General features: G+C 59.0%; 111 protein-coding genes (2 of these 111 running past the window's edge). 30 read left to right on the top strand and 81 right to left on the bottom strand.

Annotated elements, in window-relative coordinates:
* Window positions 1-872, top strand: partial view of a citrate synthase gene (gltA, locus tag ACSQ3J_RS19955; RefSeq protein ID WP_060505225.1) — the 3' portion only. It extends 418 nt beyond the left edge of the window; only the last 872 of its 1,290 coding nucleotides appear in the window; the start codon falls outside the window, past its left edge; its stop codon occupies window positions 870-872.
* A 30-nt stretch (window positions 873-902) separates the two neighbouring features.
* Here gltA and lpxB read toward each other — a convergent pair whose 3' ends face one another.
* The 14 genes from lpxB to ACSQ3J_RS19885 all read right to left on the bottom strand — a co-directional run bounded on the left by lpxB (window position 903) and on the right by ACSQ3J_RS19885 (window position 15,206).
* On the bottom strand, window positions 903-2,078 hold the full coding sequence (gene lpxB / locus ACSQ3J_RS19950) for a lipid-A-disaccharide synthase (protein ID WP_060505224.1): 1,176 nt from the start codon (window positions 2,076-2,078) through the stop codon (window positions 903-905).
* Window positions 2,075-2,956 (bottom strand): LpxI family protein, encoded by an 882-nt coding sequence (locus ACSQ3J_RS19945; protein WP_060505223.1) that lies wholly within the window; start codon window positions 2,954-2,956, stop codon window positions 2,075-2,077. The genes lpxB and ACSQ3J_RS19945 overlap by 4 nt, the downstream gene beginning before the upstream one ends.
* Window positions 2,957-2,961: 5 nt before the next feature.
* Entirely contained in the window at window positions 2,962-3,774 is an 813-nt protein-coding gene (gene lpxA, locus ACSQ3J_RS19940) for an acyl-ACP--UDP-N-acetylglucosamine O-acyltransferase (protein ID WP_112834677.1), read from the bottom strand.
* Between the two features lie 2 nt (window positions 3,775-3,776).
* On the bottom strand, window positions 3,777-4,244 hold the full coding sequence (fabZ, locus tag ACSQ3J_RS19935) for a 3-hydroxyacyl-ACP dehydratase FabZ (RefSeq protein WP_060505221.1): 468 nt from the start codon (window positions 4,242-4,244) through the stop codon (window positions 3,777-3,779).
* Window positions 4,237-5,304, bottom strand: a complete 1,068-nt coding sequence (gene lpxD, locus ACSQ3J_RS19930) for a UDP-3-O-(3-hydroxymyristoyl)glucosamine N-acyltransferase (RefSeq protein ID WP_060505220.1) — start codon at window positions 5,302-5,304, stop codon at window positions 4,237-4,239. Before lpxD ends, fabZ begins: the two co-directional genes overlap by 8 nt.
* A 48-nt stretch (window positions 5,305-5,352) precedes the next feature.
* On the bottom strand, window positions 5,353-7,686 hold the full coding sequence (gene bamA, locus ACSQ3J_RS19925) for an outer membrane protein assembly factor BamA (RefSeq protein WP_060505219.1): 2,334 nt from the start codon (window positions 7,684-7,686) through the stop codon (window positions 5,353-5,355).
* A 247-nt stretch (window positions 7,687-7,933) separates the two neighbouring features.
* Window positions 7,934-9,067, bottom strand: a complete 1,134-nt coding sequence (rseP, locus tag ACSQ3J_RS19920; RefSeq protein WP_060505218.1) for an RIP metalloprotease RseP — start codon at window positions 9,065-9,067, stop codon at window positions 7,934-7,936.
* Between the two features lie 28 nt (window positions 9,068-9,095).
* Window positions 9,096-9,929: a phosphatidate cytidylyltransferase gene (locus tag ACSQ3J_RS19915; RefSeq protein WP_060505217.1), complete on the bottom strand. Its 834-nt coding sequence runs from the start codon at window positions 9,927-9,929 to the stop codon at window positions 9,096-9,098.
* Window positions 9,929-10,672: an isoprenyl transferase gene (locus tag ACSQ3J_RS19910; protein ID WP_060505216.1), complete on the bottom strand. Its 744-nt coding sequence runs from the start codon at window positions 10,670-10,672 to the stop codon at window positions 9,929-9,931. The genes ACSQ3J_RS19915 and ACSQ3J_RS19910 overlap by 1 nt, the downstream gene beginning before the upstream one ends.
* Before the next feature lie 37 nt (window positions 10,673-10,709).
* Window positions 10,710-11,270, bottom strand: a complete 561-nt coding sequence (gene frr, locus ACSQ3J_RS19905; RefSeq protein ID WP_060505215.1) for a ribosome recycling factor — start codon at window positions 11,268-11,270, stop codon at window positions 10,710-10,712.
* 51 nt (window positions 11,271-11,321) lie between these two features.
* Window positions 11,322-12,044, bottom strand: a complete 723-nt coding sequence (gene pyrH / locus ACSQ3J_RS19900) for a UMP kinase (RefSeq protein ID WP_060505214.1) — start codon at window positions 12,042-12,044, stop codon at window positions 11,322-11,324.
* 189 nt (window positions 12,045-12,233) lie between these two features.
* Window positions 12,234-13,160 (bottom strand): translation elongation factor Ts, encoded by a 927-nt coding sequence (gene tsf, locus ACSQ3J_RS19895; protein ID WP_060505622.1) that lies wholly within the window; start codon window positions 13,158-13,160, stop codon window positions 12,234-12,236.
* Window positions 13,161-13,416: 256 nt separating this feature from the next.
* Window positions 13,417-14,184: a 30S ribosomal protein S2 gene (rpsB, locus tag ACSQ3J_RS19890; RefSeq protein ID WP_037100951.1), complete on the bottom strand. Its 768-nt coding sequence runs from the start codon at window positions 14,182-14,184 to the stop codon at window positions 13,417-13,419.
* Between the two features lie 194 nt (window positions 14,185-14,378).
* Complete coding sequence (locus ACSQ3J_RS19885; protein WP_060505213.1) at window positions 14,379-15,206, bottom strand: cell envelope integrity EipB family protein; 828 nt, start codon at window positions 15,204-15,206, stop codon at window positions 14,379-14,381.
* 154 nt (window positions 15,207-15,360) lie between these two features.
* Between ACSQ3J_RS19885 and ACSQ3J_RS19880 the strand changes: the two genes are divergently transcribed.
* The 4 genes from ACSQ3J_RS19880 to ACSQ3J_RS19865 are packed head-to-tail and all read left to right on the top strand — an operon-like array spanning window position 15,361 to window position 18,215.
* Window positions 15,361-15,828 (top strand): RidA family protein, encoded by a 468-nt coding sequence (locus ACSQ3J_RS19880; RefSeq protein WP_060505212.1) that lies wholly within the window; start codon window positions 15,361-15,363, stop codon window positions 15,826-15,828.
* A gap of 14 nt (window positions 15,829-15,842) precedes the next feature.
* On the top strand, window positions 15,843-16,568 hold the full coding sequence (locus ACSQ3J_RS19875) for a glycerophosphodiester phosphodiesterase (RefSeq protein ID WP_060505211.1): 726 nt from the start codon (window positions 15,843-15,845) through the stop codon (window positions 16,566-16,568).
* A gap of 3 nt (window positions 16,569-16,571) precedes the next feature.
* Window positions 16,572-17,765, top strand: a complete 1,194-nt coding sequence (locus ACSQ3J_RS19870) for a GNAT family N-acetyltransferase (RefSeq protein ID WP_060505210.1) — start codon at window positions 16,572-16,574, stop codon at window positions 17,763-17,765.
* An 18-nt stretch (window positions 17,766-17,783) separates the two neighbouring features.
* The gene (locus tag ACSQ3J_RS19865) at window positions 17,784-18,215 is read left to right on the top strand and encodes an HIT family protein (RefSeq protein ID WP_436039963.1); all 432 of its coding nucleotides are present in this window, start codon (window positions 17,784-17,786) and stop codon (window positions 18,213-18,215) included.
* Between the two features lie 9 nt (window positions 18,216-18,224).
* Here the strand turns inward: ACSQ3J_RS19865 and ACSQ3J_RS19860 are convergent, their stop codons facing one another.
* The 9 genes from ACSQ3J_RS19860 to ACSQ3J_RS19820 form a co-directional block, all read right to left on the bottom strand.
* Window positions 18,225-19,154 (bottom strand): phosphatase PAP2 family protein, encoded by a 930-nt coding sequence (locus ACSQ3J_RS19860; protein ID WP_060505209.1) that lies wholly within the window; start codon window positions 19,152-19,154, stop codon window positions 18,225-18,227.
* A gap of 81 nt (window positions 19,155-19,235) precedes the next feature.
* The gene (locus tag ACSQ3J_RS19855) at window positions 19,236-19,580 is read right to left on the bottom strand and encodes an AzlD domain-containing protein (protein WP_060505208.1); all 345 of its coding nucleotides are present in this window, start codon (window positions 19,578-19,580) and stop codon (window positions 19,236-19,238) included.
* Window positions 19,567-20,313, bottom strand: coding sequence for an AzlC family ABC transporter permease (locus ACSQ3J_RS19850; RefSeq protein WP_060505207.1), 747 nt, complete (start codon window positions 20,311-20,313; stop codon window positions 19,567-19,569). The genes ACSQ3J_RS19855 and ACSQ3J_RS19850 overlap by 14 nt, the downstream gene beginning before the upstream one ends.
* A gap of 80 nt (window positions 20,314-20,393) precedes the next feature.
* Window positions 20,394-22,913: an ATP-dependent Clp protease ATP-binding subunit ClpA gene (gene clpA / locus ACSQ3J_RS19845; protein ID WP_060505206.1), complete on the bottom strand. Its 2,520-nt coding sequence runs from the start codon at window positions 22,911-22,913 to the stop codon at window positions 20,394-20,396.
* 9 nt (window positions 22,914-22,922) lie between these two features.
* Window positions 22,923-23,276 (bottom strand): ATP-dependent Clp protease adapter ClpS, encoded by a 354-nt coding sequence (gene clpS / locus ACSQ3J_RS19840; RefSeq protein WP_060505205.1) that lies wholly within the window; start codon window positions 23,274-23,276, stop codon window positions 22,923-22,925.
* A 249-nt stretch (window positions 23,277-23,525) separates the two neighbouring features.
* Window positions 23,526-23,879 (bottom strand): phasin family protein, encoded by a 354-nt coding sequence (locus tag ACSQ3J_RS19835; protein ID WP_060505204.1) that lies wholly within the window; start codon window positions 23,877-23,879, stop codon window positions 23,526-23,528.
* A gap of 239 nt (window positions 23,880-24,118) precedes the next feature.
* Entirely contained in the window at window positions 24,119-24,322 is a 204-nt protein-coding gene (locus ACSQ3J_RS19830; protein ID WP_037100924.1) for a DUF3126 family protein, read from the bottom strand.
* Between the two features lie 97 nt (window positions 24,323-24,419).
* Entirely contained in the window at window positions 24,420-25,247 is an 828-nt protein-coding gene (gene cysE, locus ACSQ3J_RS19825; RefSeq protein ID WP_060505203.1) for a serine O-acetyltransferase, read from the bottom strand.
* A gap of 102 nt (window positions 25,248-25,349) precedes the next feature.
* On the bottom strand, window positions 25,350-26,135 hold the full coding sequence (locus tag ACSQ3J_RS19820) for an alpha/beta fold hydrolase (protein WP_060505202.1): 786 nt from the start codon (window positions 26,133-26,135) through the stop codon (window positions 25,350-25,352).
* A 164-nt stretch (window positions 26,136-26,299) separates the two neighbouring features.
* Here ACSQ3J_RS19820 and ACSQ3J_RS19815 point away from each other — a divergent pair, with 164 nt between their 5' ends.
* On the top strand, window positions 26,300-26,545 hold the full coding sequence (locus tag ACSQ3J_RS19815) for a zinc-finger domain-containing protein (protein ID WP_018325189.1): 246 nt from the start codon (window positions 26,300-26,302) through the stop codon (window positions 26,543-26,545).
* 18 nt (window positions 26,546-26,563) lie between these two features.
* Entirely contained in the window at window positions 26,564-27,724 is a 1,161-nt protein-coding gene (locus ACSQ3J_RS19810) for an FAD-dependent monooxygenase (protein WP_436039961.1), read from the top strand.
* Between the two features lie 3 nt (window positions 27,725-27,727).
* Here ACSQ3J_RS19810 and ACSQ3J_RS19805 read toward each other — a convergent pair whose 3' ends face one another.
* Window positions 27,728-28,918, bottom strand: coding sequence for a cystathionine beta-lyase (locus ACSQ3J_RS19805; RefSeq protein ID WP_060505200.1), 1,191 nt, complete (start codon window positions 28,916-28,918; stop codon window positions 27,728-27,730).
* Window positions 28,919-29,264: 346 nt separating this feature from the next.
* Between ACSQ3J_RS19805 and ACSQ3J_RS19800 the strand changes: the two genes are divergently transcribed.
* The 4 genes from ACSQ3J_RS19800 (at window position 29,265) to ACSQ3J_RS19785 (ending at window position 33,537) form a co-directional block, all read left to right on the top strand.
* Window positions 29,265-30,290, top strand: a complete 1,026-nt coding sequence (locus tag ACSQ3J_RS19800; protein ID WP_060505199.1) for an amino acid ABC transporter substrate-binding protein — start codon at window positions 29,265-29,267, stop codon at window positions 30,288-30,290.
* A gap of 97 nt (window positions 30,291-30,387) precedes the next feature.
* Window positions 30,388-31,581, top strand: coding sequence for an amino acid ABC transporter permease (locus ACSQ3J_RS19795; protein WP_060505198.1), 1,194 nt, complete (start codon window positions 30,388-30,390; stop codon window positions 31,579-31,581).
* A gap of 4 nt (window positions 31,582-31,585) precedes the next feature.
* Window positions 31,586-32,743 carry an amino acid ABC transporter permease gene (locus ACSQ3J_RS19790; protein WP_060505197.1) on the top strand — a complete coding sequence of 386 codons (1,158 nt, stop codon included), beginning with the start codon at window positions 31,586-31,588 and terminating at the stop codon, window positions 32,741-32,743.
* 17 nt (window positions 32,744-32,760) lie between these two features.
* Window positions 32,761-33,537 (top strand): amino acid ABC transporter ATP-binding protein, encoded by a 777-nt coding sequence (locus ACSQ3J_RS19785; protein ID WP_037100902.1) that lies wholly within the window; start codon window positions 32,761-32,763, stop codon window positions 33,535-33,537.
* 83 nt (window positions 33,538-33,620) lie between these two features.
* Here the strand turns inward: ACSQ3J_RS19785 and ACSQ3J_RS19780 are convergent, their stop codons facing one another.
* The 6 genes from ACSQ3J_RS19780 to ACSQ3J_RS19755 all read right to left on the bottom strand — a co-directional run bounded on the left by ACSQ3J_RS19780 (window position 33,621) and on the right by ACSQ3J_RS19755 (window position 42,703).
* On the bottom strand, window positions 33,621-35,177 hold the full coding sequence (locus tag ACSQ3J_RS19780) for a caspase family protein (RefSeq protein WP_060505196.1): 1,557 nt from the start codon (window positions 35,175-35,177) through the stop codon (window positions 33,621-33,623).
* Window positions 35,177-36,715 carry a caspase family protein gene (locus ACSQ3J_RS19775; RefSeq protein WP_060505195.1) on the bottom strand — a complete coding sequence of 513 codons (1,539 nt, stop codon included), beginning with the start codon at window positions 36,713-36,715 and terminating at the stop codon, window positions 35,177-35,179. Before ACSQ3J_RS19775 ends, ACSQ3J_RS19780 begins: the two co-directional genes overlap by 1 nt.
* The gene (locus ACSQ3J_RS19770) at window positions 36,716-37,612 is read right to left on the bottom strand and encodes an OmpA family protein (RefSeq protein WP_060505194.1); all 897 of its coding nucleotides are present in this window, start codon (window positions 37,610-37,612) and stop codon (window positions 36,716-36,718) included. It lies immediately after the preceding gene.
* A gap of 70 nt (window positions 37,613-37,682) precedes the next feature.
* Window positions 37,683-40,937 (bottom strand): c-type cytochrome, encoded by a 3,255-nt coding sequence (locus tag ACSQ3J_RS19765; protein WP_060505193.1) that lies wholly within the window; start codon window positions 40,935-40,937, stop codon window positions 37,683-37,685.
* 43 nt (window positions 40,938-40,980) lie between these two features.
* Window positions 40,981-42,312 (bottom strand): ferredoxin reductase family protein, encoded by a 1,332-nt coding sequence (locus tag ACSQ3J_RS19760; protein ID WP_244482251.1) that lies wholly within the window; start codon window positions 42,310-42,312, stop codon window positions 40,981-40,983.
* 115 nt (window positions 42,313-42,427) lie between these two features.
* Window positions 42,428-42,703 (bottom strand): hypothetical protein, encoded by a 276-nt coding sequence (locus ACSQ3J_RS19755; protein ID WP_060505192.1) that lies wholly within the window; start codon window positions 42,701-42,703, stop codon window positions 42,428-42,430.
* A gap of 135 nt (window positions 42,704-42,838) precedes the next feature.
* Between ACSQ3J_RS19755 and ACSQ3J_RS19750 the strand changes: the two genes are divergently transcribed.
* Entirely contained in the window at window positions 42,839-44,320 is a 1,482-nt protein-coding gene (locus ACSQ3J_RS19750; protein ID WP_060505191.1) for a M10 family metallopeptidase, read from the top strand.
* Window positions 44,321-44,428: 108 nt separating this feature from the next.
* Here the strand turns inward: ACSQ3J_RS19750 and ACSQ3J_RS19745 are convergent, their stop codons facing one another.
* The 5 genes from ACSQ3J_RS19745 to cysG form a co-directional block, all read right to left on the bottom strand.
* Window positions 44,429-45,241: a ferredoxin--NADP reductase gene (locus ACSQ3J_RS19745; RefSeq protein ID WP_060505190.1), complete on the bottom strand. Its 813-nt coding sequence runs from the start codon at window positions 45,239-45,241 to the stop codon at window positions 44,429-44,431.
* Window positions 45,242-45,379: 138 nt separating this feature from the next.
* Window positions 45,380-45,877, bottom strand: coding sequence for a DUF934 domain-containing protein (locus ACSQ3J_RS19740; RefSeq protein WP_060505189.1), 498 nt, complete (start codon window positions 45,875-45,877; stop codon window positions 45,380-45,382).
* Window positions 45,878-45,895: 18 nt separating this feature from the next.
* The gene (locus ACSQ3J_RS19735) at window positions 45,896-47,569 is read right to left on the bottom strand and encodes a nitrite/sulfite reductase (protein ID WP_060505188.1); all 1,674 of its coding nucleotides are present in this window, start codon (window positions 47,567-47,569) and stop codon (window positions 45,896-45,898) included.
* A 14-nt stretch (window positions 47,570-47,583) separates the two neighbouring features.
* Window positions 47,584-47,898 (bottom strand): DUF2849 domain-containing protein, encoded by a 315-nt coding sequence (locus tag ACSQ3J_RS19730; RefSeq protein WP_060505187.1) that lies wholly within the window; start codon window positions 47,896-47,898, stop codon window positions 47,584-47,586.
* A gap of 1 nt (window position 47,899) precedes the next feature.
* Entirely contained in the window at window positions 47,900-49,354 is a 1,455-nt protein-coding gene (gene cysG / locus ACSQ3J_RS19725; protein ID WP_060505186.1) for a siroheme synthase CysG, read from the bottom strand.
* 244 nt (window positions 49,355-49,598) lie between these two features.
* Between cysG and ACSQ3J_RS19720 the strand changes: the two genes are divergently transcribed.
* On the top strand, window positions 49,599-50,186 hold the full coding sequence (locus tag ACSQ3J_RS19720) for a nucleoside deaminase (RefSeq protein WP_060505185.1): 588 nt from the start codon (window positions 49,599-49,601) through the stop codon (window positions 50,184-50,186).
* A gap of 5 nt (window positions 50,187-50,191) precedes the next feature.
* Window positions 50,192-51,025, top strand: a complete 834-nt coding sequence (gene mazG, locus ACSQ3J_RS19715; RefSeq protein ID WP_060505184.1) for a nucleoside triphosphate pyrophosphohydrolase — start codon at window positions 50,192-50,194, stop codon at window positions 51,023-51,025.
* 62 nt (window positions 51,026-51,087) lie between these two features.
* On the opposite strand, the gene hflX is transcribed toward mazG, so the two are convergent.
* The 8 genes from hflX to dusB form a co-directional block, all read right to left on the bottom strand.
* Window positions 51,088-52,413, bottom strand: coding sequence for a GTPase HflX (hflX, locus tag ACSQ3J_RS19710; protein ID WP_060505183.1), 1,326 nt, complete (start codon window positions 52,411-52,413; stop codon window positions 51,088-51,090).
* Window positions 52,414-52,491: 78 nt separating this feature from the next.
* Entirely contained in the window at window positions 52,492-52,734 is a 243-nt protein-coding gene (gene hfq / locus ACSQ3J_RS19705; RefSeq protein WP_018325164.1) for an RNA chaperone Hfq, read from the bottom strand.
* 111 nt (window positions 52,735-52,845) lie between these two features.
* Window positions 52,846-53,709: a D-amino-acid transaminase gene (locus ACSQ3J_RS19700; protein ID WP_436039957.1), complete on the bottom strand. Its 864-nt coding sequence runs from the start codon at window positions 53,707-53,709 to the stop codon at window positions 52,846-52,848.
* 37 nt (window positions 53,710-53,746) lie between these two features.
* Window positions 53,747-55,111, bottom strand: coding sequence for a nitrogen assimilation response regulator NtrX (gene ntrX, locus ACSQ3J_RS19695; protein WP_060505181.1), 1,365 nt, complete (start codon window positions 55,109-55,111; stop codon window positions 53,747-53,749).
* A complete protein-coding gene (locus ACSQ3J_RS19690; protein WP_060505180.1) occupies window positions 55,101-57,374 on the bottom strand; it encodes a sensor histidine kinase NtrY-like in 2,274 nt (757 codons plus the stop codon). The genes ntrX and ACSQ3J_RS19690 overlap by 11 nt, the downstream gene beginning before the upstream one ends.
* Before the next feature lie 222 nt (window positions 57,375-57,596).
* A complete protein-coding gene (ntrC, locus tag ACSQ3J_RS19685) occupies window positions 57,597-59,051 on the bottom strand; it encodes a nitrogen regulation protein NR(I) (protein WP_060505179.1) in 1,455 nt (484 codons plus the stop codon).
* Complete coding sequence (locus ACSQ3J_RS19680) at window positions 59,048-60,205, bottom strand: two-component system sensor histidine kinase NtrB (RefSeq protein WP_060505178.1); 1,158 nt, start codon at window positions 60,203-60,205, stop codon at window positions 59,048-59,050. Before ACSQ3J_RS19680 ends, ntrC begins: the two co-directional genes overlap by 4 nt.
* Window positions 60,202-61,227 carry a tRNA dihydrouridine synthase DusB gene (dusB, locus tag ACSQ3J_RS19675; RefSeq protein WP_060505177.1) on the bottom strand — a complete coding sequence of 342 codons (1,026 nt, stop codon included), beginning with the start codon at window positions 61,225-61,227 and terminating at the stop codon, window positions 60,202-60,204. The genes ACSQ3J_RS19680 and dusB overlap by 4 nt, the downstream gene beginning before the upstream one ends.
* 245 nt (window positions 61,228-61,472) lie before the next feature.
* Between dusB and ACSQ3J_RS19670 the strand changes: the two genes are divergently transcribed.
* Window positions 61,473-62,687: a bifunctional 2-C-methyl-D-erythritol 4-phosphate cytidylyltransferase/2-C-methyl-D-erythritol 2,4-cyclodiphosphate synthase gene (locus ACSQ3J_RS19670; RefSeq protein WP_060505176.1), complete on the top strand. Its 1,215-nt coding sequence runs from the start codon at window positions 61,473-61,475 to the stop codon at window positions 62,685-62,687.
* A complete protein-coding gene (locus ACSQ3J_RS19665; RefSeq protein WP_060505175.1) occupies window positions 62,684-63,184 on the top strand; it encodes a CinA family protein in 501 nt (166 codons plus the stop codon). The genes ACSQ3J_RS19670 and ACSQ3J_RS19665 overlap by 4 nt, the downstream gene beginning before the upstream one ends.
* Before the next feature lie 8 nt (window positions 63,185-63,192).
* Here the strand turns inward: ACSQ3J_RS19665 and ACSQ3J_RS19660 are convergent, their stop codons facing one another.
* The 16 genes from ACSQ3J_RS19660 to ACSQ3J_RS19585 all read right to left on the bottom strand — a co-directional run bounded on the left by ACSQ3J_RS19660 (window position 63,193) and on the right by ACSQ3J_RS19585 (window position 78,043).
* A complete protein-coding gene (locus ACSQ3J_RS19660) occupies window positions 63,193-63,645 on the bottom strand; it encodes a type II toxin-antitoxin system RatA family toxin (protein ID WP_060505174.1) in 453 nt (150 codons plus the stop codon).
* Between the two features lie 48 nt (window positions 63,646-63,693).
* Window positions 63,694-64,278 (bottom strand): AAA family ATPase, encoded by a 585-nt coding sequence (locus ACSQ3J_RS19655; protein ID WP_060505173.1) that lies wholly within the window; start codon window positions 64,276-64,278, stop codon window positions 63,694-63,696.
* Window positions 64,268-64,849 (bottom strand): AAA family ATPase, encoded by a 582-nt coding sequence (locus ACSQ3J_RS19650; protein WP_060505619.1) that lies wholly within the window; start codon window positions 64,847-64,849, stop codon window positions 64,268-64,270. The genes ACSQ3J_RS19655 and ACSQ3J_RS19650 overlap by 11 nt, the downstream gene beginning before the upstream one ends.
* 65 nt (window positions 64,850-64,914) lie before the next feature.
* Window positions 64,915-65,892 (bottom strand): lipoyl synthase, encoded by a 978-nt coding sequence (gene lipA, locus ACSQ3J_RS19645; RefSeq protein WP_060505618.1) that lies wholly within the window; start codon window positions 65,890-65,892, stop codon window positions 64,915-64,917.
* Between the two features lie 90 nt (window positions 65,893-65,982).
* Entirely contained in the window at window positions 65,983-67,428 is a 1,446-nt protein-coding gene (gene lpdA / locus ACSQ3J_RS19640; RefSeq protein WP_060505172.1) for a dihydrolipoyl dehydrogenase, read from the bottom strand.
* A 20-nt stretch (window positions 67,429-67,448) separates the two neighbouring features.
* Entirely contained in the window at window positions 67,449-68,030 is a 582-nt protein-coding gene (locus ACSQ3J_RS19635; protein ID WP_436039954.1) for a GNAT family N-acetyltransferase, read from the bottom strand.
* Entirely contained in the window at window positions 68,031-68,672 is a 642-nt protein-coding gene (locus tag ACSQ3J_RS19630) for an SGNH/GDSL hydrolase family protein (protein WP_112834678.1), read from the bottom strand. It lies immediately after the preceding gene.
* Window positions 68,673-68,823: 151 nt separating this feature from the next.
* Window positions 68,824-70,167, bottom strand: a complete 1,344-nt coding sequence (locus ACSQ3J_RS19625) for a pyruvate dehydrogenase complex dihydrolipoamide acetyltransferase (protein WP_060505169.1) — start codon at window positions 70,165-70,167, stop codon at window positions 68,824-68,826.
* Window positions 70,168-70,181: 14 nt separating this feature from the next.
* A complete protein-coding gene (locus ACSQ3J_RS19620) occupies window positions 70,182-71,564 on the bottom strand; it encodes a pyruvate dehydrogenase complex E1 component subunit beta (protein ID WP_060505168.1) in 1,383 nt (460 codons plus the stop codon).
* A 21-nt stretch (window positions 71,565-71,585) separates the two neighbouring features.
* Window positions 71,586-72,632, bottom strand: coding sequence for a pyruvate dehydrogenase (acetyl-transferring) E1 component subunit alpha (pdhA, locus tag ACSQ3J_RS19615; protein ID WP_060505167.1), 1,047 nt, complete (start codon window positions 72,630-72,632; stop codon window positions 71,586-71,588).
* Window positions 72,633-72,779: 147 nt separating this feature from the next.
* On the bottom strand, window positions 72,780-73,088 hold the full coding sequence (locus ACSQ3J_RS19610) for an FtsB family cell division protein (protein WP_060505166.1): 309 nt from the start codon (window positions 73,086-73,088) through the stop codon (window positions 72,780-72,782).
* A 134-nt stretch (window positions 73,089-73,222) separates the two neighbouring features.
* On the bottom strand, window positions 73,223-74,497 hold the full coding sequence (gene eno, locus ACSQ3J_RS19605) for a phosphopyruvate hydratase (protein ID WP_436039953.1): 1,275 nt from the start codon (window positions 74,495-74,497) through the stop codon (window positions 73,223-73,225).
* Between the two features lie 133 nt (window positions 74,498-74,630).
* Window positions 74,631-75,473: a 3-deoxy-8-phosphooctulonate synthase gene (gene kdsA / locus ACSQ3J_RS19600; protein ID WP_200954908.1), complete on the bottom strand. Its 843-nt coding sequence runs from the start codon at window positions 75,471-75,473 to the stop codon at window positions 74,631-74,633.
* On the bottom strand, window positions 75,473-76,366 hold the full coding sequence (locus tag ACSQ3J_RS19595) for a VOC family protein (RefSeq protein ID WP_060505163.1): 894 nt from the start codon (window positions 76,364-76,366) through the stop codon (window positions 75,473-75,475). The genes kdsA and ACSQ3J_RS19595 overlap by 1 nt, the downstream gene beginning before the upstream one ends.
* Window positions 76,367-76,501: 135 nt before the next feature.
* The gene (locus tag ACSQ3J_RS19590) at window positions 76,502-77,242 is read right to left on the bottom strand and encodes an SDR family oxidoreductase (RefSeq protein WP_060505162.1); all 741 of its coding nucleotides are present in this window, start codon (window positions 77,240-77,242) and stop codon (window positions 76,502-76,504) included.
* Window positions 77,243-77,278: 36 nt separating this feature from the next.
* Window positions 77,279-78,043, bottom strand: a complete 765-nt coding sequence (locus ACSQ3J_RS19585; RefSeq protein ID WP_060505161.1) for an SDR family oxidoreductase — start codon at window positions 78,041-78,043, stop codon at window positions 77,279-77,281.
* A 139-nt stretch (window positions 78,044-78,182) separates the two neighbouring features.
* Here ACSQ3J_RS19585 and ACSQ3J_RS19580 point away from each other — a divergent pair, with 139 nt between their 5' ends.
* Entirely contained in the window at window positions 78,183-79,094 is a 912-nt protein-coding gene (locus tag ACSQ3J_RS19580) for a LysR family transcriptional regulator (RefSeq protein WP_060505160.1), read from the top strand.
* 9 nt (window positions 79,095-79,103) lie between these two features.
* Here ACSQ3J_RS19580 and ACSQ3J_RS19575 read toward each other — a convergent pair whose 3' ends face one another.
* The 3 genes from ACSQ3J_RS19575 to ACSQ3J_RS19565 form a co-directional block, all read right to left on the bottom strand.
* Entirely contained in the window at window positions 79,104-79,676 is a 573-nt protein-coding gene (locus tag ACSQ3J_RS19575; protein ID WP_060505159.1) for a transglycosylase SLT domain-containing protein, read from the bottom strand.
* A gap of 115 nt (window positions 79,677-79,791) precedes the next feature.
* Window positions 79,792-81,495: a GH32 C-terminal domain-containing protein gene (locus ACSQ3J_RS19570; protein ID WP_060505158.1), complete on the bottom strand. Its 1,704-nt coding sequence runs from the start codon at window positions 81,493-81,495 to the stop codon at window positions 79,792-79,794.
* Window positions 81,496-82,153: 658 nt separating this feature from the next.
* Window positions 82,154-82,747 carry a TetR/AcrR family transcriptional regulator gene (locus ACSQ3J_RS19565; RefSeq protein ID WP_060505157.1) on the bottom strand — a complete coding sequence of 198 codons (594 nt, stop codon included), beginning with the start codon at window positions 82,745-82,747 and terminating at the stop codon, window positions 82,154-82,156.
* Window positions 82,748-82,901: 154 nt separating this feature from the next.
* On the opposite strand from ACSQ3J_RS19565, the gene ACSQ3J_RS19560 reads away from it, so the two are divergent.
* The gene (locus ACSQ3J_RS19560) at window positions 82,902-83,300 is read left to right on the top strand and encodes a RidA family protein (RefSeq protein ID WP_060505156.1); all 399 of its coding nucleotides are present in this window, start codon (window positions 82,902-82,904) and stop codon (window positions 83,298-83,300) included.
* A gap of 258 nt (window positions 83,301-83,558) precedes the next feature.
* Window positions 83,559-84,563 (top strand): methyltransferase, encoded by a 1,005-nt coding sequence (locus tag ACSQ3J_RS19555; protein WP_060505155.1) that lies wholly within the window; start codon window positions 83,559-83,561, stop codon window positions 84,561-84,563.
* Window positions 84,564-84,651: 88 nt separating this feature from the next.
* Here ACSQ3J_RS19555 and ACSQ3J_RS19550 read toward each other — a convergent pair whose 3' ends face one another.
* The 3 genes from ACSQ3J_RS19550 to tpiA form a co-directional block, all read right to left on the bottom strand.
* Window positions 84,652-86,289, bottom strand: a complete 1,638-nt coding sequence (locus ACSQ3J_RS19550) for a CTP synthase (protein WP_060505617.1) — start codon at window positions 86,287-86,289, stop codon at window positions 84,652-84,654.
* A gap of 144 nt (window positions 86,290-86,433) precedes the next feature.
* Window positions 86,434-86,910 (bottom strand): preprotein translocase subunit SecG, encoded by a 477-nt coding sequence (gene secG, locus ACSQ3J_RS19545; RefSeq protein ID WP_060505154.1) that lies wholly within the window; start codon window positions 86,908-86,910, stop codon window positions 86,434-86,436.
* 255 nt (window positions 86,911-87,165) lie between these two features.
* The gene (tpiA, locus tag ACSQ3J_RS19540) at window positions 87,166-87,936 is read right to left on the bottom strand and encodes a triose-phosphate isomerase (RefSeq protein ID WP_060505153.1); all 771 of its coding nucleotides are present in this window, start codon (window positions 87,934-87,936) and stop codon (window positions 87,166-87,168) included.
* A gap of 205 nt (window positions 87,937-88,141) precedes the next feature.
* Between tpiA and ACSQ3J_RS19535 the strand changes: the two genes are divergently transcribed.
* From ACSQ3J_RS19535 to ACSQ3J_RS19525, 3 genes are all read left to right on the top strand, one after another.
* Window positions 88,142-88,702: a cytochrome b gene (locus ACSQ3J_RS19535; RefSeq protein WP_060505152.1), complete on the top strand. Its 561-nt coding sequence runs from the start codon at window positions 88,142-88,144 to the stop codon at window positions 88,700-88,702.
* A gap of 65 nt (window positions 88,703-88,767) precedes the next feature.
* The gene (locus ACSQ3J_RS19530) at window positions 88,768-89,361 is read left to right on the top strand and encodes a YceI family protein (protein ID WP_060505151.1); all 594 of its coding nucleotides are present in this window, start codon (window positions 88,768-88,770) and stop codon (window positions 89,359-89,361) included.
* 204 nt (window positions 89,362-89,565) lie between these two features.
* Entirely contained in the window at window positions 89,566-90,114 is a 549-nt protein-coding gene (locus ACSQ3J_RS19525; protein WP_436039949.1) for an OmpA family protein, read from the top strand.
* Between the two features lie 27 nt (window positions 90,115-90,141).
* Here the strand turns inward: ACSQ3J_RS19525 and ACSQ3J_RS19520 are convergent, their stop codons facing one another.
* A complete protein-coding gene (locus ACSQ3J_RS19520) occupies window positions 90,142-90,834 on the bottom strand; it encodes a TetR/AcrR family transcriptional regulator (protein WP_060505149.1) in 693 nt (230 codons plus the stop codon).
* Window positions 90,835-91,025: 191 nt separating this feature from the next.
* On the opposite strand from ACSQ3J_RS19520, the gene ACSQ3J_RS19515 reads away from it, so the two are divergent.
* Window positions 91,026-91,514, top strand: coding sequence for a RidA family protein (locus ACSQ3J_RS19515; RefSeq protein ID WP_060505148.1), 489 nt, complete (start codon window positions 91,026-91,028; stop codon window positions 91,512-91,514).
* 94 nt (window positions 91,515-91,608) lie between these two features.
* Here the strand turns inward: ACSQ3J_RS19515 and ACSQ3J_RS19510 are convergent, their stop codons facing one another.
* The 6 genes from ACSQ3J_RS19510 to ACSQ3J_RS19485 all read right to left on the bottom strand — a co-directional run bounded on the left by ACSQ3J_RS19510 (window position 91,609) and on the right by ACSQ3J_RS19485 (window position 98,428).
* Complete coding sequence (locus ACSQ3J_RS19510; RefSeq protein WP_112834734.1) at window positions 91,609-93,060, bottom strand: aspartate aminotransferase family protein; 1,452 nt, start codon at window positions 93,058-93,060, stop codon at window positions 91,609-91,611.
* Between the two features lie 17 nt (window positions 93,061-93,077).
* Window positions 93,078-94,088, bottom strand: coding sequence for an NAD-dependent epimerase/dehydratase family protein (locus ACSQ3J_RS19505; protein ID WP_060505146.1), 1,011 nt, complete (start codon window positions 94,086-94,088; stop codon window positions 93,078-93,080).
* On the bottom strand, window positions 94,085-94,540 hold the full coding sequence (locus ACSQ3J_RS19500; RefSeq protein WP_037100781.1) for an EamA family transporter: 456 nt from the start codon (window positions 94,538-94,540) through the stop codon (window positions 94,085-94,087). Before ACSQ3J_RS19500 ends, ACSQ3J_RS19505 begins: the two co-directional genes overlap by 4 nt.
* A gap of 115 nt (window positions 94,541-94,655) precedes the next feature.
* Window positions 94,656-95,978 (bottom strand): FAD-binding oxidoreductase, encoded by a 1,323-nt coding sequence (locus tag ACSQ3J_RS19495; RefSeq protein ID WP_060505145.1) that lies wholly within the window; start codon window positions 95,976-95,978, stop codon window positions 94,656-94,658.
* The gene (locus tag ACSQ3J_RS19490; RefSeq protein WP_060505144.1) at window positions 95,975-97,417 is read right to left on the bottom strand and encodes a UbiA family prenyltransferase; all 1,443 of its coding nucleotides are present in this window, start codon (window positions 97,415-97,417) and stop codon (window positions 95,975-95,977) included. The genes ACSQ3J_RS19495 and ACSQ3J_RS19490 overlap by 4 nt, the downstream gene beginning before the upstream one ends.
* 126 nt (window positions 97,418-97,543) lie before the next feature.
* Window positions 97,544-98,428, bottom strand: coding sequence for an alpha/beta hydrolase family protein (locus ACSQ3J_RS19485; RefSeq protein WP_060505143.1), 885 nt, complete (start codon window positions 98,426-98,428; stop codon window positions 97,544-97,546).
* Between the two features lie 241 nt (window positions 98,429-98,669).
* On the opposite strand from ACSQ3J_RS19485, the gene parE reads away from it, so the two are divergent.
* Window positions 98,670-100,748, top strand: coding sequence for a DNA topoisomerase IV subunit B (gene parE, locus ACSQ3J_RS19480; RefSeq protein WP_060505142.1), 2,079 nt, complete (start codon window positions 98,670-98,672; stop codon window positions 100,746-100,748).
* A gap of 105 nt (window positions 100,749-100,853) precedes the next feature.
* On the opposite strand, the gene ACSQ3J_RS19475 is transcribed toward parE, so the two are convergent.
* A complete protein-coding gene (locus ACSQ3J_RS19475) occupies window positions 100,854-101,342 on the bottom strand; it encodes a GNAT family N-acetyltransferase (protein WP_060505141.1) in 489 nt (162 codons plus the stop codon).
* Window positions 101,343-101,562: 220 nt separating this feature from the next.
* Here ACSQ3J_RS19475 and ACSQ3J_RS19470 point away from each other — a divergent pair, with 220 nt between their 5' ends.
* Window positions 101,563-102,009, top strand: a complete 447-nt coding sequence (locus ACSQ3J_RS19470) for a hypothetical protein (RefSeq protein ID WP_060505140.1) — start codon at window positions 101,563-101,565, stop codon at window positions 102,007-102,009.
* Window positions 102,010-102,012: 3 nt separating this feature from the next.
* On the opposite strand, the gene ACSQ3J_RS19465 is transcribed toward ACSQ3J_RS19470, so the two are convergent.
* Together ACSQ3J_RS19465 and ACSQ3J_RS19460 are read right to left on the bottom strand one after the other, a co-directional pair.
* Complete coding sequence (locus ACSQ3J_RS19465; protein ID WP_060505139.1) at window positions 102,013-103,035, bottom strand: SDR family oxidoreductase; 1,023 nt, start codon at window positions 103,033-103,035, stop codon at window positions 102,013-102,015.
* A gap of 119 nt (window positions 103,036-103,154) precedes the next feature.
* The gene (locus tag ACSQ3J_RS19460) at window positions 103,155-104,294 is read right to left on the bottom strand and encodes a DUF2336 domain-containing protein (protein WP_060505138.1); all 1,140 of its coding nucleotides are present in this window, start codon (window positions 104,292-104,294) and stop codon (window positions 103,155-103,157) included.
* Window positions 104,295-104,372: 78 nt separating this feature from the next.
* Between ACSQ3J_RS19460 and ACSQ3J_RS19455 the strand changes: the two genes are divergently transcribed.
* Window positions 104,373-105,077: a hypothetical protein gene (locus ACSQ3J_RS19455; RefSeq protein WP_060505137.1), complete on the top strand. Its 705-nt coding sequence runs from the start codon at window positions 104,373-104,375 to the stop codon at window positions 105,075-105,077.
* Between the two features lie 10 nt (window positions 105,078-105,087).
* Here ACSQ3J_RS19455 and ACSQ3J_RS19450 read toward each other — a convergent pair whose 3' ends face one another.
* Both ACSQ3J_RS19450 and ACSQ3J_RS19445 read right to left on the bottom strand, forming a co-directional pair.
* Window positions 105,088-105,690 (bottom strand): flavin reductase family protein, encoded by a 603-nt coding sequence (locus ACSQ3J_RS19450; protein WP_060505136.1) that lies wholly within the window; start codon window positions 105,688-105,690, stop codon window positions 105,088-105,090.
* Entirely contained in the window at window positions 105,690-106,274 is a 585-nt protein-coding gene (locus tag ACSQ3J_RS19445) for a nitroreductase family protein (RefSeq protein ID WP_060505135.1), read from the bottom strand. Before ACSQ3J_RS19445 ends, ACSQ3J_RS19450 begins: the two co-directional genes overlap by 1 nt.
* Window positions 106,275-106,386: 112 nt before the next feature.
* Between ACSQ3J_RS19445 and ACSQ3J_RS19440 the strand changes: the two genes are divergently transcribed.
* The gene (locus ACSQ3J_RS19440) at window positions 106,387-107,394 is read left to right on the top strand and encodes a hypothetical protein (protein WP_060505134.1); all 1,008 of its coding nucleotides are present in this window, start codon (window positions 106,387-106,389) and stop codon (window positions 107,392-107,394) included.
* A 4-nt stretch (window positions 107,395-107,398) separates the two neighbouring features.
* On the opposite strand, the gene ACSQ3J_RS19435 is transcribed toward ACSQ3J_RS19440, so the two are convergent.
* Both ACSQ3J_RS19435 and thrS read right to left on the bottom strand, forming a co-directional pair.
* Entirely contained in the window at window positions 107,399-108,238 is an 840-nt protein-coding gene (locus ACSQ3J_RS19435) for a lysophospholipid acyltransferase family protein (RefSeq protein ID WP_060505616.1), read from the bottom strand.
* Window positions 108,239-108,386: 148 nt separating this feature from the next.
* Window positions 108,387-110,375: a threonine--tRNA ligase gene (gene thrS / locus ACSQ3J_RS19430; RefSeq protein WP_436039944.1), complete on the bottom strand. Its 1,989-nt coding sequence runs from the start codon at window positions 110,373-110,375 to the stop codon at window positions 108,387-108,389.
* A gap of 225 nt (window positions 110,376-110,600) precedes the next feature.
* On the opposite strand from thrS, the gene ACSQ3J_RS19425 reads away from it, so the two are divergent.
* A complete protein-coding gene (locus ACSQ3J_RS19425) occupies window positions 110,601-111,476 on the top strand; it encodes a bifunctional helix-turn-helix transcriptional regulator/GNAT family N-acetyltransferase (protein WP_436039942.1) in 876 nt (291 codons plus the stop codon).
* A 140-nt stretch (window positions 111,477-111,616) separates the two neighbouring features.
* Here the strand turns inward: ACSQ3J_RS19425 and ACSQ3J_RS19420 are convergent, their stop codons facing one another.
* On the bottom strand, window positions 111,617-112,258 hold the full coding sequence (locus ACSQ3J_RS19420) for a dihydrofolate reductase family protein (protein WP_060505131.1): 642 nt from the start codon (window positions 112,256-112,258) through the stop codon (window positions 111,617-111,619).
* A 145-nt stretch (window positions 112,259-112,403) separates the two neighbouring features.
* On the opposite strand from ACSQ3J_RS19420, the gene ACSQ3J_RS19415 reads away from it, so the two are divergent.
* Both ACSQ3J_RS19415 and ACSQ3J_RS19410 read left to right on the top strand, forming a co-directional pair.
* The gene (locus ACSQ3J_RS19415) at window positions 112,404-112,754 is read left to right on the top strand and encodes an ArsR/SmtB family transcription factor (protein WP_060505130.1); all 351 of its coding nucleotides are present in this window, start codon (window positions 112,404-112,406) and stop codon (window positions 112,752-112,754) included.
* A complete protein-coding gene (locus tag ACSQ3J_RS19410) occupies window positions 112,738-113,217 on the top strand; it encodes an SRPBCC domain-containing protein (protein ID WP_060505129.1) in 480 nt (159 codons plus the stop codon). The genes ACSQ3J_RS19415 and ACSQ3J_RS19410 overlap by 17 nt, the downstream gene beginning before the upstream one ends.
* A gap of 255 nt (window positions 113,218-113,472) precedes the next feature.
* Here the strand turns inward: ACSQ3J_RS19410 and ACSQ3J_RS19405 are convergent, their stop codons facing one another.
* On the bottom strand, window positions 113,473-113,486 hold the 3' portion of the coding sequence (locus ACSQ3J_RS19405) for a DUF1697 domain-containing protein (RefSeq protein WP_436039939.1). The gene runs 514 nt beyond the window's last position; the window shows 14 of its 528 coding nt (coding positions 515-528); the start codon falls outside the window, past its right edge; it ends in the stop codon at window positions 113,473-113,475.

The raw sequence follows: 113,486 nt of genomic DNA, 5'->3' as shown, positions 1-113,486 counted from the left end.
GCGCACTGTCGGCCTTCTATCACGACTCGACCGACATCACCGATCCGCACCAGCGCATGGTTGCAAGCCTGCGCATGATCGCCAAGATGCCGACGCTCGCAGCCATGGCCTACAAATACCATATCGGCCAGCCCTTCGTTTATCCGAAGAATGACCTCGATTACGCATCGAACTTCCTGCGCATGTGCTTTGCCGTTCCTTGCGAGGAATATACGGTCAATCCGGTGCTTTCGCGCGCCATGGACCGCATCTTCATCCTGCATGCAGATCATGAGCAGAACGCCTCGACCTCGACCGTTCGCCTCGCCGGCTCGTCGGGTGCCAACCCGTTCGCCTGTATCGCTGCGGGCATTGCCTGCCTTTGGGGTCCGGCTCACGGCGGCGCCAACGAAGCAGCCCTCAACATGCTGTCGGAAATCGGCTCGGTCGATCGCATTCCGGAATTCGTCGCCCGCGCCAAGGACAAGAACGATCCGTTCCGCCTGATGGGCTTTGGCCACCGCGTTTACAAGAACTACGACCCGCGCGCCAAGATCATGCAGAAGACGACGCATGAAGTGCTGGCCGAACTCGGCCACAAGGACGATCCGCTGCTCGAAGTCGCGATGGAACTGGAGCGCATCGCGCTGACCGACAGCTACTTCATCGAGAAGAAGCTCTATCCGAACATCGACTTCTATTCCGGCATCACGCTGAAGGCGCTCGGCTTCCCCACGACCATGTTCACAGTGCTCTTCGCACTCGCCCGTACGGTCGGCTGGATCGCACAGTGGAATGAAATGATCGAGGATCCGGAACAGCGCATCGGCCGTCCGCGCCAGCTCTACATCGGCGAACCGGAACGCGATTACGTCCCGGTTTCCAAGCGCTAAGCTGCGGAAATAACGATTGAAAAAGCCCGGTCAGAAATGACCGGGCTTTTTTGCATTGAGAACATCGAGAACGACACCAGCGGCTGCCTCGCCAGGCGGTTGCTCTGTCGCCATGCGTTGCCAGACGGTGTTGTATCCCGCGAGCATGGCTTGGCGTTCCGGCGTGTCGCCTGTCAGGCGCTCCATCCAACGCGAAAGCGCACCGGCCCGAATGGCTTCGTTCAAATATTCCGGCACGATGGGGTAATCTGCCACCAGATTGGGAATGGCCGCCGTCCAGATCTTGATGCGCTTGTGCATCAGGCGAATGATCCAGTCGGCCTTGTAGGTCGATACGACCGGGATCCCGGCCAGCGCAAGCTCCAGGATCACCGTACCCGAAGCTGCAACCGCAGCATCGGCTTCAGCGAAAGCCTGCCATTTGGCGGCGGCTCCGACCGTGATGTCCGGCTGGACCGGCCAGGACGCCGTTATCTGGCGCACGAGGCTTTCTTGGCGCGGAACTGTGGGGAGCAGGAACCGCATATCTGGATGCCGGGTGCGCAATTCCTCGGCTGTCTCGCCAAACGCCGGCAGGAGGCGGCTGATTTCGCTGCCCCGAGACCCCGGCAGAAGCAGGCATGTCTTTGCCTCCGGGCTGCCACGCTTCTCCGCCTGCCGCGTCCGCACGGCAAGCACATTGACGTCGCTAGCCAGCCGGTGTCCGACATAGGTCGTCGGCGGTCCGCCAAGGCGCTGCATGACGTCTGGTTCGAATGGCAGCACCGCCAGCACGTGATCGACATAGGGCCGCATGTTGACAGCCCGCTCCGGCTTCCACGCCCAGACACTTGGGCAAACATAATTGACAATAGGCAGACCGGGCATGGATTTGCGAACGATCCGCGCGACACGATGCGTAAAATCCGGGCTATCGATGATGACGAGAATATCGGGTTTGGCGGCAATGATCGCCCTGGCCGTCTGGCGAATCCGCAGGATCAGTTTCGGCAGCCGGGCGAGAACCTGGGAAATCCCCATGATCGACAGCTCGGAATAGTCGAACAGCGACCTTAATCCCTCTGCCTCAAGTCCCTCACCACCAACGCCCACCAGGGAGAGCTCGCCCTTCACCAGCGGCCGCAGCGCCTTGACGAGATCAGCGCCAAGCAGATCGCCGGACACTTCTCCAGCAATAACCGCAAGTTTGAGCTTGTTTTCGCTCATTGCCCACCTCGCAAGAGGGCGCGGTCCACACCAGTGACGAAAAGGCCGGTTTCATTGGCAAGCGCAATCATTTCTTCCCGATCAAGGACCAGCGCCCGGCCCGCTTCGACGGCAATACCAGCGAGTCCGGCGGCCTGTGCGCCCTTGATTGTCGATGGCCCGACAGAGGGAAGGTCGGCGCGCAAATCCTGCTGCGGCTTGCAAAGCTTGACCAGCACACCACGGCGGCGGCTGGAAATGCGTCCGTCGGCTTTCAACCGCGCCACCCGTTCCAGCATCGCGTCTGTGCCCTCCGGCCCCTCAAGCGCCACGACGCGCCCGCCAACGGCAACAGCGCCCTGCCCGACGTCGAGATGGCCGAGCGCGATGGCTGCGGCTTCCGCAATCTCGATATCCACCTGATCCTCGACACCTGGCGCGCGGGCGCTCAACGTGCCGACTTCGGCCAGAAGTTCCGGCACAATCTCCTGCACGCCGATAACCCGGGCGCCATTGGTCTCGATCAGTTCGATCGCCATTTTCAAAACGGCATCGTCGCCACCGGATAAAAGCGTGCGCAGAACACTCGGTATTTTCACGAGGCTTTTCAGCGTCGGCTTGATATCGCGCCAATCCGGCCGGCGGTGCACAGCGCCCGACATGACCACACGGCCAATGCCGGCATCGCGAAAGGTGCCGCTGATAGCCTTGAAATTGCCGATCCCGAGCGTCGTGTGATCGAAGGACGACCAGTCCCGGTCCGACTCGTTGGCAAGTGCGATGATGAAAGGGTTTTCGCCGTGGGTCCGTGCGGCTTCAGCGACATGCAGCGGCAGCAAGCCGCTACCGGCGATGATTGCCAGCCGGTCTTTGATCTCTGGCCGGCTGTGCATGCTCATTTGCCTCAGCCCTTGCTGCCCCGTGTCGGAGACGACAGCGCCCGATCGCTCTCGGCTGCAATAAAATCGAGAATCTCAAGCGCCGGCGGGCAATCCGCATAGTCAGCGCGAATTGCAGCCGCATTGGCGCGAATCGATTCCGGGCCTTCGAAAATCTGCTTGTAGGCACGGCGCACGGCGTGAATGACCGGCTTCTCGATGCCGGAACGGCTCATACCGACAACATTCAGACCGCCAAGCAGGCCGGGATTGCCATTGAGCATGCCATAAGGAATGACATCGTAGGCAACGGCCGAAAGCCCGCCGATGAAGGCATGGCGGCCGATACGGGTAAACTGATGCACCGCCGAGCCGCCGCCGAGAATGGCGCGGTCACCGACAGTGACGTGCCCGGCGAGCATGACATTGTTGGACAGGATGATGTTGTTGCCGAGACGGCAATCGTGGGCAACGTGAGAATAGGCAAGGAACAGATTGTTGTCGCCAACGATGGTGGCGCCGCCATATTCGACGGTGCCGGTGTTCATTGTCACGCCTTCGCGAATGGTGCAATTCTCACCAATCAGCAATGTCGTATCGACGGCGCTGTGATGCACGCTCTGCGAATCGCCGCCGATCACCGCCGACGGGAAAATCTTAGAACCTTTGCCGACCGTCGTGCGCCCGAGAACGACGACGTGGCTGATCAGTTCGACATTCTCTGCGAGCGTCACCTTCGGGCCAACGTGACAGAACGGTCCGACAACAACATTGTCACCGATCACCGCTCCGTCTTCGATGACCGAGAGCGGATGAATCTTCGCAGTGGAGGCAATCATGTTCAGGCGTCTTCCTTGCTGATAATCATCGCGCCGATATCAGCTTCTGCGACAAGTTGCCCGTCAACTTTTGCATCACAATGAAATTTCCAGATATTGCCGCGCTGCTTCTGCTTGACGACATGGAACTCGACGCGGTCCCCCGGAATGACCGGCTTGCGGAAACGCGCGTTGTCGATGGTCATGAAATAGACGAGGTTGCTGCCCTCGCCATTCTTGCGTGCGCAGATCGCGCCGGCAGTTTGCGCCATACCTTCGATCAGCAGAACGCCCGGCATGATCGGCTGCTCCGGAAAATGCCCGGTAAAGTGCGGCTCGTTTGCGGTGACGTTCTTGATGCCGATCGCCGAATTGTCGCCATCAATCTCGATGATCTTGTCGACCAGCAGGAACGGATAACGGTGCGGAAGAAGCTTCAAGATTTCCTTGATGTCAGCCGTACCAAGAACGGTGGTTGCAGCTTCACTCATCTTTGCCTCCTGATTTTTTTTGCCTGTTGTGCGCCCGTGCCGTTATCTCTGCAATTTCACGCAGGAAATCACGCATCGGACGCGCTGGAATGCCACCATAGCGCTCTCCGGCCGGGACATCCGATGCGACACCGCTCATGGCGCCGATCTGAGCCCTGTCACCGATGGTGATATGTCCATTGATCGCGGCAGCGCCGCCGATCAAAACGCCGTCGCCAATGCGCGTGCTGCCAGCAATACCGACCTGTGCGGCGATGCCGCAATGACGGCCAACGCGAACATTGTGGCCGAGCTGGACGAGATTATCGATCTTGGTGCCCTCGCCGACCACCGTATCGTCCATCGCGCCACGGTCGATCGTCGTATTGGCGCCAATCTCAACCCTGTCTTGCAGGATGACGCGGCCAATCTGGACGATTTTGATCATGCCCCCCTTTGGTCCCGGCGCGTTGCCGAAACCGTCCTGGCCGATCCGGGCGCCGGGATGAATGATAACCTCGTTGCCGACAAGCGAATACATCACGCTTGCCCCAGCCGAAATCGTGCAGTCCCGGCCGATACGGACGCCTGGTCCGATAACGGCGCCGGCAGCGATCCGCGTGCCTGTGCCGATATGCGCACCAGCGCCAACGACGGCGGTCGCCTCGATATCGACATTGTCTTCGATCTGCGCAGTCGGATCGACAAAAGCAGCGGGAGATATTCCGCCCAGCCCCAACAGGTTCTGTTCAGGCCGCACGGCCTGCGGATGCAGAATTGCACCGGCAACCGCAAAAGCGGTGTGAGGGTGTCGTGTCAGGAGAACCGGAATATGCGGCGGGACAATTGCGGCTATCGTAGCATCGCAGATGATAGCGCCGGCTTTTGATGTTTCAAACTCGTCGCGAAAGCGTCGCTGCAGCATGTAGCAGACATCGGACTCACCGGCCCGATAGGTCGGCGCTACAGACCGGACAAGCCGGTCGCCCAACTCGGGCGACTGTAGCACCGCACCGATCTGATCCGCCAGATCGCTCAGGCGGATCCCATCATGTGGTGGGAAGAACCAATTGTTTTCCATGGCCAACCCTCCAGAACAGTTTTGGCAGGCAGTTCTGGACTGCAAGGATCAGAAGGACGACGAAATACCGAACTTGAGGTTCTGTACGCGGTCGAAATCTTCCTTGGCGATCGGGAACGCATAGTCGACGCGCAACGGACCAAAGGGCGATGCCCAGATCAGACCCAGACCGACAGATGCACGCAGCGAACTGTTGGTACCCTTGATCTGATCGTCAGCCGTCGTATCGACTTCGTTGCCATACAGTGTACCTGCATCTGCAAAGATTGCGCCGCGGAAACCGGCATCACGCGACACGAATGGCAGCGGGAACGTGGCTTCGGCAGAAGCTGTGAAGTAGGTCGTGCCGCCGATGGAGTCGCCGTACTTGCCGCTACGTGGGCCGATGCCGTTACGCTCGAAACCACGAATATCGTTCTGGCCCAACTGGAATTGGTCGAAGACTTCCATCTTGCCACCGGTGTTGAACACGTGGCCCGCGCTACCAGCAAGCGATGCGATGATATCGGCATCGTCGTTCACGGTATAGTACCACTTGGCCTTACCGGTCAGCTTGTAGAAATCGGAAGTACCACCAAGACCGGCATATTCCTGCGTTGCCGAAGCGAGAATGCCTTCGTGCGGCAAGTTCGCGTCATCAAGCGAATTATAGGTCAGCGTCTGCGAGATCGACGAACGTGTCCAAGGCGAGCCTCTGACCACACGGTCATACGGGCTCGACAGATCGGCTGTATCGCCGCTGTAGTCCATCTGCGTCAGGTTGTAACGGAATGTCGTCGATACACGCTCGGTGATCGGCGCCGTTACACGCAGGCTGAAGCCCTCGTCTTCATAGCTATAGTTGTCGTCATCATAGTCGTTTTCGTTCTTGAAGATATCGAAGCCAGCGGCCAAGCGATAACCAAGGAAATAGGGCTCGGTGAACGAAACGTTATAGGTACGGCTGTCTTCGCCACGGCCTGCAGCAAGACGGATGTACTGGCCACGGCCAAGGAAGTTCTTTTCCTCGATCGAAGCTTCCAGCAGGAAGCCGCCGCCGCTACCGGCCGAATAGCCGGCACCGATACCGAACGAACCGGTCGACTGGTCCTGCACATCAACGATGACGACGACGCGATCGGAAGCGCTACCAGGCTGGGTCGAGATATTGACGGTGGAGAAGTAACCAAGTGCATCCAGGCGGCGCTTGGCCGTCGTGATCATTTCCTGGTTGAACGCATCGCCTTCACTCATGTCGAATTCGCGACGGATAACGTAATCACGCGTGCGCGTGTTGCCACGGATTTCGATGCGCTCGATATAGGCGCGCTCGCCCTGGTCAACAAGATAGTCAACAGCGATCGTACGGTTGCCAAAATCGCGGTTACCACGTGGCGTTACGCGAGCAAACGGATAGCCCTGCGATGCAACGCGCTTGGAAATCGCGGAAATGCTGTCCTGAACGTCCTTTGCCTTGTAGATTTTCCCTTCCGAGGTCCGTACGAGCCCCTTCAGTTCTTCGGCATTGACGCCCTCAACGGTCGATTCAACATTAACCGTTCCGAAGTCGTAGCGCTCGCCTTCTTCGACAGTGATCGTTACCGTGTATTCGTTGGTGGCTTCATCCAGCACCGCATCCGAGGACACGACACGGAAATCGGCATAACCGCGGTTGTAATAGAACTGGCGCAGCAGCTCTTCGTCAGCGCGCAGCTTGTCGGCGTTATAAACGTCCTTGCGGTTCAGGAAGGAGAAGATTCCCGATTCCTTCGTCGAGATCACAGCCTCAAGACGGCCGTTGCTATAGGCATTGTTGCCGACAAAATTGATCGCAGTGATCTTGGTGCGATCGCCTTCATTGATAACAAAAGCCAGATTGACGCGGCCTTCCGCGATCGGAACCACCTGCGTTGTCACAGTCACATCTTCGCGGCCGATTCCAGCATAGGCATCCTTGATGGCCTGAATATCGGATTCGGCAGTCGCCTCGCTGTACGGACCGAGCGAACGCGTGCGAACGACCGCCTGCAGCTTGTCGTCCTTGATCTTGCGGTTACCGTTGAAGACAACCTGGTTGACCAGCTGGTTCTCGCTCACGGTGACGACGAGCGTGCCACCGGAGACATTGATGCTAACATCAGAGAAATAGCCTGTGGAATAAAGACGCTTTACGGAAGAATCGATGTCGCCATTGCTGAAGCTTTTGCCGGGAACGATCGTGATGTTTGCACGGACCGTCTCAGGGCTGACGCGGGTAGCGCCGCGCACTTCGACACGGTTGATCGTTGCAGCTTCAGCGACAGTCGCACTTGCAAGCGTTACGATGCCAGAGCCTGTTGCGACCATACTTGCAGACAGCGCAACCGCCGACACCGCGTTCAAAAATCTTGAACCAGCTTTCATAAATCTTACCTTCTTCCAAATGCCCCGCAGCGAACTCGTACCGACTCCGGTCAGGTTGCCGTTTTAACCGCTTTTCCTATACAAGCAAGCCAGCTCGTTAATTTCTGTTTACTTCAATTGAAACCGTGTCCTAACGGCCACTACACAATTGCTTTATCGTAAACAAACCCTTTCAACCAACCCGTTGAAGTCTAAACGAAGCCGGTTCACTCTCCTGCGCCTGCATGTCCGCCGCAGGCCTGTAATATCAGCCTAAAAGCGAACTTATGTCGTTCCATGTGGCAAACACCATCAGCATCAACACCATGGCAAAACCGATCCGGAAAGCGACATCCTGTGTACGCGGCCCCACCGGTTTGCCCCGAAGGGCCTCAACCGCATAAAACATCAGATGCCCGCCATCAAGTACGGGAACCGGCATTAGGTTAAGAAGTCCAATGGAAACTGACAGAACCGCCGCCAGCTGTAAAACGGCGGCGATACCGATCGTCGCCATCTGGCCGGAGGCCTGGGCAACCCGGATCGGACCACCCAGCTGATCCGCTTTCATACGGCCGGTCACGAGATTGGCAAGATAATTGAACGTACCGGTGACGATATGCCAGCTTTCGACGGCACCCTGCCCCACGGCCTCGAGCGGACCAAACGTTTCCAGACGGAAATTGCCGGTTTCCTGATTCGTCACGATACCGATAATGCCGAGTTCCATCTTGTTGCCGAACTGATCCGTGATTTCGGTGCGCTCAGGCACCATAGGCAGATCCAGCAATTCGCCCTTGCGCTTGATCTGGATGGTGATCGGCGTTTCCGGACGGATACTGACATACCGACGCACATCATCGAAGGTGGTGACGTGCGCACCGTCGATGGCCACAAGCAGATCGCCCGGCAATACACCTGCCTTGGCGGCGGCACTGTTTTCCTTGACCTCGGCAACGACCGGATCCGCAACCGGCTTGCCATAGACCGTAAACAGCACGGCGAAGATAGCGATCGCGAGGATGAAATTGGCAATAGGCCCGGCAGCCACCGTGGCCGCCCGCTTCCAGACCTTTGCGCCCAGGAAGGTCCGGTCACGATCCTCGGCCGAATATTGTTCAAGCCGGCTGTAATCAGGAACGCTCGCAGCATCCTCGTCGCCGAAGAATTTCACATAGCCACCGAGCGGGACGGCGCAGAACTTCCAGCGTGTTCCATGCTTGTCGGTATAACCGAACAATTCCGGGCCAAAGCCGACTGAAAAGGCGAGGATGCGGATGCCGGACCAGCGGCCGACGAGATAGTGTCCCATCTCATGCACGAAGACGAGCAGCGTCAGCACCAGCAGGAACGGCACGATGTAGCCGGCAATCAGTTGAAGCGTATCGGCCAGGTAAGCCATAAGGTCCTCGATCAGCTATGCGGGCGTTTTACGGCGCCAAAAGGATTGCCCCCAGGGGCACATTCTGTCCACCGGTGGACATGACTTGCACCAAAGCAATCAAAAGCGCGGCAAAACAGGCAAAAACAAGTCCATCGACGCGGTCCATAACGCCGCCATGCCCGGGAATGAGCTTGCTCGAATCCTTCACTCCGAACCGGCGCTTGATGTAGGATTCGAACAGATCGCCGATCTGGCTGGACACCGAGAGCGCCAGCGCCAGAAGCGGAATACGCACATCGTTCAGTGGAAAATAACTCATGAACACTGCGACGCCGGCGATTACCCCACAGATGGTACCGCCGATTGCGCCAGACCATGTTTTTCCGGGCGAGATGCGCGGTGCGAGCTTCGGCCCGCCGATCGCCCTGCCGGTGAAATAGGCTAGGATATCGGTTGCCCAGACCACGGCGAAGATGAAGATCATGGCGATCAGCCCGATATCGCTCTCGCCACGTATGGCCGAGAGCGAAATGCCCGTCAGGCCGGCATAGACGATACCACCCGGCAGCCACCAGGTGCCGCCCCGCAAAAACACCCAGAGGGCTGCGACGGCCGCAAACCCGGCCAGCACGAGCAGAGTGACATGAGCGCCATCAAACAGAATGAGCCCGGAAATCACCGCCTGTGACAACCAGCCGAAAGCGTTGCCCTGGAAATCACGTTCGGCAAGCCGGGTGATCGTCGACCATTCATAATAGACAAGCACTGCAATCGCCACGGCGAGAAGCTCGAACACGGTTCCACCGGCCCAGGTCGCACCGAGGGTGACTATGGCAAGAATGATACCGGAGATGATGCGCAGTCGCAGTTCGCTCTGCATCAGGAACCAACCGCAAGCGTCGGCTGCGACAGACCACCAAACCGGCGCTCCCGTCCGGCATAGGTTTTCAGCGCATTGAGGAAGACTTCGCGGTTGAAGTCTGGCCAAAGCTCGGGAACAAACAACAATTCGGAATAGGCGGCCTGCCAGAGCAGGAAATTGGACAGCCGCTCCTCGCCACTGGTACGCAGGACAAGATCAGGGTCAGGAATGCCGGCCGTATCGAGCTTGCTGGCTATGCGCTCCGGCGTGATCTGATCGGCCGTCAATCGCCCCTGGGCGACATCAACCGCCAAAGCCTGCACGGCGCGGGTCATTTCATCGCGGGAGCCGTAGTTGAAGGCGATAACCAGTGTGATACCCGTATTGTTGCGCGTCGTATCCTCTGCCTCCAGAAGCAGAGGCAGGATATCGCCGCGGAGATTGTTCCTGTCGCCGATCACCCGGATGCGAACATTCTGCTTATGCAGGTCCGCCAGGTCGCGCCGGATGAAGGCTTTGAGCAGCCCCATCAAATCGGAGACTTCCGCCTCAGGCCTGCTCCAGTTTTCCGATGAAAAAGCAAAGAGCGTCAGGTAACGGATGCCGGCCTCGCCCGCAGTACGAACGGCCTCACGCACCGATTCAACGCCCTTGCGATGCCCCATCGTTCGCGGCAGCCCGCGCGAATTGGCCCAGCGTCCGTTGCCATCCATGATGATGGCAACGTGCGTGGGAACATTTCTAAGCAATGGGTTTGACATCGGTGACCCGAAAAACAGAGACTCGGAAAAAGACAGACTAGACCTGCATGATTTCCTTTTCCTTATCGCCGAGCAAGCGGTCGATGTCGGAAATCATCTCATCTGTCATTTTCTGGACCTTTTCGGACTGGCTGCGGCTGACATCCTGACCGATATCGCCATCCTTTTCGGCTTTTTTCAGACTATCCATACCATCGCGGCGCACGTTGCGCACGGCGACCTTGGCTTTTTCGCTATAGTCATGCGCAACCTTTACCAGCGACTTGCGGCGCTCTTCGTTCAGTTCCGGCAGCGGAATGCGCAGGTTCTGGCCATCAACGATCGGGTTGAGGCCGAGATTCGATTCCCGGATGGCGCGATCGACAGCATTGACCATCGACTTGTCCCAGATGGAAACACCGAGCATACGGGCTTCCGGAACCGTAATATTGGCAACCTGGTTCAGCGGCACGCGTGAACCATAGGCTTCCACCATGACCGGATCGAGCACGTTGGCCGATGCGCGTCCCGTGCGCAGCGATGCGATATCGCTCTTGAACGCGGTGATGGCGCCATCCATGCGGCGCTTCAGGTCACTCAGGTCAATACCTTCACTCATGGATCAAACTCCCGTTTTATCGCGACAGTCTTACGACCGCCCTTTAACTGCTCAATTGTCTGTAACGATGGTCGCCCGGCCGCCGCCGGTCAAGATTTCCGCAAACCCGCCCTTCTCGTGGATCGAGAAGACGATGATCGGGATGCTGTTTTCGCGCGCCAGCGCCACGGCTGCAACGTCCATGACCGCGAGCCCCTTTTGCAGGACTTCGCTGTGTGTCAGGCGATCGAAGCGGGTGGCCGTCGGATCCTTCTTCGGATCGGCGGTGTAAATGCCGTCAACCTGCGTGCCCTTGAAGATCGCTTCTGCACCCATTTCCGCAGCGCGCAGTGCGGCTGCCGAATCGGTGGTGAAGAAGGGATTGCCGGTGCCGCCTGCAAAGATCACCACACGTCCCTGAGACAGGTGAAACAGCGTGGCGCGCTGCGAGAAGCTTTCACAGATTTCCGGCATGGCGATAGCCGATAGAACAACAGTATCGACGTCGAGTTTGCGCAGGGAGGTCGCCAGCGCCAGCGCGTTGATGATGGTCGCCAGCATGCCCATGTGATCGCCGGTCACCCGATCGCCGCCCTTGGAGGCAACCGCAACACCGCGAAAGATGTTCCCGCCGCCGACGACGACCCCGACTTCGACGCCCATGGCGCGAGCTTCGGCAATGTCGGAGGCAATCCGGTCAGCGACCGCGACATCAATCCCGAACCCCTGGTTGCCCATCAGCGCTTCGCCCGAGGCCTTCAACAGCACACGTTTGTAGAGAGGTTCGGCCGGCATCGTCACTCCTGTCCAAGAAGGCACATATGCAAGATATGTGCTTAAACTGATCTGTTCATCCCTGCGCGGCCGATATCATCCGGATATTCCCCGAAGGAGCCTGCGCCAATGTGATGATGATGCCGGATACACGAAGGGCACCGCGTTGTCACGCGATGCCCTTTTGTTTTCCCAATCAGGATGAAGAAATCAGCCCTTGGCGACAGCCGCAACTTCGGCTGCGAAGTCGGATTCTTCCTTTTCGACGCCTTCGCCGAGAAGCAGGCGGGCCATGCCGACAACTTCGATCGGGGCACCAACGGTCTTTTCAGCTTCCTTGACGGCAGCTTCGACGGTCAGGTCGGGGTTCATGACGAAAGCCTGCGACAGAAGTGCGACTTCTTCGAAGAACTTGCGCATGCGACCTTCGACCATCTTTTCGATGATCGCTTCCGGCTTGCCGGATTCGCGGGCCTGCTCGATGAAGATGTTGCGTTCGCGTTCTGCAACAGAAGCGTCAACTTCCGTCGAACGGATGGCCAGTGGGTTGGTCGCTGCAATGTGCATGGCAACCTGGCGACCGATGGCGTTCAGGGCATCCTTGTCGCCGGTCGACTTCAGCGCGACGAGAACGCCGAGCTTGCCGAGGCCGTCAGCAACGGAATTGTGGATGTAGGTGGCAACAACACCGTCTTCGACCGACAGCAGGGCCGAACGGCGCAGAGCCATGTTCTCGCCGATCGTTGCGATCGCGTCGGTGATGCTCTCAGCGACCGACTTGCCGGTTGCCGGATAGGTCGTTGCGCTGATGGTTTCGACGGTACCGTCCGTGCCGACTGCAACAGCTGCAACGCCACGAACCAGATCCTGGAAGGCATCGTTACGAGCAACGAAGTCGGTTTCGGAGTTCAGCTCGATAACAACAGCCTTGGTGCCGCTGCTGGCGATGCCGACGAGGCCTTCAGCTGCTGCGCGGCCCGACTTCTTGTCGGCCTTGGCGATGCCCTTGGCGCGCAGCCAGTCGATCGCGGCTTCCATGTCGCCATTGGTTTCGCCGAGGGCCTTCTTGCAATCCATCATGCCTGCGCCGGTCTTTTCGCGCAGTTCCTTCACCATTGCTGCAGTAATAGTGCTCATCTTTTTTGCCTCTTCGTTTTGTTCGGCTGGTGCGCTGCCAGAAAGCCGGCGCGATACCAGGAGGATGTGGCAGGGCATGACCCCTGAATGTGACATCGTGATGAAAGGGTCCATCACGGTGGTAGGCATCGTGACAACCAGTGCCTCATGGGCCGGTTCGATGCAAAAGAACAAGGCCGTTCACTTTTTCAGTCGTAAACGGCCTCGTCCTGATCTTGTCTAAAGGAGCGGCGGTGTTATCCGCCGTCCCGCCTTATCAGGCTTCAGCGGCTTCTTCGAGAGCCGGCTCAAGCGGCAGATCGGAAGAGGCGCCGAGGTCGCGGCCCGACGAGCTCTGCTGACGGGCGATGCCGTCGAGGGCTGCACGCGAGATCAGATCGCAATAGAGCGAGATCGCACGCGAAGCGTCGTCGTTGCCGGGGATCGGGAAGTCGATACGGTCCGGGTCGCAGTTCGAATCGATGATCGCAACAACCGGGATGCCGAGACGCTTTGCTTCGTCGATAGCAATCGATTCCTTGTTGGTGTCGATGATGAACATCAGGTCCGGAACGCCGCCCATATCGCGGATACCGCCCAGTGCGCGGTTCAGCTTTTCGCGTTCGCGCTCAAGGTTCAGGCGTTCCTTCTTGGAATAGCCCGAGCCTTCCGAAGCGAGGATTTCGTCGAGCTTGCGCAGGCGCTGGATCGAGTTCGAAATCGTCTTCCAGTTGGTCATCATGCCGCCGAGCCAGCGGGCATTGACGTAGTACTGGGCCGAACGCTTGGCAGCGTCGGCGATGATTTCGGATGCCTGGCGCTTGGTGCCGACGAACAGAACGCGGCCACCCTTGGCAACCGTGTCGCTGACAACCTGCAGCGCGCGCGACAGCAACGGAACGGTCTGTGCGAGGTCGATGATGTGAACGTTCGAACGATCGCCGAAGATGTACGGCTTCATTTTCGGGTTCCAGCGGTGAGTCTGGTGACCGAAGTGAACGCCAGCTTCCAGAAGCTGACGCATGCTAAAATCAGGCAATGCCATGCCTTTTCTCCTTTTCCGGTTGAACCTCCGCAAGGCAAACAGCACTTTCTTCGAAAGCGCCACCGGGTGGAACTGCCCGGATTTCTCCCGGACGGTCCCAAACCTTACGTGTGGAATGCGGTGCCCTTACCCCTTGGCGCCCGATAAATCAAGGGCAAACGAAGAAAATAGCAGCAGCGGGCGGCCGTTCTGACCTACTTGCACTTTTCCTGCTTGAAGATTTCCAGATCGGCGAGCTTGCCCGACAGGACGAAATCGCCGTAATCCATGGTCAGGTCACGGGTGATACCGTTTTCATAGAGTTTGAACTCCATGCGGTAGATCGGCAGCGCGTCACCGGTCGCGTTGTCGTTGAAATAGGAAATGGTCACCGGCCAATAGGGCTTTCCCGCCACGGCCACTGCCTTATCAGCGTCGGCATCACCAGCCGTTGCCTTCTGCGGCTTGCCGATCATGGTGGTGGTGATCAGCGTCTTGTCGCCAGCATCGGAGCCGTCGAAGATACGCGATTCAAACAGCGTCTCGCCCTTCTTTGCCCGGTCGATGACATCGAGCATGTGCTCAGTCGGAAACAGGCCCTGGGCAAGATCGACCTTACGCTTGTCGGGCGAGGTCAGGTCGACGGTCAGCCCTTGCTTGGCCTCATGGGCAGAGCCGCGCACTTCCTTGTCGAGCTTCTCGTCGGTGAACGAGCGCGTCAAGAAGCGGAAGTTTCCGTTTTTCAGGTCCTCGTAAGTGGTCGTCTGCTGGTCCGTCAGCTTGACCTCTTCACCCGTATCCACCTTGGTGACAAACCGGAAACTGACGGTATAGCCCTCGCAGGCCGAGCCATTGAATTCATAGACCATGCGGCCGTACATTCCGGAAATTCCGGAGCGCTCCGATGCGTCCTTGAGTTCCAGATCGTAGACAGCGCGGTGAGGCACCAGGATGTTGGCTGACGCAGCGGAAGCGCCGCCGACCGTCATACCCGATAAACACGCCCATGCCAGGATGGCAGAGGCAAAGCTTGAACGAAACATCCGTTTCCTCCTGTTGGATTCGCTGCCGATGCTATAAGAACACATCAGGCAAAAGCGAGGCATCAATGTTCAAGATGCAGTATTTTACCACTTCATGAAACATGCTGTGCATGCAGCATTTGACGGCAAAACACAACAATGACCGGAGTTATCCATGTCTGCAGAGATTGAAGCACGCATCAAGGAACTGGGAATCACATTGCCGCAGGCGGCAGCACCCGCCGCCAACTATGTTCCCTTCGTCATCAGTGGATCGCACCTTTATATCTCCGGCCAGCTACCGATGGAAAATGATAAGGTCGCGATCACCGGTCACCTCGGCGACGACGTCGATGTTGCCACCGGCCAGCGCGCTGCCGAACTCTGTGCCATCAATATTCTTGCTCAAGCAAAAGCAGCCTTGGGCGGCGATCTCTCGCGCATTCGCCGCATCGTCAAGCTCAACGGTTTCATCGCCTCCAAGCCGACCTTCATCGAGCAGCACCTGGTCATGAATGGCGCCTCTAACCTGATCGCCAAGGTTCTGGGCGACGCCGGTATCCACGCGCGCGCCGCTGTCGGCATGGCCTCCCTGCCCTTCAACGCCGCCGTCGAAATCGACGCCGTGATCGAAATCGCCTGAGCGGAAGAGTATTCATGAAAGACCTGTCCTGGCTGACGGCGCAACCGGTCGCTCATCGCGGCTATCACGACATGAACCACGCCATCTGGGAAAACACGCTTTCAGCGTTTTCCCGCGCAGCGGAAAATGGCTTCGCCATCGAATGCGACCTGCAATACACCGCCGACAGCGTGCCGGTGGTTTTCCACGATGACGACATGCAGCGACTGTGCGGCATCAAGGGCGACATCCGGGAAAAGACCGCCGGCGAACTGGGCCTGATCGCCATCGGCGGCACGACCGACAAGATCCCGACACTCGGGCAGCTTCTGAGACTGGTCAAGGGCCGGGTTCCGATCGTGCTTGAGCTGAAGGGACGCCTCGGCGACGACGAAGGTTTTGTTGATGCGGTGCTGGAGGCTCTTGAAAGCTACGAGGGACCCATTGCCCTGATGAGCTTCGATCATTGGCTGCTCAAGGACCTCAAGGCGCAGGACCCGCCCTACCCGATCGGCCTGACGGCGGGTGGCAACCAGTCGGAGCAATTCCTCGTTCACGAGGAAGCGATGCAGCTCGGGCTTGATTTCATTTCCTATTTCTATGGGGATTTGCCAAACTCGTTCATCACCAAGCAACGTTCGCTTGGCCGTGCGATTTTGACTTGGACCGTGCGCGATCAGGCGGGCGTCGATCACACCTACAGCCACGCCGACCAGATGACATTCGAAGGGTTTGACCCGCGTGAAAGGCTTACCGCTTAAAGAATGACCGGCGACGTTAAAATCCGTGTCGAGACGTCCTTTCAGGATATTTCGAAGGAAAGCTGGGACGGACTGTCAGGGGCCGCCAAGGGGCAATACGGCGGCCTCTACAATCCGTTCATTTCGCATGCCTATCTGTCTTCGCTTGAGGAATCAGGCTCAGCGACGGCCGATACCGGTTGGCTCGGCCAGCATCTGCTGATGGAAGATGGCAAAGGCAGGTTTTCCGGCGCATTGATCTGCTACCTGAAAAACCATAGCCAGGGCGAATATGTTTTCGATCACGGCTGGGCCGACGCCTTGGAACGGGCGGGCGGGCGCTATTATCCAAAACTGCAATGCTCGGTTCCGTTCACTCCCGCCACCGGACCGCGGCTGCTGACCGCTGTGACAGCCGATCCCGCCCGTGTTCGTGTTTCACTCGCGGCCGGTCTTCAGGAACTCGCCCGCCGTCACAATGTGTCCTCTGCGCATGTGACGTTCCTGCCGGAAGACGAAATTCCCACATTCGAACAGGCCGGGTTCCTGCACCGGACCGACCAGCAGTTTCATTTCCTCAATGCGGGCTATTCATCCCACAACGACTTTCTCGAAACGCTGGCATCGCGCAAACGCAAGGCACTGAAGAAGGAACGCCGCTCGGCGCTTGAAGGCGGCATCAGCATCGACTGGCTGACTGGCAAGGACTTGACCGAAAACGTCTGGGATCAGTTTTTTGCCTTTTATATGGACACTGGCAGCCGCAAATGGGGCCGGCCCTATCTGACGCGCAAATTCTATTCGCTGATCAGTGAACGCATGGCTGACGACATCCTGCTTGTCATGGCCAAGCGCAACGGCAAGTACATCGCCGGCGCCATCAATTTCATCGGCAGCGATGCGCTTTATGGCCGTCACTGGGGCGCCATGGAAGATCATCCCTTCCTGCATTTCGAGGTCTGCTACCATCAGGCCATCGATTTCGCCATCGCCAAGGGATTGAAGCGCGTCGAAGCCGGTGCCCAGGGCGAGCACAAGCTGGCACGCGGCTATCTGCCGGCAACCACCCATTCGGCGCATTTCATCGCCCATCCCGGATTGAAGCGCGCCGTTGCCGATTACCTTGAACGCGAACGGCAGGAGGTGGAGCAGATGAGCGATATCCTGGCCGAACACAGTCCGTTCCGCAAAGGCGAACGGCAAGAGACCGACGACTGATTGAGTTTTTGAGGAGAAATGCAGATGCCCAACGCCGCCTATGACACCAACAACATCTTCGCCAAAATCCTGCGTGGCGAAATTCCGGCCCACAAGGTTTATGAGGATGCCAATGTCCTTGCCTTCATGGATGTCATGCCACAGGCACAGGGCCATGTCCTGGTCGTCCCGAAGGCCGCTTCGCGCAACATTCTCGATGCCGATCCGGCAACGCTTGGCGCTCTCATCGCGACCGTCCAGAAAGTGGCGATAGCCGCAGAGGAAGCCTTCGAAGCGGACGGCGTGACGATCATGCAGTTCAACGAAGCGCCGGCTGGACAATCGGTCTTCCACCTGCACTTCCATGTCATCCCCCGCCACGAGGGCGTGCCGTTGCGGCCGCATTCCGGCAAGATGGAAGATGGGGCCGTGCTTGCGGCGAATGCCGAGAAAATCAGGGACGCCCTCTGACGGCAGCGCTCAGACGGTCTGCGGCTCACTAATCTTGTGATAGGCGTTGCTTAACCTACGCATTGTCATACCTGACAGCGCGTAGGCCATCGCAAACACGCCGACGCCGCCGATCATATCGATCAGATGATGGCCGCCTTGCACGAGAATGGCCACCGCCATGAAAGCGTTAAGGCAGAAGATCACCGGCATTAAAATCAGATGACGCGGCACGAAACAGACGGACATGCATGCCATGACGGTATGAAATGATGGAAAACCGATCAAACCAAGGACGTTCTTCGGAGAGAGATAATCTACCCCATCACGGCTCAAGGCCAGCAACGCATCACCATAGGCCGGAGTGACAGCGATTGGGAATGCCTCCAGCACCGACTGTGGCAGAACATGAAAGCTCTTGGCACCAAAATTGGGAAACAGCGCCCAGATCACGATCGCCAAAAGCGCACCGATGACCCCGGTCAACAAAAAGCGATGCAACGCCTGCGCCTGCCCCATGAAGCCCAAAACCAGGATAATGACCAAAAGCTGTGGCAGGGACGTGAAATAGACCTGATACAGGAAAGTCCCGAACCAGGGGTAATGCGATATCCAGGTCAGCAATGACGGCCAGTGGTATCCCATTGCCGCATCGACCTGCATCAGAAAATCATCGATGGGCGCGAAGGTATTGGGAAGGAACATATAATTGAAAACCGAGCCGATGATGGTGAACAGCACAAACAGTCCGGCTGCGACCAGAGCCAGTGCCAGGCGGCCTTCATTCCGAACGACGCGATAATATTGTCCCGCCGCAACCAGAAACAGTCCAATCCCAATCACGCTGACATAGCCAACAATATCGACGGGTATGTTCTTGAAATAGAGCAAGACGGCATCCAATGCAGCCAGCACCAAAATAATTCGGACGACGAACCATTCTCCCGGCAAAAAACGCACCTGCTGCTCCCTGTGAAATCAGGCAACACATACGCCATGGGATTTAAGATTCGCCTAAGCCGATTGTCGTGAGAACCCTTATCAGAACCCGAGCGCATAGAGCCCGATGGCCAGCACAGCGATGGCCGTGGCGATGCCAACGGCCGGTTTTTGGCGGCCAATAAAGAAAGCAGTTACACCGGCAGCTATCGATCCAAGCCTGAGCCAGAGCGGCGAATGCTCGAGGACTCCGGTCGGATAGAGAATGAGTTTGGCGATGACGGCCGCCACCAAGGCCGTTGCGACCGCCCTCACCCAATTGAGGACTTCGGAATCGTCCCGTAGCCGGTTGCCGGCGAGAACGCCGAGCCAGCGCCAGAGGTCGGTCGCCAACCATCCGGCAATTGCGATAAACACATAGGGCCACCAGCCTTCAAACACTGCCATGCCGGCCCTCCCCGCGCTTGCGCCATTGGCGCTCGGTCAGCCAAGCCAATGTTCCGCCACCAACGCCCGCCAGTAGGATATCGAACTCGGGCGCCAGCCAGTAGAAGAACGGCCCGGCCACAAGACCGCTGATCAAGGCCAAATAGATCACCGGATGACGGGCGGAACTCCAGATTGATGCCAAGAAATAGACCGGCGTCAGGAAAAACAGGCAACCGGCGACAATCGGCGGAAACTCCGTGACGTACTGATAAACTGCGGCCACCAGAAGCATATTGGCTACAACAAGCGTGATGCCGAAGCCCGCGAAGAACGTAACCCGATGTTCGCGGGGCACTGTTCGCACGCGCTCCATCGCAAACACCCAGGCGGTGATCGCCACGAAATGCGACAGGAACAGCAGGAGCCAGGTGGGGGTTTTTCCAGTGCGGATTTCAGGAACAAGCGCCGCGACCATCGGCATCAGACGGATAGAGGACAACGTAACGGCGATAAAGGCGGCGAGCAGATTGGCGCCGCTCAGCATCGAACTGACGAGGATGACCTTGGCTGGCAGCGCCCAGACGGCACCGACCATGAACACGGTCTGCTCGACAGGAATACCGGCCTGGGCAGTAAACGCACAGAAGCCGACGAAGGACAGCATCAACATCAGTGCTGGCAGGCTGAAAATGCCCCGCATGCCAGCCAAGAACCATGTCCGCCCGGAGCCGATCGCCTGGCCGTCATCCATCAAAACATCCGCCTGTTCGCCGCCACAAAAAAACGGTGCCGGACGATCAGGTCCGGCACCGTATCTCAATCTGGAATGCGTTATTTCTTGCGCGGCACCTTCGGAACCGTGCTGCCCTTGCGCGGCGGCTCGGCTGCCTTGGCGCTCACCGCTTCGTCAGCCTTGGCGGCTTTCGCTGCCTTCTTCGGCTTGGGAGACGCATCCGGTTCAGCGCCAACGCTTTCCAGCTCCTTTGGCTTTGCAGTCTTTGGCGCCTTCTTAACCGGGGTAACAACCTCAGCCTTCGGCTTGATCCGTGCCGTCTCCGGCACATAATCGAGCAGCAGGCCCTTGGCGCCATCCGGCTTGATGCCGACCCTCACCTTGACGACGCCACCCTTCTTCAGCTTGCCGAAGAGGATTTCATCGGCCAGCGGCTTCTTGATGTGTTCCTGGATGACGCGCGCCAGCGGCCGCGCACCCATCTTTTCATCATAGCCCTTGTCCGACAGCCAGGCGATGGCTTCCGGCTGCAGGTCGAAGGTGACGTTGCGTTCGGCCAGCTGGGTTTCCAGCTGCATGACGAACTTCTGCACCACCTGGTGGATCACCGGTGTCGGCAGCGAAGCAAACGGAATGACCGCATCGAGACGGTTGCGGAATTCCGGCGTGAACAGCCGGTTCAGCGCCTCCACATCGTCGCCTTCGCGCTTGGCAGAGCCGAAGCCGAATGCAGCCTTTGCCATTTCGGACGCACCCGCATTGGTCGTCATGATCAGGATGACGTTGCGGAAGTCGATCTTTTTGCCGTTATGGTCGGTCAGCGAGCCGTGATCCATGACCTGCAACAGAATGTTGAACAGATCCGGATGCGCCTTCTCGATTTCGTCGAGCAGCAGAACCGAATGCGGGTGCTGATCGATGCTGTCGGTCAGAAGGCCGCCCTGGTCGAAGCCGACATAGCCGGGAGGTGCCCCAAGCAGACGCGAGACCGTGTGGCGCTCCATATATTCCGACATGTCGAAACGGATGAGCTCCACACCCAGCGACGCCGCCAGCTGCTTTGCGACTTCGGTCTTGCCGACGCCGGTCGGGCCGGAGAAGACATAGGAGCCGATCGGCTTGTTCGGTTCACGCAGACCCGCACGAGCGAGCTTGATCGCCGATGCCAGCGCCTCGATTGCCAGATCCTGGCCATAGACGACCGACCGCAGTTCCTTTTCCAGATTGGCGAGAACAGCCTCGTCATCCTTAGAAACGGATTTCGGTGGAATGCGGGCCATCGTTGCGATCGTCGCTTCGATTTCCTTTTCCGTGATCAGCTTGCGCCGCTTGCTGACGGGCAGCAGCATCTGGGCCGCACCGGTCTCGTCGATCACGTCGATCGCTTTGTCCGGCAGCTTGCGGTCATTGATGTAGCGGGCCGAGAGCTCAACAGCCGACTTGATCGCCTCGTTCGAGTATTTCAGCTTGTGATAATCCTCGAAATACGGCTTCAGGCCCTTCATGATTTCGATGGCATCGTCGATCGTCGGTTCGCTGACGTCGATCTTCTGGAACCGGCGCACGAGCGCACGGTCCTTTTCGAAGAACTGACGGTATTCCTTGTAGGTGGTCGAACCGATGCAGCGGATCGCGCCCGAAGACAAAGCCGGCTTCAAAAGGTTGGACGCATCCATGGCGCCGCCGGACGTTGCCCCCGCACCGATGACGGTGTGGATCTCGTCGATGAACAGCACGGCGCCCGGATATTCCTCGAGTTCCTTGACCACCTGCTTCAAGCGCTCTTCGAAGTCACCGCGATAGCGGGTACCAGCGAGCAGCGTGCCCATATCGAGCGAGAAGATCGTCGCGTCCTGCAACGCTTCGGGAACCTTCTTTTCGACGATGCGCTTGGCCAGACCTTCGGCGATCGCCGTCTTGCCGACGCCGGGATCGCCCACGTATAGCGGATTGTTCTTGGAACGGCGGCACAGGATCTGGATCGTCCGGTTGACCTCGGCGTGACGGCCGATCAGCGGATCGATCTTGCCGACCTTGGCCTTCTCGTTGAGATTGACGCAATAGGCCGTCAGCGCATCCTGCGGCTTCTTCGGGCCGTTTTCGTCCTGTTCGCGCGATGCCTTCTGTTCGGATTCCGGCTCGTCGGCGCCACGCGGAGGACGCGCCTCGGATGCGCCAGGACGCTTGCCGATACCGTGCGAGATGAAATTGACGGCGTCGTAACGCGTCATTTCCTGCTCCTGCAGGAAATATGCGGCATGGCTCTCGCGTTCGGCAAAGATAGCGACAAGCACATTGGCGCCTGTTACTTCCTCGCGCCCCGATGACTGGACATGGATGACCGCACGCTGGATGACGCGCTGGAAACCCGCTGTCGGCTTGGAATCCTCATCATACCCCGTCACCAGGTTGCCGAGTTCATTATCGACATAGTCGGAAACTGTCTTGCGCAGGGCGTCGAGATTGACGTTGCACGCGCCCATGACAGCCGCCGCATCAGCATCGTCGATCAATGCCAACAGGAGGTGCTCCAGGGTCGCATATTCGTGATGGCGCTCATTGGCCAGCGTCAGGGCCTGGTGCAGGGCTTTTTCAAGGCTTGTTGAAAATGTTGGCACGTCAGTTCCTCATTTCTTTTCCATGACGCATTGCAGCGGATGCTGATGCTCGCGGGCAAAATCCATCACCTGCGTCACTTTGGTTTCGGCAACTTCGTAGGTGAAAACACCACACTCACCCACGCCGTGATTGTGAACATGCAGCATGATCAGAGTTGCCGCTTCGCGATCCTTCTGAAAAAAACGCTCCAGAATGTGGATCACGAATTCCATCGGCGTATAGTCGTCGTTCAAAAGCAGGACACGATATAGGCTCGGCTTCTTGGTCTTCGGCTGTGTCCGGGTAATGACGGACGTGCCACGGCCGGCTTTGCCCCCATCCCCGTCGCTGTCTGTTTGCATCCGGACCGGCATGGCGATCATTCTACTTCATTCCCTTGTCCAGCCGCAAATGCTTGGGAGGAATTTGCGGCCTGTTCGTGACACATAATCTAGTGGTTCTTTTTCAGATTTTAAGGCTGTTCGTCTGCACTGCAATCACATTTGCGTCGTCAAGCACAAGATTGATCAACTTTCTTCAGGCCGCCTATCGCCAATCTGCCAGATAAACAACAAAAAACCGGCTGCGGAGGGCGCAGCCGGTTGTTCATCATTTAAGGTATTGAATTTGAGTTAAGCGGCGACCGCAGTCTTGGCAGCTGCCGTTGCCTTGGCAACCGGCGCTTCGTAGGGCTTGTAGGCGTCCTTGGCCAGATCAGCGTACATTTCACCGATCTTGGTGGCTTCGGCGACGTAGCCTTCATAAGCGGTCTTCACGTAGCTCGTCTGCAGCTCGAAAGCGGCTTCGACGCTCTTGACGGTGCTGATCTTCTCGATGTGGGAAACGCTGTCTTCAAAGGCCTTCTTGGAGTAGTCGGCAGCCTCGGTGGCAATCGCCTGAAAAGCCTTCGTCAGCGACGCATAGCTCTTCAACAACGTATCCAAGTTCTCTTTGCTTTTCTTATTTGCATCTTCGAAATTGAACATCAGGCTGCTCCTTTTGTGACGCTCGCAATGGCAATATTTTATGTGCACTGCACAATAAAGTCAATGTATGCGTGCGCCGCAATAAAATCCTTTCATTGCAACAGCTTGATGAAAAATCGCGAAATATCGCGAAATCACGCCAATTCTTCGCAAAAAATAATCAAAAAGTATGATTTTAACAAAAAACCCGGCCTGAGGGTCAGGACCGGGTCGAGTTCAATTGCAACGATAGAGTGCAATCAGAGATCGATATCGAGGATCGCCATCGAGAAGTTGTAGGACAGTTCGCCGTCTTCCTCGTCCCGGAAGATCACGCCCAGAAATTCGTCACCCAGATAAACCTCGGCGGATTCGTCCTTCTTCGGACGCGGCTTGATGACCATGCCTTCATTGAAGGTACGCTTGAAATAGGCTTCGAGTTTTTTGACTTCTTCGGGCTTCAAGTCACTTCTCCATGACGGTTTTGATTTGCGCCGCTTCTGGCACAGAGATTCAATCGGTGTAAACCCCTGGCTGGCAGCCAAGCGGCAAATCGCCGGTTCAAATCTCGAAGGAAACCAGCAACTGATCCATTGAACGGGACGGTTCCGAGCAACCGGCTTCACCGACGACACGCGCCGGAACGCCGGCAACCGTGGTCTTGGAGGGAACCTCCTTGAGCACGACGGAACCCGCGGCAACCCTGGAGCAATTGCCGATGTGGATATTGCCGAGAATTTTTGCGCCAGCGCCGATCAGCACGCCATTGCCGATCTTTGGATGGCGGTCGCTGCCCTCTTTGCCGGTACCGCCGAGCGTCACACCGTGTAGAATGGAGACGTTGTCGCCGATAACGGCAGTTTCGCCGACCACAAGCCCGGTGGCGTGATCAAGGAAGATGCCCTTGCCAATCCGCGCCGCAGGGTTGATGTCGGTTTGGAAGACGGACGAAGAACGGCTCTGGAGATAGAGCGCGAAATCCCGGCGCCCACGATTCATCAGCCAATGGGCCAGACGGTGGGTCTGGATGGCATGGAAGCCCTTGAAATAGAGGATGGCTTCCAGAAACCGCGTGCAGGCCGGATCCCGATCATAAACGGCCTGGATATCGACCCGCAGGATGGTGCCCCATTCCGGCCAGTCCTCAAGCATCTCGGAAAACGTCTGGCGCAGGAGATTGGCTTGCAGATCGGGATGGTCGAGCCGCTCGCAGATCCGGTAGATGACACTGTCTTCCAGCGAACGCTGGTTAATGATGGTGGAATAGAGAAAAGCCGCAAGCAGCGGATCCTGCTGGGCAGCAAGCCGCGCCTCTTCCTGCAGACTATCCCAGATCGGGTCCATGATCTTCACGGTTTCGGTCGGGCGTATGTCAGTCCTGGCGACCATCGCCACTCTCCTTCGTAGTCCGTCTGTCCATCAGGTATAGGCCAAATCGCATTGGATATAAATGGCCGCGCGTAAATAGACGCTCAAAACGCTGGGCGGGCGTTACGCTTGCCCGACCTTTGCCCAAAACTCAAGCGCGGCCTTCTTGAAGACCCTGTCGCCCACGGCAAGCATATGATCGCGGCCCGGAATATCCAGCGCAATGGCATCGGGAATGAGAGCGGCCAGCTCCTGCGGCGAGCCGGCAATGTCATCCTTGGTCCCGACGGCGATCAGAACCGGCACATCGATGCGCCCCATATCCTCGACGGAGAGCAGGTCGCGCGATGTCGAAATACAGGCGGCGAGCGCCTTGCGATCGCTTTTCGTCTGGTCGGCAAAGGCGCGAAACATCCGGCCACGTTCATGGGTGACCACATCGAGAGAAGACGCATTCAGCGCATCGGCGATCGGATCCCAATCACCGACGCCGGTCACCATGCCGATACCCAAACCACCGAGAACAAGGGACCGCACGCGGTTCGGATGCGCCAGCGTCAGGAACGTCGAGATGCGGGCGCCCATCGAATAGCCCATCACATGGGCCTCGGCGATGCCGAGATGATCGAGCAGCGCCACGGCATCGCCCGCCATCGCTGGCGGGTGGTAGACCGCCGGATCGTGCGGCTTGTCGCTGGCACCATGGCCACGATTGTCGAGCGCGATGACCCGGTATCCGGCATCGCCCAGCGTCTTCAGCCAACCCGGATAGACCCAGTTCACATTGGCGCCGGAGGCAAATCCATGGATCAGCAAGATCGGATCGCCGGATGGATCGCCCTCATCGAAATAGGCGATAGACAGACCATCATGGGTGAAGGTCGAAAAGGCGGGCGGGTTCAGATCCATGGCATGCGTCCTGTTTTGAGCGAACCTATGACAGCGGCAGCGCCGGGAAAACCCCGGCACACCAAAAAACCCGCAGGCGCGGCATCTTTGCCGCTACACTTTTGACGCAAAGCTTTCTATGGTGCGGCCAAATTCGACTATTCTTCTATACGACGGAGCATGACATGGCCGGGCACGGTATTCCCCACTTTCAAAACGATGGCGGCCACGCGGTCATCGAGATCGGCGTCAAGGAATTCATGTGCACGGGTGCGTCTGTGCCCTTCGATCATCCGCACATCTATATCGACATGGGCGACGACAACGAAAAAGTCTGCTCCTACTGCTCGACGCTGTATCGCTACAACGCCAAGCTCCATGCGGACCAGACGGTCCCGGACGGCTGCACGTTCAATGCAAAGGCGGCCTGAGCGGCAAACGCTCCCCGCATGAACAGCCACCAGCCCGTCGTGATTGCCGGCGCCGGCATAGCCGGTCTGACGGCTGCCCTCAGTCTTGCCCACAGGGGCATTGCCTCTGAGATCTTCGAACGGACGGCCATCCTCAGCGAGGCGGGCGCCGGGCTGCAGCTATCTCCCAATGCAACGCGAATCCTGACGAAGCTCGGGCTTCTTCCGCAAATGGAAAAGGTGTGGAGCGAACCGCAGGCAATCACCCTCGTCAGCGGTGTATCGCTGCGGACGATCGCTTCCGTCCCATCCGGCCAGTTCGCGCGCAATCGCTGGAAATCGCCTTATGGCGTTCTACACAGGGCCGACCTGCAGCAGGCGTTGCTTGACGCGGTAACGGCTAATCCCCTGTGCACCCTTCATCTCGGCACGGCAATCGACGATACCGCGCAACACGGAATCGCACGGATGACAGGCATCCAACCGCGCCTTGTGGTTGGAGCAGATGGCGTCTGGTCAAAAGTCAGGAAAACCTTAGAAGGAACTGGAAAGGCAGTCTTTTCCGGAAATGTCGCCTGGCGTTTTACGCTCGGTGAGGCCGAGGCGCCGGCATTTTTCGACGCGACCAAAGTCACCGCATTTCTCGGCATCGGCTCGCATCTTGTCGTTTATCCCTTGCAGCGCGCGCGCAGTTTCAACGTGGTGGCGATTACCAGCGGCACCAATCCCGGAGAAACATGGGACAGCACCCTGCCCCCAGAAACAAGCCGGCAGCGGTTGCTGGGAGCCTTTTCCGGCTGGCACCCTCAGATTGCCGATTTGTTGCGGCACGCGGTCGAGCCGGTCATCTGGCCACTCTACGAAGTGACTGCCGGTGCCTGGTATCGCGGCGACGAGGTTGCCCTGATCGGTGACGCAGCCCATGCGATGATGCCGTTTGCCGCGCAGGGCGCCGCGATGGCGATCGAGGATGCCTTCGAGCTTGCATCATTCGTGGCCGGCGGAAAGCCACTTGCCGCCTTTGCCGACCACCGCAAAAGCCGCGTGGCACGTGTCCGCTCCCGCGGCGCCTTCAACCGTTTTGCCTATCACGCCCGCGGCCCCATACGGCTCGGGCGTGATCTTGTCCTGTCGTTGCGGCGGCCGGAAAGTCTGGCCGCCGATTTCGACTGGCTCTATGGATACGAGCCAAAAGACTGACGATCAGACGGCCTTTGCCGCCGCAAATCCCGCTTCGATGTCTTTGCGCAGGTCAACAACATCCTCAAGCCCGATCTGCAGCCGGATGACCGGGCCTTCGCTTGGCGCCTTGCAGACCTTGCGGTCGGACAGGCCGACGTGAACAGCAAGGCTTTCAAAACCACCCCAGGACCAGCCGAGCCCAAAAAGCGACAGCGCATCGAGGAAGGCATGGGCCTTTGGTTTGAATTGTTCCGGGCTACCGGCCTTGAGAACGAAGGAGAAGATGCCGCTGGAGCCGGTAAAATCCCGCTTCCACAGGTCATGGCCAGGAAAGCTCGGCAAGGCCGGATGCAGGACGCGCGCCACGTCGTCACGCTCTTCCAGCCAGCGGGCGATGTTGAGCGTGCTTTCCTGGTGGCGCTCAAGACGGATGCCCATCGTGCGCAGCCCGCGCAGGATCTGGTAGCTGTCATCGGGTGCGCCGCAAATGCCAAGAGCGCCGTGCGCCTCCAGCAATTGCTCCCAATGTGCGGCATTGGCAGACACCGTTCCCATCAGGATATCGGAATGACCGGACGGATACTTCGTCGCGGCATGGATCGATATGTCGACACCATGATCGAGCGGCTTGAAATAAAGCGGCGTCGCCCAGGTGTTATCCATCGTCACCACGCAGCCATGGCGATGGGCGACAGCTGAAATCGCGCGAATATCCTGCATCTCAAAAGTGTTGGAACCCGGTGCTTCTGTGTGAACCAGCTTGGTGTTGGGCTTGATCAGGCTTTCGATGGCAGCGCCAACCATCGGATCGTAATACTCGACGGCGACGCCAAGCCTTTTCAGCATCGTGTCGCAGAAATGCCGGGTCGGGAAATAGACCGAATCGACGATCAACGCATGATCACCGGCCGACAGAAAAGCCAGGAAAGGTATGGTGACGGCAGCCAGGCCAGACGGCACAAGGATCGTGCCCGCCGAACCTTCCAGAGCGTCGATCGCTTCGCACAACGCATCCGTCGTCGGCGTTCCACGCGTGCCATAGGTGTATTTCTGCGACTTGGTTTCCATGGCTTTTGCGTTTGGAAACAAGACAGTAGAGGCGTGCACCACGGGTGGATTGACGAAACCATGAAAGTCGGATGGCGAATTGCCGATATGCGACAGCCGGGTGTTCACGCCGGCGCCGGCGAGAAGATCATTCTTTTCTTTCATGGGAAGGTCCGCTTGTGAAATTTCATGTCCGGACACTCTTCCGCCTCCCAGACGGAAGGGTCAAGGGACTTCCGTCACGGCCCCCTGGCGCAAGCGTGGAAAATTGAATTTCTGGCGGATTTTTGAACAAAAACGTGCATCAAACAGTCAAAAACTGCCTAAACATACGGCGCAATCAACGATTATGCCGGTGCAGCCCGGAAAATCGGCAACGTGTCTTGACCCTGCGCTGTTTTGAGCATGAGATAGACAGTACTCGCGCCAGGAGGGTGGCGGGGGCCGTAGCTTCGCCTACCAAGCGCAGCCGTGGGGATTAAGAACAAAGACAACAGAAAAAGGTTCTAAAATGGCTAAAAGAATTCTGACAGCGCTGATCGGCGCTGCCGTCATGGGGATTGGCGCCCAGGCAGCATCGGCAACGACGCTCAGCGACGTTAAGGCGAAGGGTTTCCTTCAATGCGGCGTCAACACTGGCCTGACCGGCTTCGCCTCCCCGGACGCGTCCGGCAACTGGAGCGGCTTCGACGTCGATTATTGCAAGGCGATTGCTGCCGCCATTTTCGGTGACCCGACCAAGGTCAAGTACACACCGACCTCCGCCAAGGACCGTTTCCCGGCTCTCCAGTCGGGTGAAGTCGATGTTCTGGCCCGTAACACGACCTGGACAATCAACCGCGATACCGCGCTCGGCTTCAACTTCCGCCCGGTCAATTACTATGACGGCCAGGGCTTCATGGTCCGCAAGTCGCTCAACGTGAAGTCGGCGCTTGAACTGTCCGGCGCTGCCGTTTGCGTGCAGACCGGCACGACGACCGAGTTGAACCTTGCCGACTACTTCAAGGCCAACAACCTTCAGTACAACCCGGTTGTTTTCGAAAAGCTCGAAGAAGTGAACGCTGCCTATGACGCAGGCCGTTGCGATGTCTACACGACCGACCAGTCGGGCCTGTATTCGCTGCGTCTGACGCTGGCTGCCCCGGACGATCACATGATTCTCCCGGAAATCATTTCCAAGGAGCCGCTTGGCCCGGCCGTCCGCCAGGGTGACGACCAGTGGTTTGACATTGTCAGCTGGGTTCACTACGCGCTCGTCGGTGCGGAAGACTTCGGCATCACTTCGGCTAACGTCGAGGAAATGAAGAAGTCGACAAACCCGGACATCCAGCGCTTCCTCGGCGTTGAGGCAGATACCAAGATCGGTACCGACCTCGGCCTCGAAAACGATTGGGCCGTGAAGATCATCAAGGCCGTGGGCAACTATGGCGAAGTATTCGACCGCAACATCGGTGCAGGCAGCCCGCTGAAAATCGAACGCGGCCTGAACGCGCTTTGGAGCAAGGGCGGCATCCAGTACGCACCGCCAGTCCGTTAAGACCATTTGACATCGGGAAAGCGGCTCCGGCCGCTTTCCTTCCCAAAAATAAGAATCGCTCGAAACAGGGCGATCAGGGGAATGAAGAGGCTCTATTATGTCGATTGACGCCACGACTCCGTCCGGGAAGGACAAGCCGGCCGGTTCAATTCTGAACGATCCCAAAATCCGCGGCTTTATCTACCAGGCCGTGACATTACTGCTGCTGGTTCTCTTCATCTATTGGGTGACGGCCAACACCATCGAAAACTTGAAACGCGCCAATATCGCATCAGGCTACGGCTTCCTGAACGGACGGGCCGGCTTTGATGTGGGGCAATCGCTGATCGCTTATTCCAGCGATTCGACTTATGGCCGCGCACTCGTCGTCGGTTTTCTCAACACCATTCTCGTTGCTGTTGCAGGTATTATCACCTCCACGATCATCGGTTTTCTGGTCGGTATCGGCCGTCTGTCGAAGAACTGGCTGATTGCCAAGCTGTCGATGGTCTATGTCGAGGTGTTCCGCAACATACCGCCGCTGCTGGTTATCTTCTTCTGGTACTCCGGCGTTCTCGCTGTTCTCCCACAGCCACGGGAATCGCTGGCGCTGCCATTTGACATGTATGTCAACAACCGTGGCTTGGCGTTTCCGCGGCCGGTTTTCGATAGCGGCTCGCAGTACATCCTTCTTGCGCTTGTCATTGCGGTGATCGGCAGCGTCCTGTTTTCGCGCTATGCGAACAAGAAGCAGATGGAAACAGGTCAACGCATGCCGGTGCTGTGGACGGTACTTGGCCTGGTGATCGGCCTGCCGTTGCTGGCCTACTTCGCGGCGGGAATGCCGATTTCCTTCGATGTGCCGGTTGCCGGCAAGTTCAACCTGACCGGCGGGTCCGTCGTCGGGCCTGAATTCCTCTCGCTGTTCCTGGCGCTGTCGTTCTACACGGCCTCGTTCATCGCCGAAATCGTTCGGGCCGGCATTCGTGGCGTCAGCCATGGGCAGTCGGAAGCAGCACACGCGCTTGGTATCCGGCCAGGGCTAACCACTCGCCTCGTCGTCGTTCCGCAGGCCATGCGGATCATCATTCCACCGCTGACCAGCCAGTATCTCAATCTGACGAAAAACTCGTCGCTTGCCATCGCCATCGGCTATTCCGACCTCGTATCGACCGGAGGCACCATCCTCAACCAGACCGGCCAGGCGATCGAAGTCGTCACCATCTGGATTGTCGTCTACCTGACGCTCAGCCTGTCGACATCGTTGCTCATGAACTGGTTCAACGCCAAGATGGCACTGGTGGAGAGATAAGATCATGAACACGCACCAGACCAATTTCGTCCGCACCGCCATGATCGACCAATCGGCGCCACCGGTACTCGACAAAGGCTATATCGCCTGGATCCGCAAAAACCTGCTCGCAACACCGCTGGATGCGGTGATGACGATCATCGCCGTCCTGGCACTTGCCTGGTTTCTGCCGCCCGCCATCAAATGGCTGTTTATCGACGCGTCCTGGACCGGCGGCGGGCGGGGTGTTTGCGCGACCGTCGCCCAAGGCGGCTCGCAGCTGGAGGGCTGGAGTGGCGCATGCTGGGCTTTCGTCACCGCAAAATTCGATGTGTTCATGTTCGGGCGCTATCCGATCGATGAACGCTGGCGCCCCATGTTGGTCGGCGTCTTGTTCGTGACGCTTCTCGTCCCGATCCTGATCCCGAAAATCCCGTATAAGGGACTAAACGCCATCCTGCTGTTTGGTGTCCTTCCGGTCATATCGTTCTTCATCCTGATCGGCGGCGTGCTTGGTCTTCCCTATGTGGAAACTGCGCTTTGGGGTGGCCTGATGGTCACGCTGATCCTGTCCTTCGTCGGTATCGCGGTGTCGTTGCCGCTCGGTATTGTTCTGGCGCTTGGCCGGCGATCGACGATGCCCGTCATCCGCCTGCTCTGCACCACGTTCATCGAGCTCGTCCGCGGTATTCCGCTGATCACCGTGCTGTTCATGGCCAGTGTCATGCTGCCGCTGTTCCTGCCGCAGGGCATGACCTTTGATAAATTCCTGCGCGCACTGATCGGCGTCTCGCTGTTTGCCTCCGCCTATATGGCGGAAGTGGTGCGCGGCGGCCTGCAGGCAATCCCGAAGGGGCAGGCCGAAGGTGCTGATTCGCTGGGCTTGAGCTACTGGCAGAAGATGCGGCTGATCATCCTGCCCCAGGCGCTGAAACTGGTCATTCCGGGTATCGTCAACACGTTCATCGGCCTGTTCAAGGATACATCGCTGGTGTCGATCATCGGTATGTTCGATCTGCTCGGCATCGTCCGCCAGAATTTCTCGGACGCCAACTGGGCATCGCCGGTCACGCCGCTGTCGGGACTTGTTTTTGCCGGATTCGTTTTCTGGCTTTTCTGCTTTGGCATGTCGCGCTATTCAGGGTTCATGGAACGAAGGCTCGACAAGGGTCACAAAAGATAACAATGAGGGAGAATATTATGGCCGCTGAAGCCAAACCGCTAACAATGGAAGTGTCATCCACGGATGTCGCCGTCGAAATCGCCGGCATGAACAAGTGGTATGGGGATTTCCACGTTCTGCGCGACATCAACCTGAAGGTCATGCGCGGCGAGCGCATCGTCGTTGCCGGCCCGTCCGGTTCGGGCAAATCCACGATGATCCGCTGCATCAACCGGCTGGAAGAACACCAGAAGGGCAAGATCGTCGTTGACGGCATCGAGCTGACGAATGACCTGAAGAAGATCGACGAAGTGCGCCGCGAAGTCGGCATGGTGTTCCAGCACTTCAACCTCTTCCCGCATCTGACCATTCTGGAAAACTGCACCCTGGCGCCGATCTGGGTGCGCAAGATGCCGAAGAAGCAGGCGGAAGAAGTCGCCATGCACTTCCTCAAGCGCGTCAAGATCCCTGAGCAGGCCCACAAATATCCGGGCCAGCTGTCCGGCGGTCAGCAGCAGCGTGTGGCAATTGCCCGATCGCTCTGCATGAATCCGCGCGTCATGCTGTTCGATGAGCCGACCTCGGCGCTCGACCCGGAAATGATCAAGGAAGTGCTCGACACCATGGTCGGCCTTGCCGAAGAAGGCATGACGATGATCTGCGTGACGCACGAAATGGGCTTTGCCCGCCAGGTCGCCAACCGCGTGATTTTCATGGACCAGGGCCAGATCGTCGAACAGAACGAGCCGGCGGCATTCTTCGACAACCCGCAGCATGAACGCACCAAGCTGTTCCTCAGCCAGATCCTGCACTGAGGCTGAGTAGTTCCATCGTTGAATCAAAAAGGCCCGCGGCATTCACCGCGGGCCTTTTTTGATTCCAGACTCGTTTGCGGCCATTACTCGACCGTGTATTTCAACGTTCCCAAAGACCAGCGCACGCCGCGGTTTTCGGCATCTCCAGTCCAGGCTGTCTGAAGTCTTGCGATAATTTCGCTCAGAGAATGCCGGGCATCGAGTTCGGCTGTCAGGCCCTGCGCCGATGGGACGGTATCCTTCAAATCCACCGGATCGCTGACAACGATGGCGACCAGCATATTTTCGCCTTGACCGTCAGCCTCGAAATCGAAGCCGTAATAGTCATCCGGTATCGTCAATGTCGAACCGGCCGAAAGCGGCGTGATTTTCTGGGCCATGTCGTTCGGGAAGATTTGCGTCGCCATGCCCTCGCGGTTCACGTCCAGAAGGACGAGATTGCCGTCATATTGGCTCGTGACAGAAATCTTGAATGGCTGCCCCTTCTTCAGCTTCGAGCCGGTATCGAGCGACACCGTGACGTCGCCGGTATCCGCCTTGCCGACGATATCTCCAATCGCCGTGACGGGATCGGCATCGACATAAGCCGGGACTCCACCAGCCTCGACCTTGGCCTCCTGATAAACCGGCTCGGGCTTGTCGTGACGCTGATCCGCCGCCGCCTGTTCTGTTTTGTATGGCTCCGGCTTGGCGATGCTTACACCGAGGACGTCCGGCACGCTTTCCAGCTGCGGATCGAGATTGTCGCAATCCTCCAGCGTCAAGCAATACTCCTTCGATTTCCGGGTCACGTATTCGAAGAGCTCGGCATTGCTGACAAGGCCGTTGCCATTCGCATCGGATTCTCCCGGTGCGTAGCCGGCTATGTAAGCGGATGTAAAAACACCGTGCCGGTCTTCGATCGGCAACCGGACATCGTCCCAGGCGACCTGATAGGCAGCGGCGGCACTCCACGCGGTCAGGCCACCGGCCGTCAATTGCGTGGGTTTATCGACAACGCCGAGATCGATGCGAAGGCCCCGGGTCGACGGTTGCTTGTCTGCCTTGGCAAACGGGCGCGGCAGGTAGCGCGCACCTTGCAAGCCGGACACCGCCTGCGGCGACAATGACCGCGATATCGTGCCGGAATGGCAGGCATCGATCACCAGCGTCACCGCCCTGCCCTTCAATTTCTCCAGAACCGCCTCAAGCTCGTCATCGAGAATGACATTCGTCCAGTCGTCGTCGCCGGCCTTGATATCATAGGTCGAAATGGCCTCATCCATTCCGTCTTCCTCATCACCGCCGGTGTCCTTGACCTGCAGGCCATGCCCGGAAAAATAGAGATAGACGCGGTCGCCGGGGGCTGTTCCGGCAACCAGCCATTCGTCCATGGACGACAGCATTGCGTGCCTTGTGGCCTTTTCATCCGTCAGAACCCGGATCGCCTCGGGCTTGAAATTCAACGTGCCCGTCAAAAGCGCCTGAATTGCCTTTACGTCGTTTTTCGGCCCATGCAGAAACATGTCCTGCGGCAAGTTTTCGTAGGTGCCGATGCCGATCACCAGCGCCCGATCTTCCGCCTTTGCCGCTGTGGTTAGCGCGGCCAACGATGCCAGGCACCACAGGCCTGCAGAGACAGTCATGCGGAAACCGGTCATCACAGCCTCTCCCGCGTATAGAGCGGCTGGATGGCCACAGTGGTGTCGGTGCCGTCGATGCGGCTGGTGAGAAGCTGCAAAACCGTGGCCGCATCGATGCTCTTGCTGGCCAGTGCCGCGCCAATCGCATCAACCGGTTCATTGGTGGCGATCACGATCAGATGGTCGGCGCCAAACGGTTCGACAACCTGCAGATTGCTGAGCTTGAACTCAGCACTTGCCGTCCCTTCCGACTGGACGTCCAGCAACTGCACCTGCCCGGTATTGGCAAGATTGAACACCACCATGTTCCTGTACCCTGACGCTGGCGCATCGAAGGAGATCTTGTCGCCACCGGCATAGATGTCCTTTTGCGGGATCAGCGACACCATTCCCGGGTTCTGGCTTGCCATGATTTTCAGAAAATCAAGCAGGATGAACTTGTTGACGACCGCTTGAACCATACTGGCATCGATATGTTCACCAGCAACGTCGCCATTCGGGGTGTAAAAAATACCGCTGGCGGCATCCCAGCGATAGGGCACACCTGTACCGCCGGTATTCTCCAGCACAATATCAGCCTCCTCGACTGACAGCGCCAGCTTGCCATTCCAGCCGGTTTCGCGAACGGTTTTATAGGTCTTTTTTGCCGCTGGTTGGATTGTGGCGGCCACGCTCCGACTTAGTGGCATCACCACCTCATCCTCGGATCGCGGCAGTTGCGGCGTGAAATTCGGCACCTGCAATGCCTCCGACTGGGTCTTCACATTGGCGAAGACATAGTCTTCCAACTCGACGCGGGAAAGGCGGCCGTCGCCATTGCGGTCCGCCGACCCTTCCACCGCGCGGGCAAAGCTCCAGCTTAGGGCACCGCGCGGCTCGCCGTCGATGATGACCTCAGGCGACGGCTGGCTCTCCAGGGAAGCGGCAAGGACCGTCACATTGCGGAACTGCGTCTCTCTTACCTCGGCACCCGACACCGCCTCCTCCGATGGCGGCGGCAATTTGACCGTGACCGCCTGGGCAAGCCGTGTCTTGCCGGAAAACGACCGGCTCATACCGCCGGAATGGCAACTGTCGGAGACAAACAGAACCTGCACGCCCTTGGCCTCGGCTTCCGAAAACCAGGCATTCAGCTCATTGTCGACGATGATTTCATGTTCTGTTTCTTCGGCGCGGCTGCGGTCGAAGCCCGGCAGCTGCAGAAATTCGTCCAGCCCGTCCGCCTCATCACCGGCAACAAGCTCTGGCATTTGCGAACCATGTCCGGCATAGGTGAAGATGATCGTGTCACCCTTGACCGCACCGCCGACGAAGCCGGCCCAGGCGGCGCGAATGTCGTCCTTGCGGGCGGCGGCATCAAAAAACGTCGTCACCTGATCGACGCCTGCCCGTCTTAGCGCACCTTCCACGTCCTTGGCGTCCTTGACGGCGCCATCCAGGCTGACTTCGTAGGGATAGGCATCAATGCCGACGATCAAGGCAAAGGTCTTGGCCGATGCGGCACCGAGCGGCACAACAGAGATCAGCAGAGCAAGAGCCAGCCGGCGCAGCATCATTCAGTTCTCCACATCGACTTCGACACGCCGGTTCATCTGATTGAGGGTTTCCTCATCATAGGCGCTGGCATCATCGGCCTTGAACGGCTCGTCCTCGCCCTTGCCAATCGTGGTCCAGGTGCCTGCGTAGCCTTCTGCAACGAGATAGTGCGCCAGCGCCTCGGCCCGTTGCAGCGACAGCACCCGGTTTGCCTCGGCCGTGCCGATCGGGTCCGTATGACCGATCAGGGTGATTGCTTTCGGCTTGACCGACTTCAGGCATTCCGACAGGTCTTTCGCCGATTCCACTCCTTCCGGCGTGAACTCCGCCGTGCCGAACACGTAGCGCACCGGCGTCGATTTTTTCTTCAGCGACACACCGCGATAGCTGATCTTGCAACCGCCGCGCATGGCAAGCTTGACGGGCTTAGGGGCCGCCAGCCGCATTTCGGTGGCCATATGATCCAGCCGGACGATATAGGACTCATCCGGCGCCATCCACTGCGGCGTCAGCATTTCATTGGCGGCATCCTCCAACGCCAACTGGTAGTAGCGTGCCGCCGTTTCATAATCCCGCCGGTCGCGATTGATATCACCAAGCGCGTCAAACACTTGCCAGGGAGCCGAATTGCTGGTGCGGATCGTCTCTAGTTCGTGCTCGAAATCTGCCAGATTGGCACCTTGCCCGACAGCACCGACGATCCGGTTGAAGGAGGCGAGCGCCGCCACACGGTTGATCATCGCCTTGTGGTCATCTGTGCAGCCGGGCTTTGGCATCCCGGCGATCTGTTTTGCCAGTGCCTCGTTTCCGGCATTGGTGGCATCGGCAATTTGCGCCAAGGCATCGCAGGCCGCAGACGCCGTCCCAGCGAAGAAAAATGCCAGCAGCGATGCCCCTGCCAAAACCTTCAATGTCATCACATGTATTCCCAAGCTATTCCAAATAATTGCAAACTGGCCGGACGGCATTCGGCGTCCGGCCAGTCCGCTATTGCCTGATCTCAAACGTCACCACCTGCAGGCCGCTCGCGCCCTTGTCGTCCTGCGCCTTCTTGGCGAGGTTGATCGCCAGTCCGCGCGTCGGCGGCAGATGCGATTGCGCCACCAGCTGGCGCGCCCGCTCGACCGAGAGTTTCTGGTCGCCCAGCCCTCCTTCGCGGCAATAGGCGATCATGGTTTCGGCCGGTGCCGGTGTGTCGAACGTCAGGTTGCCCGTCCCCGGCTGCGGGATCTGCCGCTTTTCGCCCGTTTGCAGCGTCGTGTTGCCAATCATTTCATCGGGGATGACCTCGACATTGCCGGTCTCCTCGACATAGAGGATCTGCAGTTCGCAGGCCTTGTTCGTGCTCAACTCGAACGACAATTGATCACCGACTTTTGCAGTGGTCGTCGCGACATGCAGCGCCAGTTCGAGCTTGTTGCCACCTGCTGGCTGTTCCTGGCGGTAGGCCGGTATCGCGGCTGCAACCGTCTCAGGCTTGACATAATCCTGCTGCGCCGTCTGACCTGCGACCTCCTGGCTTTGGCTGGTCACCGCCAAATGGACGGTGGTCGTATCGAGCGGCTTCAACTGCATCAGCGGATGCAAAAGCAGCGGAAACTGCTGTTCGACTTCGGCGCGCGGGATGGTGCCACCGGCTTCCAGCGTCGTCACCCAATCGATACCGAGCCGTAACGTATCGACATCCTCCACCCGCCGGATCGCTGCGGAAAGCTCAGCCGGGGTCATGTCGAACTCGGCGGCCAGCGCATCGAAATCGAGCTCGTCCTCATACTTGTCGCCGAAATAGGTGACGAGCTCGGCATTGCCCGGAGCCTGCATGCTTTGGGCGCTGCCGTCCGGCGTCGGCTCGGTTACCCCCAGCTTGACCAGTGCCTCGACGAAGCGCTGCCGGTCCTTGTTATACGCCGCATCAAGCTCTTCCTGCGGCACATACATGTCGAGCAGAATGGCCTGCTGATCCTTGCTGAACAGCGTCGATGTCTGGATATGCTCGCGCAACTGATCACGCTTCGACAGGATACCATTGGCATGGCAATCAAAGCACGAGCGGGCGTTGACGATCTCGACGCCCTTGCCGATCGGCCGCTTGCGGAAGGACACGATCGAGGTCGGACCGATATCCAGCTGCTTGCCTGCCGCCGTCGACAGGTAATAGCCCTGCAGCCCGTTCGGCAGCGAGAAGATCATTTCGCCGCCATCATGTTCGAACGCCGTCAGCCCGCCGTCGAACGGTTCCAGTTCCTTCGGCCCCTGCGGAAAGCGCTTCAGAACCTGACGTCCGACATCGCCGCCGAAATCGTAGGATTTCCAGTAATAGCCGCCGAACGGCATCTCATGACGCTCAAGCATGCGGTTATGATCGGAAACACCGGACGATCCGTCGGCAAACCCCGCACGCAACACCTGGCGGCGGCGGATATTGTCGTCCACGTTGATCTGGAACCGCTGTTCCAGCTCGCGGATATGGGTCGGAAGCTTCATCAGCTGGTTGTAAATCTTCGGCTTGGCCGCATTGGCCATGAACCAGTCGATGCGCATGACCGGCAGGACGGTATCCGTCTCCTTGGTCAGCGCCAGAAGCGACGCATCGCTGCCGGGATCGATACCATAGACATATTGCGAGATCAGGAAATTATAGTCGTCGGCAGTCCATTGCAGGTCGCGCAGATCGACCCGCACCATCAGTCCGTTGGTGCCCTCCACTTCCTGCGGCAAGACCAGTTTCGGACCATAAGACAGCGAATTCAGCAGTTTCTTGAAGCCGCCAGCCAGAACGTCCATGCGCTTCATGAACGTCTTGTCCTCCTCGCAGCCCATCATGCCATTGTACTGGTTGCGGTAGGAGAAATAGCGCATGTATTGCCGGTCGAGATCGTTGACCTTGGAAATATCCTTCAGCCCGGCCTCGATGAAATCGCGATAGGAGAGCATGGGCCGTGTACGCTCAGGCTTGCTTGCCGCCGTCTGCGGCAGGTCGGATTGTTTGAGCGAGTTGATCCAGTCCTCGAGGCTTTTCACCTCTTCGGCGGTCGGACGCTTGCCGAGCGGCATGCGGCCGCTGGTCACCGAGGTGAACAGGCGGGATTTTGCAGCATCGCCCGGAACAACGAAGGCCGCATCGGCCGCAATCGAGCTGAGATCGCCGGCCGGATAGGATCCTTGCGAACTTTCACCCGGACCATGGCAATTGCGGCAATATTTGCCGATGAAGGCATCGGCCTGCGTTGCAAGGCCAGCATTGTCACCGGCGAGCGCAGATGCGGGTGTGCTTTCCTTGCAGACGGCGGTTGCCGATTGCGCCACCGGCTGCGGTGGCTTGACCTCACGGTCGGACAGAAAGGCGTAGATCGCCGTACGATCCTTCTCGGTCAATGCGGAAAGCCCATGGGCGATTTCGCGCATCACCGGATCGGTCAGCGGCGCACCCGACAGCTTTTTACCTTCATCGATCAGCCCGACGGTAAACACGTCCGGCGAGGCAAGGCCTGCCATACGCGTCTTGGAAATGTCCGGGGCAACAGCACCTGTCAGTCCCTTTTCCCCCGTATAGGCGTTTTCCATGTCGAGACCATAGGTCGTGGTGCGCGGCGTGTGGCAATCGCCACAACCGCCGACGTTCTCGACGAGATAGCGGCCCCGCTCCATCTGCGTTTCTTCACGAGACTGATATTCCGGCACATTGAAATGACTGCGCTTCCACAGCGTAATCGTCGTCTGGCGGCTATAGGGAAAAGCGATCTCATGGTCCTGCGACACGGCATCGGATGCAATGAGCGTGTCGATATAGGCCTTGATGTCGAGCACATCCTCCGGCTTCATGCCGCCATAGGCGGTATAGGGCATGACCGGATAAAGATTGTTGCCCTCGCGGTCGATCCCTTGCATCACCGCATTGAGGAACTGGGCATTGCTCCAGCCGCCGATGCCATTGGCATGGGGCGAAATATTCGGCGCGTAGAATTTTCCGATCGCCGTATCCATCTCAAGTCCACCGGACAGGACCTCGGAATTCCTGACAGACCCATGGCAAGCGGCACAACCGGATGCGTTGAACAGATATTTGCCGTTGTCGGTATTGGCCTTGTAGGTCGCATAGGCATCGTCAGAAAAAGCATCGCGGGCCGATACGGCGCTTGGACATTGGGTCAACGCCAGCACGATAGCCCCTATCGCTAGAACATGACGCGACAGGCTGGGACTATGGGTCATTTTACCGGACAATTGATCGAACATGCGCATGGCTTGTTCTCCTTGCTTTCTCAACCGACAAATACGTTATGCCTTATCGGAACTCGAACTGCTCGAACTCGACCCGTCTGGGTCTTTTGCCGAGCTCCGTCAGTCCCTTCTCAATGGTTTTTCGCAGCAATGGCGGCCCGCAGAACCAGAGGTCCGCCCCTGCGGGATCGATCGCAGTCGATGCCGCGAGCTTTGCCGCATCGAGCCGTCCATCGGTTTTGGAATCGTGTAAAGTAAAACTGAAATTCGAAAGTTTTTCCGCCTGCGCCTCAAAGGTGTCGAGGCCGATGGCCTCGCTCCGTTCGCGCACACAATAGACCATGTGAATGTCCTGCCCCTCATCCCCCTTCAGGCTCCCCGCCATCGCCAGGAACGGCGTAACACCAATGCCGCCGGCGAGCCATATCTGTTTCTTGCCGCCGCGGCGATGATTGAAATGACCATAGCCGCCCTCCAGCGTCAGCCGGTCGCCAGCGGCGATGCCCTCGCGCAAGGCCTTGGTATAGTCACCCAGAGGCTTGATCGCAAAGCGGACGACGCCGTCGTCATCCATGCCGGCAATCGTGAAGGGATGCGGCTCACGCAGACCCGGTTTATTGACCCGGAAAAACCCGAACTGGCCGGGCCTGGCGCGCAACGGACGCCGGATTGGGCGGGCCGAAATGATCGTCGCACCCTCGTGACGCGTCACATCGGAGACCTCGTAGGTCCGGGTACGCAGCCAGGGGAAAAGCTGGGTGTAGATGTAGCTCAACGTTCCGATCACGGCGAAAATGTTGAGATAGGTCGCCAGCATGGCCGTGCCGTCATAGGGCCGCTTGATGAACGTCTGATGGAAAGCAACCATAATGAACAGCAGACCGATGAAACGGTGCGTCAAGCGCCAGAAATGATAGGGTATCTCGATCTTCGTCTTCGGGATGATCTTGACGATGCTGAGAACCAGCAGGATCACGAGGGCATAGAAGGCATATTCCCCCGCGGACGCCGCAAGTTTATTCAAAGCGCCAGTCAGCGACAGCCCCTTGAAATCCGGCGTGACGAAATAGTGCACGAGGATCAGGACAAGCACTGTGATACCGACGCGGCGATGGGTCTGGTAGATACGGTCGAGACCACCGAAAAGCCGCTCAACGAAAGGCGGACGGGTGGCCATGAACAGCGCCAGCGCCATGCCGGTAAAGGCCATGGACGATGCCATCAGCGAAAACGTGGTGCCCGCATTGGTGTGACTGACCGCGGGGATGGCCAAAAGCCCCGCAAATCCCATCAATGACCAGACAAGAACAGCACCCGCGCTCACGCAATATCCCTCACCAATCCGCAGCTGCAGAGCCCCGAAGGCAAGACTGGCAAGGCCCTCAAGCTTCGTCAACTGCTATTGTAGAACATACGATTTTGCGGCGGGCTTTATTCGACGGCCCCCAAGCTTCTGTGTTTACATCGGAAATAGGCCCGGCGACATTTCCGGACAAAAAAGCAACTCGCGATTACTGAAACTTTCTCGACGCAAGCATCTCGCGTGCCTTCTGTGCCAGCGGATGCTGGGGATGGCGGCGGATAAAGCGCTCGTAGGCTTCGCGCGTCCCCTTCTTTTCAACGCTGTCATATTCGGCCTGAACGGCAGCCTCGGGATCCGGCGCTGGCGCCATGATGCCACCGGCACCTGCCGGTTTTTGTGCCGCCAGAACCGACCCGCCGAAAAACCCTGCTATTGCCCCAAAAAGAGCAAGGAGCGGCCATTGCCTGCGAAATACGACTAGCATATCAATGCCTCTTCAGTTTTAAGAAAGTTATACGTGCGATTGGTAGCATAGACTGGTTCCGGTTGCTTTTCGAAGCGGCAGTCTTCCAGAAATTTGGTTATTTCAGCTTCATATTCTCCACCGAAAAGGGCAAACATGACGGGTATTAGCAAAACGACAAAAACCATTGCTGCGACAGGCGACCAACTCGTTGATGGGGTAATCTCAACTTATGCCTGGGGTGGCACTTCCGTCACATACGCGTTTCCTACGCTGACCAGCAACTATACGTACACAGACGAAACTTCAAACAATTTCGCCGCCGTTTCGACTGCCCAGAGAGGCGCCGCACTCTTTGCCATGGAGAAGTCCTATGGCTCAGCTGCGAATGACGGTTTTTCGGTGGAAGGCTTCACGAATCTGAATTTCTCCGCTGGCAGCGCCAGCACAGCAACCCTCCGTTTTGCGCAATCGGATACCCCGGACACCGCCTATGCTTACTATCCGGGCACTTACGATGAGGCGGGTGATATCTGGTTTGGCACAGAATATGCTGGTACTTCCGAGGATTATCGTACCCCAACAGCCGGCAACTACGCCTGGCACACCATGATCCACGAACTTGGCCATGCGCTTGGACTTAAACACGGGCATGAGACTGACACTTTCGGTGCACTGCCCTCTCAAAACAATTCCGTCGAATATTCTGTGATGACATACAACAGCTACATCGGCGGTAGCGGTTATTATTATGAACAATTCGGTGCACCGCAAACCTTCATGATGGCCGATATTGCGGCGCTTCAGCATATGTACGGCGCCGACTACACTACCAACAGCGGCAACACGGTCTACAAGTGGACACCGACAAGCGGCAATACACTTGTCAATGGCAAGGTGGCGATCGAACCCGGTGCCAACCGCATCTTCGCCACGATCTGGGATGGCGGCGGCAACGATACGTACGATCTGACAGCTTACAAGACCGGCATGCAAATAGATCTTCGCGCCGGTGGATTTTCAATGTTCAACAAGGACCAATTGGCCTGGCTGGGCGGCGGGCCGAACGATGGCCACTCACGCGGCAATATCTTCAACGCATTGCTCCATGAAGGAAATCTTGCGTCACTGATCGAGAACGTGAAAGCTGGCTCCGCCAACGACAAGATTGTCGGTAACCAGGCTGCAAACGCGCTTTACGGCAACGGCGGAAATGACACGCTTCTCGGGATGACCGGCAACGATTCTCTGTTTGGCGGCGCTGGCTCTGACAGCCTGAATGGTGGAAGAGGAGCTGACAAGCTCACCGGCGATGCCGGCGCTGACACATTCGTTTTCACGTCTATTTTGGATTCCACGAATATCGCGTCCAACCGTGACACGATCTTTGATTTCCGGGGGTCTGAGCGAGATCGGATCAATCTTTCGGGAATCGACGCCGACACTACGATTGCGGGCAATCAAGCGTTCAAGTTCATCGGCACGAGCGCCTTTTCCGGCGCCGCAGGCGAGTTGCGTTACGTCAAGAAAGCGTCCGATACCTACATCTATGGCGACGTGAACGGCGACAGGAAAATCGACTTCGCCATTCATCTCGACGACGCCATCACCATGCAGAAGGGTTACTTCCTCCTTTGATTGGTCAGCAATAGAGAAGGCCGGATCAAGAAAACATCCGGCCTCTCAATGCAGAAGGGCGGCCCACGGGCCGCCCATTTTTTTTACAACCGATCTCAAGTGCGAAATTTAGCCAACGAATGCGCGTTCGATGACGAACTCGCCCGGCTTGTTGTTGGCACCTTCGTGCAAACCGGCCGCCTCGAGAATTTCCTTGGTTTCCTTCAGCATTTCGGTCGAGCCGCAGATCATGCCGCGATCGACGGCCGGGTCGAACGCCGGAAGACCGAGATCCGAGAACATCTTGCCATCGCGCATCAGGTTGGTGATGCGGCCCTTGAAGGGGTAATCCTCGCGGGTGACCGTTGCATAGTGGCGCAGCTTGTCGCCGACCAGTTCGGCCAGGAACTCATGGTTGCGGATTTCCTCGATCAGATCGAAGCCGTACTTCAGTTCGGCCACATCGCGCGTGGTGTGCGTGAGGATGACCTCCTCGAATTTTTCGAATGTTTCCGGATCGCGGATCAGGCTCGCAAACGGCGCGATGCCTGTTCCTGTCGAAAACATATAGAGGCGCTTGCCGGGGGTCAGAGCGTCAAGCACAAGCGTACCCGTCGGCTTCTTGCGCATCAGCACCTGATCGCCGGGCTTGATGCCCTGCAGATGCGACGTCAGTGGGCCATCAGGAACCTTGATCGAGAAGAACTCAAGCTCATCATCCCAAGCCGGGCTGGCGATCGAATAGGCGCGGTAGATCGGCTTGCCATCGACCATCAAGCCGATCATGGCAAACTCGCCCGAGCGGAAACGAAATTCGGTCGGCCGCGTCATACGGAAGCTAAACAGCCGGTCCGTATAATGCGTGACCTTTGTCACCGTTTCAGCAAACACGCCGGCAGGTACGGTTGCGGCAAATTCTTCGATCTTGGCAGGAGCGTTCATTTCGGCGTCAGGTCCTGTAATGATGAGTAATGCTTTCAGGTATCAGCGGATATTCCAAAAGGCGCTGATTTGGAAGCAATTCCGTTCCAATTATAGCGCCTTTTGCAGATTGATGCGTGCTTCAGACTGTCGCGGGCCCTAAGAAACCCGCCGCCAGCTGTAGGATTTCGCATCCGTCGATGGTTTCGCCGTCGGCTGGTAGTGATTGTCGATCCCCGGCAACCGGCCTTCGGACAGGCGCTTGAGTGCGGTTTCGTTGGAAACGGCAAAGCTGTCGACACCACAGCGCAGCATCAGCGGCACCTGGTCGATCAGCACATCACCGACAGCGCGGATTTCCTTACCGTAACCCAAACGAACGCGCAACAGCGAGGCGTGGCTGAACGCCCGGCCATCATTGAAAGCGGGGAACGCCACCGCAATCAGCGATACCTGCTCCAGAAACGGTTGCAACCGCGTCACATCATCGGCCGGATTGATCAAAACACCGAGGCCGCTATCGCCTGATGATGCTTTTTCAAGAAAAGCATCAATGCCGAGAATGGCTTTTTCATTCGAACCGGCCTTGGTTTCCTCGGTTTCTACAACCCAGGGATCGTCGGTCACGAAGCCGGTTTCTTTCCAGATTTTCGTCATGTCTTTATCCTTGCCTTCTCAGGCGGCTTCCTGGGCGTTGCCACCGTAGAGGGCGTCCTTGAAGGGCTGCGGCCCGACCCGGCGATAGGCATCGAGAAAAATCTCCGAGGCATCGTTGCGCAGGCCGAGATAGGTGTTGACGATGGTCTCGATCGCGTCCGTCACCTTTTCCGGCTCAAACCCGCGGCCGATTATTTCGCCGATCGACGTGTTCTCATCGCCGGAGCCGCCAAGGGTGATCTGGTAGAGCTCTGCGCCCTTCTTCTCCACGCCCAGAAGGCCGATATGGCCGACATGATGGTGGCCGCAGGCATTGATGCAACCGGAAATCTTGATCTTCAATTCACCGATTTCAGCCTGCCGATCGGCGTCACCGAAGCGCGTGGAGATTTCCTGCGCCAGCGGGATCGAGCGCGCATTGGCGAGCGCACAATAATCCAAGCCAGGACAGGCAATGATGTCGGTGATCAGGCCGGCATTGGCCGTCGCCAGCCCAATCGAAACGAGACCGCGATAAAGCGCCTCCAGATCGGCCAGCGCCACATGCGGCAGGATGATGTTCTGCTCGTGGCTGATGCGGATTTCATCGAAGGCGTATTCTTCCGCCAGGTCAGCAATCGCGTCCATCTGGCTGTCGCTGGCGTCACCTGGAATGCCGCCGATCGGCTTCAGCGATACGGTCACCATGCCGTAGTCCGGATGCTTGTGCGGCTGGACGTTCTGCTGCACCCAGCGGGCAAAGTCCGGATCCGCCTTCTTCCAGCCTGCGAGATTGGCCCAGCCTTCTGCACGGTCGGTCAGCGGCGGAAGGGCGAAATAGCTGGTGATGGCCTGGATATCCCCTTCCGGCAGCTTCAATTCAGTATTCTTCAGCTGCAGGAACTCCTGCTCAACCTGACCGGTCAGAACTTCGGCACCCGTTTCGTGCACGAGGATCTTGATGCGGGCCTTGTACTTGTTGTCGCGGCGGCCGTGCAGGTTGTACACGCGCATGACCGCTGTCGTGTAGGATAACAAATCTTCTTCCGGCAGGAAGTCGCGGATCTTCTTGGCGATCATGGGTGTACGTCCCTGCCCGCCACCGACATAAACGGCAAAGCCGATCTCGCCCTTGTCGTTCTTCTTCAGGTGCAGGCCGATGTCATGCACCTGAATAGCCGCACGGTCGCGCTCGGCGCCCGTGACGGCGATCTTGAACTTGCGCGGCAGAAAAGAGAATTCCGGGTGAACGGACGACCACTGGCGCAGAATTTCGGCGTAGGGACGCGGATCGGCGACTTCGTCAGCAGCGGCACCGGCAAAATGGTCAGCGGTGACGTTGCGAATACAGTTACCCGACGTCTGGATGGCATGCATTTCGACAGACGCCAGTTCCGCCAGGATATCCGGCGTGTCCGACAGCTTTGGCCAGTTGTACTGGATGTTCTGGCGCGTGGTGAAATGGCCATAACCGCGATCGTATTTGCGGGCGATATGAGCGAGCATACGCATCTGCTTGCTGTTCAGCGTGCCATAAGGGATCGCAACGCGCAGCATGTAGGCGTGAAGCTGGAGGTAGACGCCGTTCATCAGCCTGAGTGGCTTGAAGGCATCCTCAGCGAGCTCGCCGGAGAGGCGGCGGGTTACCTGATCGCGGAACTGCGCGACACGGCCGGCAACAAACGTATGGTCGAATTCGTCGTAACGGTACATCGGTCTTCTTTTCCTTAAGCCGCGTGCACGGGGCCGCTCAGCCCCTTGTATCCCGGTGCATAGTCGATCGTCGGGCCTTCGGCGCGGACGCGTTCACGCATACGCAACGGCCGCAGCACGCCTGCCACTTCTTCAATATCGATAACGTTCACGTCAACCACCTTGTTATCGGCAAAGGCGGCCTTGCCAGTTGCTTCCAAAGCTGTGACCGCTTCGGCATGGCGAGCGATAAAGGCGTCCTGCAGCGATTCCACCCAATTGCCCGAGGCATCAAGCCAGACGGAAATGCCGTCGGACAGGCGGTTTGCGGTCAGTACCTTGTCGGCCATGTCAGTTCCTCACTTCGTCAGTCTGTTTGTGCGCCGCCACAGTTTTGGTGCCGGTATTCTTCTGGGCGACAAGCGGCTCAGACCGCTCGAAATTCGCACCCGCAACCGCATCGCCGATGATCACCATGACCGGACCATCCAGCTCGTAGCGATATTGCAGGTCCGGCAGATCCTTGAGCGTGCCATGCAACAGCTTGCGCTCCGCGCGGCTGGCATTCTCGATCACCGCAACAGTGGTCTCTTGCGGCAAACCAGCCTCGATCAGGCGCGCGGCAACGGAGGCTGCCACCGTGCGGCCCATATAGACGGCAATGGTGGCGCCGGAAATGGCAAGACGCGCCCAATCGGGCAGAACGTCACCGGTCAGGTCGTGGCCGGTGGTAAAGATCAGCGAGGAGGCAACACCGCGCAGCGTCAGCGGCAGTTCGAAATCGGCGGCAGCCGCAAAGGCAGACGTGATGCCGGGGACAATCTCGTAGGTGATACCGGCTTCGCGAAGCGCCGCCATTTCTTCCCCCGCACGGCCATAGACCAACGGATCACCCGATTTCAGCCGGACAACACGCTTGCCGTCCTGGCCGAGGCGCACCAGCAACTGATTGATTTCGTCCTGCGATTTCGAATGGCAGCCCTTGCGCTTGCCGACAGACAGACGCTCGGCGTCGCGGCGGCCCATATCGACGATCGCCTGCGGCACCAGCGCATCATAGACGATCACGTCTGCTTCCATCATCACGCGCTGCGCCCGCAGGGTCAAAAGGTCTTCGGCACCCGGACCAGCGCCAACCAGCCAGACGTGACCGGGAACGCGATCGACCGACTGCAGCAACCGCGATGCTTCGCGGCGAGCTTCAGTGACGTTTCCGAGCGAGACCTGGTCGGCAACAGGGCCGGAAAAGAAGCGGCGCCAGAAAACCCGGCGAGAAACACCACGCGGCAGAACGCGGTCAGCCGTATCACGGTAAGCCTGCGCCAGTGAGGCAAGCGCACCAAGCGAGGGAGAAAGCAGCTGGTCGATCTGTGCGCGGATCATCTGCGCCAGCACCGGGCCTGCCCCTTCCGTACCTATAGCAACGGCAACCGGCGCACGATTAACCAGCGCCGGCGTCAGGAAATCGCAGAATTCGGGCTGATCGACCGCATTGGCCGGAATTTTCTGAGCGCGGGCGGCGGCCACGATCAAACGGTCCTGCAAGGCATCGCCGGTCGCAGCAAAGACCAGTGTCGCGCGATCGACCTGGCTCGCCTCGAAACGCTCTTGCACAAGCCCTATGGCATTGGCGGAGAGAAACGCCGCAAAATCTGTTTCGGGCTGATCCGCATAGACAACGATCCGCGCCTGCGTGTTCAACAGCAACCGCACCTTGGCAAACGCCTCGTCGCCATTGCCAAACACCGCCACGCATTTCTGCGCAACGCGGAAGAAGGCCGGAAAGACGGTCAGTTGCTCGGTCATAACGTGGGATTCTGATCCTTTTACAGGTTCTGCGGAATATCCCCTTTATAAGGCGAACATTGAAGAAACAGAAATTCCGAAGCCTTTGCAGGCGGATATTCTTTTGCTCGACTCCAGCGTAATTTGAGCAAATCTCTCCGGCGATCCAGCCATCGAGCGCGGCAAGATCGAGTCTGCAAGCATTGCCTATGACGGCCGAAATCCGCTAAATGCCACAAACCCTGTTGTCCGGAGCCATGACCTGATGAACAATTCCAAGCTTGCAGAACGCCTGCTGACCGTCATCGAATCCGATGTCCTGCCCCTGACGGAACAGGGTGTCGCTGCCGGCAACAAGGTTTTTGGCGCGGCGATCCTGCGCAAATCGGATCTGTCGCTGGTGATTGCCGAAACCAACAACGAAACGGAAAATCCGCTCTGGCATGGCGAAGTGCATACGCTGAAGCGCTTCTACGAGCGCGCGGAAAAGCCTGACACCAAGGACCTGATCTTCCTGTCGACCCACGAACCCTGCTCGATGTGCCTGTCGGCGATCACCTGGGCAGGCTTCGACAATTTCTACTATCTGTTCAGCCATGAAGATTCGCGCGACGCGTTCTCGATCCCGCACGACCTGAAAATCCTGAAAGAGGTTTTCCGGCTCGATCCCGGTGGTTATGCCAAGACCAACGCTTTCTGGCGCTCGGCATCGATCGCCGATCTGGTGGCAACATCGGATGAAACCGACAAGGCAAAGCTGCGGGCGCAGGATCAGCGCATCCGTGCACGATACCAATCGCTGTCGGATGACTATCAGGCCGGCAAGGACGACAACGCCATTCCGCTGAATTGAGCCCCATGCAGCCCTCCAAGGATATCAACCGCCTGCTCGACATCATGGAAGCCCTGCGCCAGCCGGTGACGGGCTGCCCTTGGGACATTGTCCAGACCTTCGAGACCATCAAGCCCTATACGCTTGAGGAAGCCTATGAAGTTGCTGACGCCATCGAGCGCGCTGACATGGACGATCTCTGCGACGAGCTCGGCGATCTCCTGCTGCAGGTGGTTTTTCACGCCCGTATGGCCGAGGAATCTGGCGATTTCGCTTTTGGCGACGTGGTGGAAGCGATCACGCGAAAGATGATCCGGCGCCATCCGCATGTGTTTGCACGGTCCGATGCGGACACGCCGCAAGCAGTGAAACTCCAGTGGGACGCTATCAAGCAGGCGGAAAAGGCCGAGCGCCGCGAGCGGCGGGCGAAACGCGGCCTACCAGAAGATGTCAACAAGGGACATCTCGGTTCCGTCCAGCGCAGTTTCCCGGCGCTCGTGGAGGCGCTGAAATTGCAGGAGCGCGCTGCCAAGGTCGGCTTCGACTGGTCTTCGCCCGAACCGATCCTCGACAAGATCGAGGAAGAGATAGCCGAACTGCGCGAGGCTTTGGCGTCGAACGACAAGGCAAAGGTAGCGGACGAACTTGGCGACCTGATCTTCGCCGTGGTCAATATCGGCCGCCATGTCGGCGCCGATCCCGAAATGGCATTGCGCGGCACCAACACCAAATTCCGGCGCCGTTTTGCGCATATCGAGACGGAGCTGGAGGCCGTTGGCGAAACGCTTGAGGACGCTACGCTTGAGCGGATGGAAGACCTTTGGCAGGCGGCAAAGGCGATCGAGCGGCAGCTGACCTGACATTCTGCTGCGCATTGACGTGACGTAACGGCATGCCGTTACGTCAACACTCATTTCAAGGACTACCAGTCCTGTGCCGCGGCTTTTGGGCCATTGCCGAGCCGCCGGTCGAGTTCTTCCGATTCGCTGGGCGTCATGCGGAGATCAAGGCTGACCGAACCGTCTTCCAGGTCTTCCCGGCCATCAACCATCGTGTGCTCGTAGATCCAGGACAGTAATTTCAGCTTGCTGGCCGGCAGCACGACATTGCATTCCATCAGGACACCAGACAGACGCTTGTTGATCTCGTCGAGAAGGTGATCGACGCCCTCGCCCGTAACAGCCGAAACAGCAACGGTATTTTCCGAGTTCTCTGCCTTCTGGACGAGACTGTCATGCGCATCGGCATCCAAGAGATCGATCTTGTTCCAGGTCTCGATGATGCGCTCGGAGCGAGCCTTCTCATCGATGCCGAGATCGTCGAGAATGCGAATGACATCCTGCGCTTGCACCTGATTATCCGGATCGGAGAGATCGCGCACATGCAGGATCAGGTCGGCTTCCAGCACCTCTTCCAGCGTCGCACGGAAGGCAGCAACCAGATGGGTCGGCAGGTCGGAAATGAAACCGACGGTGTCGGACAGCATGACCATGCGGCCGTGCGGCAGCTTCATCCGGCGCAACGTCGGATCGAGCGTCGCAAACAACATGTCTTCGGCGAGAACGCCCGCACCGGTGATCCTGTTGAACAGCGTCGACTTGCCGGCATTGGTATAGCCGACGAGGGCGACGATCGGATGCGGAACCTTCTTGCGCTTGGCGCGGTGGAGCTGGCGGGTGCGACGCACCTGCTCCAGCTCCTTCTCGAGCTTGACGATCTTTTCCTGCAAAAGCCGGCGGTCGGCCTCGATCTGGGTTTCACCCGGACCGCCCATGAAACCTGCGCCACCGCGCTGGCGTTCCAGGTGGGTCCAGCTGCGAACAAGACGGCCCTTCTGATAGTTCAGATGCGCCAACTCGACCTGCAGCGTGCCTTCCTTGGTGGACGCACGGCGGCCGAAGATTTCCAGGATGAGACCGGTCCGGTCGATGACCTTGCAGTTCCATTCCTTTTCCAGATTGCGCTGCTGAACCGGGGTCAGCGGATGATCGATGATCACGAGACCGGCATTATGCTCGCTGAGCAGATGGCCGATCTCCTCGATCTTGCCGCTGCCGAGCAGTGTTCCAGGCTTCGGCTGGGCGACAGGCACGATCATGCCGTGCACGACTTCGAGATCAATGGCGAGTGCCAGACCGATCGTTTCTTCCAGCCGGCTTTCATCGCTGCGCGTCGAGGTGGCGGCAATGATCTCGGCGTTCTGTCTGCCCGTCTTTTTCAGGACTGGGACGATGACAACGGCGCGCATGTCATCACGAAGCTTTTCAAGCTCCGGGATGATCGACGCCGATTTGGTATCACGTTTGGTAATGTGTCTTGTATCCCGTCAGGATGCGGATTCTTCGCTCTCGAACATCTGCATCGGCTGGCCCGGCATGATTGTCGAGATCGCGTGCTTGTATACGAGCTGGGAATGCCCGTCACGCCGCAAAAGCACACAGAAATTGTCGAAAGACGTAACAACGCCCGTCAGTTTCACACCATTGATAAGAAATATCGTCAGAGATATCTTCTGCTTGCGGACGGTGTTGAGAAAAAGATCCTGCAAGTTCTGAGAACGTTCCGCCATAGCGCCGCTTCTTTCTTATTGTCCGGTCCGATTTAACCGGTTGATTATACGATCTGAATAGCCCGAACGCTGAAAAAAACTGGTCTTTTAAGCGTCCCCCCGGATTTGGTATCAAATCGCGGTCTTTTCCGCAATGTCGAAAAAGGCTTCACGAATTTTCTGTGACACGCTGCCCGGATGACCGTTTGCGATGGTTTTACCGTTAACGGCAACGACCGGAAAACAGATGCTGGTGGCTGCCGTGATGAAGACTTCGCGGGCCTCCAGCATGTCCTCGACGGAAAACGCCTGTTCGACGATTTCAAGCCCGATCGCGGCAGTCACGTCCTTCAAGGTCGTGCGGGTAATGCCGCGCAGAATGCCGTGTTCGGCGTGGCGCGTCCGCAATCGGCCCTCCTTGTCGACAATCCAGACATTGGTCGCCGCCCCCTCCTTCACCGTGCCATCGGTCTCGACGAAGATTGCCTCCTGGGCGCCCTGCTCCTTGGCGGCCTGCCGGGCCAGCACGTTCGGCAGCAATCCGACAGACTTGATATCGACGCGATCCCAGCGGTTCTCCGGCACCGTGATGGCGCTGATGCCGGATGCATTCTTTTTGGCAATCACCGACGCATCGGTCCGCTTGGCCGTCACCACGATGGTGGACGGGGTATCCGCTGCCGGAAAAACATGATCGCGCCGCGCGGCGCCACGCGTGACCTGCAGATAGAACAGGCCGTTTTTCACACGATTGCGTCGCGCCACTTCGCGGATGATCAGGATGAGCGCGGCGCGTGTCATCGGCCATGCCATGCGCAGTTCGCTCAACGACCGGTCCAGCCGGTCGAGATGGCGCGTCAGGTCTACGATGTATCCGTGACGGATTTCACAGACTTCGTAGACGCCATCGGCGAGCTGGAAACCGCGATCCTCGATATGGACAGCAGCTTCACTATGGCGCTGGTAGGCGCCGTTGACATAGGCAATGCGCGACATAGATTGATGATCCGTCTCGAAAGGATGGAAGCGTTTTTCAGACGCCGAGCGATTTCAACTTGCGATGCAACGCCGAGCGCTCCATGCCGACGAATTCCGCGGTGCGGGAAATATTGCCGCCGAAACGGTTGATCTGTGCGATCAGGTAATCCCGCTCGAACATTTCGCGCGCTTCCCGCAGCGGCAACGTCATGATGTGATGATCGCCCTGCGCCGAAATTTTCGGCAGGCTGTCGCCGACTTCGCTCGGCAGCATGTCGGCCGAGATCGCCGTATCCGGACCATCGCTGCGAGCGAGAATCATCAACCGCTCGATATTGTTACGCAACTGCCGGATATTGCCCGGCCAGTCATGTGATTGCAGTACCGCCAGCGCATCGTCGCCGATCTTGCGGGTGCGGATACCCGCCTGCTCACTGATCTGGCGCATGAACATGTCGACTAGGAACGGAATGTCCTCACGCCGCTCCGCCAGCGGCGGCACACGTACGGGGATCACCGCCAGCCGGTGATAGAGGTCCTCGCGAAAAGCGCCTTCGGCGATCTGGCTTTCCAGATTGTAGGCAGTCGAGGAAATGATGCGGACATCGACCTTGACGCGCTTGGAACCACCAACCCGTTCGAACTGCTGATCGACGAGAACACGCAGGATCTTGTTCTGCGTCTCGCGCGGCATTTCGCCGACTTCATCGAGGTAAAGCATGCCGCCATGGGCTTCCTCAAGCGCACCGGTCTTGCGCGGCTGGCCCGGAGTTCCCTCAGTGCCGAACAACGCAATTTCCATGCGATCGGGCGTGATCGCCGCCGCATTCAACGCCACGAACGGACCCCCGGCCCGCGAAGACTTGCGGTGGATCATCCGGGCAACCAGCTCCTTGCCGGAGCCGGATGGGCCGTTGATCATGATGCGGCTGTTGGTCGGCGCAACCTTCTCGATGGTCTGGCGCAGTTGAGAAACGGCAACCGAGGTTCCGATCAGCTCGACGGGATCGCCGGAGCGCTTCTTCAGCTCGGAGACTTCCTTCTTCAGCTTGGAATTTTCCAGCGCCCGTTCGGCAATCAGGATCAACCGGTCTGCCTTGAAGGGCTTTTCGATGAAGTCATAGGCGCCACGGCGGATTGCCGAAACGGCCGTCTCGATATTGCCGTGACCCGAAATCATCACCACCGGCAGATCCGGATAGCGGCTCTTGATCTCGTCGAGAAGCGCCAGGCCATCGAGCCGGCTGCCCTGCATCCATATATCCAGGAAGACAAGGCGCGGCACGCGATCGCTGATGGCGGCAAGCGCGCTGTCGCTGTCGAACGCGGTACGGGTTTCGTGCCCTTCGTCGGACAGGATGCCGGAGACGATCTCGCGAATGTCTTCTTCGTCGTCCACAACCAGAATGTCAGCCGCCATAGGAAGTATCCTTGTCTTGTCTGTCTTCAGTGCCACTGCTCTGTCCGGCCGGCGGCAAGATAATGCGAATCATGGCGCCTTGGCCGCGATCGAAATCGGCGGGTGCGTCATGCAGTTCCAATTGCCCGCCGTGGTCCTCGATGATCTTCTTGACGATCGCGAGGCCAAGGCCGGTGCCTTTTTCGCGCATCGTCATGTAGGGCTCGAGAATACGGTGTCTATTTTCGGTCGGCAGTCCCCGACCGTTGTCGATAATATCAACAACGAATTGGCCGCTCGTTTCATTCAATCGTGACCGCACCATCACCTTTCGATCGCCGCGAACAGCGTCTGCCGGCAAGGCCTCGATCGCCTCGACCGCGTTCTTGATGATGTTGCCGAAGGCCTGGCCCAGCATGCGGCTATCGAACGTGCCGTCGAGCGGTTCTTCACCGAGATCGCGGATAAAGGTCACATGGGTATTGCCCATCTCGCGCAGGAAGATTGCATCCTTGAGGATGTTGCGCAGATCGGCCTTTTCCTTGGTCGGCTTCGGCATGCGGGCAAACCCGGAGAATTCATCAACCATCCGGCCGATATCCTCGACCTGGCGGACGATTGTATCCGTACACTGGTCAAACACCGTGCGATCGTCCTGGTTGATCTGCTTACCATAGCGGCGCTTCAGCCGTTCGGCCGACAGTTGGATGGGCGTCAACGGGTTCTTGATTTCATGGGCGATGCGGCGGGCGACGTCGGCCCAGGCGGTCGAGCGCTGGGCGATCACGAGGTCGGTAATGTCATCGACGGTGATAACGTAGGAATCCTTGGCGTCGTGCGATTCCTCGCGCGTTACCTGCACATTCAACGTCCGCTCGGTGCCACCGCGCATGATGTTGATCTGCTTGCGATAGTCGTTGCGATGGCGGCTGGCGGCCTCATTGAGGACCTGCTCGATCTCGGGCGCTACATCAGCAAGCTTTTCACCGACCAGTTCCAGCGTCGTACGCGACAGGAAATGCTCCGAGGACGGATTGGCGATGGTGATGCGCCGGTCATCCTCGACACCAATTACGGCTGCCGTCACGCCTGAAAGCACAGCCTCGATGAACCGCCGCCGGTCATCCATCTCATCCTTCGCCTCAAGGATCTGGTCGCGCTGCGTACGGATTTCAGCGATCATCTTGTTGAAGGTGCGCGAAAGGCTGCCGACATCGCCATCCACTGCATGCACGGGCACGATGACATTCAGATTGCCGCTGGCCACGCTATCGGCGGCTCCGATCAGAAGCCGGATCGGGCGGACGATACGGTCGGCAACCGCAATAGCGGTCCAGATCGCCGCCAGAAGCACGATCAGAGCGAAACCGAGATAAAGCACCCCGAACGCCACCTGCAACGATGTCCGGCCAGCCTCGAGATTCTTATATTCGGCAGTATTCTCCTCCATCAGCCGCATCGAGCGCATGACCTTCGGATCGACGCTGCGCACGGTATAGAGATAAGCACCTTCGATATTGTCGATCGGGATGATCGCGCCGACAAGGTTGGTCACGCCAGGCGGAATAAGGGTCGGCTGGCCGGATACGGTGCTCAACAGCGCATCCTTCGGAATGGCCGGCAGCGGCCGCTCGGTCGGAATATTGGCCTGAAGGATTGGCGAACCATCGCCACGGACAAGGAAAGCGCCGAGCATGCCGCGCCCACGGGCCTGGCGTGTCATCAACTCGATAAAGCCCGTGCGGTCGAGGCTGTAAAGCTGGCGGTTGCGCTCCAGGTCATTGGCCATGGAGACGGTCTGTCCCTGCAGGTAGCTGGCATTTTCCATCATATAGGCCTGCGCCACGTCAAGCGACGACCTGACGATCGATTGCGTGCGCAGGGAAAACCAGCGGTCGAGACCAACATCGAGCGTGATGCTGGCAAAGATCGCCACCAGGATTGCCGGCGTGATTGCAACGATCGAAAACAGCGCGACGATGCGCACATGCAGCCGTGCTGCCGCCCTGCCTCGGCTACGCGCCTTCAATAGGCGCAGGATCTCCCGGCCGATCAGAAACAGCAGTCCGATGACAAACAACGCATTGATCGCCGCCGAACCGATAATGACATTGGTTTCCGGCCTGATCGGGGTAAGCCCGAGTAGAATCAGCAGCGATATGATCGCGCAGACCAGGGCTCCGGTTGCCAGCAACAGACCTGGCAATGCGAAAGATGCACGCCGGTCATGGCCGATCACGGCAACGTCGTCTTTCGCCATCGGCTCAATCAGCCCTTCGGCCATCAGAAATGCATCCCCCGCCCCGGCTCGCTTTCGATCGGAAAGCGGCGGGCATTTTTTTTACGCGCCATGGTCAAGAAATTGACCGCCATGACCCGATCGACTCCCTGCTTTCCAATGCAAGGAGGCCAGATCCGGCGGATGACGAGCGGAAAGAATCACCGTCATCCGTGTGCTTTCTAAGCAACATATTGTGGCGAAAATGCAACGCTTCTGTGAGGCAAGTCAAGCGCTACGTGAGCTGCGGTAAACCGAAACCCCAAGCTCGCGGATTTTCTTGCGCAGGGTGTTCCGGTTCAGGCCGAGCAGGTCGGCCGCCTTGATCTGGTTACCTCGCGTTGCCGTCAGGGCAGCCAGAATAAGCGGATATTCCATTTCGGCGAGCACACGGTCATACAGGCCGGCCGGCGGCAGCCCCTCGCCAAATCCGGCAAAATATTGCCGCATATTCTCCTCCACCGCCTGCGAAATCGACATTGATCCCGATCGGCCCGGCGTCTTCTCGATCGGGCTGTCGGGAATGTCGGAACGCAGCTCCGTTTCGATGATTTCGCGGGTGATGACGTCCTGTGGATAAAGTGCAGTCAGGCGGCGCACGACGTTTTCCAGTTCACGCACGTTGCCGGGCCACGGGTGGGCCTTCATCAGCTCCAGCGCCTCTTGATCGAAGCGTTTGACATCGAGGCCTTCCTTTTCGGCCTGCTGGACGAAATGGCGGACGAGATCGGGGATATCCTCGGCGCGGTCGCGCAGCGGCGGCAGCCGTAGCGGCACGACATTGAGCCGGTAGTAAAGATCTTCGCGGAACAGGCCCTGGTTGATCGACTGCTTCAGATCCTTGTTGGTCGCAGCAACAATGCGCACGTCGGAGCGGATCGGCGTGCGGCCGCCGACCGTCGTATATTCGCCCTGCTGCAACACGCGCAGCAGACGTGTCTGCGCATCCATCGGCATGTCGCCGATTTCGTCAAGAAACAGCGTGCCGCCTTCGGCCTGTTCGAAGCGGCCGGTCGAACGGTTCTGCGCGCCGGTGAAGGCGCCCTTCTCGTGGCCGAACAATTCCGATTCGATCAGGTCGCGCGGGATCGCCGCCATGTTAATCGCAACAAAAGGACCGTTGCGGCGCTTGCCGTAATCGTGCAACGCCTTGGCAACCAGTTCCTTGCCGGTACCGGATTCGCCGGTGATCATCAGCGTCAGATCAGTCTGCATCAACCGAGCAAGGACGCGGTAAATTTCCTGCATGGCGGCAGAGCGGCCGACCAGCGGCATGCCATCTTGCGTGTCGTCTTCGTGCTTGACCGGCTTGCGCTTCGGCTCTGCAAGAGCGCGGCCGATGATGGCGATCAGTTCGGTCAGATCGAATGGTTTCGGCAGATAATCATAGGCGCCTTTTTCAGAGGCCTTGATTGCCGTCATGAACGTGTTCTGGGCGCTCATTACCAGAACCGGCAGATCCGGCCGCGCCTTCTTGATGCGCGGCAAGAGATCGAAGGCATTTTCGTCGGGCATGACAACGTCGGTCACAACAAGATCGCCATCGCCGGCCGATATCCACCGCCACAGCGTCGCTGCATTGGAGGTGATGCGAACGTCATAACCGGCGCGGCTCAGCGCCTGGTTGAGAACGGTACGGATGGCTGCGTCGTCATCAGCGACGAGGATAGTGGCGCCAGTCATCGGGATTGTCCTTTTACAATAGCCAGAGGCTCGCTGTCTTCGGCGGTCGGGCCTTTCGACGCGGGCATCAGAACACGGAATGTCGTACGGCTCGACTGGCTGTCGCACTCGACGATGCCGCCATGGCCGCCAATGATCTTGGCGACGAGGGCGAGGCCGAGGCCGGAGCCGTTGGTCTTGGTGGTAATGAACGGATCGAACAGATGCGGCACCAGATCGGCGGGCACACCCGGTCCGTTGTCATGGACGCAGAACTCAAGCGGCAGCGAAATCTTTTCCCGCGTTCCGGCAACCGATAGGCGGATGCCGGGCCGATAGGCCGTCGTCAGCATGATCTCGCCATCCGGCTTATCGGCAACCGCTTCCGCCGCGTTCTTGATCAGGTTGAGAAACACCTGGATCAGTTGGTCGCGATTGGCATAGACCGGCGGCAGAGACGGGTCGTAATTCTCGGTAATCCGGATCTTCCGGGCAAAGCCAGCCTTGGCGATGGCCTTTACGTGATCGAGCACCGAGTGAATGTTAACCGGGTGACGATCGACCGGCCGCTCGTCGGAAAACACTTCCATGCGATCGACCAGCGAAACGATGCGGTCCGTCTCATCGCAGATCAGCCGCGTCAGCGCCCGGTCCTCATCGTTGACCGATGTTTCAAGCAGCTGGGCTGCACCGCGGATACCCGATAACGGGTTCTTGATCTCGTGGGCCAACATCGAGGCCAGTCCCGTCACCGAGCGGGCAGCTGCGCGGTGGGTCAGCTGCCGGTCGATCTTGTCGGCCATCGAGCGTTCCTGGAAGACGATCACGACGGAACCCGGCTCGGACAGAACCGGCGCAACATAGAGATCGACAAGCTTGTCGGCGCCCAGCCGCGGCGAACTCAGATCGACCCGGTACTCGTTGACGGCGGCACGCCGTTCGCGGACCTGCTCGATCAGCGTCAGAAGCGGGCTGCCAAATGGAATGAAGGCGCTGATATCGTGGCGGGCGAGATAATTGGCGCTGGCGCCAAAGAATGCCTCCGCCTCCCAGTTCGCAAAGGCGACGAGACCCTTCTCGTCGACGAGGATCACCGGGTTCTGGATGGCATTCAGAACCGCCATCGGCAGCGAATTGACGGCCTTGCGCTCATCATCGCCTATCTTGTCGGTCATGCTGCATCCTTTTCTTCGCCCAAGGCGCACCCTGCCGCAATGGCGGCCACCGCGCCGGACAAGGCGATGGCAGGATCAGTGGAGGTCATGATTGCCGCCTTCTCCTGCGCAGCAAGCTGCGGCGCAAATCGGCTGAGATACCAGCCGAGATGTTTTCGCGCATGACGAAGGCCGATATCGGTTCCGTAGAACTCCAGCATCATACCGTAGTGCTCCGCCACGATTTCAGCGATCTCCGCGGCACCCGGATGTTCAACTGCGCTCGCAAGCACGCCCGCATGCCAGGGCCGCCCCTGACTGGAGCGCCCGATCATCACCGCCTCGGCGCCGGAACGCTGGAGAATTTCGTTGGCGTCTTCCCGCGTTGCCACATCGCCATTGGCGACCAATGGTATGGAAATCACATCACGAACGGCGTGGATCGCATCCCAATCGGCATGGCCGTTATAGAACTGCATGCGGGTGCGGCCATGAATGGTGATCATCTGAACACCAGCATCCTGCGCCCGTTTGGCGATCAACGGGGCATTGATGGAGTTTTCGTCCCAGCCCAGGCGCATCTTCAGCGTCACGGGCACATCGACGGCCTTCACCGTTGCCTCGATCAGTGACAGGGCATGATCGGGATCGCGCATCAGCGCCGAGCCGGAATAGCCACCCGTCACCTTCTTGGCCGGACACCCCATATTGATGTCAATGACATCCGCGCCGTTGTCCGCAGCGATCTTCGCCGCTTCACCCATCCAGTAGGCCTCGCGTCCAGCCAGCTGCACCATATGCGGATCGATGCCCGAGCTCTTCAGCCGAGACCAGCTTTCCGATGCGTTGCCGACCAGTTCGCGGCTTGCTACCATTTCAGTGACGACCAAGCCCGCGCCAAACCGCCAGGCCAATTGCCGGAAGGGCAAATCCGTCACACCCGACATCGGCGCAAGCACGACACGGTTTCTAAAGGAGAGCCCGCCAACCCGGAACGGGGAGGACAAATCCGGTACCTGCAAATGATTATCTTTCGAGCACATCTCTATTCTGCACTATTTTTAGACATACTTGGCGAACTTGCCAAGCGATTTCAGAGCCTCGCCACAAAATTTCCCGAACAACTGGTAAAGCCTCACCCTTCGCGGTAAATCACCACAACGATTTGAAGCTTCGCCTGCCGGACCGGCATGCGCCTGATATTTGACTGAGTCTGGAGCGAGAGACCTGTCCGTGTGCTCGCTATCGAGCCCGGGCGGCGGCCTATTTGCAGGAACCCATATAGAAGATGCACGCAAAAGAACAGTTTTCCTGTGGTGTCGTCATTGTCGCTGCCGGGCGGGGTGAACGCGCAGGCTCGCCGCAAGACGGGCCGAAGCAATATCGCCCGATCGGCGGGCTGCCGGTTATGACCCATACGCTTGACGTTTTTGCGACATGGCCGAGGAAAACGGCGATCGTCGTCGTCATTCATCCCGATGACGAAGCTCTGTTTGCTCAGGCATGCAATCTTGTGTCAGGCGATACTTCAAACATTACATTCGTCCATGGCGGGCCGGCGCGGCAACTTTCGGTGCTGGCGGGACTGAAAGCGCTGGAACAGGCCGACATCACCCACGTAATGATTCATGACGCCGTGCGGCCGTTCATCGACCATGCTCTGCTTGACCGCTGTGTTTCAACGTTGAGCGAAGGTGCCGATGCCCTGCTGCCGGCGGTCGCGGTTGCCGATACGTTGAAACGTGGGTCTGCGGATGGAAAGGTTTTGGAGACGGTGCCGAGAGCAGGCCTCTACGGCGCCCAGACGCCCCAGTGCTTCCGCTTCGCGCCGATCCTGGAAGCTCATATCAACGCCGCCGCCTCCGGCCGCGCCGATTTTACCGATGACGCTTCGATCGCCGAATGGGCCGGAATGCCCGTGACGCTGATCGAAGGATCGGTCGACAATGTGAAACTGACGATCAAACGGGATATTACCATGGCCGATGAAAAACTGAACCGGAACGCACTCCCGGACGTCCGAACCGGGAATGGTTACGATGTACATCAGCTGGTCGATGGCGACGGCGTGACGCTCTGCGGTATCTTCATGCCGCATGACCAGACACTGCTCGGCCATTCCGATGCCGACGTCGCCCTGCATGCCTTGACCGACGCCCTGCTTGCCACCTGCGGTGCGGGCGATATCGGCGATCATTTTCCACCGTCCGATCCGCAATGGAAGGGCGCCGCCTCGCGCATCTTTCTGGAACACGCGGCAAAAGTCGTCCGCGACAAGGGGGGCACGATCATGAATGCCGATGTCTCGTTGATTGCCGAGGCCCCGAAGATCGGCCCACACCGGCTGGCGATGCGGGAAAACCTCGCAGATATGCTCGGCATTTCGCTGGATCGCTGCTCGGTCAAAGCGACGACCAACGAGCAAATCGGCTTCATCGGCCGCCGCGAAGGCATTGCAGCAATCGCCACAGCAACGGTTGTCTATGCGGGAGGCATCAAATGAGCGGATGGCCGGAGGATATCGCAGCCAAGGCAGACCGGCTGATCGCCGCCTTTTCGAAACGTGGCCTGATGGTCGCCACGGCCGAATCCTGCACCGGCGGCCTGATCGCCGGTGTTCTGACGGAAATTCCGGGTTCCTCGTCAGTGGTCGATCGCGGCTTCGTCACCTATTCCAACGATGCAAAGATCCAGATGCTCGGAGTCAACACGGCGACGCTTGAAACGCACGGCGCCGTTTCGCGCCAGACGGCAATCGAGATGGTGCGCGGCGCACTCAGCCACTCGAAGGCGGACTTGGCCGTTGCCGTCACCGGCGTTGCCGGTCCGGGGGGCGGATCGGCCGATAAACCGGTCGGACTGGTGCATCTGGCGGCAACCAGCCGTGCCGGCAACGTTCTTCACCGCGAAATGCGCTACGGCGATATCGGCCGCGACGCGGTCAGGCTGGCCACGGTGCGCACGGCACTTGATATGCTGGAAGAAGCAGCAGCAAGCTGACGTTTCCGCTATACGGTCGCATAGATCGTATCGGCGCGCTTCTCGAACGCTTCGGAAAACATCCGGAATGCCCGGTCGAACATCGACCCCATCAGCGCGCCGAGAATACGGCTCTTGAATTCGTAGTCGATAAAGAAGTTGACGGAACAGCCGCCCTCACCCAACGCTTCGAAACTCCAACGATTGTCGAGATATTTGAACGGTCCATCGATATATTTGACGTCGATCACGCGCTCGGCTTTGTTGAGCAGAACCTGTGTGGTGAACGTCTCGCGGATCGCCTTGTAGCCGACGGTCATATCCGCCACGAGCAGCTCCTTGCCGTCACGCTCCTTGCGCGAACGCACGGTCAGCGCCTCGCAAAGCGGCAGAAATTGCGGGTATTTTTCAACATCGGCGATCAGATCGAACATCTGTTCGGGTGAATGCTTGACGGGCCGGCGGGTCTCGAATTGTGGCATGGCGTTCAGATATTCAATGATTTCGCGAAAAACAAGATGTGGTTGGTATCAAGCGCGAGAAGAAGACGCGTGATGAGCGACATGCTTCAGCAGGCGTCGTGTTTCGCCGTGCGACCGGACAATGAACACCGGCACGTCAGAACCATAATCCGCCAGCTTCTGTTCGATCTCAGGGCTTTCCGTCTTCTCGAAATTCCAGACGTAGGACAGGAATTCCAGCGTCAGGCGCTCAGGGCAGTTCGCGGCCATTTCCGGGCGTGTCTTGCCGCGCAACCGGACCCAGCGGCTGATGACACCATAAAGCGAAACATGGCGGGGCGGACGCATCCAGATGACGAGATCGGTGCGCGGCAGGCGCAGCGGCAAAGTGCCAGGGCTTGTGCCGTCCATGATCCATCGTGGTTGCTCCACTGCCCGCTCGACAATCGCAAGCGCGTCGGCTCTCGGGCGCGGTATCCAGCCCGACATCCAGAAAACGTCGCGGTCCATGGAGACATACGGAAGCACAAACAGTCTGGAAAGCGCCTGCGCCAAAGTGCTCTTGCCGCTACCGGAACAACCGATCATGAGAACGCGATCGGCGGTCCGAAGGGCCTCCGCCGTCCGTTCAACATTCAAACGCTTATTCGACATTGCTGGCTTCCTGCAGGGTCTGGGTCAATGCACGTATGTCCCGGCGGCTTTTCAGTGTCAGGACGGGAATCTCCTGCGCGTAACGGTCAAGCATCTGGACAATCACGGGGGAAACGCGCTGTTCGAAATTCCAGATATAGGAGAGGAATTCACGATCCGGCAGCTGTTCAGGACAACCCGGAGCCATGTCGGGGCGCACGCGGCCAAAGCTCGACGCGACCCGGCAGACAAGTCCCCAAAGGCAGACGCGCCGCGGTACCCGAACCCAGACAACCAGATCGGTTCTTGGAAACCGCAGGTCAAATGTGGAGGGTCCGCTGCCGTCCATGATCCAGCGATCCTGCGCAACACAGGCTGCGATCAGAGCACGCTCTTCGGCTTTCGGCCGCTTGATCCAGCCGGGCAACCAGAAAAAATCCCGGTCCATCGAGACGTAAGGCAGATCGAGTTTTTCGGACAGCTTTCTTGACAGCGTGCTCTTGCCGCCGCCTGAGCAGCCGATCACCAGGATGCGGCTTGCCTGCCGCAAACGCGGCAAGGCATCTTCGGTGTCCGGAATATAGGAGGGCATGACGGCTCCAAACATGTGAGCCGCGCACCATAAAGTTCAAATCCAGATTGGCAACCTGCCAAGGATTATCCGGCGGCTACCGCCAGCTTCTTCTCGCGGTTTGCCTTCAGCCGGGCGAAATCGTCGCCGGCATGGTGCGACGAGCGGGTCAGTGGGCTGGAGGCAACCATCAGGAAGCCCTTGGTATAGGCGACGGTCTCATAGGACTTGAATTCTTCCGGCGTGACAAAGCTCATGACCTGATGATGCTTGCGGGTCGGCTGCAGGTACTGGCCGATGGTCATGAAGTCGACATCCGCCGTGCGCAGATCGTCCATCAACTGCAGCACTTCGTTGCGCTCTTCGCCAAGGCCAACCATGATGCCGGACTTGGTGAACATCGTCGGATCGAGTTCCTTGACCCGCTGCAGAAGCCGGATCGAATGGAAGTAACGGGCGCCCGGACGAACCGTCAGATAGTTGCCCGGAACTGTTTCCATGTTGTGGTTGAAGACGTCGGGCTTGGCGGCGACGACGCGCTCCAGCGCACCGGGCTTCTTCAGGAAGTCGGGTGTCAGGATTTCGATGGTCGTCAATGGAGATGCGGCGCGGATGGCCCAGATCACCTTTTCGAAATGCTCGGCGCCGCCGTCGGCCAGATCGTCACGGTCGACCGAGGTGATGACGACGTGCGACAGGCCCATCTGCTTGACGGCCTTGGCAACGTTCTCCGGCTCGGCCATATCCAGCGCGTTCGGCTTGCCTGTGGAGACATTGCAGAAGGCGCAGGCGCGGGTACAGATTTCGCCCATGATCATGAAGGTCGCGTGCTTCTTGTCCCAGCACTCACCGATATTCGGGCAGCCCGCCTCTTCGCAGACCGTGACAAGCTTGTGCTCCTTCACGATCGACTTGGTTTCAGCATACCCTTTCGAGGTCGGCGCCTTGACGCGGATCCACTCCGGCTTGCGCAGCATCTCGGTATCGGGCTTATGGGCCTTTTCCGGGTGGCGAACGCGCGGGGCATCGGGATCAAGAGTGGTTCGGTCGAGGATCGTGACCATCATGCTTCCATTTTTGCTTCAAGCGCAACAGCGCGCCCTTCGGGCCAGACAGAGTGACCCGCCTTCAGATGGAGGCGAGCCCTAGCACAATCAAGCGTTCAGTGCACGCCCATAGGCATCGAGCACGCTTTCCTTCAACGTTTCCGAAATCGTCGGGTGCGGGAAGATCGTGTGCATCAGGTCTTCCTCGGTTGTTTCGAGGTTCATGGCAACGACAAAACCCTGAATCAGTTCGGTGACTTCGGCGCCAACCAGATGCGCACCGAGCAGTTCGCCGGTCTTCTTGTCGAAGATGGTCTTCACCAGCCCCTGGTCTTCACCAAGCGCGATCGCCTTGCCGTTCGCGACAAACGGGAAGCGGCCAACGCGAATGTCGCGGCCTTCGGCCTTGGCCTTGGCTTCCGTCAGACCAACGGAGGCAACCTGCGGGTTGCAATAGGTGCAGCCCGGAATCTTCAGCTTGTCCATCGGATGAACGTTCGGCAGGCCGGCGATCTTTTCGACGCAGATGACGGCTTCATGCTCTGCCTTGTGGGCCAGCATCGGCGGGCCGGCAACGTCGCCGATCGCGTAGACGCCCGGCACGTTGGTCTTGCCGTAACCGTCGATGACGATGCAGCCGCGATCAGTCTTGACGCCGAGCGCCTCGAGACCGAGGTTCTCGATATTGCCCTGGACGCCGACAGCCGAAATCATCCGGTCAGCAGTGATCTTCTCGACCGAGCCGTCCTTCTTCTCGACATGGGCCGTCACCGAGTTGGCGGCCTTCTCGACCTTCGTCACCTTGGCATCAAGGATGATCTTCATGCCCTGCTTGTCGAACTGCTTCTTGGCGAAGGCGGAGATTTCGGCATCCTCGACCGGCATGACCTGGCTCATGACCTCAACCACGGTCACATCGACGCCCATGGTCCGGTAGAACGAGGCAAATTCGATGCCGATGGCGCCGGAGCCCATAACCAGCAGCGACTTCGGCATTTCTTCCGGCTTCATCGCCTCGAAATAGGTCCAGATCAGCTTGCCATCCGGCTCGATGCCCGGCAGCGCGCGCGGACGGGCGCCGGTGGCGACGATGATATGCTTGGCGGTGTAGGTGCCCTCGCCCAAAGTGTTCTTCGGGATCGGACCCTGCGGCTGGACGATCGCCTTGGTGGTCTTGGCAACGACGATCTCGTTGGCCTTGGTGAGCTTGGCCTCGCCCCAGATCACGTCGACCTTGTTCTTCTTCATCAGGAAGGCGACGCCGCCATTCATGCGTTCGGCAATGCCGCGTGAACGCTTGACGATGGCCTGCAGATCCGGCGAAATCTTGCCTTCGAGCGTCAGGCCATAGTTCTTCGCGTGCTCTGCAAGGTGCAGTACTTCGGCAGAGCGCAGCAGCGCCTTGGTCGGGATACAGCCCCAGTTGGAGCAGATGCCGGCCAGATGCTCGCGCTCGACCACGGCTACCTTCAGGCCCAGCTGGGCTGCGCGGATGGCCGCGATATAGCCGCCGGGGCCGGAACCGATCACGATGACGTCGTAGGAGTTTGCCATTCTTGTTTCCTGCCTCTTCCTTAGGTCATGTTCCGGGCCAGCAAAACCCATTCATGCCTTTTGCTATCCTCAAAGAGCGGCACGGCTGCAAGCCTCGCCTTCTCCGCAAATCCGTTGGCTGCATAGAGCGCCAGCGCCGTGTCATTATGGCTTTCGGTGATCAGGCTGACCTGCCTGCCCTTGGCCTTATCGATTTCGTGGGTCAACAGTGCCCGTCCGATACCCTTGCCGCGATGGTGCCGGTAGACACCCAGACTGTCGATGAACCGGCTGCCGATCACCATGACCTGCAACTCCAGCAACGGCTTGATCACCGGATGCGGCGCGATCATCTCGCGCACGGTCTCATCCAGATCGTAGCCGATCGAAACGCCGGCAATCTCATTGTTCCATTCGGCCAGTGTCGCATCTTTCCAGGAGCCCGGCTCGTCATCCATCCGCATCCGCGACCGCCCCTGCTCCATGGCGGTATCCTTGGTTCCGCGCATCACGGCGCCGTGCCAAAGCCAGGTCGCAAAACCATGCGAGGCGATATCGACCAGGATGGCCAGATCTGCCGCATCCCACCGTTCCGCCGCCCGCAAATGCAAGGCCGCCGTCATTCAGAGCCCGAGCATCATCCGGACCATCGGCTCAAGGCCGCGTCCGATGGCGCGTGTGTTTTCCGTGTCCAGATGCACCCCATCGAGCGGCGTTGTCCGCGCCACCGAACCGGCATCGAAAAATCCGCAACCGAGTTCGTCGGCCAGATCGGCATAAAGCGAGGCCAGCATCGATGACTGATCGATAGCGCCTGCATACATCGCCGCAAAATTAGCATTCGCCGTTTCGCAGATCACCGGCGGCGCAACGATCAGGATTTCAGGCGCTTCGGCCTGAACGTCCGGCCAGCTGTGGTGCCAGACGAGCTTGACCAGTCTCTCGATGCCCTTCACCGCGCCAAAAGCGGTTCCATGCACCAAGGGCTTCATATCGTTGGTGCCAAGCAGAAGAATAACCAAATCGACCGGGGCATGGGTCTGCAAGACGGTCGGCAGGATACGCACGCCGTTGCGGTCGCAATCAGCCAGATGGTCGTCGTAAGCCGTCGTGCGACCGTTCAGACCTTCGGCAATCACGTGCACGCCGCTGCCCAGCGCCTTCTGCAGGACACTTGGCCAGCGGTCGTCCAAGGCATGCCGCCCGCCGGTCTCGGCGTCATATCCCCAGGTCAGACTGTCACCATAGCAGAGGACTGTTTTCATCAAGATCGACCTTCAGCGAGCCAATGACCCGAAAACCTAAACTTCCCTGTACTTGTCACAGGAATCAAGTCACGCGACGCCGTCGCGTGAAAGAGTCTTCGCTCACGGACGTAAGCGGACACCCTCCCCGCGAGGGGGAGGGAAAATTCACTTAGACCAGCATGCCCATCGGGCTTTCGATGTAGCGCTTGAACGCGCCGAGCAGTTCGGCTCCAAGCGCGCCATCGACGGCACGGTGGTCGGTCGACAGCGTCACGGTCATGACATTGGCAACGACCATCTGGCCCTTCTTGACCACGACCCGCTCCTCGCCGGCCCCGATCGCAAGGATCGTTGCATGCGGAGGATTGACGACAGCGGCGAAATTCTTGACGCCCATCATGCCCATGTTCGACACAGCCGTCGTGCCGCCCTGGAACTCTTCGGGCTTCAGCTTGCGGCTCTTGGCGCGGGCGCCGAGATCCTTCATCTCGTTGGAGATGGCCGACAGGCTCTTCAGCTCGGCGCTGCGGACGATCGGCGTGATCAGGCCACCCGGGATCGACACGGCAACACCAACATCGGCGTGCTTGTGCTTGACCATGTTGGTTTCGGTCCAGGAGACGTTGGCATCCGGAACGTCGCGCAGGGCCAAGGCAAGCGCCTTGATGACCATGTCGTTGACCGAGAGCTTGTAGGCTGGCTTGCCGTCCCGTTCCGGCGCTGCCGTATTGAGCTGCGCACGCAGCGCAAGCAGCGCATCCAGTTCGCAATCGACGGAGACGTAGAAATGCGGAATGGTCTGCTTGCTCTCCTGCAGGCGCTTGGCGATCACCTTGCGCATGCCGTCATGCGGCACGAGTTCGTAGGAGCCTTCGGCGAAGTTCTTGAGAACAGCTTCGTCGGACGCGCCCTTGGCAAGTGGTGCCGAAGCAGATGCGGCCGCGGTTGCCGGAGCAGCAGCGGAAGGTGCAGCTTTTGCGCCACCACCGGCAACGGCAGTTTCCACATCCTTCTTGATCACGCGGCCATGCGGGCCCGTGCCGGCAACAGCCGAGATATCGATCCCGGCATCCTTGGCCAGACGGCGGGCCAGCGGCGATGAGAAGGTGCGCATGCCGGATGACGCCGGAGCCGATGCCTGTGCGGCAGCCGGGGCCGGAGCAGCGGCTGGTGCCGCTTCTGTTTTTGCCGGTGCGGCTTCAGCCTTGGCAGGCTCGGCCTTCGCAGCCGGTGCCGCACCGCCGCCGGAAGCGGCAGCAGCAATGTCTTCTCCATCAGCAGCGAGGATGGCGATCACGGCATTGACCTTGACGCCTTCGGTGCCTGCTGCAACGACGAGCTTGGCCACGGTGCCTTCGTCGACGGCTTCGACTTCCATCGTCGCCTTGTCGGTCTCGATCTCGCAGAGAACGTCACCGGCGGAGACCTTGTCACCTTCCTTAACCAGCCATTTGGCGAGGTTGCCCTCTTCCATGGTCGGCGAAAGGGCTGGCATGGTGATGTTGATAGGCATCTCTTCACCCTCCCTTATTTGTAGCAGACGGTCTTTACCGCCTGGACGACTTCGCCGACATTCGGCAGGGCCAGCTTTTCAAGGTTGGCGGCGTAAGGCATCGGAACGTCCTTGCCGGCGATCGTCAGGATCGGCGCATCGAGATAATCGAAGGCCTGCTGCATGACGCGGGTGGCAATTTCGGTACCGACGGAGGACTGCGGGAAGCCTTCCTCGACGGTGACCAGACGGCCGGTTTTCTTGACCGATTCAATGACCGCCGGAAGGTCCATCGGACGGATGGTTCTGAGGTCGATGATCTCGACGTCGATGCCTTCCTTCTCCAGTTCCGCTGCAGCCTTGACCGCATAGGTCATGCCGATGCCGAAGGAAACGATGGTGGCATCCTTGCCGACGCGATGTGTGCGCGCCTTGCCGATCGGCAGGACGAAATCGTCCATCTTCGGCACATCGAAGGAGTGACCGTAGAGGATTTCATTTTCGAGGAAGATCACCGGGTTCGGATCGCGGATCGCAGCCTTAAGCAGACCCTTCGCGTCAGCGGCCGTGTACGGCATGACGACCTTGAGGCCTGGAATATGGCTGTACCAAGCGGCATAGCACTGCGAGTGCTGGGCGCCGACACGGGCAGCAGCACCCGACGGACCACGGAACACCATCGGAGCGCCCATCTGTCCACCGGACATATAGAGGGTCTTTGCCGCCGAGTTGATGATATGGTCGATCGCCTGCATGGCGAAGTTGAAGGTCATGAACTCGACGATCGGGCGCAGGCCGGTCATCGCAGCACCGACGCCGATACCGGCAAAGCCGTGTTCGGTGATCGGCGTGTCGACAACGCGGCGGGGACCGAATTCCTGCAGCAGCCCCTGCGTGATCTTGTAGGCGCCCTGGTATTCGGCGACTTCCTCGCCCATGACGAAGACGTCTTCGCTGCGGCGCATTTCTTCGGCCATCGCATCACGAAGCGCTTCGCGCACGGTGGTGGAGACCATTTCGGTACCGGCCGGAATATCCGGGTCGGAGGGAATGTCAGCTTTCGGCTGGGCCGGAACGGGCGCGGATGCTTCCGACTTTGCCGGTGCTTCGGTCTTGGCGGGCTCTGCAGCAACAGGTGCCGCGGCCTTCGGCGCGGCAACATCCCCGGCGCTCTCGCCGTCCTGCAGCAGGACTGCAATCGCGGTATTCACCTTGACGCCTTCGGTGCCGGCAGCAATCAGGAGCTTGCCGATAACGCCTTCGTCAACGGCTTCCACTTCCATGGTCGCCTTGTCGGTTTCGATTTCGGCGATCACGTCGCCGGAAGTGACCTTGTCACCTTCGTTTTTCAGCCACTTGCTGAGCGTGCCTTCTTCCATCGTCGGGGACAGAGCGGGCATCAGAATTTCGATAGGCATGATGTTTTCCTCGTCCCGGTCTTAAAGCAGAATATCGGTGTAGAGCTCGGATACATCCGGCTCCGGATCGGCCTGGGCAAAATCGGCGCTGTCGGCAACGATGTCGCGAACCTCCTTGTCGATTGCCTTCAGCTCGTCTTCGCTCGCCCAGCCGTTGTCCAGCAGGCGCACCCTTACTTTTTCGATCGGGTCGTTCTCGGAGCGCATCTTCTGCACTTCGTCCTTGGAGCGGTACTTGGCCGGATCGGACATCGAGTGACCGCGGTAGCGGTAAGTCTGCATTTCGAGGATCATCGGCCCCTTGCCTGCCCGGCAATGCTCGACAGCTTCATCACCCGCCGCCTTGACGGCGCGTACGTCCATGCCATCAACCTGGAAGCCGGGAATGCCGAGCGCTACGCCGCGTTGCGAAAAATCGTGACCGGCAGAGCCGCGCGACACCGACGTACCCATGGCATAGCGGTTGTTCTCGACAATGTAGATGACCGGCAGGTTCCAGAGAGCCGCCATGTTGAAGCTCTCGTAGACTTGGCCCTGGTTGGCGGCGCCGTCGCCGAAATAGGCAAGCGAAACGTTGTCATTGCCGCGGTAGCGATTGGCAAAGGCCAGACCGGTGCCGAGCGAGACCTGCGCACCGACGATGCCGTGGCCGCCGTAGAAATTCTTTTCCTTGGAGAACATGTGCATCGAGCCACCCTTGCCGCGGGAAAGCCCGCTGCGGCGACCGGTCAGCTCGGCCATGACGCCACGTGCACTCATGCCGCAAGCGAGCATATGACCGTGGTCACGATAGGCAGTGATAACCTGATCGCCTTCCTTCAGCGCCATCTGCATGCCGACGACGACAGCTTCCTGGCCGATGTAGAGGTGACAGAAACCGCCAATGAAGCCCATGCCATAGAGCTGGCCCGCTTTTTCCTCGAAACGGCGGATGAGGAGCATTTCGCGATAGGCCTTCAGATCGGTATCGCGATCGAACTCGGCGATCGTGCCCTTGGTGAAGTCCTTTTTAGCTGGCTTTGCAGCTGCCTTGCGACTGGAAACGGACGCGGATTTTCGCGGTGCCATTCAATCCTCCCTATGGTTGGCTTTTGCGGTACCATAGGGAAAGAATGCGATCACAGCAATGCCATATTTGCATGGCTTATATTCCCATCAAACCATTGATAAGAATAGAGTATTTGGAATTAACCTGTTTCCGGTTAATGTGGCAACTCAGTGAAAAATAACGATTTCGTCGCTGCGAGACATGTTCAGCCCAAACCGCGCCTTTTCGTCCAGCATGTCACGCTCAAGCGAGCCGTCGCTGAGCAGAGCAACTTCCTTTTCCAGCACCTGACGCTTTGCGGTCAGCTCATCCAGCCGTGCCTGACGCTCGATGCGCTGCCGGTCAAACGTCTCCGTCGCCTTCAGCCCAAAGTCGCCATGAATGGAATGATAACCGAAATAGCTAAGGAACGCGATAGTGATGAGCGGCATGACAAACCGCCCCAGCTGCCGTTTTTTATGGTGTTTGGTCCACATAGATCATGCCCTGATACGCAATACTTAAACACGCTACCAGCCATTGATTAACCGACCGTTGACCATAAAGCCGGCAACGAAAAACCCGCGTCCGTTTCCAGACGCGGGTTTCATCATTGCGATGCTTGTGCGGATCAGCCGCGCAGGATCGAGCGGCCGGCATATTTTGCCTGCGGGCCCAGCTGTTCCTCGATACGGATCAACTGGTTGTACTTGGCAAGCCGGTCAGAGCGCGACAGCGAACCGGTCTTGATCTGTCCGCAATTGGTGGCAACGGCGAGATCGGCGATGGTCGAGTCTTCGGTTTCGCCCGAGCGGTGCGACATGACGGCGGTATAACCAGCCTTGTGTGCAGTCTCGACGGCGTCGAGCGTTTCCGACAGCGAACCGATTTGGTTGACCTTGACGAGGATCGAGTTGGCGACGCCCATCTTGATGCCGTCGCGCAGGCGCGAGGAATTGGTGACGAACAGATCGTCGCCGACCAGCTGGCACTTCTTGCCCGCGAGATCGGTCAGCGTCTTCCAGCCTTCCCAATCGTCTTCAGCCATACCGTCTTCGATCGAAGCGATCGGGTACTTGGCAGCCAGTTCGGCCAGGTATTCGGCCATTGCGCCCGGCTCGAGCGTGCGGCCCTCGCCTTCCATGACATACTTGCCGTCCTTGAAGAATTCGGTCGAGGCACAATCGAGGCCGAGGAACATGTCTTCGCCCGGCTTGTAGCCAGCTTTTTCGATCGACTTCATGATGAAGTCGAGCGCTTCCGTGGCGCTGTTCAGGCCCGGAGCAAAGCCGCCTTCGTCGCCGACATTGGTGTTGTGACCCTTGGCCGACAGTTCCTTCTTGAGAACGTGGAAGACTTCCGCGCCCATGCGAACCGCGTCACGCAGGCTGTCGGCGCCAACCGGCATGATCATGAACTCCTGGAAGTCGATCGGGTTGTCGGCATGCGCACCGCCGTTGATGATGTTCATCATCGGCACCGGCAGAAGGCGGGCGTTCGGGCCACCGACATAGCGGAACAGCGGCAGGTTGGAGGCTTCCGCGGCGGCCTTGGCAACAGCGAGCGAAACGCCGAGGATGGCGTTGGCGCCAAGACGCGACTTGTTGGCCGTGCCGTCCAGCTCGATCATCGTTGCATCGATGTGCAACTGGTCTTCGGCATCCATGCCGCCGATGGCTTCGAAGATTTCGCCGTTGACGGCTTCGACAGCCTTTTCGACACCCTTGCCGAGATAGCGCTTGCCGCCATCACGCAGTTCGACAGCTTCATGTGCGCCGGTGGAAGCGCCCGAGGGAACGGCGGCGCGGCCAAAGCTGCCGTCTTCGAGATGGACGTCGACTTCGACGGTCGGGTTGCCCCGGCTGTCGAGAATTTCGCGGCCGATGATGTCGATGATTGCAGTCATGATCTCTTCCCTGCTTCAAACATGGTGGTGGAGGATGGCCCTGTCATAAGTCATGGACCGGAAATTACAATGGCGGGGCCTGAGCAATCGCAGCCAGCGCCCGGCCTTCAAGAAAAATTCACAAAACCCGCACTCAGCGTTTCGCGACCGCATCGAATGCCAGCAACGTTTCCAACAGGCGCGGCATATCCTTCAAGTAGACCATGTTGGGGCCATCGGACGGAGAATTGTCCGGGTCCTCATGCGTCTCGATGAACACACCGGCGACACCGACGGCAACGGCCGCACGAGCCAGGGTCTCAACGAACTCACGCTGACCGCCCGACGATGCGCCCTGCCCGCCCGGCTGCTGCACGGAATGGGTGGCGTCAAAGATCACCGGCGCGCCAAGGCTCGCCATGATCGGCAGCGAGCGCATGTCCGAGACCAACGTGTTATAGCCGAAGGAGGCGCCGCGTTCGCAGAGCAGAACGTTCGGATTGCCGCTTTCGGTGAACTTGGCAAGCACGTTCTTCATGTCCCAGGGGGCGAGGAACTGGCCCTTCTTGACGTTGATGACGCGACCGGTCTTGGCAGCGGCAACCAGAAGGTCGGTCTGGCGTGAGAGGAAGGCCGGGATCTGCAGGATATCGACGGTCGGCGCAACCAGCGCGCACTGCTCTTCCGTGTGGATGTCGGTGATAACAGGAAAGCCGAATTCCTTCTTCAGGTCGGCAAAGATTTCCATCGCCTTTTCCAGGCCGATGCCGCGCTTGCCGGAGATCGACGTGCGGTTGGCCTTGTCGAAGGACGACTTGTAGACATAGCCAAGGCCGAGCGACTTGCAGAGTTCGACCATCGTGCCGGCGATCATGAAGGCGTGGTCGCGGCTTTCCATCTGGCAGGGGCCGGCAATCAGCGACAGCTTCTGCGTATTCGAAAACACCACCTGATTGGCGCCGCTGCCGGCAACGACGTTTGCATTGGTCTGCATGATTATTCTCCGAATGCGAAGATGACGCCCTGCCCCGGTGCTTCCGGAACGAGCAGGCGATTGTCTTTTCTGATGAAGTCTACCGCGTTGGCGGTAAGAAAATGCTCGGTCACGGCCAGATCGGCAACCTTGAAGACGATGGCCCGGCCGCGCAGGCCGCGCGAATGGCCCGACGTCGTCTTGTCGAAGAAGCCCGACATGCCGGCCTGATTGAGGACGGAAATTTTCACACCATTGCGGGTTTCGATATCCATGCCGAAGGAATGCGCCGAGACTTCGCGCTCATCGACCACCTCCTGAAGGATATACTGGAAATCGGTCGGGTTCGGCTCCGACAAAACCACCTCGGCAAGGCCGGTCACCCCATTGGCGTGACTTTCCAACGCTGCGCGGTCGGAAGGCAGCGACTTGACGCGCTGACAGCTGAAAAAGAAGAAATCCGGTGCGCGCAGGTCGGCGGCAAACGACAGGCGAAAACTGGCAACAGCTTCGGAACCATCCGGCAGTTTCATCGGCCGCGAAAATTCCAGCATGTTACCTGCCGAAATGCCTCTTTCCTGGAACCGGGCATGGTCGGCCTTTGCATCATCGCTGCTGACCACGATTGCGGAAAACCCGTCTTGACCACGACGGAACCGGTAAGCCTGATCACGAGCGGTAAAGGCATTGCCGGCGAGCGCCGCTGCTTCGCAATCCTCGCGCTGGGCAATACCCAGTGGCTCAAGATAGGTCTTGTCGGAAAAGAACACGCAGGCGTTTTCGGTTCCGAAAGGATGAAGCGCATCCGCAGCGACGGTAAAACCAAGCTGCTCGTAGCGACGCCTGGCGGTTGCCAGATCGATGACCGGCAGGACCAGATGGTCGAGCAGACGGGGTGTACGGGAGGCAACGCTCATGATTTTCCCTGAAACTGGTCGTTGGCTGGTGCTTTGCCCGTTTTGACCGTCGATTTCAAGGAAATGTTGAAACTTCAACTTTGTGTCGATTGTATAGGCATGGCCCGATAGTGAAACACCGGGCCATGTGGGAGATCAGAGATTGCTCATGCCGCCATCGATGACCAATTCGCTGCCGACCGTATAGGTCGATTCGTCAGAGGCGAGGAAAACCACAGCCTTGGCGATTTCGGAAGGGTTGCCAAAGCGGCCAGCAGGGATTTTCGCCGCAGCCATGGCCTCGGTATCCGCAGACGACATGCCGAGCTTGCCGTAGAGCGGCGTTGCGACCGGGCCGGGACTGATGGCGTTGACACGAATGCCGCGGCCGATCAGTTCACCCGACAGGGTTTTGGCAAAGGACAGCAAGGCGGCCTTGGTAAGCGCGTAGACGCTGGTATTGGGCATGCCGATATGGGCGTTGATCGAAGTGTTGAGCACGATCGAGGCCGGATTGGCAAGGATCGGCAAAAGCGCCTGGATCAGGAAGAACGGACCTTTGACATTGATCGCGACGGAGCGATCGAAGGCCTCCTCGTCGAACTGTTCGATCGGCCGGAAATCAGCCGCACCGGCATTGACGAACAGGATATCGAGATGACCGAACGCGGTCTTCACGGCATCCGCGACCGCCTTTTGTCCAGCGGCGTTGCCGGCATCGGCCTGAATGACCAATGCCCTTTCCCCCAGTTCTGCGCGGGCCGCCTCGATGGTGGCAGGGCTGGTGCCAGTGACGGCAACGCGGGCACCCTCGGCAATAAACTGGCGGGCGGTTTCAAGGCCGATACCGCTGGTGCCGCCGGTGATCAGGGCCGTCTTGTTCTGCAAGCGTGACATGATGAATTCCTTCTCTTTGCCGTTCGGCGAACTGGCTCAAGTGCGGGTGATCGAGGCGCCGCCATCGATGAGCGATGCCGTCCCTGTGACGAACGCCGCATCGTCCGAGGCGAGATAAAGCACCGAGCGGGCAAGCTCTTCAGGGGTAGCCACCCGCTTCAGCGCATGCAGGTTGGTGATGAAGGACTGCGATTCAGGCGTATTGTTCATCTCGCGATACATGTCCGTGTCGACAGCACCTGGCAGGATGGCATTGACGCGCACGCCTTGCGGACCGAATTCGGCGGCCAGTGCCTGGGTCAGGCCAATAAGGCCAGCCTTGGAGGCAGCGTAGGCAGCAACACCCGGGAACGCGAAGCTGTAGCCGACGAAGGTCGAGGTGAAGATTACCGAACCTGCGCCGTGTTTGACCATTTCAGCGATCTGGTGCTTCGCACCGAGAAACGAACCGGTGAGGTTGATGGCGATAGCGTCATTCCAGCCTTGTTCGGAGACGCCGGTTGATGGGCCGGCTTCGCCGAGCGTTCCGGCATTGTTGAAGGCAACGTCAAGGCGGCCGTATTTTTCGACGGCAAGTGCGACGAGCGCCTTGGCATAATCTTCCGAGCGGACATCACCGGCAAGAGCGACGGCTTGCCCGCCATCAGCCCTGATTTCGGCAACGAGCGCGTCAAGTTCGCTCTGGCGGCGGGCACCGACGACGAGTTTTGCACCCTCGGCTGCGAACAGCTTTGCCGTGGCGCGGCCGATGCCAGCGCTGGCACCGGTGACGATTGCAACTTTGTTGGACAGGCGTTCCATGATCTCTTCCTCTTTGGCAGAGCGGTTGAGACGCCATGTGGCTATCTCTTCATGCCGTTTGCTTGAGGCGAATATGGCTTTATTCCAACGTTCTGATTAGTCTGCAAATCATGGAACTCGCATCCGGAAAAACCGAACAATGATGAAGCTCGATGGCATAACAAGTTTCGTCGCGGTGGCAGAAAGCGGATCGATCAGCGAGGCGGCCCGGCGGCTTCGGCTATCGAAATCAGTGGTCAGCGAGCGGCTTGCCGAACTGGAACGCAGCCTTGGCGCCAGCCTGCTTCATCGCACCACGCGCAAGCTGACGCTGACCGAGGATGGCGCGGCCTTTCTGGAGCGCGCCAGCCGGATCGTCCAGGAAATCGACGAGGCCACCGCCGACATGGCCGAACGGCGCGGGACAATTTCCGGGCCGTTGCGCATCTCGGCGCCAGTCACCTTCGGCCGCATGCATCTCGGCCCGGCGCTTTATCCGTTTCTAGCCGCACACCCCGATGTGCAATTGACGCTTGATCTCGATGATCGGCGGGTTGATGCCGCAGCCGATGGATACGATGCCGTCGTGCGCAACGGGCCGATCGCCGATTCACGTTTGATGGCCTGGCGCCTGGCGCCAAGCCGGCGCGTGCTGGTAGCCTCACCCGCCTATCTCAGGGACAACGGCAAGCCAGCATCCATCGAGGAACTCGAACAGCATCGCGGCATCTTCTACACCAATCGCGGCGTTGCCGACTGGCGCTTTCCCAGCATCGGCGGCACGGTGATCGTGCGCGGCAAGATGGGGCTCGGCCTCAACAATGGCGACATGCTGCGCGACGCGGCTATTGCGGGCCTCGGTATTGCGCTCATTCCGATGTTCATCGTTGGTGCGGACGTTACTGCAGGCAAACTCGAGACCATCGATATCGGCGTCCAGCCGGAGCTTGAATATATCCACATCGCGCACCCTGAAGGACGGCGTCCATCTGTCAAATTAAGGGCGATCGCCGATCATCTGCGGGCCGCATTCGGCAGCCCGCCGTATTGGGATCCAGCTTTCTCAAATTAAGCACGCTGCTCAATTGCAGGAACGCAACTGCTTAGCATAGGCATTGGCGATATTTGCCGAGCGCTGGGCTGCCTTCTGCAGCTGGGTATTGCCGCGCCAGCCGCCTTTTCTGTAGCCGGCATCCCCGAGATAGTACGCCAGATAGAGATTGTAGGCGTCGTTGCGGGCAATGCCGTTCTTGCGGCTGTTCTTGTTGTGATACCAGGCGACGAAGTGGATCGCGTCGGAGAATTTCGTCCGCCGCGCCAAAAGGTTGCCGGTCGATTGCTTGTACTCCGACCATGTGCCGTTCAGCGCCTGCGAGAAGCCGTAGGCGGTCGATTGGCGTTTCCACGGGATAAAGCCGAACAGTTTGGTGCGGGGCGGCCGGGCATTCGGGCGGAAACCGGATTCGGTGTAGATCGTCGCCATCAGGATATGCACCGGCACGCCATACTGACGCTCGGCGTGGTTTGCGGCGCGCTGCCAATTGTTGAACCAGCCGTCACGCTGCTCGAAAATCGCGCAGGCATTCCGGGTATCCCTTGGGGCACTCGCACAACCGGCCAGAAGCAGAAGGGCGACGATAAACGCAATACGCATCGCTCAAGTCTCTCACTTTCAGAGAGATTACTAACCGGTAAACGTTAAAGAGAGGTTTTTAGATAAATCGGGACGGCCCTTTTACCCGTCTCCGACCGATTCCGAACGGAAAAGCCTATAGTTTCAACGCCAAAATTTTGCCTGACGTAACGTAACCCTTCTCGGCCTCCAGACGTGCCGAGCGAACCGGCTCGAACCCTTCGATGCGTTTCGTTCCCGCCCAGCGGCCATGATCGGCAAAGACCTCGATCGAGCCCGCATCGAGGAAAATCCGCAGACTGACGGGACGGGCACCGCGGGCGATGTAGCGCGGCAGGGTGACGACGCCCGGGAGGGTGTAGAGGATGGACAGGCCCTCCGCATCAAGTTGCAGCGCCAGATCCACATCGGGATGATCGAAATGGAGAACGAAGGGCGCGCCGGGCCAGGACAGTTCCAGCAGGATTTCGACGGCGCCGGTTTCCAGACGAACGGTTTCGCCGGTCACAAGTCTGGTTTCGTCGATTACACCGTTGCGCAGGCTCTCGACCGCCGAAACCGGTGGCGTCAGCACCGCGCCGTCCTGAAGATGCAGGTTTCTTGGCAGGGTCATCGCGGTTGGGAAATCGATCGTGTGGGAGACATCCGCCCAATTGGCGAGCCAGCCGATGCCGACCGGTGCGCCGTCATCGACAAAAGCCTGAAAGGCATAGTTGTCGGTGCCGAAATCCAGTTCCTGCTCGAAATCCGTCAGAAAGCGAACCCCGTCGAAATGTCCGACCGCAATCAGCGTCAGGTTCTTGCGTCCGGTATCGGCATGGGTGCTGTTCATCAATCCGTAGATCAGGCCCCAACGGGTCTTCGGATCATTCGCCGGGCCATCGAGCGGCAGCAGGCAGGGGCACTCGATGACGGCGGTGCCGAACCGCTCCTCCAGCAGCAGCGTTCCGGTAAAACGCCAGCCATCGGCGCCGGTGGGATCATCGGTCTCATAAAGAAGGATGACGCCGCCTTTTTGGCTGAGGCTGCCGAGCACCATTTTCCACAGGCCGTCCGGCCCCTTGACGACGTAAGGGTCGCGGAAATCGAGCGTCAGGCCAAGGCCCGCCGGGCGATTGGGCAGAATGATTTCCGCCTGGCTGGCGGTGATGATGTTGTGCGAGGTGGCGGTCAGCTGCACTTGGGTTTCCGGCGTGCGATCGATCACCTGTTCGGTGAAGAAGACGCGGATGCCGCCGTCATTCTCAATCGGGATGGCGGAACCGGAAAAGGCCCCGCCCCTCCGGTCCGGCCGCGCCGTCAGGTCTTCGGAGGGAAACAGGAAGACCGGCATGTGATGCCAGTGGATATAATCTTTAGACACCGCATGGCCCCAGTGCATGGTGTTCCAGCGAAGGCCATGGGAGTAATGCTGATAGAACAGGTGCGGGCGCCCGGCGAAACGGCCAAAGCCATTGGGATCGTTCATCCAGCCGAAGGGCGGGCGAAAATGATAGCCATGCGGCACGGGGGCAGGCGCATTGGCGGCGCTGGTGTGCATGACGGTAATACCCTTTTCCACCACCTCGGCGGCGTTGAAAAAATAGGCGACGGAGACCGCCGTCGTCGTCCTGTCGTAGACACAGGAGAGCGCACCGCCGCTGGTGGCGACGAAGGTACGGAACACATATTCCTCGGCATTGCTGACGGAGACTTCGCCGATCTTGTCGCCGCCGAGCATGAACGCCATCGTGCCCGGTGCATCGGGCGTCAGCGCCTTCAGCCAGACATGCAGCGTGGCGCTGAGCGGCACGTCGGCGCGCAAGACCTTCAGTGTTTCCGTGGTGATTTCATCCGCCATTCCCGCGCTCCTTCTTCCGGCCCGCAGCGGCCTCCCGAATGAAGAAACGATGCAGGCTTTTCCCAAAAGCCATTCAAGCGACCTAGTGCCAAACTGCTGGATGTAAAGACAACGATCCGGCGTAGCGGACAGCAAAAGCATCCCCGCGCGGTGTCCGCCGTGGTTTTGAAAAAACATGCACTCAATCGGACGGGGCACTGGAAACCGCCTCTAATGAGTAAATTTAATTGACGCCTTCCAGCGCCCCGTTTGGCGTTCTCTCGGGAGCTCTCCTCCCTACAGACCCCGACTGCGGATCCTCTGACCCGGGACGATCGACGCGACATAGATTTCCGGTTCCGGCGTTCAGCATCAAGGTTCCGGTACGTCACGATCCTCATCCCGGCATGCGTGCCACACAGGCACACCCGCCCCAGAAGGACAGGGGGAATCCATTTTCCGGGGGCTCTCCTTCCGGTCCGCCTGACGTTCGCAGCCTCCTTGCAGGAGACGGTGAGGCTTCACGTGGAGCGCCAGCCCTGCCTCGCCGCAAACGTCTTGCGGTGTATCCGTGACAGAACCCCATGATCATCACACGGTTTTTCAGGGCGGGGATTTGCGGGGATAATTTTTCTTTGAGATGGCGCGCTGGTTTGGAATTGGCGCGAGCAAGGGCCGTTTATGCGAGCCTCACCAGAAGACCCGTGGCCAGGGACTGGAATGCCTCGACAGCCTTCGGCAGGACGTCCTGCGGATCGTCACTGGCAGCGATCCAAAGCGCAGCATTGAGTGCTGCCCCACTGAGAAGGCGGGCGGCGGCTTCGGCATCCACAGGTTTAAGAACTCCTTGTAAAATCAATCGCTCTACCGTTTGCCGGGTCGCCTGTAGACAACTGCTTTGGCTCGGCCATTGCGACGGGTCACCCAAGACGGCAGGACCATCGCGCAAGACGATGCGTTGCACTTCAGGATCCAGCGCCATCTCGATATAGGCCGCACCTTCGGCCAGCAGACACTGCCAATCGCCTCCCGCCCCTGCCCCGATCTGTTGCGCGCGCGAAGCCATTTCAGAATCGATCTGCTCGACAACTGCCGCCAGAAGCCCCCGTTTGTCCCCGAAATTATGATAGAGGGCGCCACGCGTCAGACCAACTTCAGCGGTCAAATCGTCCATTGACGCGGCTGAATATCCTTTTTCGGCAAAGGCCCTGCGTGCGGCCGCAATCAGCTTGACGCGGTTTTCTTCCATCATCTCGAGGCGCCGGTTGGCCATCTTATCCTCAAATTCATATACGCTTCGTATACGAAATTGACATGCGAGGCGCATGCTGCTATTTCGTATACGCACCGTATATGAAATAGCATGACCTGTGAAGTACAAAGCGCCGCTCACCAAATGCGGTCCCATCCCATTACGAGAGATGAAAATGACACAACGCCAAGCAATCTTCCCCCCGAACAAACATGCTCTCTATGAGGAGCATGGTTATTCTGCTGCCATTCGATCCGGTGACCTTCTGTTCGTATCCGGGCAGGTCGGCAGCCGCACCGATGGAACGCCTGAACCTGATTTTGAACAGCAAGTCAGACTAGCCTTTAAAAATCTTGAGGCCACGCTGGGCGCAGCCGGATGCACATTCGATGATATCGTGGATGTGATGTCGTTTCACACTGACCCCGAAAACCAGTTCCCATCCATCATGACCGTCAAGCAACAGGTTTTCAGCAAGCCGCCTTACCCTAACTGGACCGCAATCGGTGTCAATTGGCTCGCCGGCTTCGATTTCGAGATCAAGGTTATCGCGCGCATTCCAACCGACGCGTGATTTCCCGCCGTGGCAAACTCGATCCAATTGAAAACTCACGCACTATAGTGTGCTCAACATTCCCGGCGAGGGCCGATATCGGCCCTCGGATTACCCAATCGGCGCATGGATTGCACTCAACGAAAGACCGGCATAGCTGCTGCCACAGTTATCTTCTGCACCATTCCCCCGGTCTCACCGTCCACCGAACAAGCGCTCGACAGAGCCATTGCACGACAATAAAGTTACCGGAGTTTTCTTCTGTCGAGGGCGTTTGCGATGACGTTGAAGAATGCAATTCCGCAACCCACTCTCATCCAATCTCTTCAAGCATCCATTGCTCCGGCATTCGCCCTGCATGCCGGCGTGATACTCGGCGTGTTTACTGTACTTGGCGACACTACCCTCACGGCAGCAGATGTGGCGCGCGCTCTGAATGTCGATCCGCGCCGCCTCGAGCGATTGCTGTATGCCTTGGTTTCGGCTGGCCTTCTGGAAATCCACGACACAGGTTTTTGCAATGGTCCGGAGGCGGCCGCGTACCTTGTCCAGGGAGAACCCGGCTATATCGGCGAGGAGCACCAACTTCTCGATGAACTCTGGCGTGCAGATCTGATGACCGCCACATCTATTCGCGAGGCACGTCCCGCCGCGAAACATGATTTCGCCACGTCAGATCCCGAGGAAGCACTGGCATTCTTCCGTGGAACGGCGCCAAGTGCATTGGCCTTCGGACGCCGGCTGGCGGACATGATCGACTTCGAAGGCGTGCACTCGGCCATCGATATCGGTGGCGGGCCTGGCCATTCCCTCATCGGACTGCGTGAGACCAAGCCTGGCCTTCAAGTTACCCTGCTCGAATTTCCGGCGAATATAATACTTGCGAAGAAACTTCTGGCAGGAGAACCACTCGCCCATGGATTGAGATTCGAGGCCGGCAATATCGTGGAGACACCGTCGAGCACTCCCCACGACCTTGCCATTCTAAAGGCGGTGATCCAGGTGCTATCACGCGACGAGGCGGCCAAAGCCATTCGCAACACCCATGCCAGCCTCAAGTCAGGCGGAAGAATAGTGATCAGCGGTGTCGGCATTCTCAACGATGACCGGGTGTCACCGTTGGAGGCCGTCTTCTACGATTTGACCTTCATGAATCTTTATCCGGAAGGCGCGTCGTATACCCGACGCGAATACCGTTACTGGCTGTCGGAAGCGGGCTTCGTCGACATTGCATTCGATACCATGCCATCGGGAAGCCAGTTGATCTCGGCGAGAAAACCGTAGCTACGAACAAAAACCGCCCGCAACGGTTTGTTGCGAGCGGTTTATGTATCTGAACTCATGGTGAGTTACTGGCTAACGCCGAATCTTGTCAGACCAACCGGCTCTGCTCCACCGCCGCTTCGATGAAGCTCGCGAACAGCGGGTGCGGATCGAGCGGGCGGCTTTTCAGTTCCGGGTGGTACTGGACGCCGATGAACCATGGGTGATCAGGGTACTCGACAGTTTCCGGCAGCACGCCGTCCGGTGACATGCCGGAGAATTCCAGGCCGCAGGCTTCCAGCCGATCCTTGTAATCGACATTCACTTCGTAGCGATGGCGGTGACGCTCGGAAATATCGGTCGAGCCGTAGATATCGGCGATCTTGGTGCCCTTCTTGAGGCTGGCCTTGTAGGCACCGAGACGCATGGTGCCACCGAGATCACCGGAGGCTGCGCGCTTCTCCAGCGCGTTGCCCTTGACCCATTCGGTCATCAGGCCGACGACTGGCTCTTCGGTCTTGCCGAATTCAGTCGAGGACGCCTTTTCGATGCCAGCGAGATTGCGGGCCGCTTCAACGACTGCCATCTGCATGCCGAAGCAGATGCCGAAATATGGCACCTTGCGCTCACGGGCAAAACGAACCGCCTGGATCTTGCCTTCGGAGCCGCGCTCGCCAAAACCGCCGGGCACGAGGATGCCGTTGACCTTCTCGAGATAGGGCGACGGATCTTCCTTTTCGAAGACTTCCGACTCGATCCACTCAAGCTTGACCTTGATCCGGTTGGCGATTCCGCCGTGATACAGCGCCTCGATCAGCGACTTGTAGGCATCTTTCAGGCCGGTGTACTTGCCAACGATGGCGATGGTCACCTCGCCTTCCGGCGTGCGGATGCGGTTGGCGACTTCGAGCCAGTTTTCGATGCGCGGCGCCGGTGCCGGCTCGATGCCGAAGGCGGCCAGGACCTCGTTGTCGAGGCCTTCCTTGTGATAGGCGATCGGAACGTCATAGATCGACGCGACGTCGAGCGCCTGGATGACGGCGGACGGACGGACGTTGCAGAACAGCGACAGCTTGCGGCGCTCTGCCTCCGGGATTTCGCGGTCGGCGCGCACCAGCAGGATATCGGGGTGGATGCCGAGCGCCTGCAGTTCCTTGACGGAATGCTGGGTGGGCTTCGTCTTCAATTCGCCTGCAGCTGCGATGTAAGGCATCAGCGTCAGGTGGAGATAGATCGCGGTGCCGCGCGGAAGATCGTTCTTCAGCTGGCGGATCGCCTCCATGAACGGCATCGCCTCGATATCGCCGACAGTGCCGCCGATTTCGCAGATGACGAAATCGAACTCGTCATTGCCTTCGGTGACGAAGTTCTTGATCTCGTTGGTGACGTGCGGGATGACCTGGACAGTGGCGCCGAGATAATCGCCGCGGCGTTCCTTGTCGATGATGTTCTTGTAGATGCGGCCGGTGGTGATGTTGTCGGTCTTGGTCGCCGAGCGGCCGGTAAAGCGCTCGTAGTGACCGAGATCGAGATCCGTCTCCGCGCCATCGTCAGTCACGAACACTTCGCCGTGCTGCGTCGGGCTCATGGTGCCCGGGTCGACGTTGAGATAGGGGTCAAGTTTGCGAAGCCGCACCCGGTAACCCCGGGCCTGCAGCAACGCTCCGAGAGCAGCTGCGGCTATCCCTTTGCCAAGGGAAGAAACCACGCCGCCAGTGATGAATACATATCGCGCCATGGGCTTCACCGGATACCGTTTCAAAAATGATTCCGCCACCGAAAAATTCATCTTTCAGAATTTTTTCGTTCAAAAGGTTCGGGTGGCAAAATTCAAACAAAAGAAAACCGGCGGAAGACTGGCTTCCGCCGGCGATTATATCTGCATTGAGCCTTACTGGCCGCTTGGGACTTCCGAACCGGACGTTGCCGGCTTTGTTTCGGTCGTCGCAGGTGTCTGGGTTGCTGCCGGCGTCTGCGTAGTGGTCGCAGGCGTCTGGGTGGCGGCGCCGGACTGTGCGGGTGTCTGCGTCGGTGTCTGGGCAGGCGTCTCGCCAGCTGGCGGTGTTGTGCCGCCGCCGAGCGAATCAAGCACGCCGTTGCCGTTGTTGGTCGTGCCCGGGATGCGGTCGAGAACGTCGGTGGCGTTCGGCTGGTAGCGGGCGAGAATGCCCATGCCGAGCGCCAGCACGAAGAACAAAGCTGCAAGGATCGCCGTGGTGCGGGTCAGCGCGTTGGCGGTGCCGCGTGCGGACATGAAGCCCGAGCCGCCGCCGATGCCAAGGCCGCCGCCTTCGGAGCGCTGAATGAGCACGACGCCGATCAGCGCCAGCACAACCATGAGATAGATGACAAGCAATACGGTCTGCATTTTGTCCAGTCCTGCCTTAGATCACGCCTCGCCCGGCTTCATGAGAAAGCCTGATCTGAAACGCGATCGAGTGATCGTCCGGCATGGGAGACGCATCGAAATTGCAACGCAAGTTTCTGCGTCCGCTCCAGGCGGCAAAGATTAGTGTTGCGGCTGCATATACCAAGCCACCGCGCATTAAAAGCCCCTGCCCGTCTCTCCATGGACTTAATACCAGAGATAGACGGACAGAAATTTCAGGAATGGTCGCCGGGATCAGGCCGTGAGTTCGTCATACGCCCGGTAGATGGCGAGGAAGTCGTCGGCTTTCAAGCTTGCCCCGCCGATCAGTGCGCCATCGACATTGGCAACGCCCATCAATTCCCTAGCATTGCCCGGCTTGACGGAGCCGCCATAGAGGATGCGCATCTTGGCGCCGGCCGGGCCGAAGCGCGCGACGAGCTCTGCGCGCTGGAAGGCGTGGGCTTCCTCGACGTCAGCTGCCGTCGGCGTCAGGCCGGTGCCGATCGCCCAGACCGGTTCATAGGCAATCACGGTGTTTTCAGCGGTGGCGCTGTCCGGAATGGAGCCTGCGAGCTGGCGCTTCAGGACGTCCAGCGTCTGGCCGCCCTTGCGCTCATCACCGGTCTCGCCGATGCAGATGATGGCAATCAAGTCGGCAGCATAGGCAGCCTCGGCCTTGGCGCGAACGAGAGCATCCGTTTCCTTATGGTCGGTGCGGCGTTCGGAATGGCCGACGATGACATGAGTGCCGAAGCAATCGGCGATCATTTCGGCGGAGATGTCACCGGTATGGGCGCCGGACACCTTTTCGTGGCAATCCTGCGCGCCGATCAGCAGCGGGCTGTCGTCGCACAGCGCCGTTGCCACATAGAGCAGCGTCGCGGGCGGGCAGATCAGCGTCTCGACTTTTGCAGACAGATCGCCCTTGACGCCTTCCGCCATCGCCTTGATCTGATCGAGCGACGCCCGCAGACCATTCATTTTCCAGTTTCCGGCAACAAGCGGTTTTACCTCGGGCGTCATGTCGTCTCCTTAAGGGCATTGTCCTTTTCCCGGCAAAGGCCCTAGCAAATAAGCCGGGCAAAGAAAAGCTTACCGGCAACCTGGTAGCCACGCTGCGGCCGGTTTTCCAAGCGCCGGTATCGAAACCGTGAAGGCTGACCGGCTTGTCCGCACCGCGCGAAAGAGCGATGATTCGGCCAGTGCTTTTGACAGCCGGAGATCGGTGATGCTGCGCAACGGGCCGGATACGTTCGGGTGGGTGACCATTCTGCTTCACTGGACGATTGCCGTCCTGATCGCCGGGTTGCTGGTGCTTGGTTACGCCATGACCCTGCCAAGCATTGACCCGGTGTTGCAGTTCGACCTTTTCCAGTGGCACAAGTCCTTCGGGTTCACAGCCCTTGGCCTTTGTATCATCCGCGTTCTCTGGTGGCTGGCGGGCCGGCATCCGGCGGCCGTTGCGGGGCTCTCGATCCGGGAAAGACAGGCGAGTTTTGCCGTCCACAGCCTGCTTCTCTGCCTGACCCTGGCGGTGCCAATAACCGGCTGGGCACTCGCATCAGTCTCGACGCTCGATATTCCGAGCTTCTATTTCAATCTCGTCGTCATCCCGCATCTGCCGCTGGAGAAATCCGCCGTTGCCGAAACCGTGTGGACAACCGCCCACGCCATTCTCGCCTACGGCCTTGCAGCACTTGTGTTGCTGCATGCGGCGGCGGCCCTCCACCATCACTTCATCCGCCACGACGCGGTGCTTGTCCGCATGCTGCGCAGCCGCCGCAGCTAGGAATATTTCCGCTGCATCGTGCGTCTTACACGGCGAAAACCGGGCAATTGGGAAGGACCATAAAAATGTCTGCGCATTCAATGGTAATCACCGCCGCATTGATGACACTTGCGGGTCTCGTGGCTCATCCGGCCTTGTCTCAAGCCAAGGCGCCGACGCTGGATGACGCGGCCGGCCGCTACGATATCGACGGATCGTCACAGATCAACTTCAAGGTCGGACAGGTCGGCGGCGGCGGCATTTCCGGCAAATTCACCAAATTCTCCGGCACCTTCCAGCTGGATAGCGGCGACATCGGCAAATCCGTGGTGGAATTCTCGCTCTATCCGGAAACCGTTCAGACCGGCGAACCGCGCATCGAGAACTTCCTGCGCTCCACCGCCGTGTTCGATACCGCAGCCTACCCGAAAATCGTCTTCCGCTCGACCAGGATCACCCGTACCGGCGAGGACACGGCACAGATCGAAGGCAACCTGACGGCCAAGGGAACGACCCGAACCGAACATTTCGATGCGACACTGACCAAATGGAACCGGCGCGTCATCGGATTTCACATCCAGGGCGGGGTCTTCCGTACCCGCTACGACATGTCGGTCGGAATACCGATCTATTCCAATATCGTCGAGTTCGACATGATGGTGAACGGGCAAAAACACTAGCCTTTCCGATGCCGCCAGGCTGCGCCGTTATACTGCCCGTAAACTGTTCCTGCGGGAACATGTGAGCCAGCCGCTTGCGGCCCAAGATGCATTGAAGCCGCCGCTCCCTGTTTGGGAATTGACGGCGTATTAGGCGCAATTCTACTCTTTGCAGCATTGCTTATTCTTCAGTTATTTCATGGCCTGGAAATCCGGGGCGGTCACATGCGGTATGCTTTTTTCCAATCTCTTGTGTTCAGTCTCGGCCTGTTTCCGGCGGTGGCTTCGGCGCAGGACGTGCTGACCACGGCAACACCGGATCTGCTGATCCGCTCGCTCAACCCGGCCCTGGCGCAGAAGGAGAAAACCCGGGGATTGAAGATCGTTGGCGCCAAGGATCTGGAAACAGTCAACAGCTACGGCGACAGGCTTTTGGCGACGGTCAATCTCGCGGTCAATTTTCACTTCGGTTCGGCTGAACTGACACCACAGGCAGAGCGCCTTCTCGACACTGCCGGCACAGCGCTGCAATCCAGCGAGCTTGCTTCCTACCGGTTCGTGATCGGCGGTCATACGGATGCGGCCGGCACCGACGCTGACAATCTCGACCTCAGCCGGGCGCGGGCCGCATCAGCGACGCGGTATCTGTTGACGCATTACAAGATCGATCCGAGACGGCTGGTTCTGCGGGCATTTGGCGAAACCGCCCTGCTCTTTCCGGCCGATCCCGAAGACGGGCGCAATCGCCGGGTCGAAATTTCGACGCTCAAATAGTGCGTGGAGATTCGACAACTACCAGCCTCATTTTTGAACGAGGCCATCCAGCAGGAAGTCGAGACCTTTCCTGAAAACGCCATCCCAATCGTTGTCCAGCAGCAGACGCGAGCGTTCGATTGTCGGGTAGTGTTCGCTGAGACGTGTCAGTCGCTGATGCCCTGCCGTCCTGTCCTCTTCCGAGAGGTCGAAGCTCGCCCGAGTGATGGTCGCGCCGATCACATAGTTCCAGAGCGACCATATCGCCGCGTTCAGATCTGCGTCGGCGACACCGGCTCTGGCCAAGGTCTTGCTCAGCAACTCCAACCGGCCGAGGATGTTTGCGCCAAGGGCTCGTTGCGGCAACAACGATGCTGACCAAGGGTGGCGCAACATGCTGGCGCGCCAGTCTTCGAGCATGTGAATGGCTTCCTGGCGCCAATCTTCAGCCTTGCCCGTTGCCGACGATCCGCGATATTCGAACACCGCGTTGAGGGCCAGATCAACGAGTTCCTCCTTGTTGGCGACGTGCCAATAGAGGCTCATGGCGCCCGCTCCGAGCCGGTCGGCCAGCCGGCGCATCTTCAATCCGCCGATGCCTTCAGCGTCCAGCAGTTCTACCGCAGTGGCGACGATCCGCTCCAGGGAGAGAGACGGCTCGCCGCGCTCAGCCGCAGGCTGGATCGACATATCTGTCTGTTGAGGCCGTTTGCTCTGCGCGCCGCTGCCTTTGCCTGCCATCCGTCTTCCTCACCGATCAGAATGCCGATGTAAGCCGACAATACAGCGCATGTCTATTCTGACGGATTGACTCGTACGTTGTACGATGCGATTTTATCGTACAACGTACGAGTCAGTTCGCAATGCGTTAAAATCCAATCCTGCAGACGCGAGGGTACGTTGCTCGTGGTCAGCGCAACCAAGAGAAAATCATGTCACGCGCAATCCAGCATCTGCTTATCGGAGGGCTCATCATCATGACTGCGGGAATTTCGACTGCGGCGGCAGCAAACGACAGCGATCGCAGGTTGACCATCGTCAATCCTAAGAACCTCTACGACCCGACGCCAAATGGCTACAGCACGGCGGTGATCGTGCCCCGCGAAGGCCGGGTCGCCTATATTTCCGGACAGGGAGGGCAGGACAGTACGGGAGCCTTGTCGCCTGACTTTGCCGTTCAGGTTAAGCAGGCCTATGCGAATCTGCGCGCCGCCCTTGATGCACTCGGCGCAAAGCCGGATCAGGTCGCAAAGCTGACGGTCTTCGTGGTCGATCACGATATGTCCAAGCTTGAGGTCTTGACCCGGAACATCAAGGAGATGTTCGGCGAAACGCTGCCGGCGCAGACGCTGATTCCGGTCCCCAAACTTGCAATTGACCCGATGCTCTTTGAGGTCGAGGCCGTCGTTTTGCTTGACTAAAGCACTTCCGACCGGTCGCTCGAACCGAAAGTGAAGCGGGCGCGCAGCTGCCAGCCGCGCGCCCGCAATGCAATTTCAATCCTGTCCCGGACGATCAGCCGAACTGGCTGCCGACGAAATCCTTGACGATGCGGATGATGCCGCGGCCGAGCAGGTCGTCGAGGGCGTCGCAGAGTTGATCGACATGCTGGCGTTCGCAGATCAGCGGCGGCAAGAGCCGGATGACGTTACGGTTATACTCGGTGAAAGCCACCAGCGTATCGTAATCACGCAGCAGAAGCGCGCCGATGAAACCCGACAGCGAGCCCTTCAGCTTGTCGTCCAGCACGGCAACCACCGGCCGCAGCACGAGCGGCAGCGTCTGGCTGAAATCCTGGAACTCCAGCCCGATCATCAGGCCCTGCCCGCGCACGTCCTTGATGATCTTCGGATACTTGTCCTTCAGCGCAGTCAGGCGTTCCAGCAGGTATTCACCCTGTACGGCGGCATTCTCGATCAGGTCCTCGTCATAGAGGACGTTCAAGGTCTCGATCGCCGTGATGGATGCCTCGCCAATACCGCCGAACGTGGCATGGGCATGGATCATCGCCGTCTTCGGCGTACCATAGGCTTTCATGTAGATTTCGCGGCGGGCGATCATGGCAGCCATCGCCGTCTTGCCACCGCCAAGAGACTTGGCGACCGCGGTGATATCGGGCACGACGTTTGCATATTCGAAGGCAAAGAAACGTCCGGAACGGCCGACACCGCACTGCACCTCATCGGCCACCCAGATGACGCCATGCTTGTTGCAAAGCGCGCGAACCTCCTGCCAGAACTCCGGCGGTGCGATATTGATGCCGCCACCGCCCTGAATGGTTTCCAGCACAAGCACGCCGATCGTCGGATCGCTCTCGAAAGCGCGGCGGATCGCCTCGATGTCGCCGAACGGCACCTTGACGTTGTTGTCGAGCAGCTGGAAATCACCCCGATAGAGCGGGCCGTCAGTGATCGACAGAACGCCGCGTGTCTTGCCGTGGAATGAGTTCTCGGCATAGACGATACGTGGCCGCTTCGGGCCAGCGACGCGCTCGGCAAGCTTGATGGCGGCTTCCATGGCCTCCGAGCCGGAGGAGCCGAGGAACACCATGTCGAGGTCACCCGGCGCGATTTCGGCGAGGTTCTTGGCGAGCGCCGCCGCATATTGCGACATGAAGGCAATGGCGATCTCGTGGCGGTTTTCGTCCTGGAACTGTTTTCGCGCAGCGATCAGGCGCTGGTGGTTATGGCCGAGCGCCAGCGAACCGAAGCCGCCGAAAAAGTCGAGGATCTTCCGGCCATTCTGGTCGACATAATACATGCCCTCGGCGGTCTCGATCTTGATCTTGTTGAAGCCGAGCAGCTTCATGAAATGAAGCTGCCCCGGATTCAGATGATCCTTGAACAGCGTCGTCATGTCGGCGACGCTCATGTCCTTGGCCTGTTCGACCGTCATCAGGTTGGGCTTCTTGATGCCGCCATCGAGGGCGGGGGCGTCAACGGCGACGCGGTGCGTTTTGTCGAGCATGGTCGTTGTTTCCTGATTCATTCGGCCGGTACGGCGGCTGCGTGCGCGAAGGTCTTGCCGGCTTTCTTGGCGCGGTATTCGTCATAGGCGGCGATCAGCATGGCGCCGTCATTGTACTCGGCCTTCCAGCCAAGCTCCTTCTTGAGCTTGCCGGTTTCGCGGATGCACATCTCGTCGGCGATCAGATACTGTTCCGGATCCATGATCGGCAGATTGGCGAAATCGAAGGCAGCGAGCGTTGCCTTCACCGCAAAGGCAGGCGTCGGCAACAGGAACGATTTCGAACCGGCATGAACGATCAGGTCGCCGAGCAGCTTCTTCACCGATGGCGGATTGTCGGAACCAAGATTATAGGCCTCGTTCGGCACGCCGCCCTTCCAGGCGAGACGGGCGGCTTCGGCGCAATCGAACACCGAGATGAACTGGTAGGGGTTCTTGCCCGAACCGATCATCGGCACCGGCAGGTTGGCGTCGATCAGCTTGAACAGCTTTTCCAGGATACCCAGACGGCCGGGGCCAATGATCAGGCGTGGGCGGAAGATCGAGATGTTCATGCCCTGCTTGCGCCATTCGGCGGCAAGCTGCTCTGTTGCCCATTTCGACTTGCCGTATTCACCCAGCGGCTTGGCCGGATGCGCCTCGGTCTGCGGCGACATCACCGTGTGGCCATAGATCATGTCGGTGGTGAACTGCACCAGCCGGTTGGCGCCGGACTTTGCCGTCGCCTTCATGATGTTCTCAGCACCGTAATAATTGACCGGCCAGAAGAACTGCCAGCGCTTGGAGCGCACCTGCAGCGGCGACAGCATCTTCGCCGCCATGTTGTAGACCATGTCGTCCGGTCCGATCTCGACCTTCATGACATCTTCTGCATTGGTGACATCGCAATGGACGAAACGGACGCGGGCATAATGCGGCAGGTCGGACTTGACGATATCGGCAACGAGAACCTCTTGCCCCTCGTGAACCAGGCGTTCCGCCAGATGGCGCCCGACGAAGCCGTCACCGCCAAAAATGATATGTTTCATGATGCGCTCCCGATTTTTACTGTTTTTGTGCCCGCAGCTTCAAGCGATGGCTGGTCCTCGTGCGAGGACATGCCAGCCCCTGACAGGCCGGACTGGGCGATGAGAATGGTTCCGACGCAGATGAAGCCGATGCCGGCGATGCGCCAGGCGTTCAGATCCTCGTGGAAGACGAAATAGGCAAAGACGGCCACGGCCACATAGGCAAGGCTCAGAAATGGATAGGCGAAGGAGAGTTCCACCTTCGATAGTACGTAAAGGTGCGACACCATCGAAATGACGAAGGTGGCTAGTCCGGCGAAGACCCAGGGGTTGAAAACCACCTGGAAAATACGGGCAATGAAAGTATCAGCCGTGAAGCTCAACGGACCGAGCGAAAGCATACCCTGTTTTAGCATGACTTGTGCCGCAGCGTTGGTAATCACGGTGAAGAGAATGAATACGATATACTTCATGTCGATGCTCCCTGTTCCCGTCGCGATACCTACACGCAAGAGCGGTATATTCCGTGAAAATCGGGCGTTTATTTAATTCAAATTGTTCCTATTCTCATTTTGGCAAAGCCCATTCTCATTTCGGCAAAGAAAGGGCCGTCCGCTTCCAGAAATTCGAAACCATTGCCGGATCGCGCAAAGCTTCCAGCTGCCGCCAGCGCGGGAACGAGAAGTCAAAGGTTTGCGGGCTCATCCGCGCATCCTTGTAGGGATTGATGGCACCACCGGCCTCGACAACCATGGCGTCCAGCCGGTTGAGAAGCTTAAGGGTCTCTTCACCCTGATTGGCGAAATCCAAAGTCAGCGTAAAACCCGGCCTCGGGAAGGACAAAAATCCGCCTGAAATCTGCTCGCCGAACTTCTTCAACACTGTGAGGAAAGAGGCGTGGCCGGCCGCGCGGGCAGTCTCCAGCAACCGTGCCGTCAGCTCAGGCGCATTGCCCGCTGGATAGACGCTCTGGTGCTGGTAAAGGCCCTTGGGGCCATAAAGCCGATTCCAGTTGCCGATGGCATCCAGCGGGTGGAAATAACCCGGCCATTTCACCGTCTTGACCGTTTCGCCCGGCTTTTCCTTGCGGAAGTAAAGTTCGTTGAATGCCTTCAGCGTCAGCGTGTTCAAGAGATTGAACGGCGGCGCGAACGGAACCGACAATCGTCTCGCCTTCGGCATGTCCGGAAATTCGCAGGAGGCATCGGCATGATCACCGGCCAGAAGCACACCCCTGCCCGTCCTCTTTCCGGTGGCCAACTGGTCGATCCAGGCGACGGAATATTCGTGCTCGCCATCAACGGTTTCGACCATGCCGAAATATTCATTCAGGCTATCGAAGCGGATGGCGTGTTGCTGGATGTGGGCGGATGGCACCTTCATCAGCTGCAGGTCGACCGACAGGATCAGCCCCGTCAGGCCCATGCCGGCGATGGTGGCAAAAAACAGGTCGCGATTTTCCGTTGCCGAGCAGGTCAGTACCTCGCCGCTCGACCGCAACAATGTCAGGCCAAGCACATGCTTGCCGAAAGTACCGCGGGCGTGATGGTTCTTGCCGTGCACATCATTGGCGACGGCCCCTGCAACCGTGACCGACGCGGTTCCCGGCGTCACCGGCAAGAAAAACCGGTGCGGGATCGCTGTTTCGAGAATGGAGCGAAGCGTGACGCCGGCATCGCAGGAAATGATGCCGGTTCCCGGATCGAAACCGAGGATGCGGGTGCGTACCCGGCTCTCGATCAGCCTGCCCGCGTCGTTATGGCAACTGTCGCCATAGGACCGGCCGTTGCCGAATGGCAGGAAAGCGCCGGGCGCCGCAGTTTCACGCAGGTTCTCATAGGCATCGGGCGATACGGACTGCCGGGCGCGGCAATCGATCCGGCCCCAGCTGTCAAATTCGGCGGGGGTCATGGCGTTCCCAAAGCACCGGCGAGCACAAACATGGCGCCGAGCGCCATGGTGACGAGGCTGCGCCAGTCGCGCATGATGAACACCACAGGATCCTCATGCAGCATGCCGCGGCGGGCCAGCATCCAGATGCGCAGCAGCATATAGAGCACCAGCGGGCAGAGCGGCCACAGCGCCCAATCCAGCCTGTACATTTCCTGCATTTCCTTGCTGTGAATATAGAGCGCCAGAACCAGTGCAGAGGCAAAGGCCGAAGAAACACCGGCCTGTCCGACCATTTCGAAATCGACCGCCATATAGCCGCGCCCCGGCACCTGGTTGCCGTCGCGGCCGTCATATTCATCGAGCTCGACATAGCGCTTGACCAGCGCCAGGCTGAGGAAAAAGAAGATCGAGAACGACAGGAGCCAGAAGGACAGATCCGTGCCTGTGGCAGCAGCACCGGCGATGATGCGAACTGTATAGAGCCCGGCCAGTGTGAAGACATCGACCAAGAGCTTGCGCTTGAGCACAAACGTGTAGGCAGTCGTCGCCAAGGCATAAAAACCGAGTACGAGGGCGAAATCGTACGGCAGCACAGCCGTCAGCGAGAGCGAGGCAAGGAGCAGGCACAGCGCTATCATCAGCCCCATCGGCACCGACATCTGGCCGCTTGCCAGCGGCCGGTTGCGCTTCTTCGGATGACGGCGGTCGCTGGTGAGATCCGACAGATCGTTGACCACATAGACAGCAGAGGCAAGGAAGCTGAAGGCGAAGAACGCCAGGATGACGTTGACCACCGCATCCATGTGCAAGATGTCGTGGTTGAGGACCATCGGAACGCCGATCAGCACATTCTTTGCCCATTGATGCACGCGGATCGATTTCAGGGCTGCCAACGGGCTCGCCTTGCCGAGATCGAGCTTTTCGGCATCATGTGCCCGGCGCCATTTTTCGGCGGCGGCATCCGGCGCCACGACAATCGCCTTGCGGGCGGCATCAAACACCGGCACGTCATCGCGGCTGTTGCCCATATAGTCGAAACCGCCCTCGCCGAACTGTTCGATCAGTTTTTCCCGCTTGCGGCGGCTGGTGAGGTTGACGTCCGTGGTGCTGTGCAGGACGGAGGAAAAAGCGCCGGTATGAGCTGCAACCCCAAGCGCCACGCTTTCGGCGGCACCGGTGACCAGAATGACCTGCCGGCCGGTTTCGCGCTCGCGCGCCAGACGCTTGAGCACCGCCTCGCGATAGGGCCAGTCGGCCGCCTGGCGTCCGGAGCGTGCGGCAACCTCGTATTTCAGCCGCGCCTTGCCCTTCGTCATCCAGATAAGAACTGCAAATAGCATCAGCGGATTGCGCAACAGAATGATCGCCACGCCCTCCCAGAGCGTGTCGGCAGCAAGCAATGTGCCGTCAAGATCGACGCATAGCGGAATATGCCGCGTTTCTGTCCGAGCATCCATAAGATCAAACCCCGATAAAATATACCCGGGACAGTCCCATGTTCAGCTTTCGAAAGTGCAAACAGCGCTCGCCTTAAGGTTTCAAACTGCTGCGTTGGTTAATGAATCCCGGATATATTCGGTGTTTCAATCCAGCCCGATCCAGTTCAGTGCATCGCGCCAGTCCGTCATACGGACGGGGGTGCCGTGCGACCCTGTCTGGAAAAGGACGATGCGGGCGGGATAGTTCGCTTTCCTCAGCGAGCGGTAGAACGCGATCTGGCCGGACACGGGATAGACAGTATCGGCGCCGCCATGGCTGAAGAATATCGGCAGTTTCTTCTTGTAGGCGGCACTCTTGCTGAAAGCCGCATCAGAGGGACCGCCCATGATCATCATGCCCTTGAGGTCTGCAACAGCCTGCGGATTGCGGGTGAGGCCCCAGCAGATGAAACTGCCCATCGAGGCGCATGAGAGCACGACCGGTCGGCCAGGGGATTGCTGCCGGGCATAGGCAATCAATCCAGCGACATCGGCGACGCCCGCATCATCGAAGGAGCGCATGCTCGGGGCATAGTAGACGCCGCCATTTTCGACAGCGAGGTTCTTTAGCCGGTTGAAATTGCCGCCGAACGACCAGTCATTGGCGCCGAGCCGCCGGTCGCCGCCTCGGCCATGGATGAAGATGACGGTGAATGTCGCGCCCCTCGCAGCACCCACCCGCAGCACATCCAGCGGCCGGGTGGCGAGATCGAGCGTCTCGTTGACCTGCGCGCTCTTGACGCCGAGCGACACATAGGTTCGCCTTACCCGGCGTTCCGGCTCGGTGTCACGAGCGTGGATATCGCGCATCTTGTCGTAATCGACGACGCGGTAATCGCCGCCATCCTCCGTTTCCAGCACCGTTCCATAGGAAAACAGCTCGTCCTTAAAGGGCTTCAGCGGCGCGGCCTGTGCCGGCAAAACCAGGGCGGCCATGACGATTGCGGCAAAAAAGGCACGAAAGGTCAAATGAGTTGTGGACAGGTGCATCCGGAATGTTCCTCTTTTGATCCAAGCCTTGCCATCGGACCTTCCGCAAAGCAACAGTTGGGGCTATTGAAGGCACGATCGGCGTGTTGACGCGCGCGGCTGAGTGATTGGGCTGGCCTGGTCGCTCTCGCGCTGGGAATTTGGCAGAATTCCAGCGATTCGTGCAGACATTCCTGACGGCTCAGTCCGAACCTTGGGCCGGGCCTGAAGCCGCCACCACGGAAAGACATCAAAACAGACTATGACCGACAGCAACGATCTCTTTTCAGCAATGCCCCTGGTACCGAAGCCTGCGACGGATCCCGTCGTGCCAAAGCCGGTTGTTGCCACGCCCGCCGCCGCGCCGGTGGCGGAACAGCGCAGCAGTACCCCGGCGGCGCTGAAGGCCGATGCCGGCGATTACAACGCCTCGGCAATCGAGGTGCTGGAGGGGCTGGAACCTGTGCGCCGCCGTCCCGGCATGTATATCGGCGGCACCGACGAAAAGGCTCTGCACCATCTGTTTGCCGAAGTCATCGACAACTCGATGGACGAAGCTGTTGCCGGACACGCCAATTTCATCGACGTCCATCTCGACGCCGAAGGCTGCCTGTCGGTGACCGATAACGGCCGTGGTATTCCGGTCGAGAACCATCCGAAATTTCCGGGCAAGTCGACGCTCGAAGTGATCATGACCATCCTGCATGCGGGCGGCAAATTCGACAGCAAGGTCTACGAGACCTCCGGTGGTCTGCACGGCGTCGGCGTCTCGGTCGTCAACGCGCTGTCGGACATTCTCGAAGTTGAGGTTGCCCGTAATCGCAAACTCTATCGTCAGCGCTTTTCGCGCGGCATTCCGCAAGGCGGGCTCGAAGAACTGGGCGACGTGCAGAACCGGCGCGGCACGAAGGTCAAGTTCCATCCGGATCCGGAGATCTTCGGATCGCATGCCAAATTCGATCCCGCCCGGCTGTTCCGCATGGCGCGGTCGAAGGCCTATCTGTTCGGCGGCGTCGAAATCCGCTGGTCCTGCGATCCCTCGCTGATCGAAGGTACGGATACGCCGGACAAGGCGGTGTTCCACTTCCCCGGAGGCCTGAAGGATTACCTGCAGGCAACGATGGGCAAGGAATTCACCGTCACCCGCGAAATCTTTGCCGGCAAGACCGAAAAGACCGGCGGCCATGGCGCGCTCGAATGGGCCGTCACCTGGTATGGTGGCGACAGCATCGTACATTCCTATTGCAACACCATTCCGACACCGGAAGGCGGCACGCACGAAGCCGGCTTCCGCATCGCGCTCACCAAGGGCCTCAAAGCCTATGCGGAACTGACGCAGAACAAGCGCGCGGCGATTGTGACCACCGAAGACGTGATGATCTCGGCCGCCGGTATGCTGTCGGTGTTCATCCGCGAACCGGAATTCGTCGGCCAGACCAAGGACAAGCTGGCGACCGTCGAAGCGCAGCGCATCGTCGAGAACGCGCTTCGCGATCCCTTCGACCATTTCCTTGCCGATAACCCGCAAGAAGCCCACAAGCTGCTGGAATGGGTCATCGAGCGCGCCGACGAGCGTGTGCGCCGCCGCAAGGAAAAGGAAGTCACCCGCAAATCGGCGGTGCGCAAGCTGCGCCTGCCGGGCAAGCTTGCCGACTGCTCGCAGAATTCGGCCGAAGGGGCCGAACTTTTCATTGTCGAAGGCGATTCGGCTGGTGGCTCGGCAAAACAGGCGCGCAACCGCTCCAACCAGGCGATCCTGCCTTTGCGCGGAAAAATCCTCAACGTTGCCAGTGCTGGCCGCGAAAAACTCGGCGCCAACCAGCAGATCAGCGATCTCGTCCAGGCGCTCGGCTGCGGCACGCGCAGCAAGTACCGTGAGGAAGACCTGCGCTATGAGCGCGTCATCGTCATGACCGATGCCGACGTCGACGGTGCCCACATCGCCTCGCTGCTGATCACGTTCTTTTATCAGGAAATGCCGGAACTCGTTCGCGGCGGACATCTCTATCTGGCCGTACCGCCGCTTTACCGCATCACCCAAGGGGCAAAGACGCTCTACGCCCGCGACGACGCGCATCGGGTGGAACTGGTCGAGACGGAATTCAATGGCCGCGGCAAGATCGAGATCGGCCGCTTCAAGGGTCTTGGCGAAATGATGCCGGCGCAGTTGAAGGAAACCACGATGGATCCTTCCAAGCGCACGCTCTTGAAAGTCGCCATCGACGAGGTGGATTTCGAAGGCACGCGCGAAGCCGTCGACAACCTGATGGGCACCAAGGCCGATGCCCGCTTCCGCTTCATCCAGGAACGTGCCGTGTTTGCCGACAACCTGGATATCTAGCTCAAAGCCTTCGCAGATCGATTCAACACATTGTGGAATTGATTCAGCTTTCCGCTCCAACTCACGGAGCGGAAACGGTTTTCCCTGAAGTAACCTCGCTCTGCGTCAGGCGATGGCCTTTTCCATGAACAGGCTGAACGGGTCCGGTTGATAGGAACCGAACGGTCCAATCTCGACATAGCCGGCGGTCTTGTAGAGGCCGATCGCCTCCGGCTGATAGATGCCGGTCTCAAGCCGGATGGCCGACAGTCCGGCGCCGCGGCCATGGCCTTCGAGATGCTCGAGCAGCTTGCGGCCGATCTTCAGGCCACGTGCCTGCGGATCGACGAACATGCGCTTGATCTCGGCGCTGCCATCACCAGCATCCACCAGCGCACAACAGCCGACGACCTCTCCCTCATGGCGGGCGACGAAAAAGGAGACGGACGGTTTTTCCAGCGTCGAGACATCGACAAGGTGATTGCTTTCGGCCGGATAAAGCGATTGCGCGTAGGCATCGGATTGATCAAGCAAGTTCTGGACGCCCGGCTGGCGCGGCGATTCTTTTTCAATGGTCAGAGTCACTTGGCGTTGTTCCTTCGCAGATCGATTCATCCCGTTTCCAGTCAATCCTAAAAGTACGGTAGTGAAAACGACAGACGGAAAATCTGGCCATGTACGGCGGCTAACCTCACTCAGAGCAACCGGCAGAAACAAATTGTTTCCAAGCCTTCCCCACTTTGCCTTACTTCCGGAGCAAACGGGCCCTTAGTTCAGCGAAGTCAGAATCGCTCCTTACAGAACGATTTTTCACCGAATTGGAGAGATATCCACGATGGTTCCTGCCCTGATCGTCATGACAATTCTCGGCTGCGACGATAGCGTCAGCCAGTGCCACTACGTCTCGACCGTCAGCGGCACGTGGCAGAGCATTGCCGTCTGCGATGCGGAATCACAGAAACAATTGCCGAAATTCTCCAACGCCAATTATCCGGTGATCGTCGCGGTCTGCGAAACATCCGGCAACACGATGGCAGACGCCAAGGATCCCGCGCCTGTGCCCGCAACGCAGCCTGCTCTCGATCAGGCGCATGCCGTTACGAAGGATGCCGTCCCGACACCACCCACGACCGAACAGAAACAGCCTAGCTTGCCGCGCCGGACATTGGCGATGGTGACAGGAGCTCTGCCCGACGCCTCGGACCTGCGCAATGCGGTGACCAAACCCGTCCACTATATCGAGGACGGCTATTCCTGGGTGGCCCGGAAGTTTACAAAGTAAACCCTATACCAGCCCGGCAGCGATCAGGCTTTCAGCGCTGGCGCGGATTGCCTCGTCCCCTGAACGCGGCCTCCAGCCGAGCAGACGCTTTGCCTTTTCATGCGACACGCGCTGGTCGCGGCCGAGTTCGGCGACGATCAGTTTCAGGCCGGGATCGAAGCGCGAGGCAACGCCCGCCAACCAGTTGGGCAAAACGAATTTCGGCAGTTTTTTCCCGTAGGCTGGAAAGTCCCGTTTCAAGACCCGGGCAATATGCTTGATCGACAGCGCCTCGCCCGCAATGATGAAGCGCTCGCCCGCAGCCTTTGGTATCGTCATGGCAAGAACATGCGCCTCTGCGGTATCGCGCACGTCGACGACAGGCACGCTGAAATCCGGCATGGCGGGATAGCGGCCTTTCAACAGGCTTTTTACCACACCGACCGACGTTCCTGTCTCCGAGCCTAGGATGGGTCCAAGGATCATGCCCGGATTGACGACGGCGAGTTCAAGGCCTTGTTCGTGTGCAAAGGCCCAGGCGGCGCGTTCGGCCAGCGTTTTCGACTTGTAGTAGGGCGTTGCAAGCACGCCATCGACATCGGTCCAGTCCGTCTCCGAAAAAGGCGCCCTGCCCGCCCCATAGCTGATGGCGGCAATGGAGGATGTCAGAACCACGCGGCTGACACCGGCGTTCTTTGCGGCGCGCAGCACGCGCAACGTTCCCTCCCGCGCCGGCAGAATGAGGTCATTTTCATGCCTGGGAACGCGTGAGGGAAAAGGTGACGCGGTATGGATGACGTGCCCAGCTCCTGTAAGGGCATCATCCCATCCGGCGTCTACCGTGAGATCCGCGACAACGAAGGAGAGCTTTCCCTGAATTGCGCCGTCAACCGAGCGGATCGCCGCCTCGATGGCCTGCGCCTTTTTCATCGACCGCAGGGTTCCGCGAACCTCGTAGCCTGCACGCAGCAAAGACGCGGCGACGTGACCCCCGAGGAAACCGCCTATGCCCGTCACAACGACCGGCCTTGTCGTATCGTTCTTCATTGCCACACTCCGCACCTGCCGCACCGATCTTCATCAGCTACATGGTGGGTTTGGCACCCTGTGTCAAAGGCGGACTGTCCGGATTGTTCTGCAACGCGCCAGCGCAGAAGCAGCCAGGGTCAGGCCGCTTCCCGTGCAGCGAGCAATGCATAGTCGCGGGCGGTCTGGCGCTGTTCGGCAATCGTCAGCTTCTCGATGAGGCCGGCAAGTCCGCCGGACGCATCGGAGGCCTGGCTCTTGCCACGCAGTTTAGACAACAGGGCGGCAGAGATGGTGGCCGTCACAGTAGACGAGCCAACCCGGTTTTCCTTGCGCCAGATCAGCACGGCTTCGGCAAACAGGGCGCTGACATCGCGACCAAGGCCCGCACTTTCGAACAGCGCCCGGATGGCGTGGATACGGCCATCCGACAGGATCGAGCGCACGCGCTTGTCGGCGACATCGGACAGGTTGACGATGGCCGCAGCAAAAAAATCGACCTTGCCGGAACACAGGGCGTTCAGAAGGAAGGCTGGCGTCAACCGTCCCGTTACCCTGAGATGTTCGACGAGATTGGGAATCTGATCAGGTTGGGCAGCGCCGGCCATGCCGACGGCCGCCTTGTCACAGGCTTCGCGGGTGATCCGCTCGACACGGCGCTCGCCAATGGCGGCCTGCACGAGGCCAAATCCGGAAAGGGCCGTTCCGACCTTTTCGACCAGCGCATGCCGGGCATCGGCCGGCAGATCGTCACGGTCGAGCAGCGTATTGCGGACCGACCAGAGATGGCCGAGCCGGTCACTCAGGCGCTTCAGCGTCCGGCAGGAGAACCGCGCCTGCCCGTTTTCAAGCAGGATCAGAACCTCTTCCTCACCGCCGATTTCGGCGATGGCGGCAGCAACCGGGCGTGACATAGACTGGCGGGCGGCGATGACTGCGCGGGTCTCCGGCGTCCCCTTGGCAGCAAGATCGACAAGATCCATATCGTTGAGCACAGGAGAACGCGAAATGACGGCATAGGCGGTTTCAGGCTGGTCTTCGGCAAGCGACAGAATGATGGTCCGTGGAATGCGCGCGCAATCTGCAATGGCTTCGGCCAGCGCCAGCCGAACTTTCGGCGAGGGATCATCGAGAAGAAAGGTCATTGCCATTTCGGCCGCATGTTCGTCGAGCGTATTCATTTCGGCCGCGACATAGGCACGGCCCAACGCCTGCGCTGCGCGAACCCGATCCCCGGTTTTCGCGGTTTCAACCCAACGAAGAAATGCTTGAATGATCACCGACGCCTCACTACACACCAACCAGCCCAATCATGGTGCCGGTTACGTTAGCGATCAAAGGTTTAAGATTGGTTCACCATGTCCGTTAACCGCTTCGAAATCACGCTGCCGATGATGTGCGCAACGCCGGATGCGCTGCCGCCAAAGTCCGCCACCGGCGGGGCATCGACCGTGATCCTCGATATCCGCGGGGACTGGATAACCAAGAGCGCAGCCGATCAGGCGCGGCGGATAATTACACACCGGCAATCAGCCTCGACGCTGCTTCGCGTCGGCAGGCCAGACGACGAGGCCGGGCAGACGGCGATCGGGCAACTGGCGACACTGCGGCCGCATGGCTTTGTGCTTTCCGGCTGCGGCGGTGCCGCCGATATCCAGAAATTCGATGTCATGCTGCGGGTCGCGGAAGCCACCCACGGGATCGATGCGGGATCGATCGGACTGGTTGCCGAGCTTGGCGGGGATTTGGCGTTTCTTCTCTCGCAAGCTTCCCTGAAAGACGTGTCGCGCCGGCTGATAGCGATCATTTTCGACGGTAACGGCGTGACACAGGCGACGGCAAGCCAAACGTTCAACGCGGCGGCATCAAGGATGGGTGCACCGCTTCTCCTTGCCCGTGGCGCCGCCGTCATCAAGGCGAGGCAGGCAGGCATAGACTGTTATGAACTGCTGAAAGGCGCGGATGGCGACCCGCGGATCACTCGCGACATCGCTCTTGCCGATGGTTTTTCCGGCGTGGTGGCGCGCAATGCCGCCCAGCTTGAGGCGCTGTCGCCGTCCTGAGCGGCCAGCCCTAGCGTTTGGGCCGGAACATTTCGAAGACGTCTCCGGATTCGCAATAGTCCATGTATCCCATGCGGCCGACCGGCCGGACCTTGGCCATGTCAAGCCGCCCGTCGCGGATCGCCTCGTCACGAATGTGAATACCGACAACCTGGCCGATGACCACGTGGTTTTCAGACAGCGTACCGTCGAGCGCTTTCGGCCGGAAGATTTCCGTGACCTTGCATTCGAGGGCGGCGTAAGCTTCGGCAACGAAGGGCGCTTGGACAAACTGGCCTTGGACCGGCGTCAATCCGGCAAGCGCGAATTCGCTCTCACCATGTGGCACCGGAGCCGACGTGACGTTCATCGCTTCGCGGATGTCAAAGCTGACTAAATTGGCGGTGAATTCACGGGTTTCCTCGATGTTGCGGACCGAATCCTTGCGGCCGGCCGAGGAGAACATCACCATTTTCGGCGCGTCGCTGATCGCATTGAAGAAGGAATAGGGCGCCAGATTGAGGCTGCCATCGGCAGACCTCGATCCGATCCAGCCGATCGGCCGCGGAGAAACGATGGCCTTGAACGGATCATGGGCAAGACCATGGGCGTTTTCCGCAGTCGCATAAAACATCAGGCGTCCTCGCCAACCCAGGTGACGATATCCGCAAGCTCCGGCCGCGGGCGCTCCGTCGGCGGAACCTGCGGCGTGCCGATATGGATGAAGCCGGCGACCTTTTCACCGGGCTGAACGCCGAGCAGCGGATAGGCCTTTTCATCGAAGGCATACCATTCGGTCAGCCAGTTCGAGCAGAAGCCGAGCGCGTTGGCAGCCATGAGCAGGTTAAGGCAGACGGCGCCGGCCGACATCACCTGCTCCCATTCCGGCACCTTGAAATGCGGCGCTGCCTTGCTGACGACGGCGACGACGACGGGCGCGCGCGACAGGCGGGCGTTTTCCACCTTGATCATCTCTTCGGAAAGATCGGGCTTGGCTGCGAGCGCCATTTTTGCCAGTTCGGCACTGATACGCACCCGCTCCTCGCCGCGATAGACGATGAAACGCCAAGGCGCCAGCTTGCCGTGATCCGGCACGCGCGAGGCAAGCGTCAGCATCTCTTCGATCTCCGCTGTGTCCGGTCCAGGCCCGCTCATTTGAAAGGCTGGAATAGACCTTCGGGTTGTCAGATAATCGCGCAGGCTGATTTCAGTTTTCATCGCCGTCCATTTCCACTAGTTTGCCACCGCACGCCGCCACCAAGCAGGCAGCCACGAAATTGCCATATCGGCGTTTCAAGTGGAGCCACACACTCAGGATGTCAACCACCCCATGCGCATCAAGGCCGGTCATGTTCGCGCTCTCGTCATAGCGCTTGTTCTTGCAACAGTTGGCGCCCGTGCGCCGCAGGCGCAGGAGCTTGCCGACCCCTTCAAGGCCTTTCCGGCGATCTCCGCTCCATCCAAGAAGATGCCAAAGCTCAACAGCTTCAATCCGACCAACCCGGATGCCGCGACGCAAGGTCCGACCGCAAAGGACATCCAGCTGGAAGCGCATCTGACGGAAAAGGGCAATGCCGTCGAGCAGGGCCTGACCTGGCGCGTTTTCAATCCCATTCCCGGTTCAGACGGCAAGCTGCCGCTGGTGGCGACATCAGAAGGCGGCTCGGCCGCGTTCCAGCTCATTCCCGGCGAATACTTCGTCAATGTCGCCTTCGGCCGCGCCGGCGCGACACGCAAGATCCGGGTGGCGGACGCTGGCCTCCCTGAAAAGCAGGTGCTGGTGCTGGATGCCGGTGGCGTCATGCTCAATGCCGTCTCCGGCAGCGACGTGCGTATCCCGCCGGGAGAACTGAGCTTTTCGATCTTTTCGGCTGATTCGAAAGAAGATGGCGAACGCGCCCTCGTGGTTGCCGACGTCAAGCCCAACACGGTCGTTCGTTTGAACACCGGCACCTATCACGTCGTTTCCAACTATGGCTCGGTCAACGCAGTCATTCGCGCCGATATCCAGGTCGAAGCCGGTAAACTGACAGAAGCGACGATCCAGCACCGCGCGGCCAAGCTGACACTGAAACTTGTCTCCGAACCCGGCGGCGAAGCGATTGCAGATACGGCCTGGTCGATCCTGACCTCGTCGGGCGACGTCGTCAGCGAAAGCGTCGGTGCTTTCCCGACATTGGTGCTGGCCGAAGGCGGCTATTCGGCGGTCGCGCGCAACAACGAGAAAATTTTCCAGCGTGACTTTACCGTCAAGGCCGGCGTTAATACCGATGTCGAGGTCTTGCTCAACGACAAGGGCGTGCAGCCAGCCTCCGGCGCCACGGACGCGCAGGACTGAACGGTTACGACGCCCGGCTGAGAAACCGGCGGCGTGGCGGTGCCATGCAGAACACGCCGTCATAGATCCGCGTCAGGATATCCTTGCGGTCGGCAATGGCGCTCAGTTCTTCCCAGGCAATCAACTGGCCGATGCGCGACGAGATCGTCGTACCGGAAAGACGGCGGAACTCGCGGATCAACAGCGAGATACGCAGCGTCATCGACACCTTGCTCGCTAGGTGAAACAGCCTGCCGTTCTGGCCTTCGAAATAGATCGGGATAACGCTTGCCTTGGCGGTCTGGATGAGTTTTGCCGGAAACATCTTCCACGGCAGGTCTTCGGCCCTGCCGAATCCCTTTCTTGCCGTGGCGACGCCGCCGGCCGGAAAGACGATCAGGGTGACGCCTTCCTTCAGCAGCCGCACCGCTTCGTGGCGCGTCTGCATGTTGATCGCCAGCGCTTCCTTGGTTTCCTCAAACGAGATCGGCAGCGAATAGGGCGCCATTTCCGGCACCTTCAAGAGTTCGTTGTTGATCAGCACGCGGAACGGGCGGCCAAGCTGTTCGGCCAGCGACAGAACGGCAATGCCGTCGCCGATGCCGAAGGGATGATTGGCGACGATGACAACAGGGGTATCCGGCAGATGGCGCGGCGGCCATTCGCCCTGGATGCGGACGCGCACATTGATCAGATCCAGCATTTCCCCGAAAATCCGGTCGCTCTTGCCGACGATTGTATCGCGCCATTGCGTGTAGAGCCTGGCATAGCGATTGCGTCCGGCAAGCCCTTCCATGGAACGGATAAACCAACGTTTTAGCCGTCGATCGTTCTCGTTGGCGTAAGACAGCTCTTTGAACTGCACGTTGTTCCCCGCTCCATGAAAGCTGCGCCGATAGAGGCGCAGCAGCGTCATCCGGATAATCTGCGAATGTTACAGTTTTCTGACAATAGACTGAAGGTGCGGTCCTGCCACACCTTCTTTATTAGATCATACACAACTTAGCGAATGATCAGGCGGAAGCCTTGCTCCGGCGTTCGGCCTTGCGCTTTACATCCGGCGGCGTTGCTTCCGACACCAGCGAGGCAATGGCGTCGTCCAGCGTCATCGGTGTCTGTGCCTGCGAGCCCAAGCGGCGGATGTTGACCGTCCGCTCTTCGGCTTCGCGCATGCCGCAAACGATGATCACCGGAACCTTGGTGACCGAATGCTCGCGGACCTTGTAGTTGATCTTCTCGTTGCGGAAGTCGGTCTCGACCTGAAGACCGGCATCGCGCAGCAGTTCGGCAACTTCACGGCCGTAATCGTCGGCTTCCGACGTGATGGTGGCGACGACGACCTGCAGCGGCGAGAGCCACAGCGGGAAATGGCCGGCGAAATTCTCGATCAGGATGCCGAGGAAACGTTCCATCGAGCCGCAGATGGCGCGATGGATCATCACCGGCTGCGTCTTTTCCGAGTTGCTGTCGATATAGAAGGCACCGAAGCGTTCCGGCAGGTTGAAGTCGACCTGCGTCGTGCCGCACTGCCATTCACGGCCGATGGCGTCCTTCAGCGTGTATTCGAACTTCGGACCGTAGAAAGCGCCCTCGCCCGGCAGGATGCCGGTCTTGATGCGGCCTTCCGACTGCGCCTCGATCGTCTTCAAGACGTCCATCATGACGCTTTCGGCGCGATCCCAAAGGGCATCGTCGCCAACGCGCTTTTCCGGACGGGTCGACAGCTTGACCACGACTTCCTGGAAACCGAAGTCCTGATAGACCGACAGGATCAGGTCGTTGATGCGCAGGCACTCGGCCGCCATCTGCTCGTCGGTGCAGAACACATGCGCATCATCCTGTGTGAAGCCACGAACGCGCATCAGACCATGAAGCGCGCCCGAAGGCTCATAGCGGTGAACGTTGCCGAACTCGGCAAGCCGGATCGGCAGTTCGCGATAGGATTTCAGGCCGTGCTTGAAGATCTGGATATGACCGGGGCAGTTCATCGGCTTCAGTGCAAAAACGCGCTCGTCGTCGGTTTCGTCACCAGCAACCGCCACCTTGAACATGTTGTCGCGGTACCAGCCCCAGTGGCCCGAGGTTTCCCAGAGCGATTTGTCGAGCACCTGCGGCGCGTTGACTTCCTGGTATGTACCGGCCAGACGGCGGCGCATGTAGGCAACCAGCGTCTGGAAGACGCGCCAGCCCTTGCCGTGCCAGAAGACGACACCCGGGCCTTCTTCCTGGAAATGGAACAGGTCCATTTCGCGGCCAAGGCGGCGGTGGTCGCGCTTTTCGGCTTCGGCCAGGATGTGCAGATACTGGTCGAGTTCTTCCTGCGTGCGCCAAGCCGTGCCGTAGATGCGCGTCAGCATCGGGTTGTTTGAGTCACCGCGCCAATAGGCACCGGCCACCCGCATCAGCTTGAAGGCATTGCCGATCTGGCCGGTGGAGGCCATATGTGGACCACGGCAGAGATCGAACCAGTCACCCTGATAGTAAATCTTCAGGTCCTGATCGGCGGAAATCGCATCGACCAGCTCGACCTTGTAGGCTTCGCCCTTGTCGGCAAACACCTGACGCGCCTTGTCACGCGGCCAGATTTCCTTGGTGAAAGGCTTGTTGCGCTGGATGATCTCCTTCATCCGCTTTTCGATCTTCGGCAGATCGTCGGGCGTGAAGGGCTCGTTCTTGGCAAAATCGTAATAGAAGCCGTTCTCGATCACCGGGCCGATGGTCACCTGCGTGCCGGGCCACAATTCCTGCACGGCCTCGGCCATGACGTGGGCGGTATCGTGGCGGATCAGCTCCAGGGCGCGGGCATCTTCGCGGGTGACGATCTCGAGCTTGCCGGTGACGACGGGATCGGACAGGTCGCGCAGCTCGCCATCCAGCGCGATCGCGATGGCCTTCTTTGCAAGCGACTTGGAGATCGATTCGGCAACTTCGCGTCCCGTCGTGCCAGCGGCATAACCGCGGACGGAACCATCGGGAAATGTAAGGGAAACAGCGTCAGACATGTTTTCTTCCTTGTCCAGTCCCGCCAACGAATGCGGGTGGTGTACGGTGAAGGCCGGCAAAGCCGGCGCGTGCGGTGCGCGGTATAGAGGGAAAACGGGGCGATTGGAAGAGGTGTGAACCCAGTGGCCGTTTCGCGGCGCACCTGCCATACCAGCAAGCCAAAACGCATGGGCTCGATCATACCGAAATTGACAGAGGCAATTACCTGACTTAAGTCAGACAATATGACCCATGATCCTATCTCCCGCGTTCGCCGCTTCAACCGTGCCGTCACCGCCGAAGTCGGCGCTCTCGACACATCGTTCCTTGGGCGCGGCCGTCCGCTGGGCGCCGCTCGTGTTCTCAATGCGATCGGCCAGGGGCAATCCGAAATAGCCGCTATTCGCGATTATCTCAGTCTCGATTCGGGCCTGATGAGCCGCCTGCTGCGCGGTCTGGAAGACGAAGGCCTGATCGAGACGGTGCCGGATCAACAGGATGCGCGCCGCCGCGTCGCGCGATTGACCGATACCGGCCGCTCCGAATTCCAAGAATATGAAGCCCTGTCGAATGCCCAGGCGAAAACATTCCTGGCACGCCATAGCAGCCCGGAGCACCTTCTCCGGGCCATGGACATCGTCGCCAGTTCCCTGAGGCGTGACCACATCGCGCTCGAGGAGAAAGATCCCCGCCATGAGGACGCCCTGTACTGTCTGGGCGAATATTACGGCGAACTCGCCCGCCGCTTCGACAACGGCTTTGATGTATCGCTGTCCCGTGATCCCGACGCCAAGGACATGATCCGTCCGCGCGGGGCGTTCCTGGTCGCCATGTTGGATGGCCTGCCGGTCGGATGCGTCGGGTTGAAAGGCAGCGGCGGCGATGTCGCGGAGATCAAAAGGCTCTGGGTCGCACCTTCAGCGCGTGGCCTTGGGCTCGCCAAACGCCTGATGACATCAGCCGAGGCCATTGCCCGTGACCTCACCATCAAAATCCTTCGTCTGGATACCAACAGCGCATTGCCGGAAGCAAAACAGCTTTATCGCGGCACCGGCTGGACCGAGATCGACCGCTTCAACGACGATCCGTACCCGGACACTTTTTTTGAGAAGCGGATTTAGAGGGCGGCGCAGGGCTGAAGGGAAACGGGGATTGGATGTTTGAAATTAAAGAGCCGCTATTGGGGCCGTAATGCGAGAAGCGGATGCCTGAGTTAGGGTACGGCTGTGATTGACGGTCCAAGATCGACCCAGCTCAGGACCTAGCGTTGGAAGGTGATGTGGATGGTGCCACTCTCGGCCGTTTCCGACTTGACCGTATATCCGCCCTCCAGACCACGCAGATCGTCCCAAAGGCGTATGCCCCGCCCCAACAGAATCGGCACAATGGCAACATGCAGGCGGTCGACAAGTCCGGCCTTCAGATAGTCGCGCACCATGCTGGGGCCGCCGCCAATTCTGACATCCTTGCCGTTGGCAACGCTTGTGGCCTGCTGCAGCGCGTCAACAGGGTTCGTCTCTATGAAGTAGAACGTGGTGCCACCCGCCATTTCGATGGCGGGGCGAGGCTTGTGGGTCAGCACAAAGACCGGGCAGCGGAACGGCGGTTCGTCGCCCCACCACCCCTTCCAGTTCGGGTCATCAGGAAAGTTATGCAGGCCGAATTTACCGGCCCCCATGATTTCCGCGCCGATATTGTCGAAGTAATCCTGCGCATACTTATCGTCTATGCCAGTGGTGCCTTTGCCGCTGACGTCCTTGAGCACGCGCTCCTGGAATGTCCTGGTCGCGACGTAGGCACCGACAAGGCGCATCCAGTCTTCACCAAATGGTTTTTCGGGGGTTTGATCAGTGGTTGTCGCGAAGCCATCAAGCGAAATGATAAGATCGACACGAACGGCCATTCGAACACTCCTTCTGAAAGTTTGAAGCCGCCTCGATATTTGGCGACCATACACTAAGGTGTTTGCCTTTGTATTTTACGCCAAATAGAAAGGCAAGTACCTAATTATTATTGACCCACATCCTGATCCGTTCTAACTGAGTCAAATGCCTCACCATTCTGCCCCACTCGATCTTGCCTTTCACGCGCTCAGCGACCCGACCCGCCGCGCGGTGGTGTCGCGGCTGGTCGAGGGCGAGCTGCCGGTAACCGCACTGGCCGAGCCATTCGACATGGCGCTGCCCTCCTTCGCCCAGCATCTCAAGGTACTGGAGGATTGCGGATTGATCGTCAGCGAGAAACGTGGGCGCAGCCGCTGGTGCCGGCTGGAGCGGGCGCGCTTTTCCGAGGCGGCAAACTGGATGGAAGCGGAGCGCCGACGCTGGGCCGAGCGGCTCGACCGGCTGGAAACTTATTTGGACAGGACGGAAGAGAACAACGATGGAAAAGCTGTTTGAAACCTGGTCGCTCGACCGTGAGATCGTGCTGGTGAAGGTGCTGAAGCACCCGCGGCATAAGGTCTTCGCCGCGTGGATGGACCCGAAAGCGTTGGCGCAATGGTACGGTCCGGCTGGCCTGACTATCGAGAGCCACAACGCCGACATCCGCGAGGGCGGGGAATGGCGCTTCGACATGGTGGGCGTGTTTGAAGGCCGACAGCAGCGCTTCGCCAATCTCATGCGCTTCTTGAAGGTCGTTCCGAACGAGCTGATCTTGGTAGACTATGGCACCCCGGACCCCAACGATCCGGAACGCTTCTACATGACGATTACCTTCGATGAGCAGACCGACGGCAAGACCGTGCTGACCATGCGCCAGCTTCACCCAAGCCGCGAACGTCGCCAGGTGGTCGTTGGTTTTGGCGCGGTGGAGTACGGCTTGCAGACGCTTGATAGCCTCGTCACTTGGTTGGACGGTTGAACGCTGCTCATCTGGATAAGTCGGCAGTCGCCGCACCATCGTGTCCATAAACGACGTCTTTCAGGAGTTTGCAGTTCAATATCCGACATTGGGGCAAGAGCGGACAATCGTGGATATGGAGAGGAATACCTGCATTGGTGCTGAGCGCTCTCCAAGCAACGTGACACCCTCCCCCGAGCAGACCGAAGAATGGTGTCGTGAATGTGAAGCCCCTGCGGGACAGCGGCAACGCGCCTGAAAATCCGCAGCCCCGCCTCAGCCGAGCATGG

It is taken from the genome of Rhizobium sp. LjRoot98, assembly GCF_964252935.1.
Classification (GTDB): Bacteria; Pseudomonadota; Alphaproteobacteria; order Rhizobiales; family Rhizobiaceae; genus Pararhizobium.
This window is presented reverse-complemented; position numbering and strand designations above follow the sequence as displayed.

Bases quoted from the DNA above. Each gene is read 5' to 3' on its own strand.
- ACSQ3J_RS19495 (WP_060505145.1), bottom strand. From the start codon at position 95,978: ATGACCCCCGCCGAATTTGACAGCTGGGGCCGGATCGATTGCCGCGCC.
- ACSQ3J_RS19485 (WP_060505143.1), bottom strand. From the start codon at position 98,428: ATGCACCTGTCCACAACTCATTTGACCTTTCGTGCCTTTTTTGCCGCA.
- ACSQ3J_RS19800 (WP_060505199.1), top strand. From the start codon at position 29,265: ATGGCTAAAAGAATTCTGACAGCGCTGATCGGCGCTGCCGTCATGGGG.
- cysE (WP_060505203.1), bottom strand. From the start codon at position 25,247: ATGGTCGCCAGGACTGACATACGCCCGACCGAAACCGTGAAGATCATG.
- pyrH (WP_060505214.1), bottom strand. From the start codon at position 12,044: ATGCCGGCCGAACCTCTCTACAAACGTGTGCTGTTGAAGGCCTCGGGC.
- rseP (WP_060505218.1), bottom strand. From the start codon at position 9,067: ATGGCTTACCTGGCCGATACGCTTCAACTGATTGCCGGCTACATCGTG.
- ACSQ3J_RS19490 (WP_060505144.1), bottom strand. From the start codon at position 97,417: ATGGATGCTCGGACAGAAACGCGGCATATTCCGCTATGCGTCGATCTT.
- ACSQ3J_RS19425 (WP_436039942.1), top strand. From the start codon at position 110,601: ATGACCCATGATCCTATCTCCCGCGTTCGCCGCTTCAACCGTGCCGTC.
- ACSQ3J_RS19670 (WP_060505176.1), top strand. From the start codon at position 61,473: ATGCACGCAAAAGAACAGTTTTCCTGTGGTGTCGTCATTGTCGCTGCC.
- fabZ (WP_060505221.1), bottom strand. From the start codon at position 4,244: ATGAGTGAAGCTGCAACCACCGTTCTTGGTACGGCTGACATCAAGGAA.
- parE (WP_060505142.1), top strand. From the start codon at position 98,670: ATGACCGACAGCAACGATCTCTTTTCAGCAATGCCCCTGGTACCGAAG.
- ACSQ3J_RS19415 (WP_060505130.1), top strand. From the start codon at position 112,404: ATGCCTCACCATTCTGCCCCACTCGATCTTGCCTTTCACGCGCTCAGC.
- ACSQ3J_RS19590 (WP_060505162.1), bottom strand. From the start codon at position 77,242: ATGTCACGCTTGCAGAACAAGACGGCCCTGATCACCGGCGGCACCAGC.
- ACSQ3J_RS19585 (WP_060505161.1), bottom strand. From the start codon at position 78,043: ATGGAACGCCTGTCCAACAAAGTTGCAATCGTCACCGGTGCCAGCGCT.
- ACSQ3J_RS19610 (WP_060505166.1), bottom strand. From the start codon at position 73,088: ATGTGGACCAAACACCATAAAAAACGGCAGCTGGGGCGGTTTGTCATG.
- ACSQ3J_RS19910 (WP_060505216.1), bottom strand. From the start codon at position 10,672: ATGTCAAACCCATTGCTTAGAAATGTTCCCACGCACGTTGCCATCATC.
- ACSQ3J_RS19655 (WP_060505173.1), bottom strand. From the start codon at position 64,278: ATGTCGAATAAGCGTTTGAATGTTGAACGGACGGCGGAGGCCCTTCGG.
- ACSQ3J_RS19515 (WP_060505148.1), top strand. From the start codon at position 91,026: ATGTCACGCGCAATCCAGCATCTGCTTATCGGAGGGCTCATCATCATG.
- ACSQ3J_RS19745 (WP_060505190.1), bottom strand. From the start codon at position 45,241: ATGAACGCTCCTGCCAAGATCGAAGAATTTGCCGCAACCGTACCTGCC.
- ACSQ3J_RS19700 (WP_436039957.1), bottom strand. From the start codon at position 53,709: ATGTCGCGCATTGCCTATGTCAACGGCGCCTACCAGCGCCATAGTGAA.
- ACSQ3J_RS19730 (WP_060505187.1), bottom strand. From the start codon at position 47,898: ATGGCCGACAAGGTACTGACCGCAAACCGCCTGTCCGACGGCATTTCC.
- ACSQ3J_RS19440 (WP_060505134.1), top strand. From the start codon at position 106,387: ATGCGCATCAAGGCCGGTCATGTTCGCGCTCTCGTCATAGCGCTTGTT.
- ntrX (WP_060505181.1), bottom strand. From the start codon at position 55,111: ATGGCGGCTGACATTCTGGTTGTGGACGACGAAGAAGACATTCGCGAG.
- ACSQ3J_RS19475 (WP_060505141.1), bottom strand. From the start codon at position 101,342: ATGAATCGATCTGCGAAGGAACAACGCCAAGTGACTCTGACCATTGAA.
- clpS (WP_060505205.1), bottom strand. From the start codon at position 23,276: ATGATCGCCATGCCGGTCCGGATGCAAACAGACAGCGACGGGGATGGG.
- pdhA (WP_060505167.1), bottom strand. From the start codon at position 72,632: ATGGCACCGCGAAAATCCGCGTCCGTTTCCAGTCGCAAGGCAGCTGCA.
- ACSQ3J_RS19445 (WP_060505135.1), bottom strand. From the start codon at position 106,274: ATGAAAACTGAAATCAGCCTGCGCGATTATCTGACAACCCGAAGGTCT.
- ACSQ3J_RS19595 (WP_060505163.1), bottom strand. From the start codon at position 76,366: ATGAGCGTTGCCTCCCGTACACCCCGTCTGCTCGACCATCTGGTCCTG.
- ACSQ3J_RS19740 (WP_060505189.1), bottom strand. From the start codon at position 45,877: ATGACGAAAATCTGGAAAGAAACCGGCTTCGTGACCGACGATCCCTGG.
- dusB (WP_060505177.1), bottom strand. From the start codon at position 61,227: ATGTGCTCGAAAGATAATCATTTGCAGGTACCGGATTTGTCCTCCCCG.
- lpxD (WP_060505220.1), bottom strand. From the start codon at position 5,304: ATGGAAAACAATTGGTTCTTCCCACCACATGATGGGATCCGCCTGAGC.
- ACSQ3J_RS19735 (WP_060505188.1), bottom strand. From the start codon at position 47,569: ATGTACCGTTACGACGAATTCGACCATACGTTTGTTGCCGGCCGTGTC.
- ACSQ3J_RS19455 (WP_060505137.1), top strand. From the start codon at position 104,373: ATGTCCGTTAACCGCTTCGAAATCACGCTGCCGATGATGTGCGCAACG.
- ACSQ3J_RS19875 (WP_060505211.1), top strand. From the start codon at position 15,843: ATGAAAGACCTGTCCTGGCTGACGGCGCAACCGGTCGCTCATCGCGGC.
- ACSQ3J_RS19795 (WP_060505198.1), top strand. From the start codon at position 30,388: ATGTCGATTGACGCCACGACTCCGTCCGGGAAGGACAAGCCGGCCGGT.
- ACSQ3J_RS19770 (WP_060505194.1), bottom strand. From the start codon at position 37,612: ATGACATTGAAGGTTTTGGCAGGGGCATCGCTGCTGGCATTTTTCTTC.
- ACSQ3J_RS19870 (WP_060505210.1), top strand. From the start codon at position 16,572: ATGACCGGCGACGTTAAAATCCGTGTCGAGACGTCCTTTCAGGATATT.
- ACSQ3J_RS19660 (WP_060505174.1), bottom strand. From the start codon at position 63,645: ATGCCACAATTCGAGACCCGCCGGCCCGTCAAGCATTCACCCGAACAG.
- tpiA (WP_060505153.1), bottom strand. From the start codon at position 87,936: ATGACGCCCGAGGTAAAACCGCTTGTTGCCGGAAACTGGAAAATGAAT.
- ACSQ3J_RS19780 (WP_060505196.1), bottom strand. From the start codon at position 35,177: ATGACCGGTTTCCGCATGACTGTCTCTGCAGGCCTGTGGTGCCTGGCA.
- ACSQ3J_RS19680 (WP_060505178.1), bottom strand. From the start codon at position 60,205: ATGACCGACAAGATAGGCGATGATGAGCGCAAGGCCGTCAATTCGCTG.
- ACSQ3J_RS19500 (WP_037100781.1), bottom strand. From the start codon at position 94,540: ATGAAGTATATCGTATTCATTCTCTTCACCGTGATTACCAACGCTGCG.
- ACSQ3J_RS19855 (WP_060505208.1), bottom strand. From the start codon at position 19,580: ATGGCAGTGTTTGAAGGCTGGTGGCCCTATGTGTTTATCGCAATTGCC.
- ACSQ3J_RS19465 (WP_060505139.1), bottom strand. From the start codon at position 103,035: ATGAAGAACGATACGACAAGGCCGGTCGTTGTGACGGGCATAGGCGGT.
- ACSQ3J_RS19755 (WP_060505192.1), bottom strand. From the start codon at position 42,703: ATGCTAGTCGTATTTCGCAGGCAATGGCCGCTCCTTGCTCTTTTTGGG.
- ACSQ3J_RS19565 (WP_060505157.1), bottom strand. From the start codon at position 82,747: ATGGCCAACCGGCGCCTCGAGATGATGGAAGAAAACCGCGTCAAGCTG.
- ACSQ3J_RS19535 (WP_060505152.1), top strand. From the start codon at position 88,142: ATGCTGCGCAACGGGCCGGATACGTTCGGGTGGGTGACCATTCTGCTT.
- ACSQ3J_RS19690 (WP_060505180.1), bottom strand. From the start codon at position 57,374: ATGGCCGAAGGGCTGATTGAGCCGATGGCGAAAGACGACGTTGCCGTG.
- ACSQ3J_RS19520 (WP_060505149.1), bottom strand. From the start codon at position 90,834: ATGGCAGGCAAAGGCAGCGGCGCGCAGAGCAAACGGCCTCAACAGACA.
- ACSQ3J_RS19625 (WP_060505169.1), bottom strand. From the start codon at position 70,167: ATGCCTATCAACATCACCATGCCAGCCCTTTCGCCGACCATGGAAGAG.
- ACSQ3J_RS19450 (WP_060505136.1), bottom strand. From the start codon at position 105,690: ATGTTTTATGCGACTGCGGAAAACGCCCATGGTCTTGCCCATGATCCG.
- ACSQ3J_RS19945 (WP_060505223.1), bottom strand. From the start codon at position 2,956: ATGAGCATGCACAGCCGGCCAGAGATCAAAGACCGGCTGGCAATCATC.
- ACSQ3J_RS19470 (WP_060505140.1), top strand. From the start codon at position 101,563: ATGGTTCCTGCCCTGATCGTCATGACAATTCTCGGCTGCGACGATAGC.
- eno (WP_436039953.1), bottom strand. From the start codon at position 74,497: ATGACTGCAATCATCGACATCATCGGCCGCGAAATTCTCGACAGCCGG.
- ACSQ3J_RS19915 (WP_060505217.1), bottom strand. From the start codon at position 9,929: ATGCAGAGCGAACTGCGACTGCGCATCATCTCCGGTATCATTCTTGCC.
- rpsB (WP_037100951.1), bottom strand. From the start codon at position 14,184: ATGGCATTGCCTGATTTTAGCATGCGTCAGCTTCTGGAAGCTGGCGTT.
- secG (WP_060505154.1), bottom strand. From the start codon at position 86,910: ATGCAGACCGTATTGCTTGTCATCTATCTCATGGTTGTGCTGGCGCTG.
- ntrC (WP_060505179.1), bottom strand. From the start codon at position 59,051: ATGACTGGCGCCACTATCCTCGTCGCTGATGACGACGCAGCCATCCGT.
- ACSQ3J_RS19570 (WP_060505158.1), bottom strand. From the start codon at position 81,495: ATGGCGGATGAAATCACCACGGAAACACTGAAGGTCTTGCGCGCCGAC.
- lpxB (WP_060505224.1), bottom strand. From the start codon at position 2,078: ATGAGCGAAAACAAGCTCAAACTTGCGGTTATTGCTGGAGAAGTGTCC.
- lpdA (WP_060505172.1), bottom strand. From the start codon at position 67,428: ATGGCAAACTCCTACGACGTCATCGTGATCGGTTCCGGCCCCGGCGGC.
- ACSQ3J_RS19635 (WP_436039954.1), bottom strand. From the start codon at position 68,030: ATGACGGCGGCCTTGCATTTGCGGGCGGCGGAACGGTGGGATGCGGCA.
- mazG (WP_060505184.1), top strand. From the start codon at position 50,192: ATGCAGCCCTCCAAGGATATCAACCGCCTGCTCGACATCATGGAAGCC.
- ACSQ3J_RS19880 (WP_060505212.1), top strand. From the start codon at position 15,361: ATGTCTGCAGAGATTGAAGCACGCATCAAGGAACTGGGAATCACATTG.
- thrS (WP_436039944.1), bottom strand. From the start codon at position 110,375: ATGTCTGACGCTGTTTCCCTTACATTTCCCGATGGTTCCGTCCGCGGT.
- cysG (WP_060505186.1), bottom strand. From the start codon at position 49,354: ATGACCGAGCAACTGACCGTCTTTCCGGCCTTCTTCCGCGTTGCGCAG.
- ACSQ3J_RS19775 (WP_060505195.1), bottom strand. From the start codon at position 36,715: ATGATGCTGCGCCGGCTGGCTCTTGCTCTGCTGATCTCTGTTGTGCCG.
- lipA (WP_060505618.1), bottom strand. From the start codon at position 65,892: ATGGTCACGATCCTCGACCGAACCACTCTTGATCCCGATGCCCCGCGC.
- hfq (WP_018325164.1), bottom strand. From the start codon at position 52,734: ATGGCGGAACGTTCTCAGAACTTGCAGGATCTTTTTCTCAACACCGTC.
- ACSQ3J_RS19560 (WP_060505156.1), top strand. From the start codon at position 82,902: ATGACACAACGCCAAGCAATCTTCCCCCCGAACAAACATGCTCTCTAT.
- ACSQ3J_RS19525 (WP_436039949.1), top strand. From the start codon at position 89,566: ATGCGGTATGCTTTTTTCCAATCTCTTGTGTTCAGTCTCGGCCTGTTT.
- ACSQ3J_RS19835 (WP_060505204.1), bottom strand. From the start codon at position 23,879: ATGTTCAATTTCGAAGATGCAAATAAGAAAAGCAAAGAGAACTTGGAT.
- ACSQ3J_RS19765 (WP_060505193.1), bottom strand. From the start codon at position 40,937: ATGCGCATGTTCGATCAATTGTCCGGTAAAATGACCCATAGTCCCAGC.
- ACSQ3J_RS19665 (WP_060505175.1), top strand. From the start codon at position 62,684: ATGAGCGGATGGCCGGAGGATATCGCAGCCAAGGCAGACCGGCTGATC.
- ACSQ3J_RS19790 (WP_060505197.1), top strand. From the start codon at position 31,586: ATGAACACGCACCAGACCAATTTCGTCCGCACCGCCATGATCGACCAA.
- ACSQ3J_RS19505 (WP_060505146.1), bottom strand. From the start codon at position 94,088: ATGAAACATATCATTTTTGGCGGTGACGGCTTCGTCGGGCGCCATCTG.
- ACSQ3J_RS19850 (WP_060505207.1), bottom strand. From the start codon at position 20,313: ATGGATGACGGCCAGGCGATCGGCTCCGGGCGGACATGGTTCTTGGCT.
- ACSQ3J_RS19620 (WP_060505168.1), bottom strand. From the start codon at position 71,564: ATGCCTATCGAAATTCTGATGCCCGCTCTGTCCCCGACGATGGAAGAA.
- ACSQ3J_RS19810 (WP_436039961.1), top strand. From the start codon at position 26,564: ATGAACAGCCACCAGCCCGTCGTGATTGCCGGCGCCGGCATAGCCGGT.
- ACSQ3J_RS19555 (WP_060505155.1), top strand. From the start codon at position 83,559: ATGACGTTGAAGAATGCAATTCCGCAACCCACTCTCATCCAATCTCTT.
- ACSQ3J_RS19420 (WP_060505131.1), bottom strand. From the start codon at position 112,258: ATGGCCGTTCGTGTCGATCTTATCATTTCGCTTGATGGCTTCGCGACA.
- ACSQ3J_RS19510 (WP_112834734.1), bottom strand. From the start codon at position 93,060: ATGCTCGACAAAACGCACCGCGTCGCCGTTGACGCCCCCGCCCTCGAT.
- ACSQ3J_RS19815 (WP_018325189.1), top strand. From the start codon at position 26,300: ATGGCCGGGCACGGTATTCCCCACTTTCAAAACGATGGCGGCCACGCG.
- ACSQ3J_RS19580 (WP_060505160.1), top strand. From the start codon at position 78,183: ATGATGAAGCTCGATGGCATAACAAGTTTCGTCGCGGTGGCAGAAAGC.
- ACSQ3J_RS19630 (WP_112834678.1), bottom strand. From the start codon at position 68,672: ATGAAAACAGTCCTCTGCTATGGTGACAGTCTGACCTGGGGATATGAC.
- lpxA (WP_112834677.1), bottom strand. From the start codon at position 3,774: ATGATTGCCTCCACTGCGAAGATTCATCCGCTCTCGGTCATCGAAGAC.
- frr (WP_060505215.1), bottom strand. From the start codon at position 11,270: ATGAGTGAAGGTATTGACCTGAGTGACCTGAAGCGCCGCATGGATGGC.
- ACSQ3J_RS19865 (WP_436039963.1), top strand. From the start codon at position 17,784: ATGCAGATGCCCAACGCCGCCTATGACACCAACAACATCTTCGCCAAA.
- bamA (WP_060505219.1), bottom strand. From the start codon at position 7,686: ATGAAAGCTGGTTCAAGATTTTTGAACGCGGTGTCGGCGGTTGCGCTG.
- ACSQ3J_RS19785 (WP_037100902.1), top strand. From the start codon at position 32,761: ATGGCCGCTGAAGCCAAACCGCTAACAATGGAAGTGTCATCCACGGAT.
- hflX (WP_060505183.1), bottom strand. From the start codon at position 52,413: ATGCGCGCCGTTGTCATCGTCCCAGTCCTGAAAAAGACGGGCAGACAG.
- tsf (WP_060505622.1), bottom strand. From the start codon at position 13,160: ATGAGCACTATTACTGCAGCAATGGTGAAGGAACTGCGCGAAAAGACC.
- ACSQ3J_RS19885 (WP_060505213.1), bottom strand. From the start codon at position 15,206: ATGTTTCGTTCAAGCTTTGCCTCTGCCATCCTGGCATGGGCGTGTTTA.
- ACSQ3J_RS19820 (WP_060505202.1), bottom strand. From the start codon at position 26,135: ATGGATCTGAACCCGCCCGCCTTTTCGACCTTCACCCATGATGGTCTG.
- ACSQ3J_RS19530 (WP_060505151.1), top strand. From the start codon at position 88,768: ATGTCTGCGCATTCAATGGTAATCACCGCCGCATTGATGACACTTGCG.
- ACSQ3J_RS19805 (WP_060505200.1), bottom strand. From the start codon at position 28,918: ATGAAAGAAAAGAATGATCTTCTCGCCGGCGCCGGCGTGAACACCCGG.
- ACSQ3J_RS19750 (WP_060505191.1), top strand. From the start codon at position 42,839: ATGACGGGTATTAGCAAAACGACAAAAACCATTGCTGCGACAGGCGAC.
- ACSQ3J_RS19720 (WP_060505185.1), top strand. From the start codon at position 49,599: ATGAACAATTCCAAGCTTGCAGAACGCCTGCTGACCGTCATCGAATCC.
- ACSQ3J_RS19575 (WP_060505159.1), bottom strand. From the start codon at position 79,676: ATGCGTATTGCGTTTATCGTCGCCCTTCTGCTTCTGGCCGGTTGTGCG.
- ACSQ3J_RS19410 (WP_060505129.1), top strand. From the start codon at position 112,738: ATGGAAAAGCTGTTTGAAACCTGGTCGCTCGACCGTGAGATCGTGCTG.
- ACSQ3J_RS19650 (WP_060505619.1), bottom strand. From the start codon at position 64,849: ATGCCCTCCTATATTCCGGACACCGAAGATGCCTTGCCGCGTTTGCGG.